Origin of the sequence: Paenibacillus sp. DRB1-1, from assembly GCF_052119485.1 — a bacterium.
Lineage (GTDB): Bacteria > Bacillota > Bacilli > Paenibacillales > Paenibacillaceae > Paenibacillus > Paenibacillus polymyxa_B.
Genome location: NZ_JBODQH010000001.1, coordinates 2,653,187 through 2,768,529 on the forward strand (window position 1 = coordinate 2,653,187; position 115,343 = coordinate 2,768,529).

Consider the following 115,343-nt stretch of genomic DNA (forward strand, 5'->3'; position numbering starts at 1 on the left):
TTCTCATTCCAATCTACTAGCTCACAAATTGGAATACCATATGCTGCTGTTTTGCCGCTACCTGTTTGCGATTTGGCGACAAGATCCTTCTTCCCAAGCGCAACAGGAATGACTTCCGTCTGTATCTCTGTTGGCGTCTCATAGCCCAAGCTATTGAGCGCTCTTACAATTTCTTCACTTAATGCGTAATCTGTAAAATGCTTCTGACTCATCTTCAACCTCTTCTGCGCTGTATTTGAATACCATTACATATATAATGTCATCGTGTATCGAACTTATACTCATCTAGTATACTCTATATCCAGGTTCACTCTAATAAATATCCATATTAACTGAATCCTTGGAACATTTACCGAATGGACGTAAGGAGGAAAGGAGTCTCCTCCTACGTACAAAGGGCACCCGATTGGGTGCCCTTTGTACTGCTGTATAGTGATTCCCATTCGTTAAAATTGAATTCACTCTGAATTACTTAAGAAGTGTAAGTGTCACCTCTATCGTGTTATTAATAAATGATCGTTCTGGACGAGACTTTATCATTACGGTCAGTCCAATTAACGATACGACTAGCGCCTGTGATACAGCCTTCGCATTGAGCCCGATCTCAAGCTCACCTGATTGTATACCTCGTTCAATGGTTTCTTGAAATATAATCGATAGGTACATTTGATGTTCCCTTGTAAGAATTTCAAATTTCTCATCATGAGGTGCAAGTTCAACCATTGTATTGATGCAAAAGCATCCTTTTCTAGGGTTTTCTGTATATTCCTCATCGACCACACCTTCAAAAAAAGCTCGAAATGCTTCTTTTACAGATGGTTTGCTTTGAAGCTTGGCTCGGATCAGAGAAGCACGGGACATCATGTATTTGCGCAGCGCAGCTTCGAACAATTCTTTTTTGCCTCCAAAAGTGGAGTATATACTAGGTCGTTGAATTTCCATTCTGGAAGTTAAATCACTCAGTGAGGTAGCTTCATATCCCTTCTCCCAAAATATTTGCATTGCTGCATCTAATACTTTATCTTCGTCAAATTCGCGGATTCGTCCCATAATCAATACCTCTCATTGCTCGTAATTTTATTCTTAACTCAATAACTCTGATTATAATTGTCTGGGGTCTTTATTTGCGTACCAATTAGTATGTTATTATCTTATAATTAGCTCGTTATATTGTCAAATGCAGATTGGTTTATCGCACCAAGGAGATATCAGTTGAGGATAAATCAAAGTATTTTTACTATATTCATTGACAGTATTCTTTTTAATGAGTTATATTTACTGGGAAAAATATATTACCGATCGGTATGATATTTTATCGGTACTTGATTGTCATACAAAGAAAGCTATTAGAATAGGAGAGATGGACCATGGAGATAGGTATTACTTCGTTTGTAGAAACAAAGCCTGACGTTCAGACAGGTGAAGTGATAAGTCATGCACAGAGATTGCGCGAAGTTGTCGAGGAAATTATCCTTGCTGATCAAGTGGGACTTGATGTGTTTGGGGTAGGTGAGCATCATCGGAAGGATTATTCGGCATCTTCACCAGCGATTGTGCTGTCAGCGGCTGCAGCGCAGACGAAACAGATTCGGCTGACCAGTGCAGTCACAGTGCTTTCTTCAGCTGATCCCGTTCGCGTTTTTCAGGATTTTGCTACGCTGGATGGTATTTCGAATGGACGTGCGGAGATTATGGCGGGCCGAGGTTCCTTTATTGAATCTTTTCCACTGTTTGGCTATGACTTGGAAGACTATGATGAGCTGTTTGAACAACATTTGGAATTGCTCCTTAAAATACGGGAGTCCGAAAAAGTAACCTGGAAAGGTGGACATCGGCCAGCAATTAACAATTTGGGTGTGTATCCACGGCCGGTTCAGAATCCTTTACCGATATGGGTTGGCAGCGGGGGCAGGCAGGATTCTGCTATCCGGGCAGGTCTGTTAGGACTGCCCTTGATGCTGGCGATCATTGGTGGAAATCCGGTGAATTTTGCACCGCTCGTGCAGCTTTATAAGAAGGCAGCAGCGCACGCCGGTCATGATGAATCGAAGCTTAGGGTTGGGTCGCACTCGATAGGATTTGTCGGAGAGAATAATGAGCAAGCTGCAGATACATATTTCCCTTCTACGATGGCAGGTATGAATAGATTGGGCAGGGAGCGGGGCTGGGCGCATTATGATCGTTCTAGCTACGATGCCGCGCGCAGCTTTGAAGGTGCGCTGTATGTCGGCGATCCAGAGACTGTTGCCCAGAAGATCATTCACCTTCGCAAACATGTAGGTGTTACTCGCTTTATGCTGTATGTTCCGTTAAGCACGATGCCGCATACCGAAGTGATGAGAGCCATTGAGCTGCTAGGAACAGAGGTAGCACCCCGAGTTCGGAAGGAAATAGCCAAGTGGGAAGCGGAGACGGAGAAAAGATTATAAAAACCAAACATAGGAGTGATTTACGTGGATTTTGAAAATCGTTTGTACCCAGAGTTTAGGTCGGTAATTGCACAATTTCCTGGATTTCAACTGGAAGAAAATTTAGAACTGAGTAGAAGCTATTTGTCGAGTCCTCCCATTGAGCAGTCGGAGCACGTACGTACGACAAGCCGGATGATTCCGAGCGTAGCAGGCGAGATATTAGTCAAAACCTACGAACCTGCCCAGCGAGCTGACGTTAGGCTTCCGGCCATGCTGTGGATTCACGGGGGAGGCTATGTGATGGGTCATCCTGATATGGACGATGCTTTGTGCGAACGCTTCGTGCAGGCGGCCAAATGCGTCGTCGTATCGGTCGATTACCGACTTGCTCCTGAGCATCCCTACCCAGCTGCCATCGATGACTGTTATGCCGCTTTGACGTGGATGACCGACGAAGCGGAACTGCTGGGCATTGACTTAGATCGGGTCGCAATTGCCGGAGCAAGTGGGGGCGGCGGTCTGACCGCAGCACTTGCTTTAATGGCTCGTGACAAAGGCGGGCCAGCCCTCATCTTCCAAATGCCACTGTATCCGATGATCGACGACCGCAATGTTACGGCCTCAAGTCATGAAATTACGGCCGATAACGCACCATGGAACCGGAAGAACAACTTGACGGCCTGGAACATGTACTTGGGGGGTCGTAATGAAGACACCGAGGTGTCCCCATATGCGGTGCCGTCGAGAGCGGAAAGCTTGGCTGGCCTGCCGCCGACCTATACGTGCGTAGGCCAGCTCGATTTGTTCCGAGATGAGACGATCGAATATGTGGCACGTCTTGCCCAAGCTGGCGTAGACGTCGAATTCCATCTGTATCCCGGCACTTTTCACAACTTTGAGGGAATGGTTCCACAAGCAGAAGTAAGCCAACGTGCTAGCCAAAGTTATGTAGACGCAATTGCAAGAGCCCTTAATCCTTAAACTATTAAATGGGTAGTCTCCAAAGTGATATGTTCCCAAAAAAGTAGACAGGTTAAAACTTGCTACTGTAAGGGGAGCATATCACTTTTTGCATCAACCTTTTTTTGTCATTTCGGAGTTGTTTGGGATAAAGGAGCACCAGGTTTCCAGTCGCCCCGCAATGATGTAAGATTTTTCGGGTAAAATCTTTACTTTTACATGTAGCAGAAAACAACTATTCATTCTTATAATTGGGAATGTAAGCGCTTAATTTAGGAGAGATGGATATTATCAAATTATACGTGTGAGGAGGAGATTTTATGTTAAGAACTAAAGTGGGCAAGCTGGTGAGCAGTTTGGCGTTGGCGGGTGTGTTGTTATCTTCTGTTCTGGTCAACCAGGCTGATGCTGGACTGGCAAATGGAAGCAAATTTTTGGGGAATGTCATTGCGGGCAGTGTCCCTCCTAGTTACGGGACATACTGGAATCAAGTGACGCCGGAGAACTCGACTAAGTGGGAATCGGTTGAAGGCAGTCGTAACAACATGAACTGGTCGCAGGCGGATACCGCCTACAATTATGCCCGTAGCAATGGTTTTCCGTTCAAGTTCCATACGTTGGTATGGGGTGCTCAGGAGCCAGGATGGGTTAAAGGACTGTCGGCTGCTGATCAGAAAGCGGAAGTGACTCAGTGGATTAAAGCAGCAGGTCAGCGCTATCCGAATGCGGCGTTTGTAGATGTGGTGAATGAGCCGCTGCATCAGAAGCCGTCCTACCGCAATGCCATTGGTGGTGACGGGTCAACTGGATGGGATTGGGTCATATGGTCGTTTCAACAGGCTAGACAAGCTTTTCCGAATGCCAAGCTGCATATAAATGATTATGGTATTATCAACGACCCTTCTTTAGCCGACCAATATGTCAATATTATTAATCAGCTCAAGAGTAGAGGCCTGATTGACGGTATTGGCATTCAATGCCACCATTTCAGTATGGACAACGTCTCAGTCAACACGATGAATACTGTACTAAATAAGCTGTCGGCGACCGGATTGCCGATCTATGTGTCAGAACTGGATATAACTGGAAACGATAATACTCAACTTGCCAGATACAAAGAGAAGTTTCCAGTCCTTTGGCAAAACCCCTCAGTGAAGGGAGTTACGCTCTGGGGGTATATCCAAGGACAAACTTGGAAGGACGGTACACATCTGCTGAATTCTAACGGCACGGAACGTCCCGCGCTCCAATGGCTGAGACAATATCTGCAAAGATAAGCTATGGGTGGCACTTAAACCCCAACAGATGCGAACTTTTGCCAAATGTCTGGGCTGGATAGATGTTTATTTGAAGAAGTCTTGGCTGAAATGCTATACGCCCAAGGCTTCTTTTTATTTAGCTTAAACGTAACGTATCAAAACCTAATCCAACTCAATTAGGTTTACATACCCGATTCATAATTTCAAACCCACTTTAAATAAAACCGTCTGGACGGTATAATGAAGTGGGTGGTGATCAAAATGAATACAACTAAAAAAACATTAAAAAGAGAATTAATTCTTAAAGCGGCCTCCATAATTGTGCACGAAGAAGGAGTAGAGAAGTTAACGTTAGAAGCGGTGGCTAAGAAAGCGGGAATAAGTAAAGGAGGATTGCTTTACCATTTTCCGAATAAGGATGAATTGATTTTGGGAATGGTTGAGCAACTATCGACCAGCTTTGTCTCCGAATTTAATGAGAGAGCAGAAAACGATATGCATTCCAAAGGAAGATGGACTCGCGCGTATATGAATACATCATTTTCTGGCGATCGGAATGCAAGTGACCTGTATACCGCTCTCTCAGCAGCACAGTTTACAAACCCTCAAATGCTAAAGTTACTTCAGGACGAGTATGAGAATATCCAAAATAAAATTGAAAACGACGAATTAGATCCCGTTCGTTCCACGATAGTCCGATTAGCTATAGACGGCTTGTGGTTTACTGAAATGTTTGGGCTTGCTCCTCCTAATAAGGAAATGAGGCAAAAAATGATGGAAGAATTAAAAACATATATAAAGGAGAATGAATAATGGCTTATCTTTTCTTGGCAATCTCTATTGTTGGTGAGCTTATTGGAACTTCAATGCTTAAAGCTTCAGAAGGTTTTACCAGATTGTATCCGACTCTATTCACAATTGTTGCGTTTGTGATCTCTTTCTTCTTTATCTCCTTATCCCTTAAGACGCTCCCTTTAAATATGACTTATGCCATCTGGTCAGGTGTAGGGGCTGTTGCTACAACGCTTATTTCAGTATTGATTTGGAAAGAAAAAATCAATACAGGAAGTATCGCAGGTATTGCTTTAATTGTTATTGGCGTGGTGGTACTGAACCTATTTGGTGCAGGACATGGTGAGGCAAAAGCTACAACAGAAGCAACTAGTTCAATCGTTCAAAAATAAAATAAAAATTTTCGGGCCGAGGATACCAACACGCTTGAAGGCACAAGGGCATTCGTCGAGAAAGTCCTTGCGCTGTACGGCGTGAGGGTATGAATTGTAGTCATTTAAATTTTTTGATTGAATTACAGATATAATAAGTCTATAATATCTATTGTAGAATGCTTCATATCCACATACGTAAGGAGGGAGTTCTATAATTAAAGAGTTCTATGATTAAGGAGTTCAACAAGGACCGTCAGGTTAAATTTTTATGACATGATTTTTTATCATTGTAGATATTAGTAGACTTTAAAATCTGTTTAGTAGAAGGGAAGTCTAATTAATGACCCAGTCTTTATTTGATCCCGAAGTATGGAAGGCTGCTTGGATTAACGATCCGGAAGCCGGTGTAAATCGAATGCTTAGAGCGGGAACGGTACCGGCTCATTCATTTGATGATATGACGAGGGCAAGAAGCTTCCACGAGCAGGCATTTAATGAAGAGGGAATAAAGAGAACAACCAGAATTATGGGATGGCTAAGGACACAGGGAGTTACCTTTGAAAATTCCTCTATCTTGGACATTGGTGCTGCCTCCGGTGTCTTCAGTATTCCTTTTGCAGAGGAAGGGGCAAATGTTACCGCCGTTGAGCCTTCAGGACCGTTGACAGCCTTAATGGAAGAGAGTATTAAGCCATCGATAAAGGGAAACGTTAAAATCGTGCGGGAACAATTTGAGGAGTTATCTATTGAAACGAATGGATGGAAAAACAAATTCGATCTGGTGTTTGCATCTATGTGTCCAGCCATTTTCGGTTGGGAAATGGTAGAGAAGGCGCTCGCCTGTGCCAGCCAGTTTTGTTACATCAGTACGAGTGCTGGGCCTAAGGAGCATAGTCTGATTCAGGAACTGCGCCCTGTAGTCGGAATAAAAGAGGACCTAGTACAAACGTCAGATATGGCATATATCATCCAACTATTAAATATATATGGCTATTCTTTTCAAACCCTGATTACTCGTGAAACCCAAACGGTAATGATGTCGGTGGACGAGGCGGTAAAACATACATTAGGCTGGTTCTCATTCTTCGGGATGCCAACAGATGAACAGTCGCTACAGAAAGCAGAAGCCTACTTAAGAAAGACGTACGCAGGGAAGAGAATCCCTGTTCAGCAAGGAGGACGCTTTGGGAAAGTTCTGGTCCGAATAAAGGATCAGCATATGTATTAATCGTTTGGATAAGTAATATTATAAGTCCAGTTTCCGGAGAGGAAACATGGACTTTTTTATGTGCAAATGCACAATCAATTTCGTCTGTTCTTCAATATTTTTAACGTGCGGCAATCGATATAATGAAAGCGTAATCAAAAATTGCCCGGGGGGTTAGACAGATGGAAGGATTGACGATCAGTTGGATAGGAGCTCTGGCAGGGCTGGCTATTGCAATTATTTTGATATTAAGAAAGCTGAATCCGGTTTACGCTTTATTTTTGGGAGCTATTGTAGGCGCTTTATTGGGCGGAGCCAATCTGGAGCAGACGATCAGCGTGTTAATAAGCGGTACGCAAAGTGTGATGGGGACGGTCATTCGTGTGCTCGCTGCAGGTATACTGGCAGGTGTAATGATGGAATCCGGGGCAGCGGAGACAATTGCGCAGGCTATTGTAAAGAAATTTGGCGGCAGTAAAGCGATACTCGCACTAGCCTTGGCGACGATGATTATTACGGCGGTAGGTGTATTTATTCCCGTTGCCGTGTTGATTGTGGCACCTATTGCATTGTCGGTCGGTAACAAAATGGGGATTTCCAAGCTGGCGCTCCTGTTGGCTTTGTCTGGAGGCGGAAAAGCGGGGAACATCATCTCTCCCAATCCTAATACGATTGCAGCGGCGCGCGGATTTAATCTGGATTTAAGCCACGTGATGTTAGCGGGTGTGGTTCCTGCAATATGTGGTTTAATCATGACTGTTTTGGTGGCATCTATGTTGAAAACCAAAGGTGTGAAGGTGTCCGATCAGGATATCATGGACAGTGATGTCGATACATCGAAATACCCGGCGTTGGGACGGGCGATTGTAGCCCCGCTGGTAGCTGTTATTTTGCTGATGATTAACCCGATTGGTTCCATCTCCGGTATTGAAGCACTTTCGAGTTTCAAGGTGGACGCAATGTACATTTTGCCGATCGCCGGGATCGTGGGTATGCTGGCCATGGGACAAGGGCGCAATATCTTGAAGTATTCGGCCTCCGGTTTGAATAAAATGACGGCGACCGTGCTAATTTTGATCGGTGCAGGCGGGATTGCGGGTCTGATCTCTGCCTCCAACTTGTCTGCTCAGGTGGTTGGCCTGATTGAAGCTTCGGGAGTTTCCGGTACATTTTTGGCACCGCTTGCAGGTATTCTGATGGCAGCTGCCACGGCGTCCACCTCGACGGGAGTTATTCTGGCGACAGGCTCGTTTGGGGAAGCCATTCTGAACATGGGAACGGCCCCGCTCGCTGCAGCTGTGATGGTGCATACAGGAGCTACAGTCATTGATTCCTTGCCGCAGGGCAACTATTTTCACGTCACGGCAGACAGCATGAAGATGAGCATTAAACAACGGATGGGCTTGATCCCTTACGAAGCTATTGTGGGTGGAACGATGGCAATTGTAGCGACACTCATGTATGGATTTTTACTTTAATATTCACGATGGGGTGAGAAGATGAGAGAGAAAACATTTGTGCTGGCACCAGATTCTTTTAAAGAAAGCATGACGGCTAAAGAAGTGTGTATTGCGATGGAGAAGGGACTGCGCAAGGTCTATCCGTCAGCGAATTATGTCCACGTACCGATGGCGGACGGCGGTGAAGGAACGGTGCAGTCACTGGTGGATGCGACAGGGGGACAGATTCGTTATATCGAGGTGACAGGACCGCTTGGAGAACCTGTAACTGCTGCATACGGCCTGCTGGGAGACGGCACTACGGCGGCAATCGAGATGGCGTCCGCTAGTGGAATCCATCTGGTCAACAAGGATAACAAAAACCCGCTAAAGACAACAACCTACGGCACAGGGGAGTTAATCCGTGAATGTCTGAACCAGGGAATTCGAAAAATTATTATCGGCATTGGTGGAAGCGCGACGAATGATGGTGGTACAGGAATGGCGGAAGCGCTGGGCGCCAGATTTCTGGATGCAACAGGCAATACTCTTCCGCGCGGCGGCGGTAGTCTGGGCGAGCTGACCAGTGTTGATATTTCATCACTGGATGATCGCTTGCAGCAGGTACAACTGATTGTAGCCTGTGATGTGACAAATCCGCTGTGCGGAGAGCATGGGGCATCTCAAGTATTCGGGCCACAAAAAGGGGCAACTCCGGAGATGGTGCAGCAATTGGATGCCAATCTTGCTCATTACGCCGATGTGGTGAAGCAGCAGCTGGGCAAGGATGTGCGCGCTCTCCCAGGCGCAGGTGCAGCAGGTGGATTGGGTGCGGGCTTATTGATTTTCACTCAGGCGGCGCTGCAAAAAGGCATTGAAATTGTGATTGAATACACCGGTTTAAAACAAAAGCTCGCCACTGCCGATATCGTTTTGACGGGGGAAGGCGGTATTGATTTTCAGACCAAATTCGGTAAAACCCCGTATGGAGTAGCTCAGGCGGCAAAACAGTCTGGCAAAAAGGTCATTGCGGTCGCAGGTTATATCGGGGAAGGGATCGACACGTTGTACAAGGAAGGAATAGATGCGGTGTTCGGCATCGTACCGGGAGCCTCGGAGCTCGGTAAGCTGCTGGTCGAAGGGCCGCAAAACGTAGAGCGTACGTGCGAGAATATCGCAAGAGTACTTCAATTCAGCGAGAAATGAACAGATTGAGAAGCGGGCTATAAATATAAAACGTCATAATACAAATACGATATAATACGAGCGCTCGCCTGTAATCCCGAACTTAGCCAAAGCCGGATTGACTGAGAAACTTGGGAGTGACGGCGAGCGGAAATATGGTATTACTGGCGCATGCTCTGGCGTGACACAGCAGTTCATTGATACAGTGCCAATAAGCCGTGCGTAAGCTCAAAAAGCTGAAGGAGATTCCGGGGATCTTTACCGGTTAAGGTATGGATGCGCTTCAGGCGGTATTGCAGCGTATTTCGGTGAATATTTAATTCATCTGCGGTAAAGGAGACACTACCGTTATGGTTAATAAAGCTTCGCAGCGTATCCAGCAAATCCACGGTATCTTCCAGCTTGCTAACCAGATAGATTGTGTTCGTCAGGTTCGTTTGACTCAATCTGACCAGAAATTCGACTTCCGCAAAAGAAATTTTTTGCACAGGCGGGCGCAAAGCCAGTAAAACATTCATAGCTGACTTGGCTTGCATATAAACATCCGCAATGTTGTGCTCTTGTCTGCTGACCGTAATCAGCACATCGGGATGGCTACGCACAAGTGGCTCTAGCAGTTTGTCTGTCGGCTCCTGATTTTGTATTAGAATGAGATAGCAGTCTTCCTCCATACGAAAGGATGGATGCTGCATGAATATATTGGACAACTCGGCTAAATGAGCTGGATCAGCAGGCAGGTACTTTACATATACAGCCGAAGTTTTTAGAAGCAAATCAATGTGATATTGAGCTGCTTCTTTTTTTATTTTTTGCGTGTAGGCTCCCTGATGATTTAACAACATTTCCAGCACAGATTTTTTGCGGTTGGCTTCGTGGGCCAGATGCTCCAATGAGATGCGCTGTTCAATCAGGAGAGACACCGTCGTTTTAACAATATTGCAAAAAGGACGCACTTCATCAGGATTGCCTGAAATACCAATGACACCAACTAACTCATGATGAATGACAATCGGTTCATTGGTTCCCTTTTTCTCATAGTGGCCGTCCTGCCACACTTCAACCATTTTCCCAGTTTCGAGCGCCTGAACAGCGCCTTGGTGAATGGTTCCGATTCGTTCACTCTCGCCACTGCCAATGATGATGCCTCGTTCATTCATAATATTGATATTGTATGGAATATCCTTCATCATTTTGTCTACGATGTCTTGGGCTTGTTTTACGGAGAGCTGAAACAAATCAGGATTCCTCCTTTATCTATAGTAATGTACCACCTTTATGAAAGGGTTTCCAATTTATTGTGCATCTGAACAATATGATAAGGCAGGACGCTGAACATGTCAGTCAATTTTATCATAGATGTGAAATTGCAGCGTATTATGATAATCCATTAGATGATGTTATATATTTTAGTATTGAGTTGTAATTTAAGGAGGAGAGTATAGTTATACGTAAAAAACAGGGCTCTAAGGAGCACCTGCTTTTTGTGTCTTATCCTTTTTATTGCCAGCCACGCTGTCTAATGACGAACCTCGCGGAAGCTATAGGTAATGTCGTGCAGTTCTTTCTTTAAACGGCCGTCTTTAGACGCTGGTGCATATCCAAGCACCTGGTAGTACTTCTTTTCGGTCTCAATAATCGCTACATGGGTAACATATTTGTCCACATCTTTTTTACCTTTAATCACGAACTCAAGGGCAGGATATCCTTGAATGGTTGTGTTAGAGACAGGTCCTACACTGGATAGGTTCCACTCTTTGATTAAGTTATTTTCAGCTTTCTTACCATACTGTTGAAGAGTTATATTGCCCAATTGCTTTTTCGAGTGGGATAGTACCACGACGGACTTTTGGATGTACGGATTGAATATCGCTATCTCTGCTTTTCCTTCACGATCCGGGTCTGTTGACCAGTCCAATGGGGCCGTGATTTGAAATCGTCCATCTTTACTTATATAGCTTTGCTCTTTCTTGTTCACCGGAGCTTCAGGAGGCACGTAATTGTTTGCCAGTATAAAAATAGCATTTACAAACGAGGCCCCCAAGATCACCATTGCAGTAAAAAATATAAACAGCGAACGTTGCATTGTCTTTTTGCTAATCGGCTCTAAATCCCGTACCTTTACAACATATGTACCTGCAGCTAAATCACCAATTCGTTGTCTTGATGCAGTTACTAACACACTGATACCAGCAGGTATCCCACCCATTAGCAACGGATTGGTGTCTATTAGCCTGAGCAGCGTACGAATGAGTGATTTAAGAAAACCAGGAGGCTTTCCTTCCCCGTTAACTACCTTAATACGAAAAACGAACTTACCCAGCGTATAGCCTGTATAACCTTCCAAAAGCAAATAATAGCTGAAGAAAGCAATAAGCAGAATACAACGGGCTGCAATCGCTAAAGGCAAAAACCATCTATCCGTTATTTGAATGACAGAAATAAAAAAACAAATATATCCGATTACAAAAAATATGCAATCAAAAACCGTTGCTCCCCACCGTCTAAACAGAGTAGAATTCCCGTACGTTTTTGATATTTCGGCCATTCTATTGGTGTCTGCCCCATAATTTTGACCATGCCGAATGTACATCTGTCTTGCAGTTTCCTGCGGATTGTGTGATATGTGCTGTTCGTCCAAAAAATACACCTCTTCTTAATAATTAAAAACATACTCCTTATATTAACGGTCATTTTATAATCCATGTTTAGGAAAACATTCTATAAACAAAGAAATTATTATAAATATCCCTTCCTCTCACTTAGTCTATAATTGGAAGAAGAAAGTAACGATAGACTCGGGAGGCATAGGTATGCAAGAAAATCTGGCAAAAGTGAATAAGACGGCAAGAGGTGAGAATGTGAAAGGTGAGTTTCCGGTTATAACGACCGAACGTCTCGTATTACGAAAAATGGTAGCGACGGACAGCAAGGACATGTTGGAATACTTTTCAGATGAGCAGGTTATGAAGTTTTATGGACTGAGCCCGTTTGAGTCTGAACAGGATGCACTGGATGAGATCAGTTGGTATGATCAAATTTTTGAGACAGATCAGGGAACCCGCTGGGCTCTTCAAACCAATGAAGGTAAAATCATCGGTTCTTGCGGATTTCATAACTGGGATCAACGTCATCACCGGGCAGAAATGGGCTATGAATTATCCAGAGCCTATTGGGGCCAAGGGTTAATGTCGGAGGTACTTGCAGCTGTAATCGATTATGGGTTTAATGCCCTCTCATTGAACCGCATTCAGGCGCTAGTAGAGCCAGAGAATGCACAATCCTTGCGTTTGCTTGAAAAAGCGGGCTTTCGGCAAGAAGGGCTCCTCTCCCAATATGAATTTACGTCCGGGAAATATGATGATCTTTACATGTGCGCCTTAGTCAAATCAGAGTATATCAATCGTTCTCAGAAATGATAGATGTAGGTGGATCAAGCGGGGGAGCATGGATAGGAAGAAGGTTGATCATTGTACAACATGATCAACCTTCAGCGGCATACACATTTCATATTGCTCAATGGGGTCTTTCGAGAGACCTATTTTTTGGATAAAGGATTCAAGAGAGTCATTGTCGGACAGACAAATGTACACCTTCTCAATCTTTTGGATCTCTGCTGCTCTATGAAGGAGGGCGCGTCCTAATCCTTGGTTGCGATGCTTAGGATCGACCCAAAGAAAGTTGATTTTACCCTGAGCACTCATGCTCACCATGCCGAGACACGTTTGATTCACTTCGTAGATGCCGAGAAAAGCTTCCTGTGTACTGGTGGCGTAATAAGGTGTGTCACTTTGCCAATGGATGTGGCAGTTGGTGAGGGTCTTACGAAAAGCTGCGACGTCATCAAATGTAACTTCCTTAAGAATATACGAAGATGAGAGGGTAGCGGGTGGTGCGGAGGGCAGAGTGCCGTTGTAGTATTTCAGCGTATAGCGTGGCTGATAGCCTTGCTTTTCATATAATTTGACGGCCCGATGATTATCCTTGATGACTTCGAGCCATAGCTGCTGGCAGCCCGCGGAGATGGCTGTTTGTTTGTGTAATTCCAGCAACTTGCTGCTAATCCCCTGACCACGGTAAGCCGGAGCGACGCATAGCGTACCGCAACGCATGGTCTTGTACCCGTCGAACTGCCGGACACCGCCGAGAATTAAGCCGATCGGTTGATTCTCATCCATGGCAAGGAAAGAGTGATTCCGTGTATTACCCTCAGGACCAAAAAAACGTGCTGCGAAATCGTCCTGAACCGCGGTCAGCCGAATGGAATAATCCGAGAACCCAAGCGAAAATGCTTGAAATATGTGTTCCATGCTGACATCATTGCATCTCATATAGGTGATCACTGTTATTCCTCCTGAAAATCCAGTATATTTGGATTGTCTTATTATACACTCCTTATGTTGTTGTAAGGTTACAATTAGTATCGCCTAGCTATACTTAAAGTCAACACAAAACCAGCAAAAATATAGCTTGAAATGCCCTGGACATTCTTTATTTTGGAAGATGGGAGAATGGAATGAATAAAAGGCAAATGGAAATTTTACGCATGTTGTTAACTGAACCGGACCGGTTGTGGTTAGCGCAGGATCTGGCGGATCTGACCGACTGCTCCGAAAAGACGATCCGCAACGATCTGAAAGTAATTGAAGATTATATCGTTAAACATTCTAATGCCAATCTGGTGAGAAGGCCGGGACGCGGCATTTATCTGGAGATGGGTAAAGCGGATCAGAATGAATTGTTCCATCGACTGTATGCGGATGAGAGTACAGCCCAACACGAGTCCGATGAGGAAAGGGTGCTGCATCTCGCCTATCGGCTCTTGATGAATGCCAAGCCTGTGACCATCCAGGATCTAGCTTCACAGTATTATGTGAACAAGACGGTGATCCGTAGAGATATGGAAAAGATTGATGGCTGGCTGCACAGTTTTGACCTGGCCTTGATTACCAAGCAGCGCGTAGGCTTGACCATTCAAGGCTCTGAGAAAAATAAGCGAATCGCATTGGCGCGGATGAACCAGCTGATTGACAGTCCTGAGTTAACGGGACAGATGATGCGCAAACAGTTTGAATCGCACGAGATTACAACCATAAATTATGAATTAAAAGCATTTCAAAAACGCCATGAGCTCAGCTTTACTGACGAAGCTTTCGAAGCTCTAATGCTGCATATCCTTTTAATGGTCAAACGAACCAAGATGGGACAACCCATTTCTCTCTCCAAGCAGGACATTGCCTTTTTGCAGGAGAGACGCGAATTTACATGGGCTACATCTTTTTTGCAGCAGTTGCAAAAGTTGTTTGCCGTGCCTTTTTCCAAGGAAGAGACGGCATATTTAACTCTGCATCTGCTTAGTGGGAAGTTCCGTTACCAGCAGGAGGAAAGAAGGGGAAAACAAGGTGAGCTGGCAGATAGCCACCCGCTTTTGCCTGAGTTGATTGAGCGATTAGTCCGGCGGATGTCCGAGCTGAATATGATTGCCTTTTCCAAGGACAAGATGTTGCTGAAAGGGTTGAATGTCCATTTATATACGACCCTGAACCGTCTTCAATATGGGTTGACCGTGTCCAATCCTATGCTGGCCGAGATCAAGAAGATGTACCCCTACATGTTCGACCGGGTTATTATTACGCTGGAAGAGGTGGGGAAATGGATCCGGCTATCCTTCCCCGAGGAGGAAGCGGCGTATTTAACGCTGCATTTTCAGGCTTCTGTGGAGCGATTGCACCAGAGAGAGAGTCATCCCCAAAGAGCCATCATCGTGTGTCACATGGGCATCGGTATGTCCCAACTGCTGCGCACCAAGGTGGAACGTAAATTTCCGGCTGTACATGTGGAGACAACCCTTTCCAAAGCAGAAGTCGAGGATTATCTGGCAGCCCAGGAGGTGGATCTCGTCATTACCACTGTAGATCTCCCAGAGATGAACGTTCCGCACATTCTCGTCTCTCCCTTACTGGATGCCAAGGACGAGCGTCGGCTGGAGCAAGTGATTCGACGACTGGATGAGCCGGAACATAGGGCGGCAGAAGAATCTGTATTTTTTAAATATACAACACCTTTTTTGGTCTTTCCCCAGCAGGAAGTGCAGCATCCGGAACAATTGATCTCCAAGCTGGCGCAAATACTGGAGGACAAAGGATATGTGGAGCCCGGTTATGTGGATAGCGTACTGGCGCGAGAAAAAATGTCGGCTACGACGATTGGGGGAGGCATAGCCATCCCGCATGGCGGTTCTGAATGGATAAGGCAGTCCTCCATTGTAATCGCTACCTTGAAGCAGCCGCTTACCTGGGGAACCGAGAAAGTAGAGCTTGTGTTCCTGCTTGCGGTTAAACAGGATGGGCGGGAAGAGATGCGTCAGTTATTCAAGGAATTGTCCCTGATCAGTGAGCAACCTGCTTTGGTTCATGCCTTATCTAAGGAGACCGATGCAATGAGACTATTAGGGAAAATGAAGGGATAAACTAAAATCAAAAGCTGTGCTCTGGAGCAGGACTTATAGATAAGTCCTGTTTTTTGTCGGTATAATTCCGTTTTTCCGAAAGTTCCGGTAAAAAGTTCGTCCGATAACAGCAAGATAGGCGTTTATACTATCAATGTAAGCGGAAACAACAGAGAGAAGGGGAATGACTATGAAGATATTGGCGATTACCTCATGTCCTAACGGAATTGCACATACGTATATGGCAGCTGAGAATCTGCAAAAGGCAGCAGCAAAGCTGGGCATCGAGATGAAGGTCGAGACACAAGGCTCCATTGGAGTCGAAAATCAACTGACCGAGCAGGAGATCCGTGAGGCAGATGGCATTATTATTGCAGCGGATAAGACAGTAGTTAAAGACCGCTTCGTCGGTAAGAAACTGCTGGTCGTTGGCGTACAGGATGGTATTCGCCGTCCGGAAGAATTGATCCAGCGGGTGATGAAAGGCAATGTACCTGTGTACCAGGCAGAGTCACGTTCTGCCGAAGCTAGCTCACAAGAGAACAAACCGAAACAAAATCCCATCTACCGCCACCTGATGAACGGTGTATCCTATATGGTACCCTTCATCGTCATTGGGGGATTGCTCATTGCCATTGCGTTGACGATTGGCGGTGAGAAGACACCAGGCGGTCTTGTTATACCGGACGGTTCATTTTGGAAGACGGTTCAGGATATCGGCTCGGCTTCGTTTACCTTTATGATACCGATCCTCGCCGGATTTATCGCGATGAGCATTGCGGATAGACCGGGGCTTGCGCCGGGTATGATTGGCGGATTCATTGCTGCGAACGGCAGCTTTTATGGAAGTGAGGCGGGGGCTGGATTTATCGGCGGAATTATCGCTGGTTTCCTGGCGGGTTATGTTGCACTTGGGATTCGAAAAATTAAAGTTGGCCGAGCATTACAGCCGATCATGCCTATTATAATTATCCCTGTATTGGCATCGTTAATTGTAGGATTAATCTTTGTCTTTGTGATTGGTGCTCCAGTCGCACAATTGTTTGAAGCTTTAACAGGTTGGCTTGCAGGTATGCAAGGTACAAGTTCAATTCTACTAGCATTGATTCTAGGTGCGATGATCTCCTTTGATATGGGCGGCCCTGTGAACAAAGTCGCTTTCTTATTCGGTTCGGCTATGATCGGCGAAGGGAATTATGAAATTATGGGCCCAATCGCCGTTGCGATTTGTATCCCGCCAATTGGGATGGGACTTGCAGCGATGATCAACAAACGTAAATTTGCACCTGAAGAACGCGAGGCTGGAAAGGCAACATTCACGATGGGGTTGTTCGGTATTACCGAAGGTGCGATTCCATTCGCGGCGCAAGATCCACTACGTGTTATTCCCAGTATCATGGTAGGGTCCATGGTCGGCTCTGTCATCGCCATGTTGGGAAATGTAGGTGATAAGGTAGCTCACGGTGGACCGATTGTAGCTGTACTTGGTGCAGTGGACCATGTGCTTATGTTCTTCATCGCCGTTATTGTCGGCGTAGCCGTATCGGTTATCCTGGTGAGCTTGCTGAAAAAAGATATTGCAGCAACTGTAACTCTGGATGTTGCTGGGGAAGCGATGCCTGGACATTCTACCACAGGAGCTGGACAATCTGCGATTACTACAACGGCTGCTGCGGAGTCATCTGCATCAACAACTGTCACAAATAACGGGCCAGTCGTGTCTTCGCAAGCCATTCACATTGAGAAACTGACGGATATTGTAACGATGGATCTGATTAATTTGGATCTGGAAGGAACGACACGAGATGCTGTGGTTGATGAAATGATCGGAGCACTTGAGAGAACTGGAGCCGTAAGCTCTGCCAGTGATTTCAAACAGGCGATATTAGCCAGAGAGGAAGAAGGCTCCACAGGCATTGGAATGAATATTGCCATTCCTCATGGCAAATCGGAAGCTGTCCTGAAGCCAAGCGTGGTCTTCGGCATCAAGCAGGGTGGTGTTGACTGGAATAGCGCAGACGGAAGTGAAGCAAAACTGATCTTCATGATTGCCGTACCGCGCAACAGCAAGGAAAATGCGCATCTGAAAGTGCTGCAAATGTTATCACGTAAGCTGATGGACGATCATTTCCGAGAGGCGCTTCTAGTAGCTGCAACGAAGGAAGAAGCATACCAATTGCTGGATCAGGTGCATTAATTCAATGTGCTAAGAACTTGAATCAAAGAAGAGAGGCTCCCGAAGTTACAGCCGGGAGCCTCTTTTTTGAGAAGGTCTTTGCGTGCGTCAGCGGCGTTCACCGCGTGACATGAGCATGATGCCCAGAAACACAAAGCCTGCACCAGCTAGATGAGCAAATGAGAAGGATTCACGGAGGATGATATAGGACAGCAGTAGTGTGCTGACGGGAATACAACCCGTGTATACAGCTGCTATACTAGCCGGTACTCTTGATACACCCCGAAACCATAATACGTAGCCTAATGCGGTGACAAAGATACCATAATATAAGACTAGCCCAATCTCCCCTACACCAACGTGGTTAAAGTTGAACTGTTGGGCCTCCACAAAGGAACAAGCCAGGAACATGAAGAATGAAAAGAGTGTTATATACATGGTTCCGAGCAGGGAAGAGACTTGGCTGGATAGCTTCTTGCGTAACACTGTCAGTGCCGCTTCTCCGAACACAGCAGACAGAACAAGCAGCAGGCCAATGAACGAGGTTGCGCTAGGAGCATTGAACCAGAGCGCCGATATGTGAGGTACTTGCAGTGCCAAAACACCGAGCAGCGAACAGGCAATCCCTAGTCCGGAACGGAGCGCAATCTTTTCTCTCAGCAGCACATACGAAAGAAGTGCAACGATAGCTGGGGTTAAGCTAGTTAAAATTCCGCTTTCGGAAGCAGAGGCGTAGGTCAGCCCGTACAGCATTAGGACACGGAAGAGAAACATGCCGACCAGTGCTTGAATGAACAGGATTAAGGCATCCCGTTTGCTGATCCTTAGTGAATACTTCTTGATGAATACAATGGGTACCAAGAACAGAAGGGCAACAGCCAGACTGGCAGATTGCGATAAAAAAACAGGTAGCTGCATCACGACCAGTTTACCGACTACCACAGAACTGCCGACAATGGAGGTTGCGATCACTAATTCCATGTAAGTCGAAAAGGTTGGTTTGTTCATTTCATCTCACCTCTTGTACAGATATTGATATATACTGTAGCAATAGAAACTGGGCACTTGTAGATCCAGATGAAGAGGTTTTTGACAGTACCGCTTGGGGGGCAGCTATGTGGTTATCTATCGATAAGAATGTGACAGTTCCGATGCTGCGTCAGGTATATCAAGCAATACGGGACCGTATTTTAGCTGGAGAACTGAATGCAGGGTATAAACTTCCTTCGACTCGGGTGCTGGCCTTACAGTTGAACGTTTCTCGGAATGTTATCCTCGAAGCTTATGAAATGCTACTAGCCGAAGGCTTAGCCATTGCGCGCTCGGGTTCAGGTACCTATGTAGCCGAAGGGGCCGTCCTTCCAGGTTATGTATCCGCACCGTCTATCGAGGCCTCTGCGTCTGCAGTGGAATCTGCATATTCAAATGAGATGTCGGTAATTTCTTTCCGAACAGGCCTTCCTGCATTGGAATTATTTCCGCGCAAATCATGGGCTGACTTGCTTCAGAGCGTATGCAAAGAGGCTCCTGATCTGGCACTAGGTTATGGCGATCCTGCTGGAGAGCCTGAGTTACGCAGGGAGCTGGCCGACTATTTGGTTCACACCAGAGGAGTGAAAGCCAGCCCGGAACATATTGTAATCACTAGCGGAGCAGTACAAGCGATTCAGCTTGTCACCCGTCTGTTACTGTCAGCTGGAGACGAAGCCCTGGTAGAGGAACCGACAAATGAAGATTTAAAAAGCATTCTGGCGGCCACAGGAGCCACATTGCGGAGCATGCCTGTTGATGATTCGGGAGTTATAACAGCCGATCTGCCGCAAAAGAGACACCCCAAACTGGCATATCTGACACCCTCGCACCAGTTCCCGCTGGGAGGTATCTTGCCGATCCAAAGGCGGATCGAGCTTATTCAGTATGCAGCCCGGACAGGATGCCTTCTGCTCGAAGATGATTATGACAGTGAGTTCCGGTATGACGGGGCGCCTGTCCACTCCTTGCAGAGTCTGGACCCAGAACGGGTGCTATATGTCGGGACGTTTAGCAAAATATTGTTCCCCGCGCTGCGGATCGGCTATATTGTTCTTCCCCCGTCACGAGTCGCTGATTTTATCCGTTTAAAGCAACTGGCGGATTACCAGACAGCGAGCCTGGAACAAATTGTGTTGAGTCGGTATATCAGGAAGCGACTCCTTCATAAGCATGTACATAAGATGAAAAAAGTGTACGCCAAGCGTCGTCAGGTCCTGCTTGATAGCCTGGAACAGCATTTTACAGGGCAATACCGGGTATGTGGCCGATCGGCTGGTTTACATTTGGTAGCAGAGTTTCAGTTCCCACTCCGAGAGAATCTGCTAGAACATCTCCGTAGCAAAAATGTATTTGCGGCACAGCTCGAAGGAAACCGACTGCTAATGGGCTACGGGCATCTAAAGGAAAATGAAATTCGTGAAGGGGTTAGCAGGATTAGGAATGCCCTGCAACGGTAGTACACGCAAAAGCAGCCTATCCTTGGGTGAGGATAGGCTGCTTCTTTCACAACAAGATATCGTGTTCCATGATCACTATTCATACGAGGTTTAAGCCATGTAATCGCTACATAAAGTCAAAAAAATAACGGATTACATGAAAAAAGACGGGCGAGGTGTAGGTCAAGCTATCCACCCGACTTAAGTAGCTTTTTTTCAAAGCATCGAACTTATCATCATCGCCGATTAATAAATCCCGCTTCAGCACGGAAACCGTTAAGCTGCCGAAGAAACCGCTCAAGCTGATCAGCATGCCGAAAATAAGTCCAAATTTCAGGTCAAACGGCGTCAGATAGGGATAGATAAGATAGGAAGCCGCTATGGTTACGGGAAAAGCGAATGCGAAGCCTTCCCAAGTTATATTGGGATTGGATGTCGGGACGATTTTCCGCTTTCCGAAATAGAGTGATGCTAGATAGTGTACGACATCATTGAGCTGTGTCAGTACCACTAGAAAAAGTACAAGTTTCGCTCCGTATTGCGGCGTAGCAAACTGAAAATAGGCCAGATGACTCAACCCGAAAACCATCAGCATGAGTCCCCATTGGGTCGAGCTGACACTGCGCAAAAAACCAACCGTTCCTTTGTTGATCAATCGCGGGAGCGGTAGCAGCAAGAATACATAGATAGGGATAAAGACAATAAACATTCCGTACCACCCGATATAAATCCAATAAAATTGTACGGGAATCGCTAAGTACGCCCATAGAAACAATCTGCGATCCGCTTTTCTGGATCTAATCATGGAAAAGTATTCTTTTAGCGCAAAAAAGGTGAGTGCCATCAAGGAAAGCAGTGAAACGATCGGATTGAAAAGAGTTGCCAAGCAAAAGATAAAGAACATACCCCACCATGTCTTGATACGAAGCCCAATCGCTGCATAGTCTTTATCTGGCTGTGTTTTGACTACTACTATGTAAATCAGATGGATGACCAATAAGGCTGTAAAAATAAGGATTAACGTTAATAGCGAACTGTCCATTACCACTCACCAACTTATCGCGAAATAGGATTCCATTAAGGTTCCTATGTTATTATGAAGGAATAATTCAAACTTGATAAGGGGAAATTTCGTAAATGGTAGCAGATCAATCCGTCTTTATCTTGCTTACGAATACGGGAACGTTTCTTACGAGAGTCATTAAAAGCTATACGAGAGCGCCATACAATCACGCTTCCATTTCCTTCAACCGGGAACTTTCGGAGTTATACAGCTTCGGGAGAAAGACCCCTAATAACCCTCTGGATGGTGGTTTCGTTAAAGAGGATATTAAGACAGGTACATACAGCAGATTTCCGAATACAACATGTGTTATCTACGAGCTTCAAGTAACCGACCGTGAAGTTGAAAAAATGAAGCGAGTTTTACATGTATTTATCCGAAGTCGTCAAAAATATATGTATAACTTACTGGGTTTGATTGGTATTGCACTCAAAGAGCCAGTCGAGTTCAGCAATTCTTATTTTTGTTCGCAATTCGTCGCAGAAATTTTACAGCGATCTGGCATAAAAATATGGAACAAGCTGCCCGCTCTTGTTACGCCAGACGATTTTCGTCAAAGTGATCGATTCCATTTGGTCTACGAGGGGAAATTGAGCGAGTATGATCCTCAAGCTTGAGGACCAGCACCCATTACTTAAACCTCTTCCGGCACAATTACCTCAATATGACGTGGTAAAATACCAAGCTCGATAGGCAAAGACGGCCCTTCCTCACCATCTACATTCGTACTGACCGTTTCTGCAGAGCTGACACTTACATGCTTTGCGATAAAGTAAACGATATCACTATGATCCTTCAGGTTGCCTAAAAATAAGGATATGCTGGCCGTCACGGTGTTCAATATATTGAGGTTTTTGAAAATAAAGCAGTGAAGCAGACCATCGTCAACAGCCGCATCGGGCGCCAGTTTCTCGAATCCGCCAACTGAGTTGGTTAAAGTAGCCAAAAAGAGCGGGGATTTCCCTTCCCAGGTTTTGTCATCGTAGTTGACGATAAGTGAGTGGGCAGGATGGCTGATAAGCTCTTTCATGCCTTCTTTGACGTAGGCAAACGTGCCAAACATGGATTTATCGTCTGATGATACAGCTGATAGCGATTCAGCAAGCGAACCTGTGGCAACCACATTGGCAAACATCCGGCCGTTTAAGAGACCCATATCTACGTTTTTCACGCGGGTAGAAGTCAGTGTACGGATTGCCAGCTCGGGACTTAGCGGAATTTGCAAGGCACGGGCAAAATCATTGACTGTCCCAAGGGGGATGACGCCCAGTCTTGGACGGTGGTCTTGATCAATGAAACCGTTGATTGTTTCGTGAAGTGTGCCATCCCCGCCGATGGAAACGACTAGGTCACAAGCTTCCTCGCACGCATTGACGCAAAAACGAGTGGCGTCCAGTTCCTTTGCCGTCTCTTTAACCGTAACAGCGTATCCTTGATCACGTAGAATCTCATCTATGCTTCTGACATGTTGGAGGGATTCCTCTTTGCCGGAAGAGGGATTTACAATAAGCATAGCTTTCTTCATATACATGTTCCTTTCTCTAGGGAAGGTTTGGGTTACCAACTCTTACCCGAAAAGCAGACCTTTAGACTCTAGATTAGACATGTGTTATATTTTTAGTTACTATATAAAAGTAAATACAATTTGAGTGGAGGATTTCATATGAAAATTGCATTAACAGGAGCAACGGGGCAACTGGGTTCCATCGTGGTAGATACGTTACTTACGTCTGTCTCCGCAAACGATCTTATTGTTAGCGTAAGAAATCCAGAAAAAGCAGAGAACTTACGGTCCCGTGGTGTTGACGTTCGTCATGGCGATTTTGATAAACCGGAGACGCTGGATCAAGCGTTTGCTGGAGTAGATCGACTGCTGATTATATCCGCAGATGGGGATAATGATACTAGAATCCGTCAGCATAAAACGGCTGTTGATGCTGCCGTGCGTGCTGGAGTAGGCTTCATCGTTTATACTAGCGCTGCTAATGCCGCTGACAGCACTCTATTCCTTGCGCCCGTACATCGTATCACGGAAGAGTTCATTCGAGAGTCAGGTATTCCTTACTCCTTCTTGCGTAATAATTGGTATCTGGAGAATGAGGCAGGCACGATCCAATCCGTACTCGCGGGGGCTCCTTGGCTAACCTCGGCAGGGTCCGGTAAAGTAGGTTGGGCTACCCGCGCAGATTATGCGCAAGCAGCTGCAAATGTTTTGTCTGGCGAAGGGCATGAGAATACAATATACGAACTCTCCGGTAAGCCGATTACCCAAGAAGAGTTTGCAGCGGTACTGGCTGAGGTTCTGGGCAAAGACGTTCCTGTACAGCAGGTGGATGATGCTACGTATGCCGAGGTTATGCTCGGTGCGGGAGTCCCGGAAGGTGCAATCCCTATTGTGGTCGGTATTCAACAAGCGATTCGTGAAGGAGCCTTGGATGTCGTAAGCAACGATTTCGAGAAGCTGTTGAAACGCCCCCTTACGCCGCTTAGTCAAGGAATTAGTGAACTGATCAAGCAAACTCAAGCATAATAAACGTGCCATAAAAAAGGATGCTGCCTAGGAAGGCAGCATTCGTTTTAGTTGCATGTTCACCTTTGGGCATTTTCAGTAGACAGAACGCTTACATATAAGATACAACAATACTCAGATTAGTTTCATCAATGAGTGGAATCGTGACGGATTATCCAATATACTTGTAGGGAACTCCAAGGAAGACTTGGAGCAGGCTTGGTCTATCAAGGAAGCTTAGCATAGCAGTAGAATTTGAAAATGAATGGAGTACATAATACCATGTCTAATTTACCAAATTGTCCTGAATGTAATTCAGAGTACACTTATGAGGATCGCAGTCTTTTCATTTGCCCGGAATGCGCTCATGAGTGGTCTACCGAGTCAGAAGCAAGCAGTGAAGACGTAAAGGTTGTTAAAGATGCGAATGGTAACATCCTGCAGGATGGTGACTCTGTAACGGTCATTAAAGACCTTAAAGTGAAGGGAAGCTCATCCGTCTTGAAAATCGGCACCAAAGTAAAAAACATCCGTCTGGTGGATGGCGATCACGATATTGACTGCAAAATTGATGGTTTTGGAGCAATGAAGCTAAAATCGGAGTTTGTAAAAAAGAATTAAAGTGTAAGAAAGGAGAAGCCGAGGGCTTCTCCTTTTTTATTTATAATGGTGCTAACCATACGGTTCCTGTTCCCCTGTACACATTTACCAGCCCTTCGCCGGAAGCAGCCGAGCCCATTTTGGTTTTCCCGGATTTTTCGACGGTGAACTGTAAGGTATTGGACCACATGAGGGCAAAGTTACCATCCACCTTCAGCACATCATTTTGCAATTCTATAACCACCGCTTCCTCGGAAGGGATTGGCGCCTGAAGTGCCAGAACTCCTTTTCCGCGGGCGCTTAAATTAAATAAACCTTCTCCACCCAGTGCGGCAGAGGAAAGATTACTACGTGCAACGACGGAAATGTCCAGCGTCGTGTCACAAGCTAAAAACAAGCCGTCTTCGATGGCAATATCATCATTATCGACATCAATAAGCCAAATATATTGGTAGGTAGGCTCCAGCATAATGGTACCCGTGCCTCTATAGTGTGGTTTAATGGCGCCTGTTCCCGTTACAGCACCGGACACCAAGTTTCGCATCAAGCCTCCAACGCCTTTTACACCGGTAGTCATTTCCATGCTACCCACAGTATATTGCATGGCCCCCGCCTTCATCATAATCTCACTATTGTTGATTTCGATCATGAGCTGTTTGCGGCGCATGTTACTTTTACTCATATAGTAATTGTCTTTCGCAGCCATAACCGAGGTAGAACTCAAATCTGTTATGTATTCTAGTACCGTAAATCCACCTAATTGGTCAGTGATGGCAACATTGCTGTTATCCTTTAAATTATTAATGACAAAAACCATAAATGTATGTGCCTCCTTGTTGTATTCATGTTGTGGGGATGGGAATCTTCTTTATTCCATAAAATATTCGACAAAGAGACTTCTTTTCCTGCGAAAAATCCGGCACCACCCTGGGCTGTTTTTTTAGATTAGAAAAGGAGGGGTTGAAAAAGCTGCAAAAAAGGTTCAATATAAAGATATCGGTTTTTAAAATGATTGGCTTCGAAAGCAGCCGTATAAAAATAAGGAATAAAACAGGAGGTATAACAAGTGGAGATAGGGATAAGCACATTTGTAGAAACAACGCCGGATCCCCAAACGGGTGAGGTTATCAGTCACGCACAACGAATACGTGAAGTGGTCGAGGAGATTGTGCTTGCAGATCAGGTAGGGCTGGATGTGTACGGCGTGGGTGAGCATCATCGTAAAGATTATGCGGCATCTGCTCCGGCCGTGATCCTCGCTGCTGCTGCTGCACAGACCCAACGAATTCGTTTAACCAGTGCAGTTACGGTGCTTTCATCAGATGATCCCGTGCGTGTATTTCAGGATTTTGCTACACTGGACGGTATTTCAAATGGGCGAGCTGAGATTATGGCAGGCCGGGGTTCTTTTATCGAATCGTTCCCGCTATTCGGGTATGATTTGGATAACTACGATGAGTTATTCGATGAAAAACTGGAGCTGTTATTGAAAATCCGAGAATCCGAGAAAGTCACCTGGAAGGGCGGACATCGGCCTGCAATTCACAATTTGGGCGTTTATCCGCGTCCGGTTCAAAATCCGTTGCCCGTATGGATTGGGAGTGGGGGGAATCAGGAATCTGTGGTTCGTGCAGGCTTGCTCGGATTGCCGCTGGTTCTGGCGATTATTGGGGGTAGCCCTGTACAGTTTGCCCCGTTGGTGGAACTGTATAAAAAAGCCGCTAGGCATGCCGGTCATGATGCATCGCTGCTACCGGTTGCATCACACTCACATGGTTTTATCGCAGAGACTACTGAGCTGGCAGCGGATAAGTTCTTCCCTTCCACTCAGCAGAGCATGAATGTGCTTGGGCGTGAACGTGGTTGGGGCCCTTACACTCGTTCCAGCTTCGATGCCGCACGCAGCTTTGAAGGAGCGTTGTATGTAGGCGATCCCGATACGGTTGCCAAGAAAATCATTCATCTGCGTAAACAGGTAGGCATTACACGTTTTCTGTTGCACGTACCCGTCGGTACGATGCCACATGATGATGTCATGAGAGCTATTGAGCTATTGGGAACAGAGGTAGCACCACGGGTTCGTGAAGAGATATCCAAGTGGGAATCCGAGAGTAAATAAGCGGGTTACCTCATAGATAAAAGAGAAAGGAGCAGGCCATGGGGGTGAGGTCGCTCCTTTTTTGGGTTCTAAAAAAACTATGCGAGCTGATCAGATCATTTTTTATTTGGTCCGTTTTTTATGCGTGATGCGTTTCTGTAATTGAGGCTTCCCTTGTTTTAGTCTCTTAGGTTTTGCAGGAACTCTGCGCAAAATAGGTTTCTCTTGGGTTGCTTTGGAAGGCAATGTCATGCGGAGTGTGGATGATGCAGGTTTTCTTTGACTGCTGCTCGTTACAAAGTTGATGGTGTAGTCCAAGACGAACGGACTAACTGCGATTCTCCGCAGTCCCACGCTTCTACAAGTGGTACAGCCTGTATCCCAGCACCAATTGAAGGCATTCTCAGGAACTTGAGTGAAGTATGTCCCCCTCCATTCGCGTCCAAAATCATCTTCGGCGTAATAAAAGAATGTATTACCTCCTGCGAAGCCGCTCCAAACCTGAATAGTCTGTCCAGGGTTAACACGGTACCAGCCTGCTTTAGAATAGTTAACAGGACTACAGCTGAAGTCCGGGTAGGCAAAGACTACAAAGATAGCCGCATTAGTACTGTTGCGAAAATTGAGACCCATTGTCGTCACTTCTTTCCTCATATAGTAATTTACAGTGTATCCTATGAGAGTTTTGAAAGAAGGGAACGGACATGAGTCTCTTAATCGCTGAAATTGAACCATTTGCTGATGTCTATTTTGTGATGTTCATTCATAGATCGCCATTCGTTTGATTCTGGTTGATAGGTATAATCTTTTTGCCAGGTCATGATGTTTTCCACGATTGCCCGTATGGAAGAGGCGATATAGGAGACTTCCTGATTCGTCATCATGGGATGGAGCGACAGACGCACCCAGCCCGGTTTTCGAGATAAGTCTCCCGCATGGATCAGGTCTGTCATTTGTTTAGATGTTTGCTGGTCGATGCCCAGCAAATAATGTCCGTAGGGGCCTGCACAAGAGCAGCCGCCCCGGACCTGAATGCCAAACCGATCATTCAATAGTTTTACAATCAGGTTATAGTGAATATGGCCGACAACGAAAGAAACGATTCCCATTCGTTCTTGGCTACTCCCTCCTAAAATGTGTAGGTCTGGTATGGTACTCAAGCTCTTTAGTAATAATGATGTCAGTTCCTTTTTGCGCTCCAACAGGCGCTTCTGTCCCATTTGTTCCTTCAGCCGAATGCAGAGCGCCGTTCGAACGGCCTGTAGAAAGGCAGGCGTCCCTCCATCCTCACGGGCTTCAGTATTATCTTTATACTCGTATCCACCCCAAGGATTGGTCCAGCTAACTGTGCCCCCTCCTGGCTGATCCGGAGCACAATTGAGGCACAGCCTCGAATCCATAATTAAAACGCCGCTTGTACCGGGACCCCCAAGAAATTTGTGGGGGGAAAATACAATCCCGTCCAGTTTCTCAAGGGGATCTGTGCGGTGCATGTTGATCTCGGCATAAGGTGCGCTTGCCGAGAAATCAACAAAACAAACGCCACCATGTTCGTGCATTTTGCGGGCTAGCTGGTAAATCGGCACTTCGAACCCTGTAACATTGGAGCAGGCGGTAAAGGCGCCGATTTTGATAGGGCGATGCCGGAATTGAAGCAGCAGTCGTTCGAGATGAGTTGGATCGACAATCCCGCCGGGACCCGGAGGAAGACAGACAACGTCACCAATGGTTTCTGCCCAGGAAATATGATTGGAATGATGCTCCATGTGTGTAACGAAAATAACGGGACGTTCTTTTTCGGCGATGGGGTAGAGGGGCTTTAATTTTTCATGTATTTTCAATCCTAACAATCGCTGAAGCTTATTCACTGCACCTGTCATACCTGACCCGGCGAACAGGATGATATCGTGCTCATTGGCATGAACGTGGCTCTTAATGATTTGTTTCGCTTCTTCATAGGCTTGGGTCATCAGAGTTCCTGTCAAATTAGACTCCGTATGCGTGTTCGCCACAAAAGGGCCTAATTCATTAGCTATTTTCGACTCGATGGGTCCATACAGACGGCCGCTGGCTGCCCAATCCGCATAAATCAGCTTTTTTTGCCCATATGGAGATTCAAAGGTCTGGTGATATCCGATTGTACTTTCACGATACCTTTGGAAATAAGCCTCGTTAGAAGGCTGATACCTACAATTACTGCTTCCAATTCGAGCCATGAGCATACGGCGCCTCCCAAGTCGTTCTGTCTTCTTAGGGTACGTAGGTAGGCCCGAATAGGTTAAAAAAAATAGGCGAGTGTCATCATTTAGTCACAATAAAAGCCTCATCCAACAGCCGGATAAGGCGCAAGTCTATCTTATATAAACAACTGCATATCGGATTCGAGCGCATCTTTTAGATACGTTTTGGCCTCGATAATTTCCAGTTCAGGTATAAATTCTTCTGGTTTAAAACCCATAATGTCGACCGATAGCTTACAGGCATAAAATTTTACATTTTTCTTCCGCGCTCCTTTCAGGAAATGAATGAGCTTCGGGGCTTCATTATCTTCGATCATTTCCGTCAGCATCAGCTTGCCAAGACCGCTAAAATTCATTTTGGATAATGGCAGCTCTTCGGGTCCTTTTGGAGTCATCCAGCCCATGATTTTTTCATAAATCGTCTTGTCCTCAAACGTCATCTTGTCAGGATCACGAACCAGAAATAGTCCCCAGAACGCAAAAAACATCGTCACGTCCACGTCCAATTCCCGCGCTGTATTTGCCAGAATCAGTCCAGCCATTGCCTTATCATAATCGCCGCTGAACATAAGCAGATTCATCCTTTTATCCACAATTCCCGCCTCCATTACCAACAGATATATTCAGTATGGATTTGGGAATGAGAAGTATGCCCAGTTCACATATCGCTCACAATTTATGAAGTGGATGTTGGCAAGAAAATTTTTAGCGTTGCTTTTCATGTGGAGATAAAGGGGCGGATGCTTTCTTTTAGTGAAGTGAGCGGACCACCGATCAACTGTTCCAAATCATCCGACGTGGAGCGCGTATCTATTTTGCCCAAAAACCCAAATATCCAATTTTTGATTTGGGGTTCATGACGGAGGGAGATGGATTTGCCTGTAAGCTCGGTCAAAGCTGCTGTCAAATCTGAAAAGGTCCAGGGACTGGAGGAGACGAATTCATATTTCTTATTCTTATGGCGGTCTGGACCGGATAGCACTGCTGCGATCCCTCTGGCAAGATCCCAACGCGTGACGGTGTTAAATTCCCACTCCCCAGGGTAAATATCGAGTGCGCCCTTCGCTATGGCGGTGTTCAGGTCAAGAGTTTTGACAAAATCGGTATATAATGCATTCCGTAGAAAAGTGTAAGGAATTCCGGTGGTACAAATGGCGTGTTCTGTAGCCAAATGCAGATGCGAGAGGGGGATAGAGCTAGCTTCAGAAAAGGCAAAGCTGGTGTATAAAATGTGTTTTACTTCACATTTTTTAGCTGCTTCTATGATATGGGTATGTTGACGAATACGTATCGTATCGTCGGGATGTGAACTTGAAATCAATAACAGTTGGGAAGCACCCGCGAATGCTTGCTCAAGCCAATTGGGTTGATCGTAGTCACCCAATCGTACTGTAATTCCCTGTGCCTCATAGTGTTTTCCGGTTTCAAGGTGGCGAACACAAGCGGTAATGTCATGAGGTGAGACTTTTTGAAGGAGCTGTTGTATGATTAGGCTCCCCAATTGACCATTGGCTCCAGTGATAACGATCGACATGGAATATCATCCTTTTTATACAAATGGGATTTTAGTTTAGGACTTAACCAATTGAGTAGAAAAACCGTTACGCCCTCTTTAATTTGTTGAGCAGGGAAAGGAGCTGCTTCAATTCCTGATCATTCAACACCTGCATTTTTTCCGCAATCCTCTGCCGGTTTTCGGGTAAATTACGCAACAGGAGGCTTTGCCCTTCGCTTGTTATTGAAATTACCGATTTTCTGCCGTCCATGGGATGGCCTTCCCGGCGAATGAACCCTTCGTTTTCGAGCGGGGTGAGCAGCAGGCTAATATTTGATTTGGTGACACCGATCCTTTGGGCGAGCACAGATGGCAGAATTGTGCCTCCTTCCTTCATGATTTCAACCAGAATTCGAATTCTGGCTCCATTGGTTCCCTTCGAATGCCAGTATTTTTCTGAGACATCAACTAATCCGGCTGTCGTTTCCACCAGTGAAAAGAAAACCAGTGAATGCAGCGGCAAATCAAGTACGTAATTCTGTAGGTTTTTCAAACGATCACCACCATGAATGTAGTTAAGGGCTTAACTAATATGAATTTACTAAAGTTCGGCATTACTTGTCAAATTAATTTTTCAGCGCTGATAGGAGGATTCCAAGGCCGTTACCGCTATGGTATCTGTTTGGCCCCACCGTTACCAATGTCATATCTACAAACCACTCCTATTCTGTATAATCTCAAGGGAATTCAAGACATAAGCCTGAGATCGGGAGGATCATGAGAAAGTGAGTATAGACAACAAATATAAAGCACTTGAACTGGAAAAGCCGGGCATCTACGAGCTGGAGGGACTGGAAGTCGGGGTCACCTCTAATTGCAACTTCAAGTGTGATTACTGCTGCGCGTATCAGCGGAACGATGGGCAATGTATTAGCAGCAAAGAGGTCATTGATATTATTGATGATATTCCAACGTTAAAACGTGTTCGACTGTCCGGGGGAGAAGTGACCTTGAAGTATGAGGATTGTCTGGACATTGTGGCTCACTGTTCAAGCAAGGGCATCGCTACCCAGCTCAATACCAATGCCAGCTTGCTCAGCCCTGAACGAATTGAGAAACTACGTGATGCAGGACTTTCCAACATTCATATCTCTTTCAACTTCACGGATGCCGATAAATATGCAACCTATTATCATGTTCATCCTCGCATGTATGAGAAAATCGTTCAAAATATCCGGTTATGTACCGAAGCCAAGTTGGAAACGGTGCTGGAGACGTTGCTGTTTGCGGAGACACAGAACAACATGCCAGCTATTAGCGAAAAGGTATATGAACTCGGTGTGCGCATTCATGAAATCCAAAACAGCATTGTGATGGATCATACGAACTGGAATGCTATTTCCACCAAGGAAGCGCTCGTCCGTTCCGTTCATGACCTGATTGCACATAAAAAAGATGATACTGTGTTGTATTTCACCTGTATGGACCGTTTTGCAGAAGCGCTGGGCTTCAAGGAACAGCCGGGTGTTTATTTTTCCAACTGTGTTGATGGTAAAAAACAGCTCCATCTTCACGGGAACGGGGACATCCTGATCTGTGAGCTATGCCATCCTGTGGTCATCGGCAATATTTATAATGGAACATCCTTAAAGGATATTTACAAAAATAAACCGAAGCAGCTTCAGGAGTTTCTCGACAAACTGCCTTGTCCTGCATATGATGCGCTCTTTCCTGTAGGAAGCAAGTAAATATGATTTGAGATTGTGAGGCTATAAGCATCTACCACCCTAACAGTCAGGGTGGTAGATATCCTTCATATAACTCCATGAGTCCTTTATCAATGATTTTAATGAAAGGGTTTACATGTTAAAATATAAAAATATGATCTTCTTATGAAAGAAGGAGTAGATATGAAATATAGAAATGTAGGCAACAGTGGTCTTAAAATTAGTGAAATCGGTCTGGGGAGCTGGTTAACGTACGGTACAGCTGCCGAGCAGGAAGCAGCTCATACCTGTATTGCCAAAGCCTTTGAACTCGGGATTAATTTCTTTGATACCGCGAACGCGTATAACCGGGGAGAAGGCGAGAAGGCTATGGGAGCTGCCTTGAAGCCTTATCGAAGAGAGAGCTATGTGTTATCTACCAAGGTGTACTTCCCTATGGATTCTGGACCCAATGACAGGGGACTGTCACGCAAGCACATTATGGAGCAATGTGAAGCGAGTCTGAAGCGTCTTGGCACGGATTATATCGACATGTACTTCTGTCATCGTTATGATTCGGACACTCCTTTGGAGGAGACGCTGCGAGCGCTCGATGACCTTCAGGCTCAGGGTAAGATTCTATACGCTGCTGTCAGTGAATGGAGTGCCGCCCAGCTCACGGATGCCTATGGGATTGGAAAAAGGCTGAATTTGCGGCCGTTGATTGCGAATCAGCCGATTTATAATATGTTCGAGCGTTATATCGAACATGAGGTACTTCCCGTATCCGGGCAGGTAGGTATCGGTCAGATTGTATTTTCGCCTCTGGCTCAAGGTATTCTCACGGGTAAATACAAGCCTGGCCAACCTTTACCGACGGGCAGCCGCGGAGCTGATGCCTCTGTCAATAATGTCATCAGCAGTTACATGAACGATACCGTTCTAAACTGTGTTCAGGATCTGGATAAGCTGGCGAAGGATTTGGGTATCACCCTGTCACAGCTCGCGCTTGCCTGGATTCTGAGAGAACCGGGTATCAGCGCTGCGCTCATTGGGGCCACTAAACCGGCACAAATCGAAGAAAATGTAAAAGCAGTCGACGTGACGCTGCAACTGGAGACATGCGCGGAAATTGAGCGGATTCTCAAGCAAGCAGAAGGTTTTGAACCTTTGCGTTAAGCGTTCACATGAGCCTCTGGAGAGAGGAACCATTAATAAAAAAGTCTCGCTCTTCCTGTGCGTAACAGAGAAGGGCGAGACTTTTAACTTGCTTCAAGCATGGCATAAATACCTGAAACCACACTAAATACAATCCCGCTTACTAAAACAAGGATTTGCTTCTTACTGAGATCCAGCGGATCAAAAAAGATAGGCAACAGCCATTTTAGGCTGATGACAGCCCATAAGCCCTCCAGTAACCCTAGCAGCAACACCTTTTGTCCCCAGTGAAACTTCATTTGCGGTGTTAGCGGACCTTCAAGAAACAGGTCACCTGAAGTGTGGAGATTCCAAGAAACAATAACTACGAATATAAAGAGAGTTAATAGAGTTGACATAATATAGGTGATATCTTTTTTAGCCTTTTTCGTGAGTTTCGGCGATCTTTTAAACTCAGGCAAGCCAATCAGGAAAAAGACGATTCCTACGATAATAGCCACGCCTACAGAGGAACCGAGTATGATATTGGCTACGATGCCGATGCCATTGATGATTAACAATAAAATAAGCTCTCCCCCTTTGGGGTAACGATGATAGTTATTTTATTGTACACATAGGAACGAAAATGCTCAAATATTTGGAAAAGCCCCAGCGCTTTCGCCTGGGGCTTTTTTTGCTTTTTGCCGATTACAATGCGGATTTAATGACCTTTTTATAATACAGGATGGATAGTATCCCGAAAATGGAATATAAGGCGGTGTACAGCACCATAACGATGATCATAGGCATCCAAATTTCGGTTCCAAATAGGAACCAGCCGGATTGGACGGCGAAATAGCTATGCGAAAGGCCAATCACTAATGGGATGCCGAAGTTAAAGAGTTGTTTTATTTTAATGCCTTTAAGCAGGTCGCTCTGTGTGAACCCTAACTTTCTTAACACGGTGTAATTGGCCTTTTCGTCTTCGCTCTCATCCATTTGCTTAAAGTAAAGGATGCAGCCTGATGTAATGAGAAAGGTCAATCCTAAAAAGCCAACTACAAACATGATCACTCCCATGTTCCGCTTCTGATTGCTGCTCATTTCAAGGCGTGATGTTTGTTGATCATTAAAATTCGCAGCTGTAAAGAGACGATTGGCTTCTTCCATTTGTTCTGCATTTATCATATCAATTCCGATATATAAGGATGACTTTTTTTGAATCCGAGGATTTGCATCCTTCTTTAACCGTTCAAAGATAGTTTCGTCTACAATGACAGTGGGTAGTCCCCCGGCTGTAAAATAGTAGGGAATCACGTACTCCTTTTTTAGACCCACATATTGTTGGTGTATGACTTCCTTATTTCCCTTCAAATCCAATGGACCTGAGTTTTTCAAGGACATGAATTTCTGTAACATATCATTATAGCCCGTTAAAACCGTTTGGCCTGGAGATACATCCGTACCCTCCACAGATAGGTCGCTTACGACAGGCAGCGTCATGGAATCCGTACCATCATTTAATTGCTCCATAGGAGTCTCCATAAATTGCGCTGTCTTCACACTGACTTGAATCACTTCAATTTTCTTTTCACGATACTTTATGTCATGCTCCTGAAGTAACGTTGTGAATTTCTCAGCATCCGGTACATTCGTCATGGCAAAATGGGAAGGTACATTGTCCTCAGCTGCTTGATCCGCAGAATAATAGGCGATATAGCTTAAGGAAAGTAAACCCATGGCAAGTGCTGATACAGTTGTAATAATGGTCAGCAATAAAGCATTGGATTTCATGCGGAACATAATGGACGAGAGAGACAGCACCTCATTAATGTTCAAATAGCCGCCTTTACTTTTTCTAATAATATTTGAAATAAAGCGGATAGATCCTTTATAAAAAAGGAGTGTTCCGATGATGACAGAGCCCAGGATAAACACCATAGCCATAAATAACTCATTCATGGATGTAAAGTCTCCACCAAACAATTTGGAAGAAACATAGTATCCTAAAGCGATGAATGAAACTCCAATGATCCCGATGATCATCTCATAGATAGATATTTTCTTGATTTTCCCTTCAGTGGTTGAGATTACTCTGAACAAAGACAAAATACTCTGTCTTTTGATAAAGGAATAATTCATGAGCATGATCAATAGGTAGATGATACCAAAAACGATGAGTGTTTGAGTCAATGCCTGGTTAGAAAAATATAAAGTGGCAATGGCTTCGACGCCCGTCGTCTTAAATAAAATCATGATTACTAATTTGGAAAAGGAAAATCCAACCCCAATTCCGATGAATAGTGAACTGAAGTATAGAATTAAGTTTTCAGCACTCAGGATGCGAAAAATTTTATTTTTAGTCATTCCGATCAATTGAAATAGGCCAATTTCTTTGCTGCGTCTTTTTACAAAGATATTATTAGCATACAAAAGGAAGATGCAGACAATAGCGACCAGTAAAACGGAAGCTGCCCGTATGGAAGCTGCACCTTTAACAGAACCCTTCACTTCGTCCATGGAGGGATCGTATTGTAATGTGACGAAAGCGAAATAGAGCGCAACACTGAAAATGAGAGCAAAAACATACAGGTAATAATTTTTCAGGTTTTTTTTCAAATTCTTTAGAATGAGCAGATTAATGTTCATATTGGACCCCGCCTAAGACCCCTTGGGTTTTCATGATATCCTGAAAGAAGCTTTGTCTTTCCTGCTCGCCTTTGTGAAGCTGCGTATACATCTGCCCATCCTTAATAAAAATGACTCGACTGCAATGACTGGCTGCGACAGGATCATGCGTGACCATAATAATGGTTGCCTTGCGTTTTTGGTTTAATTGGCCCAGCTTATTTAATAAATCGGAAGCCGATTTGGAATCCAGCGCACCCGTAGGTTCATCGGCAAAAATAATACTGGGCTCATGAATAAACGCTCTGGCCGCAGATGTACGCTGCTTCTGTCCACCCGAGATTTCATTGGGGTATTTGTCCTTGAGCTCATAAATTCCCAGTTCTGTAGCTACTTCCTGAAATTTTTGGTTGGCTTCTTTTTTAGGCGTTTTGGTGATGGATAAGGGTAAGAGAATGTTCTCCTTCACAGTTAGCGTATCCAGCAGATTATATTCTTGAAAAATAAAACCTAAATGCTGTTTGCGAAATTCAGCCAGTTGCTTTTCTTTCATTTTCGTCATTTCGATATCATTGATTTTAATGGAGCCTTGGCTCACCTTATCAATAGAGGAAAGAACATTCAGCAGTGTGGTTTTACCTGAACCGGAGGCTCCCATAATACTGACAAATTCCCCTTCTTCAATAAGGATATCTATTCCCTGCAAAACCTCCTGCATATTTAACTTATTACCGTAGCTTTTATGGATTTTATGGGCTTCTAAAATATTCACTTCGATGCACTCCTTATTGTTCTTGTAGCCTTATTATAAAAATAGAGCCGGTGTTTTTCCTTTGATTGGGCGAACAATACATAAAAGCATGTGACATCTCTGTCACATGCTCACCATGCTCACGAAATCATTTCGTTTGGGAAAAATTAAAGTGAAGGTTGTACCCACATTCGGTTTGGAGTGCACATCTATATGTATGAGCAAGGACTGTGCTGCCTTTTTCGTTAAATATAACCCCATACCCGTTGAAGTGTGATCAGAATGTTGGGTTGTGGAGGTAAAACCTTTCTCGAAAATACGGGGTATATCCTTCGGATCAATACCGCGCCCAAAGTCTTGGACCTCAAGCTGTATTCGATCCCTTTGTACATAGCTATGAATGATAATATCACTGGCATCGCTATATTTGATGGCATTGGTTAAGAGCTGTCTGATGATAAAAGCCAGCCATTTGGCATCACTTAGCACTTCCATGTGCTCCAATTGGATGTCAAAACCGATCCCTTTTTGGATGCACCATGACTGTAGTGCTTTGATTTCATTAAAAACCAGAGATTTTAAATTCACTTGCTCGACATATAGATCATTTTCAATAAAGGAAATGCGTTTGTGATGGAGCTGCTGATCCAGCAGTAAGTGGATTCGTAGCCATTCATAGGTTAACTGAGCTTTTAGGGGCTTATCGTCCAACCGCTCAATCATCAAATGCATGGTGGTCAAAGGTGTTTTTACCTCATGAATCCAGGATAACAATTCATCTTTTTCATGTTCAAGTGTCAATTGATTTTGCGAGATGCTCTGTTGTAACCGTTCGGTCTGGTCAGTGATTTTTTGTTCAATGATTTGCTCAAACGGACTCCCCGGTTCGCCTATACCCGTTAGTTCGAGAGGGCTCTCCCATTCTTCTAGTGTGGTAAAAAATCTGGTTTCCTTGGGATAGCGAATGATTAAAAAAACCAAGAAAATCATCATAGATAAGAAGACGATATAAAGAATCGGCGTTAACGGAATTGCTGCATCCACATAAGCAATGAACAGGATCAGGAATTGCTGACACACAAACAGTAGAATCCAGCTCCGCCTCTCTATAAGGTATTTTTTAATCATAGGCAGGTGCCTCTTCTGTAGCCATGTAGCCTTGCCCGACTTTCGTTTCAATGAAACGGCCCAAATCCAGCTCGTCCAATTTTTTGCGCAGGCGGTTCAAGTTGACGGTCAGGGTATTGTCGCTGACAAAACGTTCATCATCCCAGAGGCTTTTAATTAATTCCTCTCGTGCGACAATTTTATTTTTTTGTTCGATCAGCAGCTTCAAAATAAAAATCTCGTTCTTGGTTAATTCGATGGAGCCAGTCTCATTGGCTACTACATTTTTTTCATAATCGACCGTCGCTCCACGCCATGTTTTCAGGGTGACAGGTTCTGTATTGTAATTATATACGCGGCGAAGTGTCGCCTGTAATTTTGCAATGAGTACATCAAAATGAAACGGTTTTTGGATAAAATCATCCGCTCCAAGCTGCATCGACATCACCATATCCGTAGGATGATCTCGTGATGATAAGAAAAGGATGGGGACGTTAGAGTGGGATCGAATCATTCGACACCAATGAAACCCATCAAATTTCGGCAATTGAATATCTATCACGACCAGATCAGGCTTTATCGTTGTGAATTCCTGAATGACTTTATTAAAGTCCTGGATGCCATACACATCATAGTTCCACTGAGTTAACCGATCCTTCATTTCATGGAACAAAGTTTCATCATCTTCAATTAGTAAGATTTTGAACAACGATTTCACCACTTTTTACTTTTATTGGATTTTTGCAAACCCTTCTTATATAAAGTGTATAGCAAAAATTGTATATGTGCTACATGTGTGGATTCAACTTGATATTGCGATAATCTGCTGTTAATAGTTGAGGTTTATAGTTGGGTTTATATTGACTATCTCATATATGTTAAAGGATGGATGCAATGATGGGAATTCACACGTATTTTCGGTCGCTAAATGAGCTGGAAAGAATCATCCGTTGTCCCGGTAAGTTTAAATTCGAGGAACACAGCGTATCGGCACATTCTTGGAAAGTAGTACAATACGCTAAAACGCTGGCTGATATTGAAGAGAGAAATGGTGTCAGTATTGACTGGAAAAAGCTATACGAGATTACGAGCAGTCACGATTACGGGGAGATTTTTATTGGAGACATCAAAACGCCTGTTAAGCATTCCTCTAAGGAACTACGATTATTAATCCAGCAGGTCGAAGAAGGTATGATTGAGTATTTTATTGAAGAGAATATTCCCGAGGATTTTAAAGCTATTTTTCGCAAACAGCTAAGAGAGGGCAAAGATGATTCTGTAGAAGGTTTAATCCTTGAAGTTGCGGACAAGATGGATCAGGTGTACGAAGCATTTGCCGAACTACAGCGGGGAAATACTGAAAAAGAATTTATAGTCATGTATCGTAATGCGCTTGTGAAAATCAAGAATATTCAGTTACACTGCGTTGATTATTTTTTGGAAAATATCCTGCCCGATATGGTCAAGGAAGAAACGCCTTCATCCATTGATATCAAAAAGATTACGGAAGAGGCCTTAGCTCTGTAAATGAATTTCCCTACCGTCCAGAAGCTACTGAAGTGCTTCTGTTCATACATAATCATAGTTTTATTTAAAATAATGCAGGTTTTATGTGAAAATAAAAAAGCAATCAGGGCAGTTGATTGAACCTGCCCGATTGTTTTTTTAGGATTGGAGAAAACGGAGCTTATTTGGAAAATGGATTCGGGAAATTCGATTTCGTGGCAGAATATTGTTCCTTGGTGCTACCGATTCCAAGCTCACCATTTCTATTAAATCCCCAGGACCAGACCTTCCCATCGGCTGTCAAAGCATGGGAGTGGGTTCCTGCTGCACTGAATGCTACTACATCGGTTAGTGGCGTGTTTGTGTCATCTACAACTTGGGATGGGACTTTAACAGAAAATACATCGGTCCCGTCACCTACCTGCCCCTCATTATTGGTTCCCCAGCCCCAAAGAGTTCCATCATTTTTAAGTGCAAAAGTTTGAGTTTTGCCTGCTTTCAGTCTACTTACATTGGAAACATTGATCAATACGGGTGATCTTCTAAAAGTAGAGGTTCCATCCCCAAGCTTTCCTGAAGTATTGCTACCGGAAGCGTATACTTCTCCGCTGTTCGTTAGTACATAAATGCGGTCAGCTCCGGCAGTGAAATTTTTGATGTCATCAATTCGATATTGAACAGGGGTGAGCTGGTCTTCTTTATCATCCTGCCCCATTGCCCCATCATAACCACGCCCCCATACCCATAGCTGATTATCTTTGTCTAAGGCTGCCCCAAAGCTATCGCCAGCGTCAATGGCTACAATATTCTCCAAACCCTGTACCTGCACAGGCTTAACGGAAAAGGCGGAAGCTCCTTTTGTGCCAATGCCCAGTTGGCCAAAGTTGTTTTCTCCGTAGGCCCACACGGTTCCGTCATTTTTGAGGGCAAGTGTGAATTGACCACCCGCCCTCACTTCCTTCACATCATTAATATATTTGTTTTTAACAGGCTCATTTACAAAACCCTTTTTAATCCCTGTTCCTAGCTCCCCGTAACCTGCAAAGCCCCAAGACCAGATGGTTCCGTCTTTTTTGAGCAAGGTGGAATGCAGAGCACCGGCATCAATCATAGCGATATCAGATACATGAGCCTGCATCGGACTTGTTTTATTATTCCCTCCGCCAGCGCCCACGCCGAGCTTGCCATTACCGTTACTTCCCGTTGCATAAAATGAAGATCCATCTTCCATGGCCAGGAAAGCGTTAGTGGTCCCTGCCGAGAGCAAATGATCGTAATTTACAGTAGAATCAGCGCTTGCCGTAATAGAGCTTCCTACTAAAAGTGTTGATGCAGCGAGGACTGCTAAACCGAGTTTTTTTAACATATAATTGCACACCTTTCAGAATGTAATAGATAAATACAGATTAAAGCAACCAAATTGTTCCTGTTTGCGTCTTAATAATGAACATATTCTTTAAACCAGATTCGGGAGGATCACTTATGAAAAATAGAGCTTCTGCTCTTGTTTTTGCCTTGCTTGCGGCAGCTTTACTGCCTGCATGTTCTACAAAAGAATCGGCTACGCCGGTTAACAAATCTAATGGGGCGGTGGTTCAATCTATTTTTGACTTGGATCGTCTGGAAAGTACAACAGTATATACAGGGCGTGCCAAGATCGAAAGTATTGAAAGGATTGAAAAAGAAGTAGAACAACCCTTAGCAGCCCCTACCATGGACTATTTGATCCGATTTGAACGGCCTGTTCAATTTGCTAAAGAACTACCCCAAAGTGATGATCCAACGGAAAAACCTATCCAATCAGTCTATATATCTATCCCAGATACACATATTTATAAGCAGATGGATGGTCAGCGGAGGCAATTAATCAATCCAGCACAATTACAAGCGGGGCAACCGATTGAAGTTTCTTATCTGTACCCTGTAACACCTGTTTTCCTGGCATTGGAAATCGTTGTGCTGGATGATTTATAGAGGAGGCCGATAAGGCCTCCTTACTCCTATACAAGCACGTTATATCATAGGGCTTAGGTGATATTAATGAGTTTTACCATGTTGTAGATATAACGTGTTTGCTCATACTTAACCATAGTGCCTGCAGAGTTTTTAACTTGAATACCGGAGGAGCCTCCACCATCAAGAAGAATGGCTTCAAAGCAATCCTGTTTAATAAAATAATTGCGAAGTTGTTTTAGCGTTGCACTTTCATGAACGACCAGGTAGACCTGCCAAACATTATTTACGACTTTGAAGCCCAGGCCAGTTCGACCGGTGGAATCGGTGTATCGCAACGTTCCGTTCAAATCAAATTTTTCAATATCTTTTAAATCCTTAAGCCATGCTTCTTCCTCTTTCTTCAGCGACAAGCTGCCGCCGCTAATAATAGACTTATACGCAACTGAAGTCCCCATTTGTTTTTTGAGATCCGTTACGCTTGAAGCACGGACAATTCCCATTTTTGTTTTGTTGCTATCTGTGTAGATAAATGCCGTACCACGGCTATTCCCTTTGGCATTCGCCTTAGTATCATGGGTATTATTAGGTGTGACCGCGATAGACAAACACTCGGTCGGCGCCTTTGTTGTGCTGATTGGGTTAAAGAAGCCCCCATTAATCCCGTAATCGGTTTGCTGTGTGATCCGGCTTCGAATATTTTTATTTTGAATATTCGAAGCTGGCGTGATGATAACATGGAAACCATCGGACGTTTTGGTGTAAGAGTAGTTTGCTGGCATGTTAAACCTCCAATTGGATTATTTTGAAACCGAATCTCGCGCGATAATTCGTTTCTCATATATATAGGAAATTTACAGCTGCCTCTTACAACCCGGAAATCAATTTTTTAAAAAAAATTTTGAAATAGCATATACAAGACAATGCTTGACTTCAAGTTAACTTTAAGTAGTAACATACGGGATGTGACGTAGTGATTAGGAAATGCGATGACTATTCTGATAATTTAGGAGTGATAGAAATTGAAAAAGAAACAACTGGGTAACAGCGACCTTCAAGTATCTGCACTGGGTCTGGGCTGCATGGGAATGTCCGAATATTACGGTGAGTTGAATGATCAGGAGTCGATCAAAACGCTTCATCGTGCGCTGGAGCTAGGGATAAACTTCTGGGATACTGCCGATGTCTACGGTGTGGGGAAAAATGAAAAACTGATTAGCCAAGTCCTGCGGAGCCACCGTGACGAAGTCGTATTGGCTACTAAATTTTCCATTATGCGTGGGGAAGATGGCGCATTTATGGGTGTAAGTGGTCGTCCTGAATATGTAAAAGAGGCATGTGACCGCAGCCTGCAAAGACTGGGTGTAGATGTGATTGATTTGTACTACCAGCACCGTGTCGATCCGAATGTACCTATCGAGGAAACGGTGGGTGCGATGAGTGACTTGGTTCAGGCGGGAAAAGTCCGCTATTTGGGGCTGTCCGAAGCTTCTCCTGGGCTCATTCGACGCGCTCACAAGGTACATCCGATTACAGCGCTGCAAACGGAATACTCCTTATGGAGCCGGGAAGCGGAAGATGAAGTTATACCGACGTGTAAGGAGCTGGGCATCGAATTTGTGGCCTACAGTCCACTGGGCCGCGGATTTTTGAGCGGGCAAATTCAGAAATTTGATGATTTTGCAGAAGATGATTTCCGTCGCTCGGTGCCACGTTTCCAACCTGAGAATTTCCAGAAAAATCTGGACCTCGTGCAGCATGTTAAGGACCTTGCTGCCCAAAAAGGGGTCAAACCTTCTCAACTGGCGTTGGCATGGCTGCTTGCGCAAGAGGGCATTGTACCGATTCCAGGAACCAAACGGGTTACGTATTTAGAGGAAAATGCAGGTTCCATCGATGTTGTTTTATCCACACAGGAAATGGAAGCTATTAACGCAATCATTCCAAAAGGGATGGCAGCAGGCCTTCGTTATCCTGCAGAGCGGATGCCGAATTGGCAAGCTGAATAATTAAGATAGCATATTAATCCCAAAACAAAAGCCGTCCTTTACGCGGATCGGCGCGAAAGGCGGCTTTGTGGGTTTACATATACAGTTAAGGACGTGGCTTGAAAATGCCGAAAGGACGTCCAACGGGCAGGAATGTACGGCCAAAATGAGCATTCAGAACGGCAGCTCCTGTACCGTACAGTGAGAGTAGACCAATGCCCATTTCAGCATAAGCGGCGATGGTATGGAATATCTCTGGTGCAACGCCGAATGCATCGAAGCTAAGACCGAGGAACAGAAAATCAATCAACACAAAAATAAAGAATAGAACCTTATGCGTCTCCATCGCTCCAATGGTCATGAAGAGCGTAAAGATGAGATAGCCCGCAAAGGCAAAGCCAAGCTGCTTGCCGTCTACAGCAGACGCCAGCTCTGAGCCGAATACCCCCATTTTGATCATCCAGCTACTAGCTACGGCTAACCAGAAGAAGGCGTAAGCACCAAAAGCCGTCATACCAAAGGTGTTGTTATGTTTTGCATCCTGAATGGAGGCAAACAACTGTGCAAAGGCACCAAGGAAGATAGCCCAAGGGATGATGAAGCTTAGGCCTTCGGTGAGACCAAGCTTTTGGGATGAAGCCACAAGCGTTACAATAGCCAAGCCAAACAGGCCGATCGCACTCGGATCGGCCGTTATGATTTTTACGTTAGAATGAGATTCATTTTGCATGAAAAAATAGAAGCCTCCAATAATGTTCAAGTACGCGTCAATCTGCCGATGCCAGAATCACACTGACATATTGTAACGGAAACCGACGTACTCGCATAGTAGGTAATTCATAAAATTTCTACCGATTGCGGTTGCCTGTATTTTAGTTGATTTAATTACATAATTACCCTTTGTACTTTGGGTTGAAATGGGTTTTATTTCAATCCTCGAGTATCTTTGTTTAGGGGATGGGCAAGGATTATTAAATGGTGTTACATCGGGATTTGTGATAATATTTACACCTATATAGAATGAGGAAGTGACATAGTGATTAATATAACAATTCCAACTCCGGATATCACAATTACCAAACAGGTTAACCCTGAGCTCAGCCATATTTACGGATTTACCGACTTTCACCTGATCCCTAGAGATAAGGCTGGTATCTTTATGTTCTACAACACACAGGAGGAATTGCTGTTCGTTGGTAAAGCAAGAAAGCTGAGACAAAGAATCAAAAAGCATTTTGAAGATACCGTATCGCCGATCAAGGACAAGCGGAACGAAGTAGCGATTATTGAGGTTTGTATTGTGGAAGATGCGGTAGAGCGAGAAATCTATGAAACCTACATCATCAATTCACAAAAGGCTAAATATAACGTCGAAAAAGTGTTTTTTAAGTAATGAAGTAACTTCCGTATGAAAAAAAAGAGCAATAAGTCGCAGTGACTGTACTGCCCTTATTGCTTTTTTGTATTTCTGCATTTTAGATCCTTCCAGAGAGGGGCTGTGGTATGAACAAAACAGATCGTTTGCTAGCGGTCTTGCTAGAGTTGCAGCGTAAGGATATTTTACGAGCCGAGGATTTGGCAGCCATATTCGAAACGAGTGTGAGGACCATCTATCGGGATATTCAGGCTCTAAGTGAATCGGGCGTACCGATTGTAGGAGCACCGGGCATTGGATATTCCTTGATGGAGGGGTACTTCCTGCCCCCCTTGAGCTTTACCGCAGAAGAGGCTGTGGCGTTGCTAATCGGAACGGATTTTGTCGAACAAAAATTTGATACAGACTACGGTATCAAGGCGCAAACCTCCCGCAGGAAGATTGAAGCCATATTACCGGAGAGCGTTCGCAGGGAAGTCTCCCGGGTGCGTACGACCATCAGATTGCTCGCGGTGGGTGAAGGGGCAAACCATAGCGAGAAAACCTGTTTGGAAACGCTGCGTTTCGCTGTATTGGAAAAACGGAAAGTACAGTTTGGCTACTCCAAAAGAATGCCAGAAGCTGACGGGAATCGTCAAAGTGTGCGTGTGGTCGCACCTTATGGTCTTGTACTGCTCCGTGGTTCTTGGGTGTTAATTGGGCAATGCGAATTGCGGCAGCAGCTTCGCCATTTCCGTCTGTCACGTATGGACAAGCTTATCGTGCTGGAGGACAGGTTTCAGTTACCTGTCGATTTTCATTTGCAGGATTACAAGCAAACCGATGACCGTCATGTAACTGTTCGCATATTAGCACGTTCAGATATTGCAGATAAGGTGAAGGAAGCGAACAACTTTTATATGGAGGCCATAGAGGAGCGTACAGATGGACTGCATATACTCTTCCGCGTCAGACAGCCGGAGGAATTACTGCAATGGGTACTTGGGTGGGGTGCGGATATGGTTGTGCTGGAGCCTGAGTCGCTTCGGGAGCGGATACGTACGGAAGTGGAAAAAATGTTGAAATGCTACTGACATAATGCTGTCAGTAGCATTTTTATATAGTAAAGCTACTTTGATAGAGAGGAGCAATTACAATATATGAATACAAGTGAAACATTGCAGCGTTTTGAAGAAACGGCACAACACTATCTTCTTGAATTGGACAGCTTCAGCTTGGAGCAATTGCAGTACACACCGCAGGAGGACGAATGGTCACTTGGACAAATGTACCTTCATTTGGTGAACTCTGCTTTGTATATGCATCTTAAGAACATTGATGTTTGTCTACAGCCAAATGGGGAGACAGGAGTTAAAACGGAGGCAGGTACGGCCATTTTTAATCTGGGGAGCTTTCCGCCAATGCGTATCCAAGTTCCACCATCCCCACAGTACACTCCCCAACAACCCACTAGCAAAGAAGAAATTGTGGAGGGATTAAACGTCGTGATCCGCAAGATGAGAGAGATTGAGCCGACCGTTGGGAAATCAACAGGGTCGTCTACCGTCTCTCATCCCAGATTCGGCGCGCTGAATGCTGGAGAGTGGTTTTCGCTCATCGAGATGCATTATCGTCATCATCTTTTGCAGAAGGAGCGCTTGAAGCACGCAATAGCCGATTAATCGTCTCCCGACGCAGCCCAATAAACTGGCCGATTTCCTCCTGCGTCAGCACGTCCGTTAACGTGGCGGGTGCGATGTAGGAGTGGAACCAGCGTTGGAGCTTCCGAAGCTTCTCGGCAGGTGACACCTCGGTGAGTTGGTCAATTCGTTGCTGCATCATGCGCAACTTGTCCTGTAGCTGCAAAGCGATAGCCCGACATTGAGCCGGATCTTGCTCCAGCGCCTGATACCATTCTTTTTGCGACAGAACCTCGACCTCAGAGGTTACTAACGCCACCGCTGTACCATAATAAGGATTGGGGCTGATCAGGGAGTGGTGCGGGATGATTTCATCGGGCACAATCACATTAACTAAAATTTGCGAGCCGTCTTCATGGACTCGGACAATTTTTAACAAGCCGCTCTTTAAGTGATATAAAGGGCCGGATTCTCCTTGTCGAAATAAGGTCTCGCCTTTGTGTAATATCATGAACGTAAACAGCCTCCATTCCATGTATTCCAGCTTTTAGATGAACCCGCCATTGACGCGGATCGTTTGCCCGGTAACCCACTGTGATTTGGCGCTGACCAGGAACTCAATCACATCAGCGATATCTTCCGGTTCGCCGAGCCGACCCATAGCATTCATTTTTTTCATGCCTTCGATTTGCTGCTCAGTTTTTCCTGCTTGGAAAAGCTCGGTGTTCACAGGACCGGGAGCCACAGCGTTGATCGTAATTTGCTTGCTTCCGAACTCTTTGGCTAGCTGACGGGTAAATTGCTCCACTGCACCCTTGGTACCTGCATATACGCTATAGGCCGGGAACATTTGTCCGATCACGGATGTGGACAGGTTCACGATTCTTCCGTAGTTCTCCATATATTTCATGGCTTGCTGACAGGCAAAGAAGGTGCCTTTTACATTCAGTGCGAATTGTTGGTCAAAATCTGCTTCGGTTACCTCAGCCAGAGGTTGGGTGATCATCAGCCCAGCGTTGTTAACCAGAATATCCACTTTACCGAACTCAGCAATCGTATTTGTAAATAATGCTTCAATATCACTCATTTTGCCCAGATCAGCGTGAAGTGCTATGGCTTTGCCGCCTTTTTGAATAATGCTCTCCATGACTTCTTGGGCTTTGTCCGGACTGCTGGCATAATTGATGACTACATTAGCGCCCAGATCAGCCAGTTGCTCGGCAATGGCACGTCCAATCCCTCTGGAGGACCCGGTAATAATTGCTGTTTTTCCGTCCAAATGCTTCATATGTGCTTTGTCCTTCTTTCCATATCTATTTTAAGTGATTCCTTTTTCTAAAAGCATCCATACATCCGAAAATTCCTGATTAATCACGGGACTTTTCCATTCGTAAGCATGAGCGGGATGATGAAAACGGGCTGTGGCATAGAAAAGGGTACGCGCCAGTTGGGCTGGCTGATCCGATGTGATGTCCCCGCGTGCAATGATATCAGCGAGCTGATCCACAATGTGGGCGATATGCTGGTCGATTAAATCAGCGGCTTGCTCGGTGACCCTCGTATACATCTCAAACATTTCCTTGTCGTCGCGGGCATAATACTGCTTAAGTTCGACCAAGGTCTGTATATATCGTTTTAAATGTGGCGCTCCCAGTATAGATGAATTCTGACAGACCTCCGTTAACGGGCCAATAATCTTTTCATTCAGCCATTTTTCGGTCACACCTTCTAGAAGCTCGGCTTTACTTTTAAAGTGTCGGTAAATGCTGCCATGACTTACTCCCAGTACTTTGGCAACATCGGTCACGGAGGTTTTGGCCACACCAAAACGTCTAAGGGTGTCTTCTGTAGCGATGAGAATCTGTTCCTTGGTTAACACATCTGAGGATTTTTCCATAGGGACACGGTCAAGTGCCGTGTGAGTCACCTCCTTGAAGTCAGGATAACACAAAGAGTATCAAATGACAAATATTCATTTTTGTCATTTGATACTCTTTTTTTTAAGAATCCAAAGAAGTGAACGGAAAAATTACAATAGCGATTCGATGACAGGATCAATGGCACAGGGCTCGGTTGTTACTTCAAACCTTCCTTTTACATGGCCATCGCGATCGACCAAGAATTTAGAAAAGTTCCACTTGATACCGTCGCCAGCGTATATTTCTGGATACTTATCCCGCAGGAAATCCTCCATCCATTGACCGTCTTTGGTCTGGGTATCGAAGCCTTGAAACGGTGCCTGTTGGGTCAGATATTGAAATAAAGGATGAGGAGATGAGCCTCTTACATCCGTCTTCTCAAATAGCGGGAAGGTTACTCCATGGTTAATTTGACAGAATCCCTGAACCTCCGAATTGCTACCCGGCTCTTTTTCATTGAATTGGTTACAAGGAAACGCAAGGATTTCAAAACCTTGTTCCCTCCGTCTTTCGTAGAGCTTCTGCAGATCAGCGAATTGACTGGAGAAGCTACACTTGCTGGCTGTGTTTACAATGAGGAGAACCTTTCCTCTGTAGTCTGAGAATTCAATCGGTTTCCCGTTAATTGAGGTTGCCTGAAAATCATAAATAGACATATTAACGTTCCTCCTCACGTTATTTTTTAATACATCATATATCCAGAATTGTTATTGGTCTAATATATTATTGGAATCAACTTTATAGGTATTTACAATAACTTCGTCATGCATAGAACACATTGTCCATTTCTCTCTTGAAATCAAAGAAGACTCGCCTTAAAGAAAGTAGGAGATTTGCCTCTTTCATAGCAAACTGTGGCATTCGCCGTTACCAAGATAGAATATAGATGCATATTCATGTAATGTGTGCAAAAACCCAACAGAATCGAGGGATATTCGTGCCCATTGGAAAGATGATTCAATACAAGGAAATGCGACAACATCCCATTTTACGTTCTCACTTGCCCGAAACCCGCTGGATCAGTAATGCAAGGACTTTACGGATGCTGGATACCTATCGCACAGTCTTTATCAAGCCTAATTATGGGAGTGGAGGAACTGGCATCATACGTGCGAAAAAGCTGGGGAGGAAATATGAGGTTCGTTGTGGCTCCAGTCGCAGAGTCGTTAGATCCCACGCCGTAAGAAGAGCAGTTAGAACCTATCGGAGACCTCATCGCCGTTATTTGGTACAGCAAGGACTTAAGTTAGCCAAGTACAAAGGTTCCATTTTTGATGCCAGAGTGTATATGCAGAAGCCGGAATCGGAATGGGTCATTTCAGGAATAACCGGCCGTGTCGCTGCACCTCGAAAAGTCGTTACCAACTATCGGAAGGGAGGACATGCGGCGCCGTTGTCCAAAGTGCTTTTAAGGGTCTTTGAAAATGACAGAACAAAAATGAAAGAGATTCTGGACCAGATCACCGAGCTTTCTAGAATCATTGCCGACACGATAGATAAAAATCATCCGGTTCGCGAGCTGGGCATCGATCTTGCTATTGAAAAGAGCGGTCAAATCTGGATTATCGAGGCCAATCCGCATCCCGGACATATGTTGTTCAGGCAGCTCCCCAATCACAAGATGATTCGCAACATTTTGAGAAACAAACGTCGTATTCATCACTAGGATAAAGTTTGCGAAAACATTCATTGATAAGAAAAGAGGAGAACGCCCAAGCAAAGATGCGGGAGTGTTCTCCGTTTTTTTTGTTAAATGACTGACGGATTTAGGACGAAGCTTTTATGTTAAAATGTGTCCGCCATCCACATGAAGGACTGTTCCGGTCACAAACTGATTTTGAATCAAATAAATTACACCTCGTGCAACATCCTCCGCAAGTCCAACTCGCTTCACGGGAAGCTTATGCGCGACCGTATCATAGAATTGATTGCGCGTATTTTCAGGCATTTTGCTGCGTGAAGGTGTATCAATAATGCCGGGTGAGACGACATTCACGCGGATGGGAGAAAGCTCTAACGCCAAGGTTTGACCAAGATTCGAAACCGCTGCATTCACAGCACCGAGCGCAGAGGAGCCAATCATCGGCTTGTATGCCACCACTCCTGAAAATAAGGTAATGGAACCCTCGGTTGAAAGTTGGGAAGCTCCGTATTTAGCTGCATAATACTGGCCCCAAAATTTATTTTCGAATAGCTTGCGGGCTTGATCCGTCTCCAACTGAAGGAATGACCCACCTGAGGTTTCTGCCGCGCTAACGATAAGATGGTCATAGGGGCCGACTTTTCCGAAGAAAGATTTTACCTGCTGCTCATCTGACGTGTCCAGCACATATATTGCAGCACGAGGGCCCAGCATTTCTTTGGCTTTGTGCAATTTATCCTCCGAGCGGCTGGCGATTACCACTTCCGCTCCAAGCGAAATGACTTGCTTAGCTGTTTCTAAACCAATACCTGAGCTTCCACCAATAATGACAATCTTTTGGTTTTGCAAATGGATTCCCTCCTAGTGTTCATCTGGTTTTGTTAATCATGTAATACGGCTTGTAGCTGTACATTGTTTTCCTCCTCGTATTAGAGAAAACATGATTTGCTACAGCGATATTGTATACGTAGTAAGTTTATTTAGGGAAGTAGTGATATTTAATTCATATAGTTTCCTTAAGGGAACTATTGTGATACTATTGGATTTAACAGATGTTTTTTGGAGGAGTTCCTATGCACGCTCAAGAACCTATTGAATTGACCAAAGGAATACCAGGCAAGCCGTGTCCTATTGCCCAAACACTTGATTTGATCGGAACGAAATGGACTTTTTTAATCATCCGTGACCTTCTTATCGAAGGAACACTGAGATTCAGCCAACTTCAGAAATCCATGAAGGGGATTAGTCCCAAAACGCTTTCCCTACGCCTGAAGGAACTTGAAGATAACGGCCTGTTAGAAAGAAAGGTATATGCCGAGGTTCCCCCGCGTGTTGAATATTCGTTAACGGAAAAAGGGAAGCGACTGGAAGGTGTTTTTATTGAGCTGAAGAGATTTGGCTTAGATTTAAAAGCAGATCATTGAGGGATATGACTGCAACATTCCAAGGTATCGTTGAGATGAACGATGCCTATTTCTTATATATAAGGAAGCGTTTACTATAAAGTTCACAGAAAGTTCACTTATGTGGAGGTTTTGACTATTTATATAATTACCAAGGTACACAGAAGGGATGATGGAATTGCCAACAACGAAGAAAGAAGATTTTTATTTTGGTTTAATGATGTGCTTGGGGATGGTCGTATTCATGACATTTTATAATCTATATACAAATGACTTGATTGGCACAATATCTCTAAAAGTAATGTTTCTTCAATTTATTTTATGTTTTATCATTGCTTTCGTATTGGAATTATTTATTGTCGGCCCACTAGCAAAGAAAATAGCCTTCTCATTACCATACGACAAATCTAAAAAGGTATTTGTGATTCTGTCCCTCTCATGCTGTATGGTCATTGGAATGGTTATCTGTATGTCACTTTATGGATTGGGGACGGCTTACTTTTTTAATGGTCTTTCGGGAGAGTCATTATTTAAAAATTACTTGTCTTTAGTTTTTAAGAATTTTATTTTTGCTTTCCCTCTGCAGCTCTTAATTGTAGGGCCGCTTGTTCGGTACTTATTTGTTAAATTCGTGAAAGGTACACGAATTGCGGTATCTCTAAGCTAAAACGTAGTCAACGACGGTATACGATAATACGATAGCTCAAAAGCCGCCTTCTGTTTGAGAAGGCGGCTTGTTTTTACGCAGAAGTCCCAGTATCTTTACAGTGTTTGTCCGCTGTCCACCGTAATGATCTGGCCTGTCATGGCTTCCTGTTCCAAAGCAGAGCAGATCATGCTGGCAATATCCTCGGGTGTAGAAATGCGCTGTAGGAGCAAATGAGGAAACAGTTGCTTCATTTGTTCTTCCCTGCCTGCCCACCATCTTGTCGCTACGGCTCCCGGCACGATGCAATTAACGCGAATATCCGGTGCCAATGCTCGTGCTAAAGATTTGGTCAGCCCGTGGACGGCCGCTTTGGATACCGCATAGGGAAGCGAGGAACCCAGCCCTGTTTGCCCTGCTATACTTCCCAGATTGACGATAGCTCCTTGTTTACTACGCTTCATAAAAGGAGCTACGGCTCTGGCACAGTAAAACATGCCTTTTACATTTACATCAAATAGATCATCCCATACCTCTTCCGTGGCTGCCTCCAGATCATCCATAGGAATGTGATGTGTAATGCTAGCGTTATTCACGAGTATATCAATCGTACCGAATTGCTGGACAATCTGGTTTACCATAATTCGAACTTCCTGATCTCGGGAAACATCTGCCTGTAATGCGATAGCACGTCCGCCCTTTTCAAGGATCATACGTACAGTTTCCTCAGCATCGTTTTTAGAGCGGGAATAGTTTACGACTACCGTAGCTTTTCGATCTGCCAAGGCCATACATACGGCTCTCCCAATTCCTGTACCTCCACCTGTAACCAGTGCTACTTTTTGATGTAAATCCATATATATTCGCTCCTTCCCATCCAGTTCATCTTGCGTCTGAAAAATAATATGATCTGATATGTATCATTGTAGAGGATGCACTGTATTCTGTATAATTGAATTAACTGAATTTACAATTCAATAAAATTGAATTAATTGTGCATATAGGAGTTTGAGAATGGACATTAAAACACTCAAAACATTTCAAATGATTGTGAATTACGGGAGTTTTATTCGTGCAGCAGAAGAGTTGAATTATGCACAATCTACCGTGACGATGCAAATACAGAAGCTGGAGTCCGATATGGGAATTCAACTGATCGAACGGGGCAAGAAAATAAAGTTAACTGAAGCGGGCAGGATGTTTTACGAGCAAAGTCTACATATTGTAAAGGATATGGAGCAATTGCAGGAAAATATGGACAATCTGCAAAGAGGAACCGCAGGCGACCTTCGTATAGGAGTGACCGAACCGACTGCCAGTTACCGACTACCAGGAATTTTAAAACGATTCTTAACCCATTATCCGAACATTCGGGTTTCTGTTGAGTTTGGGAATACTCCTACTCTAAGCGAGCGTGTTCTCAAGGGGGATATTAATTTAGCGCTGTGCTCCGCACCGGATTTGGGCACAGAGCTATATTTTGAACCGTTATTTAGGGAGAGATTTGTAGTATTAATGCCTGAAAATCACCCGCTTGCGCAAAAAGAAAAGATTGGGCCGGAGGATTTACAGGGGGAGCGGTTGCTTATTACGTCGGCCACCTGCCCATATCGTCGCAAACTTGAAATGGTCATGAAGGAATATGGAATAACCACGTTAAACACGATGGAAATTGGCAGCATGACGGCTCTGAAATTTTATGTGGAGAGCGATTTAGGTATTGCACTTGTGCCACAAATTCTGGTCAGTTCTGTCCCGACAGGAACAGCGGTGAGGGAGTTAAGCGACAGCCTGATCGATATGACCTTCGGCCTTCTTTGCAAAGCAACAGACTATCCGCTAAAGCCGGCAGGTTCAAGGCTATATTCTGTGTTGAAGCAGGAGCTTGGGGAGTTGCATGGGAGCATTAAGCTAGAGTAGCGAGTATGCAGGGAATTGTGTTTTCTGTCACCTTATGATGTAAATGCAATACGGTATAAAACCGACTGCAATAGGCAGTCGGTTCGTTTGTTTACTTTTTCTTAATCGGAATCCAAACTTCACTTCGGTAGTCTTCAGCATGTGAATCGCCCATAGTATACACTTCCAGTTCCGGGCCGCCTGAATGCTCATAATTACTGGCAGGGAACCATTCCTGAAAGATTCTTTGCCATACTTTTTGGATCGAGTGAGGCATAGGGCCGATGGATGTAAACACTGCCCAGGTTGAAGCCGGAATGATTCTGGATTCCAGCCCATTCGCGGTCGCTACGTCTTCGCTGCCTTCTGCGGCAATCAGGTACGTGAATTTCTCCTCTCCATGTTTGAAATCCAAACAAATACCGAGGATATCGTCGCCTGTCCCCAAGGCATGAATCCGATCCGATGTACCATCCGCATTCAGTTCGTTCCAGAATTTTGGGATTTCTCGAAGATTATCGCCGTTCTTAGTGGTGACTTGAATGGACTTGCCAATGACCGTAAAGGCCGCTTTCTCTACAATTTTGTAATCCATTTCCTGATCTCCCTTCAACGATAGATGGAAGGTGATGCGTGGAAAGGCTTTCAGGTTTACCCCAGGGCTTCTGGCCTCAGAGGGAGAAATACCGTGTACCTTTCGGAACGCTTTAGAAAAAGATTCGGGGGAATCATATCCGTATTTGAACGCTACATCCAGCACCTTGGCGGAAGAAAGACTCAATTCCTGAGCAGCCAAGGTCAATCGACGTTTGCGCACATATTCTGCAACCGTGACGCCGGTTAGCATATGAAACATACGCTGAAAATGGAAAGGAGACGAGTAGGCTGCCTTTGCAATTTCATCGATATCAAGGGGCTGCTGCATTCTCTCTTCCATCAGATCCAGTGCGTTCTTGATCCGAAGCAACCATTCCAACCGCATCACCTTCCTTAGTTGTAATCATATCATTAGGAGTATCTGTAATCCTGTCTTTGCGTGCTCTTGTTGAACAGGTTCTGTCGCCTAGTTTAATGTGGCTTGTACTTTGTTTCAAGATATAATTTCACGCTAAAATTTTGGAGAAACAATGTCCTGCCCCCTTGTGTTCATAATTAAAATTTGGGACAATGAAAGAGGCGTTTAAATAGCGCAGATTGCTTAAACATGCTATGATGCAATGATGGTTGAGACGAATGGTGCGTGCTTAGTTTCATATAGAGGAAGACGAATTTGAATGTTTTGAAAAGAGGATCGAACATGAAAAAAGAATCCATTTATGGATTAACGCTAGATCAATTGACAGCATGGCTCATCGAGCATGGACATAAGAAATCTCGGGCATTGCAGGTATGGGACGCATTGTACCGGAAGCGGGTTACTGATTTTGCAGCGATGGCAGAGGTTCATGAGGATTGTACTCGCCTGTTGACCGAGCACTTTTCCATAGAAACACTTGAAGAACACGTGAAGCAACAGTCAGCAGACGGGACGGTCAAGTTCTTGTTCCGGCTTCAGGATGGTAATTTGATTGAGACGGTATTGATGCGGCATAAGTTTGGCTTATCCGTATGTGTGACTACGCAGGTAGGATGTAACATTGGGTGCAGCTTCTGTGCGAGCGGATTGTTGAAGAAGAGCCGTGACCTGTCCAGCGGTGAAATTGTAGAGCAAATTATGAAGGTCCAGCTGTATCTAGATCAGGAACGTCCGGGGGACCAGGTCAGTCATGTTGTTGTGATGGGAATTGGCGAACCGTTTGATAACTTCGTGAACCTGTCCGATTTCATTCGGGTCATTAAGGATCACAAAGGGCTAGCGATTGGGCCGCGGCATATTACCGTTTCCACAAGTGGATTGGCTGATAAAATCATTGAGTTTGCAGATTCCGACCTACATGTCAATCTGGCAATCTCCCTCCACGCTCCGAATAATGAGATTCGTACTCGCATTATGAAGATCAACCGGGCGATTCCGATTGAGAAACTAATGCAGGCGATTGATTATTATTTGGACAAAACAAATCGTCGGATTACGCTGGAGTACATCTTGCTGAAGGATGTTAATGACGGTAAGGAGCATGCGCTCGAACTGGCTGAGCTGGTGGGCCATCGCCGTAATCTGGCCAATGTAAACCTGATTCCGTACAATCCGGTGGATGAGCATAGTCAATACCAGCGGAGTGAGTCGGAGTCGATTACTGGCTTCTATGATGTTCTGAAAAAACAAGGCATTAGCTGTAGTGTTCGGCTGGAGCATGGAGTCGATATTGACGCAGCCTGCGGACAGCTACGCAGCAAGCAAATCCGCAAGGATGCCAAGGGTAGCCGCAATGCGGAGCGCGAAGCCATTAGTTAAATTCACAAGCGTACTCTCTAACAGGAGTACGCTTTTTTATATCACGAGCCGCAGGGCGAAACGTTACCCGAAAATGTGAAAATAGTCACGTAATAGTTGCTGCTTTTACGTTATAGTGAGTGGTTAGTGGAGGGGTTATATGGCTAACGTAATTTCGAATGTGGCGCTCGTACCGGGCATCTATGTGATGAAAATAGAGGGAAAGTTTAAAGGGAACATGGGGCAGTTTTACATGCTGCGCAGCGGGACAGGTTACCCACTGCTGCCCAGACCCATCAGCATTTATGATATCGGGGAAGAGAGTATTTCCTTTTTGTACCGGGTTGTTGGAGAGGGGACAAATTTGTTTTCCCAATTACAGCCTGGTCAGGAGATTCATTTAGAAGGACCTTTCGGAAACAGTTTTCCGCAGGTAGAGGGTAGTTTGGCTTTGATCGGCGGTGGCATGGGTACAGCTCCGTTGTTGTTGGCTGCAAAGTATTACACGCATGCGCACGTTTATTTGGGGTTTGCACAGCAAGCCTTCGGGGTTGAAGCGTTCGAAGCTGTGGCGGCATCTGTGCAGGTCAAGGTAGGGGGAAGCATCGTCGAACAGGTCGATCCGACGCTCTATGCAAATATGTTCTCCTGCGGACCAACTCCGATGTTGCAAGCACTCGCCATGAAAACGGTGGATACGTCATCCCGTTTATATATTTCAACTGAAAGACACATGGCCTGTGGTATTGGCGCATGTTTGGGCTGTACGATGCGTACCCGTGGAGGCAATCGTAGGGTATGTAAAGAAGGGCCTGTATTCCCGGTGGAGGAGGTGGAGTTCGATGATCTCCATGGCGTGTAATATTGCGGGTGTACCGTTCAAGAACCCGATCATCATGGCTTCCGGTACGTTTGGATTCGGACGTGAGTATGCGGAATTTTATTCTCCTGAATTATTGGGTGGTATCGTCGGCAAGGGACTGACCCTGCATCCGAAGGCTGGTAATACAGGATCACGAATACATGAGACAGCATCGGGTATGCTCAATAGTGTGGGGCTGGAGAATCCGGGTATTGCCGCCTTTTTGAAGGATGAGCTGGATGACATGACTCACTGGAACACGGCTGTTATTGCCAACGTGGGCGGTTCCAATCTGGAGGAATATGTTCAGGCCGTAGCGATGATTACGGAAAACGCGCAAAAACGACGCACGATGAACCGCAGAGGCGTTGATATGCTGGAATTGAACATTTCGTGTCCCAATGTGAAGCAGGGTGGAATGCAATTTGGTATCCAGACGGAGGTAGCGCGGGAGGTTGTGCGTCAGGTGCGCAATGTGACGGCTCTTCCGTTGGTCGTCAAACTGTCTCCAAACGCAGAGAACATCACACAGATGGCGGTTATGTGCGAGGAAGAAGGCGCAGACGGAGTTTCGCTGATCAATACATTTTCTGCAATGAAAATAGATATACGCCGGCGTCGCAGTGTCTTCGCCAACACGTATGCTGGTCTTTCCGGCCCGGCAATTAAGCCGATTGCCTTGCGCATGGTTCACCAGGTGGCACAGGCGGTGTCGATTCCGGTGATCGGGATGGGCGGGATTAGCTCGGTGGAGGATATTATTGAATTCACCATGGCAGGGGCCGCTGCCATTCAGGTGGGAACGTACAATTTTGTCCATTTACATGCAGGGGCTGAGCTGGTACATGGCCTTGAACAATGGATGCAGCGGGAAAAGGTGCAGTCATTGGATGAGATACGGGGAATTTTGTGAATTTGGAACCTTTTAGCATACACTAGTTCATATAGAACCGGCTTGTCTTTAAAAGACAAGTCGGTTTTATTTATTTTACTGAAATAGCCAAGCTTCAACTAGTGGTTAATATCGCACTTGTTCAAGATGAACGAAATTTGATTTTCCAGCCGATGAATGGCTTCCTCGGACGCCTGGTCGTTTGCACCTTGTTCCTGAAGCACAGCGAGTTCCTGCTTGAGCTGATGAAGGTCTTGTCCTGCATTAGCGCAGTTGTAATTGCTTTCGAGATTGTCAATCATCCGATATCCTCCATTTCATTAGGTATACGTCCTTATTATGGAGAATTGATCTTTCCTTATTCAGCATATCGTTTTATTTCAGATAAAGGATACGTTTGGTTGTCGGTGGAGCGCGCAGAGCTTGCAGAATAAGAAGGAAATTGTCAAATGATGTCGAATATCAAGGGAATATAGGTCAGAGATAAGCTCTTCTTCCTAATGGAGAGCTTAACAAAGAAGCTAGGTGATGGGGTTGCGATTAAAAAGTAAGTCGAAACCGAGACGACAATTCAAGGTTTCGCTACAATTCATGATTATTATTTTGGTTGTTTTAGTTATCATTATTTCTTTAATTATATCCTTGCTTCTCATTCGTAATTTCGTGATTAACAAGCATTTTGATAATACGAAGGAAAAACTTTCGGGTATTGCCAAGATGGTTGCCAGTGACAACGATGTTATTCGTAATGTCGAGCAGGGAGTTCCTGTGCAGCAGATCCAAGACTACTCGCTTGGAGTCATGAACAACGTTAATGTGGATTTCGTTGTCATTTTGAACCACGATTTAATTCGGCTATCTCATCCGAATGCAACGATGGTTGGCAAACCGTTCTCTGATTTGAATGATGCCAGAAGAGCGCTATCCGGTCAGGGACATTTTTCTGAGAATATAGGAATTTTGGGCAAAGGTTACCGATATTTTACGCCGATATTTAATCAACAGCATGAGGTCATTGGCATTGTATGTGTAGGGCTGACCATGAGAACCCTAAATCATGATTTGATGCAGGCGCAGTATACCATTTTTGGGGGGCTGATGCTGGGGCTCTTTAGTGGAGTTCTGGGCGCGATCATTCTGGCTCAGAAAATCAAAACGATTTTATTTGGGCTTGAGCCGCAAGAGATAGCAACACGATTGCGCGAAAAAGAAATTATTGAAAATGAGGTCGCTGAAGGAATTATAGCCATTTCGGCTGACAAGAAAATTATGCTCATGAATAAAGAAGCTCAGGCCAAGTATCAACTGGCAAACCAAGAGATGAAAGCCCCGATTGGCGAGCAGCTAGATACCAACTTTTATAACGTGCTCTTCAAGAGAGTGTTTGATGATAAAAAGAAAATCAAGGATCGCTCATTTTATGTGAATGGTATAGAAGTCATTGCGACAGTAACCCCTATATATATTGAAAATGAGTTTTTTGGGGCAGTTGCAACGCTGCGCGACCAATCCGAGATGATCCATCTCAGCAACCAGTTAAGTGGTACAAAATATTATATTAACTCCCTTCGCGGACAGACCCATGAATTTATGAACAAAATGCACGTAATATCCGGGCTGATTGAAATGAGGAAATATGCGGAGGTCAGTCAATATATTCAGCAGCTAAATCACCGGTATCAAGATGAGGTAGGCTTTTTGACTGAGAGAATTAAAGTTCCGGCATTAGCAGGTTTTATTATGGGTAAAATCAACGAAGCACGCGAACAGAATATTTCGGTTCTTCTTGCAGAAAGCTCGGATGTCTCTAATGTGGAGATGCAGGATATCGTTCATGATGTCATACACATCCTGGGCAATTTTTTTGACAACGCCATAGATTCCATCTTACAAAAAAAAGAACCCGGCAAAATTGAACTGAAATTGAACTATGAGCGTGAGGGAAATGTATTCATTTTGAAAGTGAAAGATAATGGTATGGGGATTGATTTTGAGATGCAAAAAAGAATATTCGAGCATGGCTTTTCAACCAAAGGAGAAGACAGAGGCTACGGCTTGAATCTGGTTAAAACCATGGTGGAAAATCATCAAGGAATCATTGAGCTTGATAGCCAACCGGGTCTCGGAACAAGTATATATGTAGAGTTGCCCTGTACATTGGAGGTTACAAATGAATGAAAGTTCTAATTGTTGAGGATGATCCGATGGTTGCTGAGCTCAATCAACAGTTTATCGAGCGCATGGACAATTTGGACGTTGTATGTAAGGCAGATACCGTCAAGAAAGCACAGGATTGCCTTCAAAAATGGTCACCGGATCTGGTATTACTGGACGTTTATTTACCTGGAAAAAGCGGATTAACTTTATTATCACATATGCAGGAGCATCAGTATCATGCTTCAGTTATTTTAATTACGGCTGCAAAAGATATTCAGACGGTGAAGGAAGCCGTTTTTTATGGTGTTGCAGACTATTTAATTAAACCCTTTACATTCGAACGCTTTAGACTGGCTGTTGAGAAAATCCAGCGTCTGGCGACGGTGATGGAGGAAGGGAACGGAATTAATCAGGCTGTTATTGACCATTATTTTAATAAAGAAGAGCATGCGGGTGTGGAGAAGAAAAAACCTGTTGAACATCCATCGCATAATCTACCGAAAAACCTGTCTAAAAATTTGTCCAAACTGACCATGACCACGATACTGAAGAGTATTCAAGAGCTGGATGGACCATTCTCGGTTGAAACGTTAGCCAGAGAAGTGGACTTGTCCCGTATCACGGTAAAAAAATATATTCAGTTCCTGGTGGACGATGGCTTTCTGGTTGAATCGATAGAATACCACAAGGTTGGCAGGCCGCTAATGCTCTATCAGTTGAATCCTGATATAAAAGAACCGCTATTTCCGATGTAGTCTGGAAATAGCGGTTCTTTTTTTGTTCAACAAGAGTACCGAGCTTCCTAATTATTTCATAGAGAGAACAGGAAGTGGGACTAGGTTATCCGAAGAATGAGCTGTAACGATATCATGGAAGTTGTCATAGCTAGTTTCAATCATGTTGGATAACGCCGTAACGGTATTCGAGCCAGCATGAGGCGTTACCAAAACTCTTGGATACAGCTCGACAAGCTTCTGGATCGTTGGGTCCGGGAGCATTTGCCATGGTTCAAATGCTCTAAAGAATAATTCATCTTCTTTAGGGAAGACATCCGTAGCGAAGCCTTCCAGATGGTTACTGAGCAAAGCGTCCAAAATGGCTTGGTTATCTTGCAATTCTCCACGTGAGGTATTGATGAGAATAGATCCCTTTTTCATTTTTGCTAAAAAGCTGGCGTTAATCATTTTGTCGTTCTGTCCCGGCAGATAAGGAACGTGCACACTAACGACATCACTCTCTGCCAGTAATTCATCCAAGGTCGTGAATGGAATGACTTCCTTGGCCGCATCTGATTGGTACACATCATAACCAATAACAGAGGCTCCCAATCCTTTAAACAATTTGGCCTCCGTCAGACCAATGCGACCAACCCCGATAATCCCAACTTTACAGTTATGGATCTCTTTGCTGAATGTATGCTCATCCACAATAAAATTTTTGAACGAACTTTTGGTAGTCATATAAGCGGTGTGTCGGAACAGCATCATTGCTAAAGTTAGGGAGAGCTCGGCGATGGCATTCGGAGAGTAGGATGGCACGCGTGCCACCTTCATTCCGAATTCGCTGCAGGCATCCAAATCAATGTGGTTGATTCCGACTGTTCTGGTGAAAACATATTGAATGCCGTATTCATTGAATTTTGTGATATTTTCCCGATTGGCAGCACAGTTTCCTCTTAGCAAAACGGCATCGTGATGCTGTGCCAATTCTGCATTGCTGGTGGTTAACAACTCTTCTACCAGCGTTAGTTGGAAGTTATATTTATTGAGATCCTGGAAATAGGGTTTCTCATAAGAACGGACACCATAGCAAATGATTTTTAACATGTTGTTTTCCCCCTGATTTAGAAAATTCCAATTTTATCAATGACATTGAGCGTAATGATCCACACTGGAATCATGACGACAGAAGTGATAGTAGATAGAAGCGATGCATTAGAAGTTAATATGGCTTCCTTATCAAAACTGATGGCATAGGCTGCGGCTACGGTAGCTGTAGGAGTAGCCATCATGATGACAATAGTAGCTAAAGCGACAGAATCGACTGACAGAATATGAGATACAGTCAACAAAGCCAGCAAGACGATGTTAACAATAGGAACAAGCCAAACCTTAACTATGCTGTAATACCAAGAGGTCTTATCAGTAGCTGCCGACTTGAAGCTGATCTCCCCCAATGTCGAGCCAATCGATAACCAGGCTAATGGAGAAGCTAGTCCAGCTAGGTAGGTCATGGGCTTGAACAGCCAGACAGCGGTTTGATCAATTCTTAGAAAGGCGAACTGCTGAATGGCCCCATCCTCTGTAGCTACACTCATCTGTGGCAAATAACCTTGAAACAACCAAACAAACAAGCCTAGAAACGTGGCGATAACGATGGGATTCAAAAACATGGTTTTGAGATTTTTAAGCTCCATTTTCAAGCCGCTCATTTTGATATAGCCATAGGAGTATAAGAAAATGCGGTACCCTATGTTAAAAATGGAACTGTACATCACTCCGGTAGGACCGTAAATGGCTCCGACAATTGGAATTCCGAAGAAAGTAGTAGAACCGAAAATGGTTAATACCCGCAAAACATCCTGTTTATCCTTGTTGTAGCTCAGGAAGAACGGTTTAGAAATAAAGATGAGAATAATATAAATTAAAATTCCCCATATTAAAACATTCATTCCTTGTTTTAACATTGTGGGATTAATATCCTGCATAAAAGAATTAAAGGCTAGTGCTGGTAGAGCCACGGTTAGAACAACCTTGGATAACATCTTTCCTACTGCTGCGTTAAAAATCCCCTTCTTCCGGCAAAAGAAACCAAGAAGGATAATAAAAACGGTGGAAGCGATAGAACTGAGAATTTTGTTATCTGTTAAGGTCGCTGTAATCATTTCTAGTAAAGACATAGATAAAACCCTCTCTTGTACCTTTTTTCACATAAATGACGATGCAGAATGTGACGATGCAATTCCCTGATCTTTTGGCCAAAGTGTTGGTTTGCACTTTTATAGTAAAATGACTTTGTGAAAAAAAGAACAATATCTAATTAATTTAACTTATGAAACTAATTTAAAAAATTTATACGTTACATCAGATGGCAAATGAAACGCGAGGGGACGTCTTCACGAAATGATTATTTCTTGGCTTTGTGAGTGCTCATCGACTTCCGTGCTATAATGTAAATCATTAAACCCTACTTGATTAGTGGGTTAAATAGAAAAGACGAGCAGGAGGGGCCGTATGAATCCGATACAACATATACTGGACGAATTTCAGCTGATCGTGCTGGACGGCGCCATGGCGACCGAGCTGGAGCGTCATGGACATGATCTGAACGATAGCTTATGGTCAGCTAAAATCCTCCATGAGCATCCGGAGTCGATCAAGCGTGTACATAGGGATTATTTTGAAGCTGGGGCAGACTGTGCGATTACTGCGAGCTATCAGGCTACCGTTGAAGGCTATGTTAAACGGGGCCTAAGCGAAAGTGAGGCGCTGGAGCTGATTCAATCATCGGTGCGGATTGCTGTGCAGGCACGCGATGAGTTTTGGGCTGACGTGACGGCTACTGCTAGTCAGCGACATCGTCCCAAGCCGCTAGTCGCGGCCTCTGTTGGCCCTTACGGGGCGTTTTTGGCAGATGGGTCAGAGTATCGCGGCGATTACAAGCTGAGCGAGGAACAGCTAGTGGAGTTTCACAGGCCACGTATGAAAGCTCTGATCGAGGCGGGTGCAGATATTTTAGCCTGTGAAACGATACCCTGTCTGGTTGAAGCCAAGGCCATTGCCCGATTGCTGAAGGAATTCCCTGGCACGTATGCCTGGATCAGCTTTAGCGCAAAGGATGGACAGCATATCAGTAATGGTGAGTCTGCCGCTGCATGTGCTGAGTGGCTGAATGGGCATGAGCAAGTGGCTGCTGTAGGAATCAATTGCACTTTGCCGAAATTCGTTCCATCGCTTATTCACGAAATACGCAGCCACACGGATAAGCCTGTGGTGGTATATCCCAATCTGGGGGAGGAATATGACCCGGTCAGCAAGACATGGCACGGCAGCACTTGTGCAGAGACGTTTGGACAAAGTGCCCGCCAATGGTACGAAGCGGGAGCTCGTCTGATTGGTGGTTGTTGCCGGACTCAGCCGCTGGATATTGAGGAAATAGCATCATGGACGAGAGATGTATAAACGAGGATAAGCGTAGCGCAGGGATAAAGGTTATCTATAAGAGGTAACTCGATGGCCCGAAAAAGAACAAGCAGGCTGAACCAAGTTGTGCTCCAGCAATGGAGCAGCTTGGTTCAGCCTGCTTTGTTTGCTACCTGCGCCGATCTGGTCAGCTTTCCGCTAAACGTTCCAGTAGTGCGTCTCCATTACGGCTCACCCGGATATGGGCAAAATGTGCGTTCTGTTCTACAGTACGTCCGGTTCCCTCAGGGATGAAATAATTCTCAATACCGTACAGAATACGAGAACCATACCATTGTCCATTTAGAACGACCTCATGACTGGTAAGTTTTTCACCATCTTGATATAGGCGATCCGCGACGTATACTCCTTGGCTATCTGGTGTGAGAACGACTTTGACCTTGCCTCGGCTCCATTCCTCCTCCTGAAGAGGGGTCTTGGAAGGCGGGGTAGATATGTCGTAATTCAGTGCCACATAATCGCCTTGCAGCAGGGAGCGCGGGTCTATAGGAGCCAGTTTGAGCTTAATGGAAGCCCCTGTGGCGAGCAGGGTTTCACTTCTCGCCGTCTGATAGCCGATGATCCCCAGCTGTAGCACGATGACAATAGCGATGAGTAACGGGCTTAAGCGCATGAAGCTAAAGCTGCGGTGGTCGGCATCAAATGCTGCTTTGCCGCTATGGGCCATTCGCCGATCCGCCCACCAGGTCAAGCCGAGTGCAATGACCCCCAGAAGCGCCAACGTAAAAGACTTATACAGTAGCGTCCACAATAAATCATAGTATTTGAAGCCGATAAAAATAAACCAGAAGACAACGCTCATGATGGTCTCCGATTTTTGTTTCAGACGGGCAAAGGCAAAGACCATCCCGGTAACGATAACAAAATAAAAAATGTTAATGAACATATAAGAGTGTGGAATGACATCCTCGAAAAACGTCGCCCAAAACAGGAACAGCAAGCTGAAAAATAATGAGCTATTCCGCAGATGTTCTTTTAACTCCGTTTTGAATATAAAGTAACTTACCCCATATAACACCGCATTGACGATGAAAAGAGAGAAGATGATGAACTTATAGGTCCAGTTCCAACCATCCCACTCCTGATACTGCTGAAATAAAATGGTCGCCAGATTCAGGTTTACAAAGGTGTAGGCAAAGAACAACTGCCTTTTCCCCTTGGAGCGGAACCATCCAGCGATGGAAACGATCAGAAATAATACCGAAAGCAACGTCTGATCTGACCAAAGAATGGCCGCCAAGCCTGTAATATAGCTGATGGTCAGCAGTGTATAACGTATTACCGAATCCAGCTTGGATTCCGGTATGGCAATCATCGAAATCATAAGCAGCAACGACACAACCAACAGTACATATTCGGTGTGGTTTACATTCGTGCTAATCATAATCAATCCGATGAGAGAAATACTACCGATCAGCACTCCAACCACTTTGATTACACGGGATACGGTTTTGCTGATCCATTCACTGCCACGTTCCTCGGGAACGGTCGTCTCAGTCTTTGATGTACTGATGTCCGTTGTCCCTGTATCAGATTTCGCGATACTTCCCTTTTCCTCATTGGATATCTCATCTGCTTCCGGCGGTGTTTTCCCCAAACGATTCAAATAACGGAAAAACCACACGTTACCCGTCAGCAGTAGCGCCACAAAAATCAAACCAAAAACAAAAAACAGAGATGAGGAGTACGCCTCAGCCAGCTCTATAAATTTAAAGACGGCAAAAGCCGAGAGTGCCAATGCATTCAAGGTCAGCAGCGTTTTATTCAGCTGCACCTTGGTAAATATATAAAATCCTAAAGCAATCACAGCGATATGCGGTATATTCATAACCAGGCCATACCCATCAAATGCAAAAGAGTTGGTCATCGCCAACATGGCTATATGGAAAACCGTAAAGCTCATATATTGTAGTGGAGCAGAGTGTATACGATGAAGGAATGTCAATAAAAATAGCAGCAGATTGACTATTGCGAATATTCCGGCAATGGACAACGATTCCAGCTCGCTATAAGGCGCGCTTTGCATCGTAGGGTAAAAATAAAGCCACAAACCAAGATGAATTAGTACATAAGACAGCATATAAAAAGGATTGTAGCGAGTAATCCAGCTAAGCAGTAGAGCCGGCACCGACCAAATGAAAAACAATCCGTAGCTGTCCGCATGGGAATTGTAAATTTGACCGAGCAATGCCACGGAAACGCCAAAGGCTATACAGCCAGCCACCAAAAACATATTAGACAGAAAAGCTTGTTGGCCGGGAACAGCACGTATCCGTGCAAATACAAAAGACAAGCCATAGAACAGAACAATAAGCGCAGCAGCAAGTACAATCTTGGATGTCCGATCCAGTCCGCCCCAATTGGAGGCGAAAAAATAAATAATTGCGGCCAGTATCAGTGAGATGCCCAGCAGATAGCCCGTACGTATCGCATTGAATCGCAGCATGGATTTCACGTACCTTTCCTGTTGGTTTGATGCCTATTATAGCGTTGAAAGGGCTCAGAACCAAGTGGAAATTAGGATCAGGTCATAAAAAGAGAGCCACCGTATACTGTGGCTCTCTTTAACGTTACTGGATTCCGACTAAGCGTTGACGGTACGAATCTCTTGCCGGGACTGATGTCGGAAGCGATACTCACGCGGTGGAATCCCTGCTGTTTTCTTAAATGCCTTGGAAAAGGTGGACATATCGGTATAGCCGATGGACTGGGCTATGATCGACAAATTGTAGGTTGTCTGCTCCAGTAATCTTTTGGCTTCGTTAATCTTGAGGTTTTGCAAATACTTGGCGGGAGAGATGAGGAAGGTGGAATGGAACTTACGTGAAAAATGCGCACGATCCACACCTACATGCTCGGCAATTTGCTCAATCGTAACACGGTCACAATAATGCATTTCAATGTAATCTTTCCCCTGCTGGAGCCAATAATCAGAGCATACAAAGTTGCGCAGCACGTCAGATGTGTTGCGGGACAACTCCTCGAAGATCTGATGCAGTGTAATCAAGCGGGCCAGATCGCTACCCTGTCTGTTGTTGTCGTTTACGATGGAAAACAGGTTGGAGATAAGTTCGAGGATTTCCTCGCTCACTGCGTTAGCCATAAATGGCGTAGAGGGATTAATTCCGATCCGCTCCAGCAGTGCAAGGGACTTGGGTCCCTCAAAGGCAATCCATACCTTTTGCAACGGGTGCTCGTGATCGGTGTAATATTCATGGGCAAGATGCGGAAAAAAGCAGAATAAATCAGACTTTTGGACACGGTACTTCTGTTGCTTATAAATAAACTCAGCCTGACCTTCAAGTACAAAAATCAAATAAAAATAAGGAACAGCCTTGGGACCGACATGGCAGCTTGTTTTCGAAATATCCATACCCAGTCTGACTGGCCAAATGGCGCTGGATTTTTCCAGTTCGGTAGCTGTGAAATAATGGTCTTCCACGATGTCGAAGTGATCTTCATTTTTTACTCTTTTCATAACTTGTCACCTCTCCTTTGGTGGAGATAAGGGAATTTTGATTTTATTGTATATAAAGGAAAGCACAATTACAAGTTAATTCATTGGAATTTAGGGTTATAAAATTAAAACTAGGTATGCCAAAGGCTCCATGGCCGGTTGGAGACGAGCCATGAAGCCTTTTAAGTTCTGTATTATGAGATGAAGATTAGCCTACATTTATACGTTCAGGATTCCTTCTTTTGGAGTAACGTTGAAGGCTTTGGCCAGATCGGCCAATTCCTGATCTGTAATCCGTTGCTGAATATCATGGTGAGCAATGAGCATATAAATTTGCGCCGCTTTTTCAATCGTTTCAATTAGGCCAAACGCTTCATCAATGGAGCTGCCCGTTCCAAAAATGCCATGATGAGGCCATAATACAGCATGATGATCCTTCATTTTTTTAGCCGTTTCGCGGCCGATTTCGCTGGAACCCGGTACCATCCAAGGGATTACACCGATACCGTCTGGAAAGACGACAATACATTCGGTACACATTTCCCACAGTGTTTTGGTGAATTGGTTTTCGTCCAGACTATGAATGAAGGTCATGGCAATAACATGGGTGGCATGATTATGAATCACAACACGATGGTTAGGATCGACCTTCAAGCGCTCAATGTGGCCCATAAAATGGGAAGGCAACTCACTGGTAGGCACCGCCCCGTGTTTGAGACCCCACAAGACTTCCAATAGCTCACCATCCTGGGAGACACGAAGGACTCCTAAGTTAGCTTCTGGATCTGCAATTACATTTTTGAAATATTTTCCTGATCCGGTGACGATAAAATATTTACCAGCCAGTTCATTCACCGGGAAAGCAGGTTTAATCGTCCGAATGACCTGATGAATATCTATATATTTTGCAACCTCAGCTTCATCCAGAATATAGCTTACATTACCTCCATTGCGTTCATCCCAGCCGAATTTCCACATGTTTTGTGTAATTTCCGCCATCTCGCGAACAAATGGGATATCCAGTCCCGATTTTCGTTCTTTTTGATTCTCCAGCACAGTAGTCATGGATAATCTCTCCCTTTGTATGATATGAATATAAGCATTATCAGTGCAGTAGTTACCGTTTCAGCAGTACCTGTTGTTCATAGTTTTTTACTTCGGCCAGCCATTCCTCACGAACGGGAACGCCGTTTTGAGCGCAATAGTAATCCCATATGGCACCAAACGGATACGATTTAAACTCTTCGACCAGAGCAAGACGAGTGGTAAAGTCCCGTTCCTCTTCCGCCTGCCTTAATGCTTCAATCGGTTCGAGCATAGCGCGAAGCAGCGCTTTGATCGTGTTGCGTGTTCCGATGACCCATGCTGCTACATGATTGATACTGCCATCAAAGAAATCAAGACCGATATGGGTTCGGGAGAGCAATTCACCGCGAACCAGCTCACGGGCAATGTCCAGCAATTCGTCGTCCATTGTCACGACATGATCACTGTCCCAACGAACCGGTCTGCTGACATGGAGCAATAATTGGTCGGTAAACATCAGCACAGAGGACAGTTTGTTCGAAATGACTTCCGTCGGATGGAAGTGACCGGAATCAAGACAGATAGATTTACCCCGCGTTAGGGCGTAGCCCATATAGAACTCATGGGAGCCGACGACATAGCTTTCCGAACCGATGCCGAACAGCTTGCTTTCAACCGCATCGATATTGTATTCCTCACTGATTTCCTCGCTGAAAATTTCGTCCAGCGCATCACGCAGACGTTCTCTTGGAGCCAACCGATCAACCGGAGTATCTTTATAGCCATCCGGCATCCAGTGGTTTGTGACACAGGGCTGACCGAGTTCTTTGCCAAAATGCTCTGCAATCCTGCGTGATTTTTTGCAGTGTGTGATCCAGAAATCACGGATTTCCGAATCCTTGTGACTCAGTGTGAAGCCGTCTTCCGCTTTGGGATGGGAGAACAGAGTTGGATTAAAATCAAGCCCGAGCCCTTGCTGTTTGGCCCAGTCTACCCAGTTCTGAAAATGGCGTGGCTCCAGTTGATCCAGACCCACTTGTTCAGTGGTGTCCGCATAGATTGCGTGCAGATTGACCTTGTGTTTACCCGGAATAAGTGATAGAGCTTTTTCTAAATCCTGACGCAACTCATGCGGCGTACCTGCTCTGCCCGGGTAGCTGCCCGTTACGGCAATCCCCCCGCTAAGCTGTTTATCTTTGAACAGAAATCCTTGAACATCATCTCCCTGCCAGCAGTGCAGTGATATTTTGATTTGTGAAAGCTTCTGTAAAATGTCGTCAACTTGAATACCGTGGCGGGCATACAGCTTTTTCGCTTCGTTATAACTGGCTTCAATGGCTTCGTTCATGGCTTTACTCCTTTATTGAGATATGTGGATAGTGGACATCGCTTGTCTCTTAAGGTGCTCCCAGCGATCTAGAAGTTCTTGCATGTCTTCCACTGCTTGCGGCTCATATAGCCGAGTCGGAAAGGAGCGGGCGATGATTCGGCCAGCAGCTTTGAGATTCTCAAGAGCACCAGAGCTGATTAATTGCACGACAATATTGCCGATGGCCGTAGATTCGGAAGGACCTGCCTGAACCTCAATTCCCAAAAGATCGGCTGTTAGCTGACATAGTAATTCGTTGTTAGCGCCTCCGCCGACAATGTGCAATCTGGTAATTGTTTCGTCTGTTAAACATTGCAGTTCGTGTAAGGCATCGCGGTAGCTTAAGGCCAGACTGTCAAAAATACAGCGGGCGAGTGAGCCCGGCGTCCTGGGGATGGGCTGGCCTGTTTCTTCACAGAATCGCTGGATTTCAACAGTCATACTATCCGGGTTTAAGAAGGATGATTGGTTACAGAGGACGAGACTGACAAACGGTGCCTCTGCTGAAGCCAGTTCGGCCAATTCGGCAAAGCTATGTGCGAAGCCGCCCTCTCTCCGAACCTCCTGAATCATCCACAATCCCATAATATTTTTCAGAAAACGGTACGTACCGTAAGCGCCCCATTCATTGGTGTAGTTCGCCTGCATGGCTGCCTTGGTATTCAAGGCTTCGGATCGTTCCATTCCCAGTAGTGACCACGTTCCGCTGCTAATATAAGCCCAAGATTCTTCCCGCTGGGACGGAACACCTGCAACAGCCGATGCAGTATCGTGAGTAGGCGCAAGAATGATCTGACAGTCCGGAAGATCATATTTATGAACCAGCTCCGGCAAAAGAGAACCCAGAACCCGTCCAGGCTCGGCAAGCTCTGAAAACTGATTGCGCCGCAGTTGGAGCAGCGACAACAGGTCTTCATCAAACTCTCGGGTGTTCACGTTGAGAAGCTGCATCGTGGACGCATTCGTCATTTCATTGATCATGATGCCTGTCAGGCGATAGTACAGATAATCAGGGACCATCAATATTTTATCCGCCTGGGCAAGCTGTTCCCGATCATGGACAAACAGTTGATACAGGGTATTAAAGTTTAGTTCCTGAATGCCTGTTTTCTCATACACAGCCTCTCGACTGGTGATCTGGTGCAGCCTGTCGGGCGCATGGAGGGTACGTGCATCCCGGTAAGCGTATACCTCATGAATGCGGTTTCCTTTCTGATCAAGCAGCACGTAATCTACAGCCCATGTATCAATGCCGAGTGTACAGGAGTGAATCCCTGTCTGTTTAGCTTTTTGCAAGCCCTGAATAATCTCATTCAATAGTTCGTCGATATTCCAGTAATCGTGTCCGTTTTTTTCGGTAAAGGAGTTATTGAAACGGTGAAGCTCTTGCAAGTGTAGCTGGTCACCTTGCAGAGTTGCGCTTACGAGCCTTCCGCTTGAAGCTCCAATATCAACAGCAAGATAATTATTCATACCCAATCTCCTTGCATGGATAAAATACTGGCAGCCTGAAAGTCTGCCTTTTGTTTTCTTAACTAACTCCATACTACTTCCGTTTTTCTTTGCAGTCAACATAAACGGAAGTATAATTTGTGGTTTTATTTTTGTTTTCTAAAATTATAATTAAAATTAAATGTTGTTTTGTATGTATTTTTGTTTTTTAATCTGTTTTCTACAATCAGGATTATGCAAAGTCCTTGCAATATATATATCTTGAACAAAGGTCGATTTGATTTTACGATATTCCAATTGTGGAAGGTTCTCCAAATGCCGCTGTCTGTATGAAAAATAGTCTTGAAACCGCCCGCCAGAGGGTGTAGTATACAAGATATCAATTTCATATGACTCGTATAATATTGGGGATATGGCCCAAAAGTTTCTACCGGATGACCACTGTAATCGTCCGACTATGAGTGATAGCGCATCGGCTTTGGATGAATGCGGGCATTTATTTGTGCGCCAATCCGTCAGGGATTATAACCCCAAGGACAGGCTTCACTTGAGAAACAACTCAAGGGAGCCTGTCCTTTTTTTGGTTTTGGCAGGTTTTATACTATTTTAAAGTACAGAAGGAGCGATACTCGCATAATGAAAGCTTTGGAGGAACGTATTCGTCAAGAGGGACAGATTTTATCTGACACCGTATTAAAGGTAGATTCATTTTTGAATCATCAGGTAGATACAGCATTAGCATTGGAGATTGGTAAGGAGTTTGCACGCCTTTTCGGCAGTGCTCCGATCACCAAGGTGCTTACAATTGAAGCTAGTGGTATTCAATTTGCTATGGCTACTGCTATTGCCTTGGGAGTCCCGTTCATTTATGCGAAGAAAAAGAAGGCAATCACGCTGAATGAGCAGGTCTACTTCGCTGAGGTTCATTCATTCACTCGGCAGGAAACTTATCAGGTGAGTATTTCCCAAAAATATCTCGATGCCAGCGACCATGTACTGATCGTAGATGATTTTTTGGCTACTGGTGCAGCATTGGTCGGACTTACGGATATTGTAAAGGAAGCAGGAGCGGAGCTGGCTGGGGTTGGCTGTGTGATTGAGAAGAGCTTCCAGGAAGGCCGTGGACTGTTGGAGCAAAGAGGCATTGCTGTGCGCTCTCTTGCGCGTATCGCTTCCATGGCACCAGGCGAGGTTCATTTTATAGAGGAAGCTGGCGCGGTGATTCCTCCCGTTAAGGAGAATGTGGGATGTTAAGTAAACAAAAGTTATTCGCGCTGGGCTTCCAGCATGTCATGGCGATGTACGCTGGAGCAATTGCTGTACCTCTAATTGTAGGGGGAGCATTGCACCTGACGCCAGCCCAGATGGCTTATTTGGTGGCTGCCGATCTGTTCACTTGCGGGATTGCTACATTATTACAGATTATGGGCACACGCTTTTTCGGTAGTAGACTGCCTGTCATTTTAGGTTGTACGTTTACGGCAGTAGGGCCCATCATCGCGATTGCTTCGACCTCAAATTTAGCGACAGCGTATGGTGCCATTATTTTGTCTGGTATATTCGTGGTGTTAGCGGCACCGTTGTATGGCAAGCTGCTACGCTTTTTCCCGACGGTGGTTACGGGTTCGGTGGTTACGATTATCGGTCTATCCCTTATTCCGGTGGCGATGAACAATGTAGCAGGGGGTCAGGGCAGCGCGGATTTTGGACAGCCACGTAATTTGCTGTTGGCCTTAGTCACACTACTGGTTATTCTGCTTGTGAATCGGTTGGCAAAAGGCTTTTTGCGCTCGATTTCCGTGCTTATTGGGTTGTTCGCGGGCACAGTGGTTGCTTATGGAATGGGAATGGTGCATTTTGCTCCCGTGGCGGAGGCTTCATGGTTGAGTGTTGCGCAGCCGTTTTATTTTGGTAAGCCAGAGTTTAGCATTATGGCAGTTTGTACGATGATTATCGTCAATATTGTCAGTATGGTTGAGTCTACAGGCGTTTATTTGGCAGTAGGCAAAGCAATTGATCAGAAGGTGGAGCAGAAGCAGATCGTCAATGGTCTGCGTTCCGAAGGACTTGCGATTATGCTTGGGGGTATTTTTAACGCGTTTCCTTATACAGCTTTCTCGCAAAATGTTGGTCTGATTTCACTCACACGCGTCAAATCGCGGAACGTTATTTTTGCTGCCGGCGGTATCATGGTTGTTCTTGGTTTGCTTCCTAAGCTGGCTGCCTTAACGACAGTGATTCCTAACGCTGTGCTGGGCGGGGCGATGATCGTCATGTTCGGCTCGGTCGCTGCATCAGGCATGTCTATTCTGTCAGAAGTGGATCTGCGGAAGGAAAGCAATCTGCTGATCGCAGCATGCAGCATTGCCGTGGGCCTAGGCTCTGCCGTTCTTCCACAAATGTTCGACCAGCTGCCGAGCTTTGCCAAAATGCTGTTGCAAAATGGTATCGTTTCGGGCTCGATTACAGCGATTGTCTTGAACATCGTTTTGACGAGAAAACAGGGCGAATCGGTCAAAAGCGTGACGGTTCAGGAGGTTCCACAGAAGGTTTGATGATTAGGAAAAAATAAGATAGCCGGAAAGAGGACGTATGCCTCTTTTCCGGCTTTTTGGCATGGAGTTATCCAGAACTGGTTATTTATTAAGCAGCATGAAGTTATTGATGAAACCCTCTTCCTGTATAAAGATCGGGGTTTGGATTTTCGAAGTAAAGTACACGCCGCGTCCTTCCTCCTGATTCTTCTGAGAGGCGCTGCCTAAATAGTAGATACCCTTGCCGTCTGGGGACATATAGAGACTGTGCAGTGGCGCTAAAGTTAACTCTTAAGTTGATTTATTTACTAGAGGAATTTGCTAGAGTAGTGGGCAAGGTCGTGGTATAATTTACCTTATGGATTTTGAATAGTGGTGGATGTTTTCGGACCACGGTGCAGCTTCCCGAAAGGGGGTGAAGCCGATGGTCACACTTGTGTCGTGCTACGATGTGTTGCGTTGGATGGTTACGTTACTAAGCCTGGTGTTTAGTATTCGTAAACTTTATCGCTGGCTACGTCGAAAATTTCGGAACAAGCGAAAACCCACCGCGTAATTAGGTTGGCCCCTAACGGTGGGTTTCGTTTGCATTGACATTTAGTTATGCAGCGCGCCGTGGTGGTGATCCACAGCCTTTCAAGTCCTAAGAGTCTTTGCCGTTGGCGCGGCGAAGACTCTTTTTAGTATACGGACACGATGATTATCTCTATACCTAATTTTAACACTTCAATTGCGTGCACGCAATTGGAGGTTACGTCTTGTTTCTACCTTATCGTTCAAATTTAAATTATTGTGCAGCATTTATTGACAAGCCTGTGACAACAAAATAAGATCGTAATGGAAAGAAATAAAGGAAGAAAACAGGTGTGAACCGGACGACTCTGTGTACGGGGTTTTGTTGAGACCATGTAGATGGATTTTGAGCGTGTTCACTTAAAAGGGAAGTTCGGTTGATTCCGACACGGGCCCGCCACTGTATACAGGCATCAGCAGGATACTGCTGGAGCTTTCAGAACAGCCACTGGAACTGTGAAGAACCGGGAAGGCCTGAAAGATGCGCCTGGAGTCAGGAGACCTGCCTGTTTTGACATCACTGTCAGACCCACGGGATGCTGGGGAGGTGGTTAGGCGTGCTGCATACGGAATGTCTGAAACCGATCTGATCCCTTCTATGTTTTTGGAGTTGGCTTCGAGGTGAGTTTTGACATTTTATAATGAAAGCATTTCTGACTGCTGATCAAGTAGTCCGGAATGCTTTTTTCGCGTTTTGCGTTAGGTTTATATGCTTTTACAAGATAGAGGGGGATTCATCGAATGATTAGCAATCGTAGCAGGCGTTCATGGTTGATATGTACAGGGGTGATGCTGTTGCTGGCAGTTATGGCTCTTTCGGGATGTGCCAGCAATAAGACATCGGATAGCTCCGGTAAGGGTGAAAACGCGTCAGTACAACAAACAGCGACAGATAAAAAGCTGGTAATGGCGTATACATGGAAACCGTCGGGCGTTGACCCGCACGGAGATAATAGCTGGGATGTGATGCGATCCGGTGCAGGTGAGACACTAGTACGTTTGAATGAAGAGCTGGAGCCTGTGGCTTGGCTGGCAAAAGAGTGGAAGCAGGATAGTCCTACAGTTTGGACGTTCAGCTTGCAGGATAAAGTCACTTTTCATGATGGAAAGAGTATGGATGCAGCAAGTGTAAAAGCATCTTTACTGCGCTCTATCGAGAAAAGCCATCTGGCGAAGGATTTACTGAATGTGAAGTCCATTGATGTAAGCGGCCCGCTGGCTTTGAAAATCACGACAAACCAGCCGAATGCGGCGTTGGTGTCCAATCTAGCTGATCCATCGACGATTGTACTGGATGTGGCATCGATGAAAGATGAGCAGAGCTACCCAGCGATGACAGGCGCCTTTAAAATCAAAGCGTTCAACAAGGACCAATCGTTGGTCGTAGAGCGTTATGACGGATATTGGGGCGAGAAGGCACGACTGGCTGAAGCGACGATGAAGTTCATTACGGACGGGAATTCGCGCCTGATGGCGCTGCAATCCGGCGAGGTGGACGTAGCGACCGATATTCCGGTTGATAACGCAGAGGTGCTGAAAAAGAACGACAAGCTACAAGTACTGTCGGCTCCCTCCTTGCGCACCCATATGATCGTGTACAATATGGAATCGCCAGTATTCAAGGATGCGGCGAACCGTAAGGTGGTGGACAGCCTGATTCCGCGCACATCGATTGTGAGCGCCGTCATGAGAGGCTTCGGTACGGAAGCAAGCAGTCCGTTCCCGAGCATTCTTCCCTTTGGTAAAGTTGAGCGTAAAGCGCTGGGGGGAACGGCAGAGCAGCTGTTGACGAAGGATGGCTGGCAGAAGGACGCCCAAGGGACATGGACTAAGCAAGGCAAGCCGTTCGAGGTTACGCTGCTGACTTTCCCTCAGCGTCCGGAGCTCTCTGTTATGGCTGAGGTCATCCAAAGCCAATTGCTGAAAGAGGGAATCCAGGTCAAGATTCGCAAGGTGGAAAATATCGACGAGGCGTTGACCAAAAACGATTGGGATTTTGCTATGTACAGTATGCTTACTGCTCATACAGGAGAGCCGCAATATTTTATGGACATGTTTTATTCTTCGAAAAGCGAAGCCAATGTAAGCCGATATAGTTCCAAACCGCTAGAGAGTATTCTTAACAGCTTGAAGCTGGCGAAGGATACAGCGCAGCGTAATGCTGTGACACTACAAGCGCTGGATATCATCAATGCGGATTTGCCACAGTCGTTCATTGTGCATCCTGATAATGTGTTTGGTGTGAAAAAAGGGGTGGAGGGTTTTACACCCCATCCAATCGAGTATTACTACATTACAGCGCAATCTGATATTGCGGAATAACGAGCTGCGTATCCTATGATTCGTTTTATACTGGAACGTGTGGCGCAGCTGCTCATCATTGTATTCGTTGTATCCACGCTGACTTTTGTACTGATGCGGCTGGCTCCTGGTGACCCTGCTACCATTTTGCTCACCGCGCATAATGTCCCTGCCTCTGAGGAGGCGTTGAAGACGCTACGGCAGGAACTGGGCTTAAACGAGCCGCTTCATATTCAATATGTGAACTGGCTGCGAGATGTGTTCACAGGGCATTGGGGCACCTCGTATGTATCCAAGGAATCCGTGCTAGCCGAACTATGGAACAGACTGCCTGCTACTGTGGAGCTAGCTGCTGCGGGCTTTGCCGTCATGACGGTGCTTACGCTGGGGCTGGGACTGGCTGCCTCGCTAAAAATCAGCGGCCCACTGGATCGTCTGGGCAGGCTGTTTGCCCTGCTGGGATCGTCGATTCCCTCTTTTTGGCTTGGGTTTCTGTTGATCTATCTATTCTCCGTTCGCCTGGGCTGGCTCCCATCCATGGGAAGGGAGGACTGGGCGCATCTAGTGCTCCCAGCGCTGACTCTTGGCGCAGGTTTGGGAGCGGTGCAAGCCCGTGTACTGCGCGCTCAAATGCTGGAGCTGGGTGACCGGAATTTTGTGAAAGCAGCGAAGGCTCGAGGCTTTTCACGTATGCATATCCTGTTTTTTGAGATATTTAAGCATGCGGTTCTGCCTATGATTACACTGCTAGGTACCAATCTATCATTTATGTTGGCAGGTAATGTCATCGTCGAGACCATTTTTTCATGGCCGGGGTTGGGCAAGTATTTTATAGATGCGATTACCCAGCGAGATTATCCGGTGATTCAGGGGTATGTTATTTTCGCCGTATTTTTAATTGTAGGAGTTCAGTGTTTGGTGGATGTGGTCCAGACGGCGATAGATCCGAGGCTACGTTTGCGTTAAGGGGGAAGCTGAAAATGAAAAAGATACGGCTTTCCTTTCAAGGGAGCTTGCTGGCAGGAGGCATACTGTTTGGTCTGATCGTGCTGCTTGGGTTATTGGCTCCATGGGTCGCTCCTCATGATCCTCTTCAAGTGGATCTTTTGAACCGTCTGGCACCACCCAGTCGGAAATATCCTTTTGGTACGGATCATCTGGGTCGGGATGTGCTGTCACGGCTAATTTACGGGATTCGGACGAGCGTGCTAATCGCATGTGCAATTACTGCAGCTACGCTGTGCTTCAGTCTACCTATAGGGTTGCTCATTGGTTATGTGCGCGGACGCGTGGATCAGCTGATTATGCGGGGAATCGACGGCGTACTGGCTTTTCCTGATATTATTTTAACGGTGGCAATTGTGGGCATTTTGGGCCCGGGTTTTGTTAACATGACCCTTGCGATTATTGCGGTACGGTGGGCGGGCTATGTCCGGTATATCCGTAGTCTGGTTCAAAAAGCCTGTCAGGAGGACTACGTTCGGTATGCCCGTTTATCCGGCAATTCACACGCGCGTATACTGAGACGTTATGTATTGCCACAAGCGTTGCCGCAGTTGTTGGTTTATGCGGTATGGGATATCGGACGCGTGGTGCTGATGATCGCTGGGCTGTCCTTTCTTGGACTGGGTGTACAGCCGCCCAAGCCAGAGTGGGGCGTGATGCTGCATGATGCAACCTCATATTTTCAGGTGGCTCCGCATGTCATGATTTTCCCAGGCTTGGCGATTATGTTATTCGTACTTGCCTGCCAGCTTTTGGGCGACCGTTTTTCGGAAAAGGGGGCGACCAAATAGTGGAGGATCAAATAGCCCTTGGGTGCAAGGATACGATAGAACAAGTGGCAGGGCGAGAACTTTTGTTACACGTGGAACATTTAGAGATCTGCCGCACTGGCGTAGGAACAAGCGAAAGCGGAAGCAAACCGCTGCTGAGTGATGTGAGCTTTTCCATATATTCAGGGGAAATTGTGGCCCTGACCGGACCGAGCGGATGCGGCAAGAGTCTGACCGCACACGCAATCGCAGGCATGCTGGAGCCAGGTATCGGTGTTACGCAAGGGCATATCTACTATAACGGGGAAGACATTCTCCCGTTCCAGGAACAGCGCTGGCAAAGGCTTCGCCGAGACGATATTGCCCTGCTCATTCAACAATCGCTGAGCGGGTTGAACCCGATCCGGACTGTCCGCGCCCAGCTGATGGATACGCTTAGACTGCACGGGCGGCGTCGAATGCCGCACAACCAGGCAGTGCCGGAGCACGCTGATGCTGTCCCATCCCACACTGCACCGCAGCAAGTCCACCCGCTGGGCGTGCTGCCACGGATGCGGCAGATGCTGAGCCGTGCCACGGAGATAGCCAGAGGAGGCGTTACTCCAGTGCGGGAGGCCTATTTGTACTCTCTGCTCCGCAAGGTTGGGTTTGCAGATCCTGAGCATATTTTGTCGTCATATCCTTTTGAACTAAGCGGAGGCATGTGTCAAAGGGTGCTGCTGGCTGCAATGTTAAGCTCCGGTCCGCGCCTCTTTATTGCCGACGAGCCTACTACGGCGTTGGATGTTATCAACCGCGACAAGGTTCTGGCATTGCTGCAACAGTTGAGAGAAGACTTTGATCTCACCATATTGTTGATTTCACATGATCGCCAGGGGATGAGCCGCATAGCAGATCGAGTGTTGGAGATGAGCCCGGAAGGAAGGATGCACCAGTGATGCTGGAATTGAAGAATGTGACCAAAGCATACCCTGTCCGCAAACGGAGAAAAGGCTGGTTCAGCAAGCAAGATAGCGAGCAGGCCGTGAAGAAGGTGAGTCTGGAGTTACGACAGGGGGAATGTCTTGGACTGGTGGGGGAAAGTGGAAGTGGCAAAAGCACGCTGGCACAATGTATTCTAGGGCTGGAATCGTTGACCTCAGGGGAGATTTGGCTGGATCATCAGCCTATACATTTCGAAAAGATGAAGGACGTTCAGCTGTACAAGCGAATCCAATTGGTTGCACAGGATTCGTCCTCCTCATTGCATCCTCGTATGACCATTCGAGATATTTTAATGGAGCCGATCCACAACTATTTTCCTGAGCGAAAAGAGCAGGCGCTGGATATTTGTCTGTCCCTATTGGAATCAGTAGGATTGGAGGCTGACAGTCTGGAAAAATACCCAGCACAGCTGAGTGGCGGGCAAAAACAGCGGGTATGTATTGCCCGAGCGTTGGCGGTGGAGCCGGATATTATCTTGTTCGATGAATCGATCGCCAATCTGGATACGACAACGCAGTCTTCTGTACTGGACATGCTCAAAAGAATGCAGATGGAACGTCAGTTGTCCTACCTATTCATCACTCACGATCTCCAATCTACTCGTCAGTTTTGTGATCGAGTTGCCGTCATGGTTCAGGGGGAGATCGTGGAAATCTTTAAGGAATGGGATGAAGACTTGTTACAGCATGAGTACACGCGTACTCTGTTTCAAACGTTGGATAATTAAGCCATAAATTTAATATTCCACAAATTTAAAATAAATATGAGGATTGTTTGTCGAATGTTGTTGACAAAATAGAACGTGGTACCTATTCTAAATATGATTATGATAATCATTATCACATATATAGAAAAGGGGAAATACATTGATGTCCGTTCGACACCGCAAGACTGCCACCCTTATGTTGGTGGCGCTCCTCTTATTATCCGTTGTTTTGGGTTGTGCGAAGCAGGAGAACACGCCTGCATCCACCTCAACTGACGGAGTTGCCAATGAAAAGTCTATCACACTATCGTGGCCGCGTGACATTGGTACGATGAATCCTCACGTATACAATCCTTCCCAACTTTTTGCACAATCTATGATTTATGAGCCGTTAGTCAGCTACAAGCAAGGAGGTAAGCTGGAGCCTGCTTTGGCTGAATCCTGGACTATATCCAAGGACGGCAAAATATATACGTTTAAGCTACGCAAAGGTGTGAAATTTTCGGATGGAACGCTATTTAATGCGGCCATTGTCAAAAAGAACTTTGACGCTATTATGAAAAATGAGAAAACGCACAGCTGGCTTGGTATAGTAGGCGTTCTCGACAAAACTGAAGCTGTAGATGACAGCACCTTCCGAATGACGCTCAAAGAGCCATACTACCCAGTGCTTCAGGATTTGTCTGTCGTTCGCCCGTTCCGTTTTCTGGGTGAAGCTGGGTTCCCGGATGATGGAGATACGTCCAAAGGAATCAAGAAACCTGTAGGTACAGGACCTTGGATGCTGGATGAATACAAGCAAGATGAATATGCAACCTTTAAGCGTAATCCGAACTATTGGGGTACTGCACCGAAGGTGGATAAAATTACGGTAAAAATCATTCCCGATGGCGAAACCCGTGTAATGGCCTTTGAAAAAGGCGACCTGGATCTGATTTATGGAGAGGGTGTCATTAGTCTGGATGCTTTCAAACAGCTTCGCGACACGAATCAGTATGTTACCACGCTGTCCGAGCCTGTCGGTACAAGAAGCCTGTTACTCAACTCATCCAATCCCAAGCTGGCAGACCTTCGGGTACGTCTGGCACTCCAGCATGGCTTTAACAAGCAGGCAATGGTGGAAGGTGTGACCTCGGGGCTGGAGGAAAAAGCGGATACGGTTTTATCTAAAAACTATCCGTATACGAATGTAAACTTACAGCCTGTTGGCTATGATGTGGAAAAATCCAAAGCGTTGCTGGATGAGGCTGGCTGGAAGCTGCCCGCAGGCGGTACAGTACGGGAAAAAGACGGACAACAGCTGGATTTTGAGCTGATTTTTGATAAGACTGATCCGATCCAAAAGGCGATGGCTGAAACCATTCAGGCCGAATGGGGAGAACTGGGTGTCAAAGTGAACCTGACTGGACTGGAGCTGACGGTTCAAATTAAGCGCCTTAGATCCAACCAGTTTGATCTGTACTTCTGGTACAACTATGGTGCGCCTTATGATCCGCACTCCTTTATTAATGTCATTGCCAAGAAGAGCTTCGGAATTTCCGAGGTGCTGAGTGCCCTTCCGATGAAGAAAGATCTGGATCAGCAAGTACACGAAGCGCTCTCATCGACAGATGAAACCAAGCGTCAAGAGCTGTATGCTTCGATTCTGAAGACGCTTCAGGAGCAATCTGCCATTGTGCCTATTTCATATATTAAGAAAACGGCAGTGTACCAGAAAAAGATTACAAACTTTGTATTCCCGGCTAATCGGGATGAAAATCCGTTTGAGGGAATTGAAATCGGAAAGTAGCTGAAGCCGATAGGTAACGGTAGTTTACAGGATAGGAGGACAACTCATGATCAGCTATATCGGGAAGCGAATGGTAGCGGTCATTCCTATTGTTCTCTTTGCCACCCTCGTTACCTTTGCACTGATTCATATTTCACCAGTTGATCCGGCCGAGGCCTATTTGACGGCTGCTCATATTTATCCTACTCCAGAGATTCTGGAGCAGAAAAGACATGAGTTCGGGCTGGATCAGCCTTTGCTGACGCAGTATATGCATACACTTCAAAGAATCAGTCAATTGGACTTTGGTACTTCGTATCTGACCAACAAGCCGGTGTGGGATGAGGTCAAGGTTCGGCTGCCCGCCACTTTTGAATTGGCTGTGAGCAGTATGGTGCTATCTATTGTGGTGAGTATTCCACTGGGCGTGCTGGCGGCGATGCGTAAAAATGGATGGATCGACATGCTTAGTCGAGGAATTTCATATTTTGGCGCGTCTATACCCCAGTTCTGGCTGGGATATTTGTTAATCTTCTTTTTCTCTGTCCGATTGGATTGGCTCCCTGTAGAGGGGCGAGGAACGTGGCAACATCTGGTGTTGCCCACTTTGACCCTGTCGCTGGTTCTGATTGCTTTATATACGCGCCTGCTGCGTTCCAGTGTGTTGGAGCAGCTTCAGGAAACGTATGTGCAGTATGCCAGAACTAGAGGGATTCGTGAGCGGGTGATCATGCTCAAGCATGTACTGAAAATTGCCATTGCTCCACTGATTACAAGTATGGGTATGAATCTGGGCAAGCTTCTGACCGGAACAATTATTGTGGAGCAGGTGTTTTCATGGCCCGGGTTTGGCCGTTATTTTGTGGAAGCGATTTTTAACCGGGATATTCCCGTCATACAATGCTATGTGTTTTTGGCGGCATGCCTGTTCATCGTATGCAATTTGCTCGTTGATCTGGTGCATTTGTATATGGACCCCCGAATTTCATCGAAGGGACGAGCAGAGCAGTGATGATAAGGTTGCGTACAATGTTCAAAGGTCAAAAGGTAATCGTGGTCTGCTCTGTCGTACTGGCTGCTCTTTTTATCATTATGGCGCTAGCTCCTTGGCTGGCTCCCCATGATCCGGTTAAAGTCAATTTACTGCACAAGCTGGAGGGACCTTCGAAAGAATACTGGCTGGGGACCGATCATTTGGGTCGGTGCAATTTATCCCGGTTGCTGTATGGAGCGCGGATTTCCCTCGGTTTTGCGACATTAATTTTCCTGTCCTCGCTTAGCATCGGCGTTGTGGTCGGGTCGCTAGCAGGTTATGTGGGCGGCTGGGTCGATAGTGTGTTGATGCGGTTTTGCGAAGGTATTATGGCGTTTCCGAATTTGGTGCTTGTGCTGGGCATTGTCGGTATTTTTGGGCCGGGCCTCATGCAGGTGCTGCTTGCCTTAATGATGGTGCAGTGGGTGTATTATGCCAGAATGTGCCGCAATATGGTCGTCAGTCTGAAAGAACGGAATTTTATAGCTGCTGCAAGGATTAGCGGGTCCTCCTCAGGGGCCATTATCCGGCGGCATATTATTCCGAATGTGCTGCGGCCGATTGTGGTCATTGGTACGCTGGAAATGGGCTGGGCGATCATGGATATTTCCGCGTTGTCGTTCCTTGGTCTAGGCATTCAGCCGCCGACTCCCGAATGGGGAGCGATGATTCATGAGGGAACGGGATACATACGCAGTCATCCGGAATTAATGATCTATCCGGGGGTTATGATTCTGGTGGTGGTGATGGCCTTCAATATATTGGGGGAGGCGCTGTCCGACCGATACGGAATTGCCAAACGTCAGTAAAACGGGAGTGAGTTACAACGATGGACGACAGGGAGAAGGTGCTGGAGGTCAGCGGCTTACAGGTGAAGCTCAAAACCGATGCCGGGGCGGTATCTCTGCTGGAGCCAACTCATTTTGAGCTGAAAAAGGGACAGGTACTGGGTCTTGTCGGCGAGAGTGGAAGCGGCAAAACAGTGACTTGTAAAGCGTTGCTCCAACTGCTGGATCGCCAGACGATGGACGTGGAAGGTAGTGTCCGTCTGAACGGGCGTGAGCTGAACGGAATGGTGGCCGAGGAGATGCGCCGTATTCGGGGCAAGGAAATCGCGTTTATTATGCAAAATCCGATGAGCGCTTTTACGCCAGTGTATACGATCGGAGCTCAGTTTATGGAAACGGTCCGCACGCACACCGGATTAACCAAACGACAGGCCCATGAACTTGCCATAACGGCTCTGGAAAATATGAATCTGCCCGATCCAGCCAAGCTGATGAAGCGGTATTCGTTTCAGTTGAGCGGCGGGATGCTGCAACGAGTCATGATCGCCATTTCCATGTGCCTGCGGCCAGCAGTGGTTATTGCCGATGAACCAACGACGGCGCTCGATGTGGTCAATCAGCTACAGGTGCTAAGAGAGCTGGATCGCTTGCGTACGGAATACAATACGTCCATTTTGCTGATCTCGCATGATCTGGGCGTCATTTCCCAATTGGCGGATGAAGTGGCTGTCATGCAGCAGGGTCGTATTGTTGAGCAGGCTGAGGTCCATCAGTTATTCGATCACCCGCAGGATGAATATACGAAAATGCTGCTGCATGTCAGACCCAAGTTGTCCATTCGGGGCATAAATCAGGTAGGTGGTTAGTCGCCTGTTCGACGGTTACACTTTCAAAAGGGGAGCGAATGCGCATGCTACAAGTGAAGAAAGTAACTCATAGCTATGGAAGGCGCAAATGGCTGGGCCGCTCTGAACCACGTCCTCCTGTGTTGGCTAACGTTTCGCTTACTATAGAAAGTGGGTTTTGCCTGGGCTTACTTGGTACCAGCGGAGCTGGTAAAAGCACGCTGGGCAAGGTTATTCTGGGGCTGGAGAGGCCGCAGGAGGGTCAGGTGCTGTTCCAGGGACAGGACATTTATAATGCGAGCCCCCAAGTCCGCAGGGGACTGCGACGGGATATGCAGGTCGTATTTCAGGACTGCTACTCTGCTGTAAATCCCCGAATGACCGCCGGGCAGATTATTGGGGAGCCATTGGACAATTACGAACGGTTATCGGCGCAGGAACAAAAAAGAACGGTCGAAAGCCTGCTGGAACGGGTCGGCCTCAAGCCAGAGGACCGGATTAAATATCCGCATCAGTTCAGTGGCGGACAATTGCAGCGGATCAATATTGCACGAGCGATTGCGCTCAAGCCAAAGCTGATCGTGCTGGATGAGTCCGTCAGCAGCCTCGATATGGTTCACCAGATGCACATTTTATCCCTGCTGGGAGAACTGAAATCTTCGTTTGGATTGTCATATCTGTTCATCACGCATGATATTCGGGCGGCATATGCCGTCTGTGATGGCATTGCTGTGATGGAGCAGGGGAGATTGATTGAGCGCTGTGATGAGAAGGATCAGATTTTTGAATCTGCTCATCCGGCTGTACGACGGTTGATCTCGTCCATTTTGCCGGAACATCCAGCAGAGCGTTTTCCGCTTCATGGATAACAGTGGACCCGCAAGGGTCCTTTTTTTGTGCAACATATGGATAAATAATCGAAATGAAATTTACTTGTTGTATTATTTGAATAACCCGTTATAATATAAAATCATAGTAAATTACTTGGATATTAAAAAGGGGATGTCATATATGAAGAAATCTGCTTTGGTAGCAGCGATTGGCCTATCTCTTGTGTTATTAACGGGTGCCTTGAGTGGATGTTCCTCGAAGGATGCGGCATCGGGGGATAAGGTAATCTATGTCGGCACACAAAATGACTACCCTCCGTTTGCTTTTACGAATGAAAAAAACGAGCTGACCGGATACGATGTGGAAGTAGTCAAGGAGATCGACAAGAAGCTGGACGGCTACAAGTTTGAGTTTGTACCTTCTGGCTGGGACGGAATTTTCATGGCGCTGGAATCGAACAAGATTCAGGTCGTAGCAGATGAAATCGCCAAAAATCCTGAGCGCGAGCAAAAATATTTGTTCTCGGATGAATCCTACTTTCAGGCACAATCCGTCATTGTTGTGAAAAAAGGCAGAACGGATATACACTCTCTCAAGGATTTGGAAGGCAAGAAGGTAGCCGCATCAGTAGGCGATTCCTACACACAATTGCTGGAACAATATAATGCGAAGAATGGGAATAAAATTATTTTGAAATACAATGATACAGGCACTTCGTCCGATAACCTTCAAGACGTGCAAAATGGCCGGGTGGACGCTTATGTGAATGATCCAGTCATGACGGCTGCTACGATCAAGAAGGAAGGTTTGCAGGTCGAAGCGATAGGTGATCCTGTGCAAACGGATGATATCAATCTGGTGTTCAAAAAGGATAAGCAGGGCGAAGAGCTGAAAGCTAAAATCGACCCGATTATTAAAGAGTTGAAAACGGACGGAACACTGAAAAAATTGTCTGAACAATGGACAGGCGGAGAATATATCCCGCAGTAACAACAATGTAAAGGGTAAAGTGAGGTTCCTATGGAAAAGCTGTTTGACCTTGATTATATGCTGAAAAGCCTTCCCCGGATCGTTGAGTATCTACCCGTTACGCTATGGATTGCATTTTTGTCCATGCTGCTGGGTACGATTATCGGGTTGGCAACGGCGTTAATTCGGATATACAAGGTGCCTGTCTTGGCGCAACTGTCTACGCTGTATGTCTCCTACATCCGGGGAACACCGCTCATTGTGCAGCTGTTTCTCGTATATTATGGAATACCCAAGTTTTTATATTATTTTCAGAGCGAATACGGTTTCTTACAGCAATTAAATATCTACGTGATTCCACCCGAGGTTTTCGCATTGTTGTCATTTTCACTAAATCTCGGGGGGTATCTGTCTGAGACGTTCCGGGCGGCGATTCATTCAGTCGACCGGGGACAATTTGAGGCTGCCAATTCCATCGGGATGAGTCAAACACAGATTATGCTCAAAATTGTGCTACCACAGGCGTTGACGGTGGCTTTGCCCAATTTGGGAAACACGCTGATCAGTACGGTGAAGGATACGTCTTTTATTTTTATGATCGGTGTCGTCGATATGATGGGACAGGCTAAAATTATGGGCGCGCGGGCGTTGGCTTTTTTTGAGGTATATGTCGCGGTGTCTCTGATTTACTGGTTGGTGTGCATTATTATTGAGCGCGGGCTTGTCGTGCTGGAGAAGCGTATTCGAATTTACGAAAGAAGTGAGTAAGGTATGATTCAACTTCATCAAATTCATAAGCATTTTGGGCAGCATCATGTGTTGAAGGGCATAGACCTGACGGTAGGCAAGGGAGAAGTTGTAGTCATCCTGGGCCCAAGCGGATCGGGGAAGTCCACGCTGCTGCGCAGTATTAATTTTTTGGAACAGCCGAACAGCGGAGTCATTGAAATTAACGGTGTAAAGGTCGATGCCGCCAAGGCGGGAAAAAAAGACATTCTCGGACTACGGATGGCAACGGCAATGGTATTTCAGCAATATCAGTTGTTTAAAAATTTGAATGCACTCCATAATGTGATGATTGGTCTGACCAGTGTGAAAAAGCTGGATCGTAAGCAGGCAAGGGAGATCAGTGAAGGCATTTTGGAAAAGGTCGGGTTAAAGGATCGTATGACCTATTATCCTGCCCAGCTTTCGGGTGGACAGCAGCAGCGAGTTGCGATTGCCCGTGCTTTGGCACTAAATCCGCAGGTGTTGTTGTTCGATGAACCGACATCCTCACTTGATCCTGAACTGGTGGATGAAGTGCTGTCCGTGATCCAAAAGGTGGCGAGTGAAGGCAATACGATGATTATTGTCACGCATGAGCTTGGTTTTGCGAGAGATGTAGCGGATCGGGTTGTGCTGATGGAGCATGGTGTGATCGTGGAGCAGGGACCCGTGGAGCAGTTTTTCACCAATCCGAAGGAAGAACGGACACGGCAGTTTCTGGGCAAAGCGTTGGTACAGAGAGCGCCACAGGAGCAGCCTGTATCCCCATAAAAAGTACGTGGATGGGTTATAGGTATGTACAACGCTGTAGACTTATTGCACCTATAGTAAAAAGCACGTTAGACAAGTCGCAGGAGGAAGGAAAGCCCGCGCTTGTTTGTCGTGCTTTTTTGGCGCCTCATATCCCAAGTTCTTTTCCATTGCAAAGTAGCTTATCACACTTATTCATGATAAATTCTAAGAACAATACAGTGAAGATGTAATCGGGAAGGAACATTGGCATATGAAAAAGGTTTTATTCATTAATACCGGAGGGACCATTTCTTCCTCCTATCAGGAAAACGGCCTGACACCGACCCAATCGGCTGAAAATATTTTGGCGGAAATTCCGGAGCTGAAGGAGATTTGCGAGATTGATGCCCATAATCTGATGAGCATTGATAGCACAAATACACAACCAGAGGATTGGGCTTCCATCGCCCGGATGGTACATCGTTCGCTCGATCAGTACGACGGCATTGTCATTGCACACGGTACGGATACGATGGCTTATACGGCTTCAGCCTTGAGTTTCATGCTGGGAACCGTAGACAAACCCGTCGTTGTGACAGGTTCACAAGTTTCCATTTTGGCGGAGCACAGCGATTCCAAAAAAAATGTAATTGACTCATTCCTGACCGCATGTGGCGAGGTGGCTGGGGTTTTTGTCGTGTTTAACGGCAAAATTATCAATGGTAGCCGTAGCTCGAAAATCAGAACACGCAGCTATAACGCCTTTGAGAGTATTAACTATCCGTACATTGGCCTCGTGGAGAACGGTAAGGTGGTCTATACGGAGGGCGTATTTGCAAATCGCAGTACCGTTCGTCATCCATACAACGACGGGTATGCTTCCGAAGTATTTCTGCTCAGGCTGATTCCGGGTACGAATCCGGCGATTTTCGATGCCATTCAGGGCTTGGGCTATAAAGGTATCGTCATTGAGGGCTTTGGTATGGGTGGCGTCCCTTTTAAAGAAAGAAGCCTGATCAGTAAAATCGAGGAACTGATGAAGGACGGTATGAGTATTGTCGTGACTACTCAATGTCCTTATGAGGGCGGGGATTTGACGATTTACGAAGTGGGGCAAAAGGTACTGGAGAAGGGGGTTATTCCGGGGTATGACATGACAACGGAAGCGCTGGTGACGAAAATGATGTGGGCGTTGGGGCAGACGACCGATCCGGCCGGGGTAGCCAAGATTATGGCAACGAACTACGCAGACGAAGTTTCCCTGCCTGCGGATACAGCTTCCTTATAGGAAGCTGATTTCCGTAGATACCGGGTTAACGCTGGCCTTGCCCCAGTCTGCTTTTAATCTCAATAGCCACTTTCAGCGCTTGTACAGCCGATTCCAGTGGAATCAGGCTTTCCGAATGTCCACCAAAGCATTCAAGTGCATGATCCAAACTTTTTTCGTATGGATTGGCAGATTCGAGGTTGATTTTTTGCTGTCCTGATGCGGTATACTCATATAATGCGGTAGGTATAAGATCGTTTTCGTCGCTTTCATGAAATACCAGCTTGGCCTTTTCGAAATAAGCTTCATAGGCCACTGTGAAGGGGTAGCTTCCCGGCATGTGGGATGAGGCGATGACTTCTGTGAATGTATCCCGATGCTGAAAGTAAGCACGAACCTGTGCTTGTTCAGGATGGGTAACTTCTGTACCCCAGACTGTAAATGGATCACAGGGGCCTAATAGCCAGGTCAGTAAATCCAGTTCATGAATCATGAACTGAGTAGGGATGGAGCTTAGTCCAAGATCCCCCCACAGAGGAGGCGTTTCTCTTTTCAAAGATAAGGAGATAAGCTTTCCGTACTTCTGTTGGCGGTATGCCTCATACAGATAGGTATAGGCGGGATCAAACTTAATGAACTGGTTGACCAGAATCTTTTTGCCATATTGCTCCGCAGCTTGTTGCATAAGAAGAGCGTCTTCGAGATTAAAGCAAACGGGTGTTTCACAAAATACATGCTTACCGTGCTTTAGCGCATCCACAGCATATGACCTATGCAGGTGGGAGGGCAGGCATAGATCGACGATATCCACGTCTGGATCCAGCAGAATATCCTCTATATTTTGTGTGACTTCTACGTTTAGCTCCTCTTTCAGCTTTTGCAGCTTGGTTTCGTTCCTTCCAAATACCATGATTCTGTTTACCTTGGGATGGTTGTTTAACAATGAGGCATGATATGCGCCGAATCCCGTCCCCAATATTCCAATATTCATCATCCATTACACCCCTTTACTTCTATGATACACACCTATTGCTGCCAACAGGGTGTCAACAATCTTTGCATCATCTTTTCAATTCGGGTTAACCATCTATTGTGGAGGTATGATTGTGAGACTGCATCGTTTAATCGCGATTTTATTATGTATCGAATCTAGAGGGAGAATGAAGGCCAAGGAATTGGCGTTGGCACTGGAAACCTCTGTACGCTCCATTTACAGGGATATCGACCTCCTGGCTGAAGCCGGCGTTCCGATTGTTACCGCATCCGGACCGAAGGGCGGAATTTATTTAATGGAGGGTTATACGGCGAACCTGAAACAGTTGAATGGCGGGGATGTCATTCAGTTGTATTTAACAGGGATGGGCATTTATACAGGTGGGCCCACCGAATCGGGTTTGAAGTTAAAGAATGCTCTGCTCAAACTGGAACAGACGATGCCAGACCCGTATCAGTCCGATATTAAGAAAGCCAAAGCACGGTTTTATTTTGATGATACGCCGTGGTGGACGGAACGTATAGCCATTCCTTGTCTTGAGGCCGTGAGAGCTGCAGTGTGGGGGTCCCATAAAATAACCATTCAATATGAGAAGGCTGACGGAATCTGTTCTTCCCGTCATGTGCATCCCTATGGACTTGTGGTGAAAAAAGGAGATTGGTATCTCATTGCCTTCTGTGAAGTTGGGCAGGAGATTCGGACCTTTAAATGTGAGCGAATCAAGGAGGTTCAGCCGTCTGCGGAAGTGTTTGAGGTTCCGGTCGATTTTTCGCTGGAACATCATTGGATGAGGCAAGAAACCGCGTTTAAGCAGCTTTGTACAGAGAAAGAATACTATCCCGTTCTGATCCGAACGAATAAGAAGCAAGCGGGAATTATAGCGAAAAGAATGGAAATCATCCAGTCTGTACAGGAAGGCAGTCATTTCATTCTAACGGTCAACATGTATAGTTATGAAGCAGCCTGTCGCGATGCTATGGATTGGATCGGTAGGGTTGAAGTTGTGGAGCCTGTAGCACTCCGACAGTTTGTGAAGGAAGAAATTAACCGACTCCAGAGGATATATGGATAAATTATTAAAAAAACACCTGCCTAGGGCAGATGCTTTTGCTTGTTAAGTCCAGGCCCAGAGAAATCCGTCACGATCCCAGGCAATTCTGCCACCATGAAGCTTGCGGAATGCTTTTTTGATTTCTTTTTCCAGAGATACATGACCATGCTCGCTTATAAACACATACTGCTCTCCATACTCAGAGCGTACATATGCAATTGCATCTTCTTGTTTCAGGGTGCCCACTTCACGGATCTGCGCGACCATCCATTGTGCAATTTCTTGTTCTGTTGTAGGGGTGTTGTCCATTTGTCGTATCCTTTCCTGCGTACCGATTGGGTGTAGCTATTCGGCTCACCTCCCCGTAGTATACGGCAATTCGGAGAATTATTGAATTTTTTGATATAAATTTACTTGAGCGGTTGGCTAAGCGGACTTTCTTTTGTATAATTAAGGGAATATTCGCGGGAATTTTCTTTTTTTGTATTGTAATCATGCAAGTAATCCCTGGGGGTGCCTGATTTGAAGGAAACAACCACAATTCGCGCAGAGCTGGAGCAGTACATCAGACGAGAAGGAATTACGATTAGTAAGTTTGGGGAGAACACAGGTATTAATGCAGGAACGATCAGTGCCATTATTAACGGTAATCGTCCGATTGCGATGTTGCTGTTGGATCGGATTGCTGCAGGCATGGGGCTTGAAGAAGGAAGCCTCTATGAGTTATACATTGATGAATTTATACGGAATACGGCACCGAATTGGCGACGGGTTCGTCCCTTTTTGCATCGCTGTGCAGAGCTGAACAAACTGGATTGTATTAAGCAAGTCGTGGAGTTTATGATGGACTATCTCATATACGCCCCAGCTTTGTTTGAGACAGCAGAAGAATTATTCAGTGAAGGCAAGTTCGAGGCTGCGGCAATTATTTATAAAAATGTTTCGGAAAGTGAGAAGTACCAACATTCAGAGCGTCTGGCGCTCTGCCAATACCGTTTATTTACGATTGCCGTTGGCGATGACCAGGACGAAAATTTATGGGCAGCCACACACTTTGAAAGCTTTGTGGAACGATTGGGTGAAGCAGATCAGCTGGATGCCTTAAAAGACCTGGCGAATACCTATGCTTCCTTGCGACGTTGGGATAAAGTAGAGTGGTTAGCTGAAAAAATGGGTCACAGGGCCAAGGTACAATATGAACAAAAATACGGAAATACGAGAAAATCCGAGCGTGGCAAGGAACCCAAAGGTCCCTTGTTTATGTATATTGTATACTCTTACGTGCTGCGTGCCGGGGTGTGTGATGAGCGCGGGGATTACCAAAAAGCACTGGAATATGTATCCTTGTATTCTGATTTGAGCTGGGTACAGGAGGATACAGAAGAAGCGCGTCGTTTGAAGGATCAGTGCAGTAACTGGGCTGAGGCCAACGGGTATCTATATCAGCTGATGTCCGGCAGTCTGGATGTGATTCCACAGTACGTGGACTATTTGGAAAGAAATGAAGGCGAAATTCTGGTAGGTTTGCTCAAAATTATGGTGGCAGCCAATCGTTATGATTTTAATGTGGATCATGTACTGCAACGTTTTGAAAAACAAATTGCGGCATTTGCAGATCAGCATGTCAAGGTAGGCACCTATACGGAGCAAATGTCAGCAGATCTCTATGCACGATTTTTGGCAGAGATGGCTTGTTATGATCTCAACAAACACCGTTATACCAAAGGTATGAAATTCTTGCTTGAGAGCCTTTCCTATTCCGTCGTGCTGAACGGTAATCCTGTAACGATTAAATGTGTAGGATTATTCGAAAAATATCGGCATACTGCCTCTTCTGAGGACAAAGCAGAATATAAAAATCTACTTGGAGAGGTAGAATACTTCCATGATAAAAAAGCTCGTTTTTTCTCTGCTGGTATTTAACGTTTTTATCATCCTGACTTCTTCACCTATTGCTCCCCCTGTAGAAGATCCGAGTGATGTTCACAGTCATGGGGTAGGTGGCTGGGCACTTTCAACTCCTGAACCATCGGCTTAGAGGTTCTAGATAACGGCACTCCAAAAGGTATCCTCTTCTGAAGAAGAGGATACCTTTTTTTGATGTGAAGTGCATTTGAAGGGGCACTTTTGCCGTCAAGAGTGGGGAGTTGGAAGTTGAGCAGGCGGAAACCAGACATGACGCAGATCTACCCAGCCCTGACTGTTAAAAGATACACCGCGCACAGAAGGAAGATAGGCCGTCTGAACGGGCTTTTCATATAAAATATGCAGCTGGTGCTCATCCATGAGCCGAGTTTCGATATGTTCAAATTGCTGCGCCCTAACAGTATGATCGGCCTCCCGTGCAATTTCACGCAGCAGTCTTTCGATATCCACACGGCTATGAGGCTCCACATGCCCAGATACATTGAGATACAAGTCAAACAGGCGTAATTGCTCATCACGGTCACGAAAGAGAGAAAAGATGATTAAGTCTGACTCCATACGGATAGATGAGCTTTTGAATTCATTCATAGATGCGGCCACGATGTTACAGGTATACCCACAGGATTCGAGCTGAGCCGCAACCCGGTCTGCGTCGGCTTTATACTCGGGAATGGTAGCAATTTGTAGTGCCGCCAGTGGTTCATAAGAATCGTTAGATGAATCCACTGCTGGAGGAAGGGAGCGATGATCCAGACATGCTACAATGCGGGCACGTATTTCTGGGTTGCGCAACGGTCCATCCTTGTGTGTATTACATGTGATAAATTTGCGTACCGAAGCCGCCGAGTGAATCTGGCTCCATGCGGTATCCGTATCTCCCGCTGATACGGGATTATGGATAATGTGAAAAGAAGAAGCGGTGTCTTCCGTATCCGACGATTCCAGCTTAGTCGCCCACGGGAGTTGGACAATTTCCACTCGGTCCAGATGAGCTCGGCCTTGAAAATAAGGTGCGAAAGCCTCCAGTGTACACAGGCTTTCGTTCATTTCCGTGACTTTGAATGCCCCTGTACCGACAGGGCGGATGCCAAAGGCGGCTTCACCCACCTGATTAAGCTCACGCGGCACAATCGCAGCCCGGCTGGTACACAGGAAGGATAGAAACAGCTCGTTCGGCTCCTTTAGTACGAAGCGTACTATCGTTGGACTTAGCGCCTGGACGTGCTGAATTTGCCGGACGATAAAATGGTAAAGTCTCCTTCCCGGCGCCCGACTCAGTCGCTCAAAGGTATAGACGACGTCTTCAGCGGTCAGTATTTTTCCGTTATGAAACAACACTTCTTTACGCAGGAAAAAGGTCCACTGTGTACGAGTGGTATCCACCTCCCAAGCGTGCGCCAATCCCGGCAAAATCTCGCCGCTTTCGTTCGCCCGGCGGGCCAGGCCATCAAAGACGTGGCTGGATACGAAGGACTCGGCGAGCCAGTTCAAGTACAACGGGTCCAGCGTATAGAGTTGCTGGCGAATAGGCAGACGCAGCGTGTCGATCTGCTGCTGATCACTGCGCACCTCTGCGTGATGCCCAAAATAATTCAGCAGCCAGCCTTGCAAATGCTCCTGCATGGTGGAGGAGCGTGAATGAACTCGGATCTCATCCAGCGCGCGTTTGATATCATGGCGGTCTATGGCTTGCATCATGGATTGCACGGCAATGTCTTCCGGCTGAATGAGGAAGCGCAGACTGGAGCGGCGACCTCTGCCTCGGCGAGGAGTCCATTGTATCCAGTCGTGCTGCTCCATTTTCTGAATGATCATCAAGGCGTTGCGGTGAGTACAGTCAAAAATAGCCGCCAGCTCATCCAGCGTCGTCTCTATGGTATGGTTTTCGTCCTTGTCGTCAGCTGCGTGTGAGTGAAGCCGTAAAAATTGGGCATGGAGTTTCATTCAAGGTTGCTCCGTTTCCCCTATATTTGATTAAAAGCGTAGCCACTTTTATAAAATAGGAAATTTTGTTTGAATTAATTTCTCTTTATCTTCTTATTTTATCATCTACAATAAGGGTTATAAAGCATATTTGTGGAGGTATTTACCATGCATGACAAGATGAATGGAACGTCTTTGCCGAAAACGTCGTTTCTGTCCGCCTTTGCTGGCGCAATTGTGTTGGCGCTGGTTCATCAATATCTGTTTTACGGACATGGGCTGGGCGTGTCTATGCCAATTTTTGTTATTGTGTTTTACGCCTATATGTATGCCTTTAATCGAGATCGTTTCCAGTTAGGATCATGGATAGGGCGTTTGCTGTTTGTGATCATTTTCATGCTGGCATTGACATATGCGCTGTTCAATAATCCGGTCCTGTATGTGTTAAATGCGCTGGCGATACCTGCTCTGATTAGCGTACATATGGTGCTGCTGTTTGGGGAGAAAAGGCATGGCTGGTCAGAACCCGGTATTATTGGTCAGGCGTTAAGCCATTGGTTTTATCAAAACTTTCGTCATATCGTGACCCCCTTTCGGATGGTCAAGACAGTAGCCCTTCGGAATGTAAAGGATGAGCGTAAGCGTGTATTGGGCAAAGTGATGATTGGTTTACTTATTGCCTTGCCGCTACTGTTCATTATCATATCTTTGCTGGCTTCGGCGGATGGGATGTTCGAAAAGTTGTTAGCTGGAGTACCCGAATGGATCGGAACGCTGTCCTTTGGGAATGGCATGCTGCGGCTGATCTGGACCTGCTTTTTCACCTTCTGTTTCTTCTGTTATTTGTGGGGATTTGTACAGCCTGCTCCGCGTAATACGCAGAGAGAGACCCAATCATGGCACGGATTAGACGAGCGCACGAATGGCCAAACCACTGAGTATGATGGTCACTCTTCAGTGATGATTGACCGACCAACGGTGCCTTACCACGAGCCGATTGCGATCAAGTTTGATCCTGTAATCACCGCTACGGTGCTGATTGTCATGAATTTGGTGTATGTTGTATTCGTTGTGTTGCAGTTCGGATATCTGTTTGGTGCATGGGAAGGTGCTCTGCCCGAAGGAACCTCGTATGCTGAATATGCGAGAAGAGGATTCGGGGAGCTGGTTATGGTAACAGGTATCAACTTTGTGCTGATGATCAGTGTATTGAAGTGGACTGAATTTGGCTCAGGTATAGTGCAAAAAATGAACAGCGGCCTGCTGTACATACTCGTTGGTTGTTCGGGTGTGATGCTGTACTCGGGATATACCCGGCTGGTTATGTACGAAGAAGCATACGGCTATACGTACACCCGCTATTTGGTACACGCGTTTATGATTTTTCTGGGCTTGCTACTGCTTATTGCAGCAGTACGCATTCATTTCCGTCAACTGCCGTTGGCGAAATATTATATTGTACTCGCTCTGGTTGCCTATGTCGTCGTGAACTATGTGGGCATTGATATACGGATTGCTGAAAATAATCTCGAACGGTATCGTACGACATCGGTGATAGATAAGGAATATTTGAGTGAGCTATCGGCAGACGCGATTCCGCTGCTGATTGACTTTAGCCGTAAGGAACATGGAGCGCTGGATGAGTTTTTACAAGCCCGTTTGACGAGCATGACGAGAGAAGAATCGGCTTGGCCTGAATTCAATTGGGCAAAGTATCGAGCGCAACGGGAATTGCACGACTATATTTTGGAATGAGAGGTGTTTGGGAATGATCGGAACAGATGCATTACAGGGTATGGTATTGGAGCTACAGGATGAGATGTCACAGTATCAGCATCAGTTTGGGGTAAGACGAAACCATTTTCTCGCGGAGGCTATGTCCTACGGAATGAGTGAGGAGGAATGTCAGTCTTATGCTATCCAGAGTATTGGTCCGGTCGTTCCCGTCGCCTGTATGCCTACGTTGGCCCCCGGTAAAACCCGACCACTCAGTCCAATGCTGGCAGCGCGGTACCGATATGCGGGGGATTGGAAGGACATCGATGAGCATCTGCTCCTGCCAGATGAAGTGCTGCGGATCGCAGGTACAGAGCAGTTCCGCAGCTGGATCAGCGATATGCGAAATTACTGGGTGGAATCGGCTCCATACCGATTCGGGGATGATCGTCTTTCGCTGCTGTCGGTTGCGAGCGAGGAAGAGGGTCACTTTTCCATGCTCGTCTGGAAGGAGCCCGGTGAAGAGCCAGAAGTATGGACGTATGCTTTGCAGCATGAATACCGATTCAGTCATCTGCTCCATTGGTTCAAGTGGCTGAACGGGCGGAGTGAAGAATGAGAGGTACAGATGATGAAAAAGAATCGTAATTGGATCGTGCTATTTATCGGCATCGCTCTGATGGTGGGGGCAGCAGACTATTTAACACAAGTTAAGCCTACGACTCCTCCTGAGCTTATCGTTCCCACCGTAATCAGTGAAGAAAGCCTTCAGTTATGAGAATGAAGGTAATTTTTTATGGTATTACGTTGTTAAAGTAAGCCGGAATTCACCCTAATAGTTGAGAGGGAATTGAGGCCAACATCAATTGAATGTGGAGCCATTCAGATGTTCAAGCGACTCCGTCATTTCCTCTACAACTTATATTCAGGGGGAATTTCAATGGCTAGAAGTGCAAGTACTTACGCATCTGTAATTGACGGTTTTAAGGTAGAAACGAACAAAAAGTATTCACCAGTAGGTGGAACGAAATGTAATATTTTCGCGCAAGATGTGATGTCTGCGATGTCGGCACCCTTGCCAAGTGGTTTAGCCAATCAAATGGCTGATGCTTTACTGAATAAAAAGGCGCCGGGCTGGGACTCTGTAACCTTTCAGGATGCTCAAAAAAGAGCAAATCTAGGGTATCCTACCATCGGAATCAAAAAAGCGGATGGTCATGGTCATGTAGTCGTTGTCAGACCGAAGGGTTCATCGATTACGATTTTGAAAGAGGTACAGGTTGCTCAGGCGGGAACCAAAAATTATAACAGTAATACCATTAATTATTCGTGGGTGGCAGCAGATCTGCCTGGAGTGAAATTCTACACACACGACTAATTATATTCAATATATTGGAAAATTAATGACCCCGGAAGCAGATTCACTCGATCTGTCTCCGGGGTCGTCTTTTTTATTTTGAAAGCGAACGTTTAGATACAATGAACGCTTTGCCTGGCTTGATAAAAGCAACAGCATAGCCATTGGAGAAGGAGGAGGATTCCGCTCTGTACTCAAGTTTAGTCAGCAGTTGCCCCTGACGATTGATGTAACCGAATTTGCCGTCTGAGACGGATGATTGTGTTTGTTTACCGACTAAAGCAAGGCCTTCTTTGAACGGAGAGGTAACATCATATTTTTGTTGATATTTAATGACCAGCGTTCCGTTTTTATCAATAAATCCGACTTCGTTTTTTGCATTTTTCACACTCGCCAGGCCTTCACTAAAATCTTGGGCATCCGTAAATTTAAAGGGAATCGCGACTTTTCCCTGTTTATTGATGAATCCCCATTTCCCCTTGGTATTTTGCACCGGCGCCAATCCTTCCGAGAAGTCTCCACCGGATTTATATTGAGGAGGAATGACTTCTTTCCCTGCTGTATTGATATACCCGTATAGCCCTTTGCTATTCTGAACAATAGCTAAGCCATCCGAGAAACCACGACTGTATTTATATTTATAAGGAATTGCTAGTTGACCAGAGGCATTCACAAAACCGATCTTGCCAGTGTTGGGGGCATAGGCGAGGGCCAGACCGTCTGTAAATACATATTCTGACTCCACATTTTCTTTAAAATGAGAAAGGATTTTTCCCGTTCGATCTATAATTGCATTTTCTTTGGTGTCTGCTATGGTTACCTTGGCTTTTCCTTCAGAAAAGAAATTGGCTTCGGTATATTGGCAAGGGATGATCAGTGCCCCTTTGGTGTTAATGTATCCATAGAGATTGGTTTTTGTATTTTTCACGACGGCTCGCTGCTCATGAAAATCACCAATGGGTTTAAGCTCGGCGGGAAGTGAGAAAGCTTTCTCTCCTTTGGAATTGTAATACACGAGGTTTCCAGCGGATGTTTCAGCGGCTAATAAGCCATCATGAAAAGCACCATCGCTCAGCGGGCGAGCAACGTTGTAATCCAGAGCAGTTTTAGAAACTTCAATGGTTGTTGTACTGGATGCGGCCCAGCCTGTTCCAATAACGGAGAGGCTAGTAACCAGAATCAATGCAGCTAATCCTAACTTTTTTAACATGCATAAGCTCCTTTGTGAGTTGATTTTTTAACTTTGGGCTTCGAAAAGCCTTACCCTCATACGTAAGGTCTTCCATAATATAGACGATAAAAATGTAGGAATGTTTCTTGATATTCTAAAATTTTCTAATTATCATCTCAATAACCAGAAAGGGAGCAAGCTAATCGCTTGCTCCCTCTACACCTAAAATTGCCCTATATCTTTCGGATGCTCAACAGAGAGTTACCGTTACGCATAAACTCATACGGAACCTTGGTCTCTGTCACCCGTAAGCCTTCTGCCTCCAGCTCAAGAATCAAACGATCTAGCAGGTCGTAACGAGTTCCCGTTAAATCGGTCAGAGGAAAAATGCGGACTTCCTCTGAAGCCACTCGCAGCAGTTCGTGTACGGTATTCTTATGAAACTCATAGTCGAGTCGATCACTATACATAAACAGAAAATGGGCAGACAGCACGATATTAAACTGTTCATCTTCAAAGGGAAGCTCCGGCAGTACCGCAGCAACGTAGCGTTCCGGGTGCTTCCTCATATCCTGCGTGCAATCCTGGAGTGCTTGATGGCGCTGCTCGCTAAGCCCTTGCACATCTCCATAACAGCTCCAAGCATAATTATCTTTAGCACGCTCTAGCGTTTCCATTGCATGCTCAATATCCAATAGGCCTTTGCGTTTCAGATCATCAATCTTGTGATCGTAGGCGATATCACTTGCGGTGATATCCAGCGAGGCTTTGGTGCCCAGAGCGGTGAATGAACATGCTCCCGCAGGACAGTCCAAAATCTTTTTGCCTACAAGTTCAGGAATGTGCAATTGAACATTTGTACGTACTCCTCAAACGTACGGCCGATGAACACGACCCGGTCTAACTCTTGCTTGCTTTTACTTTGACTCTTCTCATCTCTACTCATCTCTTCTCACCTCAGCTATTCTTTGGCTACGGAGGGGCTATCAAGTTTACTCCGTAAGCCCATGTTAACATTTTATAGAATCGAATAACATATCATTAGGCAGGATCTCTTATAGTGAAAATCGATTATTATTGAGAGATTAAAGTTAAGAGATCATGTTCATTTTCAAGAAAAAAAGTGAAGAAGTAGTGTCATTTTAAAAAAAGTCTATACATATAAATTAAATGTATAGACAAATCAAAAGACTGGATTTATAATTACGCTGTAAACGTTTTCTAGTACTTAACATCCAATAAGACCTTGAAGGGAAGGAATAACCATGAAGAAAATTTTACTGGCGTGCAGCTCAGGTATGTCTACAAGTTTGCTGGTTACTAAGATGCAGGAATATGCTAAGTCCATTGGGGACGAGGCTGAAATTTGGGCAGTAGGTCAAGATCAGGCGGCAGAAGACATGGCTAAGGCTGACGCGGTATTGATTGGCCCGCAAATGAGTTTTCTGAAAGGACAACTGGAAAAGGAAGCAGCTCCATATGGTATTCATGTAGAAGTAATCGACATGATGGCCTACGGAATGGTTGATGGTAAGAAAGCCTATGAACAGGCCGTGAAGCTGGTGGAACGCAAAAATGGATAAAGTCAATATAGCTGAACTGACGGAAGAGCAAATTAGTTTCCAACTTATTCTTCATAGTGGAAGCGCTCGCAGTAAAGTAATTCAGGCGCTGACCGAATACCGAAATGAGAATGTAGAAGGTGCGGACGAACTGCTCAAACAAGCCAAGCAGGATTTACGTGCTGCGCATGATATCCATTTTCAAATGGTTAAGAAGGAAGCGGGAGGTACCCAAACTCCTTTCTCGCTCCTTCTGATGCATGCCGAGGATCATCTGATGTCCACGGTTACCATGAAGGATCTGGTTCTAGAATTGCTGGAGCTGTTCAAATCCAGAAATTTATAACGAAACATGTAAGTTTGTGAAATTTGGGACATGAAAAGCTTGCAACCCTATTGATGCAAGTCACTTCGCGGGGAGGAATAGGCTTTGTTTGAAAAATTAAGCCGGATACTGATACCTATTGCCGGTAAACTGAACAATAACCGCTATCTTACTGTACTGCGTGATGCATTTATGCTGTCATTTCCATTAACAGTTTTTGGATCCATTATCGTCGTTATTATCAATCTGCCGTTTCTAAAAGGGTGGATGGGCGATAGCAATTATGCGACTTTTAGCAGTCTGCTGAACATTGCGCCTAATGCCACACTGAATATCATGACCTTATTTGTAATCGTCGGGATTGGTTATTACCTATCTCGAAGTTATAAGGTCGAGCCCATATTTGGCGGCATGATTGCGTTGGCCTGTTTCTTGATGCTCACCCCGTTTGTGCTGACACAAGAAAGCGGTGCCACGATTGCTGGTGTCATTCCGGTTGATCGGATCGGCGCCAAAGGCATGTTCCTTGGTATGATCGTCGCTTTTATCGCGGCAGAGATATACCGAAAGGTGACGCAGCGGAATTTTGTCATTAAAATGCCTCCAGGCGTTCCGCCGGCAGTTGCCAAATCATTTGCCGCTTTGCTTCCGGCATGTATTACATTGGGCATATTTTTGATCATTAATGTTGTAGTTACACTGACCCTTCATAATAACCTGCATGATCTGATTTATCATGCTGTACAGGCACCTCTGGTGCATTTGGGCAGTGGCATTATACCTACATTGATTGCTATTTTCTTTGTTCAGCTTTTATGGTTCTTTGGGCTTCATGGTCAAATTATTATTAACTCGGTTATGGACCCAATCTGGAATACGCTGGCACTTGAAAACTATGAGGCGTACTCCAAAGGAGCAGAACTGCCGCATATCATTACCAAGCAGTTTGTGGATATTTACACCGTAGGTATCGGTGGTACAGGTATGACACTGGCTGTCGTGCTTTCGATTCTGATCTTCCTGAAGAGTAAGCAATTGAAGCAGGTCAGTAAGCTGGCCCTTGGACCGGGTCTGTTTAATGTCAACGAACCCGTCATATTCGGTCTGCCGATTGTGATGAATCCGCTTATTTTTGTTCCATGGGTTATTTCTCCAATGATCGTTACGCTGATTACTTACTTTGCCATGACCACCGGGATTGTGCCGCCGCCAAACGGAATTCAGGTTCCTTGGACGATGCCGTTGTTCTTTAGTGGAATGATGGCTACGGGCTCCCTGATGGGTGGCGTGCTGCAGTTGTTTAATATGGCTGTCGTCTTTGTCATCTGGTTCCCGTTCCTGAAAATTATTGATCGGATGAACGTTCGTAAAGAGCAGGAAGAGGAGCTTAGCCAAGCAGCCATTGCTGGTAAGGATCAAACTGTTGGAATGTAATGTGAATAAGCTGCTAGATTAGCAGCTTATTCATTGCAAAAGAGAGAGGAGTAGAGCTGTGAATCATACCGAAATGAAAGATATAGAGCAGCAAACCATTCAATACCGTTTTCCATCCGACTTCTGGTGGGGTTCCTCAGCTTCGGCTACCCAAACAGAAGGAACCGTGGAGGGAGACGGCAAAGGACCGAACATTTGGGATTATTGGTTTGAGCAGGAGCCGAACCGTTTCTATGATGGGGTTGGCCCTGCCGATACGTCCCGTTTCTATACCCGTTACAAAGAGGATATTGCACTCATGAAAGAGCTTGGCCACAACTCTTTCCGGTTCTCTATTTCCTGGTCACGCCTGTTTCCGGCAGGGAAAGGTGCAATAAACCAGCAGGCGGTTCAATTCTATACTTCCGTCATTGAGGAGTTGCATCAGGCGGGTATTGAGCCGTTTGTGAACTTGTATCATTTTGATTTGCCGATGGCTTTACAGGAAAATGGAGGCTGGGTGAACCGGGAGACGGTCGAAGCTTACGTGGCTTACGCTAACACTTGCTTTGAGCTATTCGGGGATCGTGTAGCCAAATGGTTTACGCATAACGAGCCGATTGTCCCGGTGGAAGGCGGCTATCTATACGATTTCCACTATCCGAATGAAGTGGATTTCGGCAAAGCTGTACAGGTGGGATATCATACCCTGTTATCGAGCGCCAGTGTCATTAAGGCTTATAGAGAAGGCGGTTATAAGGGCAAAATCGGAATTATTTTGAACCTGACGCCGACTTATCCGCGTAGTCAGCATCCGGCAGACGTGCAGGCTGCTGAAATATGCGACGCGTTCTTTAACCGTTCCTTTTTAGACCCATCTGTGACGGGAGAATTCAATCCTTTGCTCGTGGAGCTGTTACGCCAAGAGGGATATGTACCAAGCATGGAAGACGGAGATCGGGAGATTATACGCCAGGGCACTGTGGACCTGCTGGGGATTAACTATTATCAGCCGCGCAGAGTCAAGGCTCGCGAAAGTCTGCCGAACCCGGATGCGCCTTTTGTGCCGGAACATTTCTTCGATTATTACGTCATGCCTGGTCGCAAGATGAATGAGATGCGGGGCTGGGAGATTTATGAAAAAGGCATTTACGACATTCTGACTAACGTTAGAGAAAATTATGGCAACATTGAATGCTTCATTTCAGAAAACGGAATGGGTGTTCAAGGTGAAGAAAAGTTCAGAGATGAACAGGGCATGATCCGCGATGACTATCGCATTGATTTTATCCGTGAGCATCTCAAATGGGTCCAACGAGCGATCTCAGAAGGCTCCAATGTGAAGGGCTATCACTTATGGACGTTTATGGACAACTGGTCCTGGACGAATGCTTATAAGAATCGCTATGGTTTTGTGTCTGTCGATCTTCAGAACGGTGGCAAGAGATCCGTTAAACAGAGTGGGCACTGGTTCAAACAGGTGATCGAGAATAACGGATTCTAAGGTGGTCCTCCGGACCGCCTTTTTTTCTTCATCATCGTCAAAGAACTGTGCTGTACGCCGCTGGTGAGAAAGTATAATGTTCGGTATACTTACTTATACCGTAATACCTTAACGTCCCGCCTGCAGAACAAAAAGAACCAGCGCTACCGATGTTTTGGTAAAATGCTGACATAAAACAATTTTTAGTACAGGTGGTAGACAGATGAACAAATACGAGCGGATTGCACAAGAGGTCAAAGAGCGGATTATGAATAAGACCTATAGCAGTGATGATCCGATTCCCGATGAGATCTCACTGGCAAAAGAGTTTCGTGTAAGTCGGATGACGATTAAGCGGGCATTGGACACTTTGGTGATGGACGGGTTGCTGAATCGTAAAAGAGGACACGGAACCTTTATCGTCAAATCAGTTCACAATGGCCCTGTTAACGTTGTCGTAAATGAAATGCTGGGGTTAACCAACGTACTGCGCGGGAAAGAGATCAAAAATAAAATCGTCGCCTTTGACGTTCAATTTCCATCCGAAGAGGTAGCGACCCATCTATTTATTGATGCCAATTCTCCTGTATATCATGTGATCCGTCTGCGTGTCGTGGAGGGTGAGCCCTACGTTATCGAGCGCACATACATGCCCACGAAGCTGATCAGCGGTATTACAGAGGAGGTGCTGTACGGCTCGGTGTACAAACATATTAAGGAGGAGCTGGGACTTAATATTGTCGGTTCACACCGTACCATCCGGGCATCCAAGTCGACGGAACTGGATCGGGAGCATTTGGACTGCGCAGCGGATGATCCAATCTTGGAAATTGAGCAGGTGGGTTATCTGGATACGGGTATACCATTTGAATACTCGTTCTCGCGGCATCGGTACGATAAATTTGTGTTTACCACAGTGAATCGGATGCGTTGATTAGTAAAAAAAAGCATAAGGGTTCGAGCTACCTATTCTCGAATCCTTATGCTTTTTTGTGTTTACGTGTTTTTACAATAAGCAATAAAACTTTCTATCCATTGTATGGTTATAGTTTCGCGTAAAATAGCACCATCTAATACAAGATAATCGCCAAAATTATCACTATCAAGAGGAGGAATAGTTTCATAGCGTTCTTTATTTTTGCGTAAATGTTCCAGCCTATCTTGATGTTGAAGCAGCTGATGTTCCAACAAATATAATCGGGTTGTTATATCCAGATGATTAGAAAAATACATTCTCAGCCTAAACACATCTTTGGGAGTGGGTTCAATAGGCTCTGCTTTTTTTAGCCATTGTAAAAAATCTTCTTTGCCTTTCTCCGTAATCGAATACAACTTTTTTTCTAAAATTTCTCCGCTAATTTGGATCTCGTAGACGATAAGTCCCTCATTAAGCAGTTTTTTTAATTCTGGATAGATCTGACTATGCTTTGCAGTCCAAAATTCGCCTAAATCTTTACTGAATTCTTTACCTATATCATAACCAGTCATAGGTTCTTTATTTAACAAGCCCAGAATGGCATATTTTAAAGTTCTCATAAGGCACTCTTCCTAACATTTTCGTCGTTTATTGGTTAAGTATAACATATTTAGCGAGTCCACAATAAGATTGATATATTATTGAAAACATATTTAATAAAACATATAACTACATACATGTTCCTGTTGATATATTACAAAGCGCGTGTTAATATTAATTCGAAATATGTGAATGATTTCACAATACAACGACGAGGGAGAAGAAGATCTCAGTGGAACTTACAAAAAAGAGATGGATTATTCTGATTGCAAGCTGTTTTATTAATCTGTGTATTGGATCAATTTACGCGTGGAGTGTATTTTCTGCCCCAATGGCAGAATATTTGAGCAGCATCACAGGACTTAGTTTAACACCGGGGAATTTGGCTATTGCATTTACGATTACAAATTCGGTAGGTCCTATCACGATGATTTCAGGTGGCTGGATTAATGATCGATTCGGGCCCAAGAAAGTGATCTTTGTAGGGGGCTTGCTATTTGGAGGCGGTATGATTTTATCAGGATTTGCAACATCTGTAGGTTACCTGGTATTGGCTTACGGTATCGTACTCGGCCTAGGAACGGGAATGGTTTACGGATGCACAATTAGCAACTCTATTAAGTTTTTCCCTGACAAAAGAGGATTAGTTGGCGGTATAACAACGGCTGCTTATGGAATAAGCTCAGTTATTATACCTCCTATTGCCAATAGTTTAATCAGTAGGTCTGGTGTGACATCAGCATTCATTATCATCGGTATAGCATTTCTTATTATTGTATGTGCTGCTTCTTTCTTCATTGAGAAATGTCCATCTGATTTTGTTCCTGCAGGATGGACACCCAAGACTGTAAATGTTGGCCGTTCTATTCAGAACGACAAAGACTGGAAAGGCATGCTCTCAAGCCCTCTGTTTTATATCATGATCTTGTTATTAATGTGTGGTGCTTTTGCCGGACTCATGTGTACATCACAAGCTTCTCCTATAGCTCAGAAAATGATTGGTATGTCTGCGGCAGCCGCTACGACAGTTGTTTCCGTATTGGCATTGTTTAACACGGGCGGACGAATCGTTGCAGGCTATATTTCGGACAAAATCGGTCGAATCAATACCCTGGCTTTTTCTTCTGTCTTTTCGGTCATAGGACTCACATTGCTTTATTTTTCAGGCGAAGGTAGTGTGTTGACATTCTATATTGGTATTTCAGTTATTGGTTTATGCTTTGGTGCACTGATGGGGGTATTTCCTGGATTTACTGCCGATCAGTTTGGTGTGAGAAATAATAGTGTGAATTATGGAATTATGTTTATTGGATTTGCAACAGCAGGATACTTTGGCCCATCCATTATGAGTCATGTTTACAGCACAGACAGTAGCTATCAGAGAGCTTTTGTCATTGCGGCCGTACTTGGCATAACTGGACTTGTTCTAACATTTGTATATAAGTTCACTACCCGAAAAAATCAGAAGATGGCTGTGGATATGAATCAGAAAGCTATCAATTAACCCATAGCAATAAATACAGATAAGGAGCATGAGATCATGCAAAGAAAATATCCCAATCTATGTAAACCAATCACAATTGGAAATGTGACTTTCAGAAATAGAATGTTTGGCTCTCCTATGGGAGGTACGGATATTACAGCAGACTGCACTATTGGACCGAAATCTACAGCTTTTTATGAATTAAGAGCCAAAGGCGGTGCTGCGTCAGTCACGGTCAGTGAAGTTGTAGTTCATCCCGAAACGGAAGCTTCCCATATGTACCATCTGGATCTGGGGACAGTAGATTCTCTTGCTAGTTTCACCTATACTGCAGACGCTATTCGCCGTCACGGGGCAATTGCCAGTGTGGAATTGTCTCATTCTGGACAGTATGCAGGAACTTATCTGACTGACAAAAATAAGAAACAAGGACTTGCTCAGTGGGGACCCAGCCCCGGAGTACGCCCGGATGGCAGAGAAGTAAAGGAACTCTCGCAAGAACTAATTGATGATATCGTAGCAGCTTATGGTAGATGTGCTGGACTTGCCAAGAGAGCAGGTTATGAAATGATTATGGTTCATGGCGGACATGGATGGTTGATTAATCAGTTTTTTTCTCCTTATTTCAACCGCAGAACAGACAAGTATGGCGGAACTTTGGAAAACAGGGTGCGTTTTGCACAGGAGGTTCTGGACAGTGTCCGTGAAGCGGTGGGTTCTGGCTTCCCAATCGAGTTTAGAATGAGTGGTTCGGAGTTATTTGAAGGTGGCTATGACCTGACAGAAGGTATAGAAATTGCTAAATTAATCGAATCAAGAGTCGATTTACTCCATGTATCTGCAGGAACTTATCAGACAGGCTTTGGTATCACACATCCTTCGATGTTCTTGCCTCATGGAAGTAACGTTTATCTTGCAGCAGAGATTAAGAAGCATGTAAGTGTTCCGGTTGCAACGGTCGGCGGATTAAATGACCCGGCTCAAATGGAAGAAATCATTGCCAGCGGTCAGGCGGATGTTGTTGAAATGGCTCGCGCACTGCTTGCTGATCCAGAGCTTCCAAGAAAGGTGATGAGCAACCGCGACGAGGACATTATTAAATGTCTGAGATGCTTCACCTGTATGGCAGAACGTGCAGAAACATCCACAAGACGCTGTACGGTTAACCCATTAATTGGTCGTGAGATGGATGGAACAGAAATTTACCCTTCCCCTAATCCACGCAAGGTTTTAGTAGCCGGTGGAGGCCCAGGCGGGCTTTATGCAGCTCTTACTGCAGCCAAACGCGGACATAAAGTTATTCTATGTGAGAAGGCTGACGAGGTAGGCGGTATTTTGAGGGGAGAGCAGGCGATTCCTTTTAAATATGAGATGTATGAATTAGGTGTTACTCTCGGAAAGCTGGCTAAAGACGCTGGCGTTGAGATCCGTTTGAATACACCTGTTACTAAAGAGTATGCAGAGAAAGAAAATGTTGATGCGTTAATTATAGCAGCTGGTTCCGCAGCAATTGTTCCTCCAATTCCTGGATTGAATGGTGATAACGTAGTCATTGTTAATAACTACTACCTGGAGCAGGACAGGGTCAGCGATAGCGTAGTCGTATTGGGAGGAGGTCTGGCAGGCTGTGAAGCAGCCATTCACCTTGCTCAGGAAGGTAAGACTGTTCATCTGGTAGAGATGAGAGCAGAGCTGGCTCCGGATGCTAATATTAGACATCGTCCCATTATGTTAAAAGAAATCGAAAAGAATAACATTCAAGTTCATTTAGGATTTAAAGGGCTATGTGTTACACAAGAAGGTGTTGTTTGCGCTGATCAAAATGGTGAAGAACATCTTGTTCCAGGTACTTCAGTCATTTGTGCGCTTGGACAACGGCCAAGAAGAAACGTAGTAGATGAGTTAATTGATTGTGCACCTTATGTCGCACAAATCGGAGATTGCGTTAAGGCATCTACCATCACGACTGCAATATATCAAGGATATCATGCAGCGCTTGATATCTGATTATCTGCGACTCACTATCACTGCCCGGCATGTGATACTTCAGGAGTCTAAGAGAGGCACTCGAACATAGCGGTTCAACACAAATCGCACAGCTCCTGCAAATGGGTACAACATTGCGCAAGAGCTGTGCGATATTTTTTTAAGGATTAAGGCAATATTCCAAGTGTGAAAGTTAATTGCCAAGCAATCTTACTTCATGCACCGTCGGGGTATACCAGTTGTTCGGATTATTGAATAGCACTGCATTTACAAGGTTAATTCGCACGTAGCGAGCTTGAAAATTGACTTTGTCACTGGTAAAACCATACGTGGTATTACCTGTGCGATCAATCGTGGAGTAGTTAACTCCATCCGTGCTGTATTCAATTTTATATTTGTAATACGCTTCAGATCCTTTGTACATAAACCATGAAATATCCACTTCGCTGATGGTCTTGGTACTGCCTAAATCGACCTGCCACCAAGCGGGCCAGGATGCGGAAGCAGCCTTCCACGAGGTTTGGGCGTTGCCATCGTTCGCCAGTGAAGCTGAAGAACTGGATGCGGCTGAGCTAGCAGTCGCTGTTTTGCCCTGTGCGTGATTCACAAGGGACGGCAGGATTACTGTGCCTGTCGCAGCATCCAGATCCCAGCTACTGTACCAGTTCAGGGTTGCTGTTTTGTTGGAGTCATTCAGAGTTAGTGGCAACCAGATGAATTTGTGGTCGCTCAGATTGAGCGGATTCCAGCGATCGCCCATATAGATGTAGCTGGTTCCTGCGCTACCTGTAATCGTAGCGATGGAATGGATTTGCGAGCCGTAAGCCGCCGGATCACCGAAGGGTGACAGAGCAGACCAGCTTCCAGTCATGGAACTGGCGGTTGCGTAAGCCCCCTGATTCGGATACCAGCCAGATGCCTGCGAGGTGAACAGGTAGTAGGTATTGTTCTTTTTCACAACAGCAGGAGCTTCGCGATAGCCATTTTCAAAAATCCAGCCAACGAACGACTGCACGCCTGTATAATCGGCTGTCAGCTTGAAGATCGCCATCGTATCATTGGCGCCGCCATTTTTACGGGAAGCTGTAATAAGGTAGCCGCTACCGTCAGTATCCGTGAACACCGTCATATCACGAGACTCGTAATTCAGTGGGCGGAAGCTGCCTTGGTAGGCAAAATTTCCGTCGGGTGTATCGCTGGTAGCGACAGCTACACGACCTAGTGAGTAGTCCGTGCCATTTTCATAGTGCGCCCATAGTACATATTTTCCGGTGGTTTTGTTGTAGATGACTTTGGGACGCTCGATTTTGCTCGAATTCAGCTCAGGGGCGGAATCTTTGGTGAGAATACTGCTGCGGAAGGACCAATTTTTCAAATCGGTTGAGGTATATACGTTCACTTTTTCAAATTTCCAGTTTTCGGCATGCTCGCCGTACCAATAATAAGTAGAACCTACTTTTAGGATATTACCGCTGTTCGCTTGAATTGGGTTACCTGCCGTGTCTTTCCAATCCGTTCCGTTCGTAATGGCCGTGCTTGCTGTTGCGCTCAGGGATGGTTCAGCATTGGCGACGTCCAAACCATTCAGCGCTTGGTTCACCTCGGTCCCGTAGGTTGCTTGCGTAACGCCTGTTGTATTGGCATGTGCTGCATCGGGTTGAAGACCCGCACTGGCCACTGCGAACATAATACAAAGCCATGCGGCTAACCATTTGTTGCTGTTGATCCACTTCACGATATCATCTGCCTCCTTTAACTCGGATAGGATGAGCCGGAACAGCTTGTCCGGCACCTCATCTTCGATTTTATCCTAATTGAAAGCGTTTACAAGTGGAATAAATTGAAGTCTTTAGAACCTGGCTCAGACCGAAAGGCGGTCCCTTTTTACCTACTTGGGGAAAGCTCGTCAGTTATATCGGAATTGTTTTTAAATGTGCGTTTTGTCATTGACACGTTCACATTATTTCAAATTTAAAGTGACTGGAATCACATAAACGGTTACTTTATCTGGGTATACTTGCTTTAAATTGAGGGTTACAAATGGGTGCTAATGTTGAAACACCCTTTGTTGATCTTATTTTGGAGAGAAGAGGGATACAAAGATGCTAAGTGAGCAAACCATTGCAACGATCAAATCGACTGTACCTGTTTTGGAGGTACACGGAACTACAATCACCAAGCGTTTTTACCAGATGATGTTTGAGGCCCATCCCGAGCTTCTCAATATATTCAATCACGCGAATCAGAAGCAAGGACGTCAACAGGGAGCGCTGGCCAATGCTGTATACGCAGCCGCGCAGCACATTGACCGTCTGGAGGAAATTCTTCCGGTGGTACGTCAGATTGCACATAAGCACCGCAGTTTGGGAATTAAGCCGGAACATTACCCTATCGTCGGAAAATATCTGCTCGCTGCGATCAAGGACGTACTGGGAGATGCGGCTACAGACGAGATCATTGCCGCATGGGCCGAGGCCTATGGTGTGATCGCTAATGTATTTATAGACGTGGAAGCTGAAATGTACAAGGAGGCTGGACAGCAGCAGGGAGGCTGGTCAGACTTTAAGAGCTTTGTTGTGCAGAAAAAGGTTAAGGAAAGCGACCAAATTACGTCCTTTTATCTGGTGCCGCAGGATGGACAGGTGTTGCCTGAATTCGAACCTGGGCAATATATCAGCTTAAAAATGGAAATTCCGGGTGAACATAATACCCACATTCGTCAATACAGTCTTTCGGATGCCCCGGGCCAATCCCACTACCGGATATCTGTAAAGCGAGAGGATGCTGTAGAGTCCCGTCCGGCAGGTAAAGTGTCCGTGTATCTGCATGAGCAGGTGCAAGAGGGCGATGTGCTTCAGGTATCTGCACCGGCGGGTGATTTTACGCTGGATCGGGCAGATCGCAGACCTGTCGTGCTGATCAGCGGCGGGGTCGGGCTAACCCCGATGGTCAGTATGCTGGCTTCCTTGGTGAAATCTGCTCCGCATCGGCCTATCACCTTTGTCCATGCAGCAGTCAACGGGGATAACCATGCTCTGCGCAATGAGGTGGAAAAGCTGGTCGCCACACATGATGCACAGGCTGCAGTTCGTTGGTGTTACAGCAGACCAACGGAGCAAGATCGGCTGGCACAGGCTTTTCACAAGGAAGGTCGTTTGGATCTGGCCTGGTTGCAATCCGTGATACCGGAACGTAACGCACAATATTACTTTTGCGGCCCTGAGGGATTTATGCAATCGGTATACGGCCTGTTGAAAGAGTGGAATATCCCCGCTTCGGATATCCACTATGAATTCTTTGGCCCTGCCAGCGCATGGGAAGCAGAAGCACAATAAGACATCGAAAAAGACGAAGGATATTTGTCCTTCGCCTTTTTTGCAATGATTACAATGGGAAATCCTGCTCATTAGGTACTACTTTTCAAAGTGCTCTCCTGTTTTCATAACAAGGGAGTACGCAAAAATTCCATACCTCGCGGCATATATGGGCGCAAAGCCTCCGGAATACGGATCGAACCGTCCTCTTGCTGGTGATGCTCCAGCAACGGAATCAAAATCCGGGGCGAAGCGACCGCTGTATTGTTGAGCGTGTAACAATATTTCAGCTTGCCGTCCGCATTGCGGTACCGGATGTTGGAACGGCGCGCCTGAAAATCAAGTAGCTGGGACGACGAATGTGTCTCGCCGTAAGCTTGGCGGCTGGGCATCCATGTCTCAATGTCCACCTGCTTGTAGGTTTTTTGCGCCATGTCGCCTGTACAGACAGCCATCTTACGGTAGGGCAGCTCCAGCAGTTGAAGCAGGTCTTCCGCATTGCGCGTAATCTCCTGAAACATCTGTTCCGAAGCGTCCAGGCTGGCTTCGCAGATGACGACCTGCTCAACCTTGGCAAACTGGTGCACACGATACAGTCCATGCACATCCCTTCCGGCCGAGCCAACCTCATTGCGGAAGCATACGGACACGGCTGCCAGCCGAATCGGGTCTGTAACATCCACGATCTCACCGCTGTAATACGAGACCAGTGGTACTTCCGAAGTGCCTACAAGCCACTGATCCTCACCTGTGATGCGGTACGTCTGATCCAGTCCGAGCGGGAAGAAACCAGTGCTGCGCATGGCCTCTGCACGTACCATCAGCGGAACATCCAGCAACTGGAATCCGCGTTCAGTCAGCAGATCCACCGCAAGCTGCTGCACAGCCCGATGCAATGCAACCCCTGCTCCCGTCAGATAGTAGTTACGGGTACCGGCTGTTTTGACACCCCGAGGGACATCGAATAGCTTGTGAAGCTCACCGAGCGTCATATGATCCTTTGGTTCAAATCCGAAGTTCGGAACCGACCCGACCTGCTCCAGTTCTACATTATCCTCATCCGATCTCCCCCGTGGCGTATCTGGCGATACGATATTAGGCATCAGAAGCAAAAGCTGTTGAAACTGTTCCTCTACTTCCTGTTGCGGGGCTTCCAGAAGATCTAGCTGTCCGTTAATTTCTTTGACCTGCTGCTTTGCCCCTTCTGCCTGTTCACTCTTGCCGGAATGGATTAGCGCGCCAATATCCTGACTACACTGATTACGCTTCTGTCGAAGCTGTTCCGCTTCCTGAAGTAGCTGTTTTCTCCGATCATCCAGGGTCAACAGCTCTGCGATCGATACCTGTATTCCTTTGCCGTCTGCTGCCGTCTGAACTTGCTCTTGATGCTCTCTGATCCATTTGATATCCAACATGACACCGCACTCCTTTTCGGATAAAAATACAAAAAGCGCCCTCATCCACATGGGACGAGGAGCGCTTTGATCTCGCGGTGCCACCCAAATTGACCAGACAGCATGACAGATGTCATAACTCTCCAATCCACTTTGCTCCGCTGTAACGGGCGGCTCCGGTTTACTTAGGTACATATCGCCATATCCTACGCTAACGTATGGTCCTTGGCGTAAACGCCTCCGAGTTGGATGCTCTTCATAGGCATAATATCGTTTGCTTTTTTGTTAGTATACGGATTTTCGGCAGGGTAATCAAGCTACAACAACTTTTTGAGCTGCGATATACGGCTTTGTGACACACCAAGCCACTTTGCATATTCGCCCTGCTTGGCATGGGGATATTCATGCAGAAGTTCCCTTAGGCGTTGGATTAATTTTTTTGATGATTGGTTTACTCTCTTTCCTTTCTGCGCAGGTTTCTTAACCATTGGAGCAGAAGTGCGACTAACGAATTGTGCACGATAATGCTGTCCTTGAAACAGGAAGAAAACTTCAAAAAGTGTGGAAAGAAATCGATTTAAAAGATGGCTTTGCTCTTGGTAACTACTAGCTTTTTACTGGTATTGGTACTACCGGTTCAGGCTAAAGACTCAACTCTTGGCAAAGCCAAACTGCAAGAACACATTGGTACAGCTTGATTCAGGTTCTAATTTCATTACCACTGACCAGCCTAAACGCTGGTCTTTTTTATTATATTATGTTTGATTGCAAAAATAGCAATTCATATTTCCATATTCCAACCTAAAATGATATTAATTAGGAATAGGCGTGATATGAATACAGATGAAACGCTAAATCAACAGTTGGAAGATGCCCGGCAACGATTGCATGATCTGTACGAACAATATGGTTTCGGACATGCCTGTGTGCTTGAACAGTCTATGTTTTTGGATGAACTGATAAATCAGTACAACCGTATGTTTCAGACCAAGAAGCTGACCCAAATGATATAACTAGACATCTTCATGCTTTCAGAGCCACATCAGCTATATTGCTTTTCTTGT

General features: G+C 45.5%; 109 protein-coding genes, 1 pseudogene and 2 riboswitches (1 of these 112 cut by a window edge). Of the genes and pseudogenes, 65 read left to right on the top strand and 45 right to left on the bottom strand.

Annotated elements, in window-relative coordinates:
- Together ACQW03_RS11730 and ACQW03_RS11735 are read right to left on the bottom strand one after the other, a co-directional pair.
- On the bottom strand, positions 1 to 212 hold the beginning of the coding sequence (locus tag ACQW03_RS11730; protein ID WP_441949780.1) for a DEAD/DEAH box helicase. It extends 1,234 nt beyond the left edge of the window; 212 of the gene's 1,446 nt are visible here — the first part of the coding sequence; its start codon is at positions 210 to 212; its stop codon lies beyond the left edge, outside the window.
- Between the two features lie 256 nt (positions 213 to 468).
- Positions 469 to 1,050, bottom strand: a complete 582-nt coding sequence (locus ACQW03_RS11735; RefSeq protein WP_441949782.1) for a TetR/AcrR family transcriptional regulator — start codon at positions 1,048 to 1,050, stop codon at positions 469 to 471.
- Between the two features lie 317 nt (positions 1,051 to 1,367).
- On the opposite strand from ACQW03_RS11735, the gene ACQW03_RS11740 reads away from it, so the two are divergent.
- The 8 genes from ACQW03_RS11740 to ACQW03_RS11775 all read left to right on the top strand — a co-directional run bounded on the left by ACQW03_RS11740 (position 1,368) and on the right by ACQW03_RS11775 (position 9,648).
- A complete protein-coding gene (locus ACQW03_RS11740; protein WP_441949784.1) occupies positions 1,368 to 2,429 on the top strand; it encodes an LLM class flavin-dependent oxidoreductase in 1,062 nt (353 codons plus the stop codon).
- 24 nt (positions 2,430 to 2,453) lie between these two features.
- Entirely contained in the window at positions 2,454 to 3,392 is a 939-nt protein-coding gene (locus tag ACQW03_RS11745) for an alpha/beta hydrolase (RefSeq protein ID WP_441949786.1), read from the top strand.
- Positions 3,393 to 3,691: 299 nt separating this feature from the next.
- Positions 3,692 to 4,648, top strand: a complete 957-nt coding sequence (locus tag ACQW03_RS11750; protein WP_441949788.1) for an endo-1,4-beta-xylanase — start codon at positions 3,692 to 3,694, stop codon at positions 4,646 to 4,648.
- A gap of 243 nt (positions 4,649 to 4,891) precedes the next feature.
- Positions 4,892 to 5,443, top strand: a complete 552-nt coding sequence (locus tag ACQW03_RS11755) for a TetR/AcrR family transcriptional regulator (RefSeq protein ID WP_071644045.1) — start codon at positions 4,892 to 4,894, stop codon at positions 5,441 to 5,443.
- Positions 5,443 to 5,814: a DMT family transporter gene (locus ACQW03_RS11760; RefSeq protein WP_053326462.1), complete on the top strand. Its 372-nt coding sequence runs from the start codon at positions 5,443 to 5,445 to the stop codon at positions 5,812 to 5,814. The genes ACQW03_RS11755 and ACQW03_RS11760 overlap by 1 nt, the downstream gene beginning before the upstream one ends.
- Positions 5,815 to 6,136: 322 nt before the next feature.
- Positions 6,137 to 7,024 (top strand): class I SAM-dependent methyltransferase, encoded by an 888-nt coding sequence (locus ACQW03_RS11765; protein ID WP_071644041.1) that lies wholly within the window; start codon positions 6,137 to 6,139, stop codon positions 7,022 to 7,024.
- Between the two features lie 161 nt (positions 7,025 to 7,185).
- Positions 7,186 to 8,481 carry a GntP family permease gene (locus ACQW03_RS11770; protein WP_441949791.1) on the top strand — a complete coding sequence of 432 codons (1,296 nt, stop codon included), beginning with the start codon at positions 7,186 to 7,188 and terminating at the stop codon, positions 8,479 to 8,481.
- Positions 8,482 to 8,502: 21 nt separating this feature from the next.
- Positions 8,503 to 9,648: a glycerate kinase family protein gene (locus ACQW03_RS11775; RefSeq protein ID WP_441949793.1), complete on the top strand. Its 1,146-nt coding sequence runs from the start codon at positions 8,503 to 8,505 to the stop codon at positions 9,646 to 9,648.
- 173 nt (positions 9,649 to 9,821) lie between these two features.
- Here ACQW03_RS11775 and ACQW03_RS11780 read toward each other — a convergent pair whose 3' ends face one another.
- Together ACQW03_RS11780 and ACQW03_RS11785 are read right to left on the bottom strand one after the other, a co-directional pair.
- A complete protein-coding gene (locus ACQW03_RS11780) occupies positions 9,822 to 10,817 on the bottom strand; it encodes a CdaR family transcriptional regulator (RefSeq protein ID WP_441952378.1) in 996 nt (331 codons plus the stop codon).
- Positions 10,818 to 11,143: 326 nt separating this feature from the next.
- A complete protein-coding gene (locus ACQW03_RS11785; RefSeq protein ID WP_071644035.1) occupies positions 11,144 to 12,265 on the bottom strand; it encodes an RDD family protein in 1,122 nt (373 codons plus the stop codon).
- 220 nt (positions 12,266 to 12,485) lie between these two features.
- On the opposite strand from ACQW03_RS11785, the gene ACQW03_RS11790 reads away from it, so the two are divergent.
- Positions 12,486 to 13,043, top strand: a complete 558-nt coding sequence (locus tag ACQW03_RS11790; protein ID WP_441952380.1) for a GNAT family N-acetyltransferase — start codon at positions 12,486 to 12,488, stop codon at positions 13,041 to 13,043.
- A 48-nt stretch (positions 13,044 to 13,091) separates the two neighbouring features.
- Here the strand turns inward: ACQW03_RS11790 and ACQW03_RS11795 are convergent, their stop codons facing one another.
- Positions 13,092 to 13,967, bottom strand: a complete 876-nt coding sequence (locus ACQW03_RS11795; RefSeq protein ID WP_441949795.1) for a GNAT family N-acetyltransferase — start codon at positions 13,965 to 13,967, stop codon at positions 13,092 to 13,094.
- 173 nt (positions 13,968 to 14,140) lie between these two features.
- On the opposite strand from ACQW03_RS11795, the gene ACQW03_RS11800 reads away from it, so the two are divergent.
- Positions 14,141 to 16,093 (top strand): BglG family transcription antiterminator, encoded by a 1,953-nt coding sequence (locus tag ACQW03_RS11800; RefSeq protein ID WP_441949797.1) that lies wholly within the window; start codon positions 14,141 to 14,143, stop codon positions 16,091 to 16,093.
- A gap of 169 nt (positions 16,094 to 16,262) precedes the next feature.
- A complete protein-coding gene (locus tag ACQW03_RS11805; RefSeq protein WP_076292848.1) occupies positions 16,263 to 18,269 on the top strand; it encodes a PTS fructose transporter subunit IIABC in 2,007 nt (668 codons plus the stop codon).
- An 87-nt stretch (positions 18,270 to 18,356) separates the two neighbouring features.
- Here ACQW03_RS11805 and ACQW03_RS11810 read toward each other — a convergent pair whose 3' ends face one another.
- Positions 18,357 to 19,256, bottom strand: coding sequence for a DMT family transporter (locus ACQW03_RS11810; RefSeq protein ID WP_441949800.1), 900 nt, complete (start codon positions 19,254 to 19,256; stop codon positions 18,357 to 18,359).
- A gap of 107 nt (positions 19,257 to 19,363) precedes the next feature.
- On the opposite strand from ACQW03_RS11810, the gene pdxR reads away from it, so the two are divergent.
- Entirely contained in the window at positions 19,364 to 20,737 is a 1,374-nt protein-coding gene (gene pdxR, locus ACQW03_RS11815) for a MocR-like pyridoxine biosynthesis transcription factor PdxR (protein WP_076292846.1), read from the top strand.
- Between the two features lie 106 nt (positions 20,738 to 20,843).
- Here pdxR and ACQW03_RS11820 read toward each other — a convergent pair whose 3' ends face one another.
- Positions 20,844 to 21,758, bottom strand: coding sequence for a phosphatidate cytidylyltransferase (locus tag ACQW03_RS11820; protein WP_071644023.1), 915 nt, complete (start codon positions 21,756 to 21,758; stop codon positions 20,844 to 20,846).
- A gap of 95 nt (positions 21,759 to 21,853) precedes the next feature.
- On the opposite strand from ACQW03_RS11820, the gene ACQW03_RS11825 reads away from it, so the two are divergent.
- A complete protein-coding gene (locus ACQW03_RS11825; protein ID WP_076292845.1) occupies positions 21,854 to 22,396 on the top strand; it encodes a hypothetical protein in 543 nt (180 codons plus the stop codon).
- Positions 22,397 to 22,413: 17 nt separating this feature from the next.
- Here the strand turns inward: ACQW03_RS11825 and ACQW03_RS11830 are convergent, their stop codons facing one another.
- Positions 22,414 to 23,304, bottom strand: a complete 891-nt coding sequence (locus tag ACQW03_RS11830) for a diacylglycerol/lipid kinase family protein (protein WP_441949803.1) — start codon at positions 23,302 to 23,304, stop codon at positions 22,414 to 22,416.
- Between the two features lie 138 nt (positions 23,305 to 23,442).
- Here ACQW03_RS11830 and ACQW03_RS11835 point away from each other — a divergent pair, with 138 nt between their 5' ends.
- Positions 23,443 to 24,309, top strand: a complete 867-nt coding sequence (locus ACQW03_RS11835; RefSeq protein WP_441949805.1) for an SDR family oxidoreductase — start codon at positions 23,443 to 23,445, stop codon at positions 24,307 to 24,309.
- A gap of 261 nt (positions 24,310 to 24,570) precedes the next feature.
- Positions 24,571 to 24,909, top strand: coding sequence for a zinc ribbon domain-containing protein YjdM (locus ACQW03_RS11840; RefSeq protein WP_013312677.1), 339 nt, complete (start codon positions 24,571 to 24,573; stop codon positions 24,907 to 24,909).
- 40 nt (positions 24,910 to 24,949) lie between these two features.
- Here ACQW03_RS11840 and ACQW03_RS11845 read toward each other — a convergent pair whose 3' ends face one another.
- The gene (locus tag ACQW03_RS11845) at positions 24,950 to 25,705 is read right to left on the bottom strand and encodes an AIM24 family protein (protein WP_441949807.1); all 756 of its coding nucleotides are present in this window, start codon (positions 25,703 to 25,705) and stop codon (positions 24,950 to 24,952) included.
- A 249-nt stretch (positions 25,706 to 25,954) separates the two neighbouring features.
- On the opposite strand from ACQW03_RS11845, the gene ACQW03_RS11850 reads away from it, so the two are divergent.
- Positions 25,955 to 27,007, top strand: coding sequence for an LLM class flavin-dependent oxidoreductase (locus tag ACQW03_RS11850; RefSeq protein ID WP_076292844.1), 1,053 nt, complete (start codon positions 25,955 to 25,957; stop codon positions 27,005 to 27,007).
- Between the two features lie 102 nt (positions 27,008 to 27,109).
- On the opposite strand, the gene ACQW03_RS11855 is transcribed toward ACQW03_RS11850, so the two are convergent.
- The 5 genes from ACQW03_RS11855 to ACQW03_RS11875 all read right to left on the bottom strand — a co-directional run bounded on the left by ACQW03_RS11855 (position 27,110) and on the right by ACQW03_RS11875 (position 31,274).
- Complete coding sequence (locus ACQW03_RS11855) at positions 27,110 to 27,619, bottom strand: DUF1036 domain-containing protein (RefSeq protein WP_071644017.1); 510 nt, start codon at positions 27,617 to 27,619, stop codon at positions 27,110 to 27,112.
- Between the two features lie 80 nt (positions 27,620 to 27,699).
- On the bottom strand, positions 27,700 to 29,208 hold the full coding sequence (locus ACQW03_RS11860) for an aminotransferase class V-fold PLP-dependent enzyme (protein WP_441949810.1): 1,509 nt from the start codon (positions 29,206 to 29,208) through the stop codon (positions 27,700 to 27,702).
- A gap of 134 nt (positions 29,209 to 29,342) precedes the next feature.
- Positions 29,343 to 29,819 carry a DsrE/DsrF/DrsH-like family protein gene (locus tag ACQW03_RS11865; protein ID WP_023991039.1) on the bottom strand — a complete coding sequence of 159 codons (477 nt, stop codon included), beginning with the start codon at positions 29,817 to 29,819 and terminating at the stop codon, positions 29,343 to 29,345.
- Between the two features lie 125 nt (positions 29,820 to 29,944).
- Entirely contained in the window at positions 29,945 to 30,760 is an 816-nt protein-coding gene (locus tag ACQW03_RS11870; RefSeq protein WP_220030477.1) for an NAD(P)H-binding protein, read from the bottom strand.
- 67 nt (positions 30,761 to 30,827) lie between these two features.
- A complete protein-coding gene (locus tag ACQW03_RS11875) occupies positions 30,828 to 31,274 on the bottom strand; it encodes a MarR family winged helix-turn-helix transcriptional regulator (protein ID WP_071644011.1) in 447 nt (148 codons plus the stop codon).
- Between the two features lie 232 nt (positions 31,275 to 31,506).
- Here ACQW03_RS11875 and ACQW03_RS11880 point away from each other — a divergent pair, with 232 nt between their 5' ends.
- Both ACQW03_RS11880 and ACQW03_RS11885 read left to right on the top strand, forming a co-directional pair.
- Positions 31,507 to 32,469: a radical SAM protein gene (locus tag ACQW03_RS11880; RefSeq protein ID WP_028540917.1), complete on the top strand. Its 963-nt coding sequence runs from the start codon at positions 31,507 to 31,509 to the stop codon at positions 32,467 to 32,469.
- A gap of 162 nt (positions 32,470 to 32,631) precedes the next feature.
- Complete coding sequence (locus ACQW03_RS11885; protein ID WP_441949813.1) at positions 32,632 to 33,606, top strand: aldo/keto reductase family protein; 975 nt, start codon at positions 32,632 to 32,634, stop codon at positions 33,604 to 33,606.
- A gap of 83 nt (positions 33,607 to 33,689) precedes the next feature.
- Here the strand turns inward: ACQW03_RS11885 and ACQW03_RS11890 are convergent, their stop codons facing one another.
- From ACQW03_RS11890 to ACQW03_RS11910, 5 genes are all read right to left on the bottom strand, one after another.
- Entirely contained in the window at positions 33,690 to 34,145 is a 456-nt protein-coding gene (locus ACQW03_RS11890) for a hypothetical protein (RefSeq protein ID WP_441949815.1), read from the bottom strand.
- 127 nt (positions 34,146 to 34,272) lie between these two features.
- Positions 34,273 to 36,213, bottom strand: a complete 1,941-nt coding sequence (locus ACQW03_RS11895) for an FtsX-like permease family protein (protein WP_441949817.1) — start codon at positions 36,211 to 36,213, stop codon at positions 34,273 to 34,275.
- A complete protein-coding gene (locus tag ACQW03_RS11900; RefSeq protein WP_025719177.1) occupies positions 36,203 to 36,964 on the bottom strand; it encodes an ABC transporter ATP-binding protein in 762 nt (253 codons plus the stop codon). Before ACQW03_RS11900 ends, ACQW03_RS11895 begins: the two co-directional genes overlap by 11 nt.
- A gap of 102 nt (positions 36,965 to 37,066) precedes the next feature.
- Positions 37,067 to 38,071 carry a sensor histidine kinase gene (locus ACQW03_RS11905; RefSeq protein ID WP_071644001.1) on the bottom strand — a complete coding sequence of 335 codons (1,005 nt, stop codon included), beginning with the start codon at positions 38,069 to 38,071 and terminating at the stop codon, positions 37,067 to 37,069.
- Entirely contained in the window at positions 38,064 to 38,759 is a 696-nt protein-coding gene (locus tag ACQW03_RS11910; RefSeq protein ID WP_441949819.1) for a response regulator, read from the bottom strand. The genes ACQW03_RS11905 and ACQW03_RS11910 overlap by 8 nt, the downstream gene beginning before the upstream one ends.
- Before the next feature lie 188 nt (positions 38,760 to 38,947).
- Here ACQW03_RS11910 and ACQW03_RS11915 point away from each other — a divergent pair, with 188 nt between their 5' ends.
- A complete protein-coding gene (locus ACQW03_RS11915) occupies positions 38,948 to 39,577 on the top strand; it encodes a YfbR-like 5'-deoxynucleotidase (RefSeq protein ID WP_025719170.1) in 630 nt (209 codons plus the stop codon).
- Between the two features lie 160 nt (positions 39,578 to 39,737).
- On the opposite strand, the gene ACQW03_RS11920 is transcribed toward ACQW03_RS11915, so the two are convergent.
- Positions 39,738 to 40,922 carry an RCC1 domain-containing protein gene (locus ACQW03_RS11920; RefSeq protein ID WP_441949821.1) on the bottom strand — a complete coding sequence of 395 codons (1,185 nt, stop codon included), beginning with the start codon at positions 40,920 to 40,922 and terminating at the stop codon, positions 39,738 to 39,740.
- Positions 40,923 to 41,038: 116 nt separating this feature from the next.
- On the opposite strand from ACQW03_RS11920, the gene ACQW03_RS11925 reads away from it, so the two are divergent.
- A complete protein-coding gene (locus tag ACQW03_RS11925; protein WP_441949823.1) occupies positions 41,039 to 41,530 on the top strand; it encodes a hypothetical protein in 492 nt (163 codons plus the stop codon).
- Between the two features lie 53 nt (positions 41,531 to 41,583).
- On the opposite strand, the gene ACQW03_RS11930 is transcribed toward ACQW03_RS11925, so the two are convergent.
- On the bottom strand, positions 41,584 to 42,291 hold the full coding sequence (locus ACQW03_RS11930) for a phosphodiester glycosidase family protein (RefSeq protein WP_441949825.1): 708 nt from the start codon (positions 42,289 to 42,291) through the stop codon (positions 41,584 to 41,586).
- A 240-nt stretch (positions 42,292 to 42,531) separates the two neighbouring features.
- Here ACQW03_RS11930 and ACQW03_RS11935 point away from each other — a divergent pair, with 240 nt between their 5' ends.
- Complete coding sequence (locus ACQW03_RS11935; RefSeq protein WP_023991025.1) at positions 42,532 to 43,518, top strand: aldo/keto reductase; 987 nt, start codon at positions 42,532 to 42,534, stop codon at positions 43,516 to 43,518.
- 85 nt (positions 43,519 to 43,603) lie between these two features.
- Here the strand turns inward: ACQW03_RS11935 and ACQW03_RS11940 are convergent, their stop codons facing one another.
- Positions 43,604 to 44,227: an acetate uptake transporter gene (locus tag ACQW03_RS11940; protein ID WP_013312661.1), complete on the bottom strand. Its 624-nt coding sequence runs from the start codon at positions 44,225 to 44,227 to the stop codon at positions 43,604 to 43,606.
- Positions 44,228 to 44,533: 306 nt separating this feature from the next.
- On the opposite strand from ACQW03_RS11940, the gene ACQW03_RS11945 reads away from it, so the two are divergent.
- From ACQW03_RS11945 to ACQW03_RS11955, 3 genes are all read left to right on the top strand, one after another.
- Complete coding sequence (locus ACQW03_RS11945) at positions 44,534 to 44,890, top strand: nucleotide excision repair endonuclease (RefSeq protein ID WP_023991017.1); 357 nt, start codon at positions 44,534 to 44,536, stop codon at positions 44,888 to 44,890.
- A gap of 110 nt (positions 44,891 to 45,000) precedes the next feature.
- On the top strand, positions 45,001 to 45,945 hold the full coding sequence (locus tag ACQW03_RS11950) for a helix-turn-helix transcriptional regulator (protein ID WP_441949828.1): 945 nt from the start codon (positions 45,001 to 45,003) through the stop codon (positions 45,943 to 45,945).
- A gap of 66 nt (positions 45,946 to 46,011) precedes the next feature.
- Positions 46,012 to 46,533 carry a DinB family protein gene (locus ACQW03_RS11955; protein ID WP_071643973.1) on the top strand — a complete coding sequence of 174 codons (522 nt, stop codon included), beginning with the start codon at positions 46,012 to 46,014 and terminating at the stop codon, positions 46,531 to 46,533.
- On the opposite strand, the gene ACQW03_RS11960 is transcribed toward ACQW03_RS11955, so the two are convergent.
- The 4 genes from ACQW03_RS11960 to ACQW03_RS11975 form a co-directional block, all read right to left on the bottom strand.
- Positions 46,466 to 47,002 carry a Crp/Fnr family transcriptional regulator gene (locus tag ACQW03_RS11960; RefSeq protein WP_071643971.1) on the bottom strand — a complete coding sequence of 179 codons (537 nt, stop codon included), beginning with the start codon at positions 47,000 to 47,002 and terminating at the stop codon, positions 46,466 to 46,468. The genes ACQW03_RS11955 and ACQW03_RS11960 overlap by 68 nt on opposite strands.
- A gap of 36 nt (positions 47,003 to 47,038) precedes the next feature.
- Complete coding sequence (locus ACQW03_RS11965; RefSeq protein ID WP_441949831.1) at positions 47,039 to 47,779, bottom strand: SDR family oxidoreductase; 741 nt, start codon at positions 47,777 to 47,779, stop codon at positions 47,039 to 47,041.
- Between the two features lie 30 nt (positions 47,780 to 47,809).
- Entirely contained in the window at positions 47,810 to 48,388 is a 579-nt protein-coding gene (locus ACQW03_RS11970; protein ID WP_441949833.1) for a TetR/AcrR family transcriptional regulator, read from the bottom strand.
- A gap of 132 nt (positions 48,389 to 48,520) precedes the next feature.
- Positions 48,521 to 49,066 (bottom strand): glutathione peroxidase, encoded by a 546-nt coding sequence (locus tag ACQW03_RS11975; protein ID WP_441949835.1) that lies wholly within the window; start codon positions 49,064 to 49,066, stop codon positions 48,521 to 48,523.
- A 281-nt stretch (positions 49,067 to 49,347) separates the two neighbouring features.
- On the opposite strand from ACQW03_RS11975, the gene ACQW03_RS11980 reads away from it, so the two are divergent.
- Entirely contained in the window at positions 49,348 to 50,076 is a 729-nt protein-coding gene (locus ACQW03_RS11980) for a YheC/YheD family protein (protein WP_233901786.1), read from the top strand.
- 114 nt (positions 50,077 to 50,190) lie between these two features.
- Here ACQW03_RS11980 and ACQW03_RS11985 read toward each other — a convergent pair whose 3' ends face one another.
- Positions 50,191 to 50,901: an SDR family oxidoreductase gene (locus tag ACQW03_RS11985; protein ID WP_071643963.1), complete on the bottom strand. Its 711-nt coding sequence runs from the start codon at positions 50,899 to 50,901 to the stop codon at positions 50,191 to 50,193.
- A gap of 224 nt (positions 50,902 to 51,125) precedes the next feature.
- On the opposite strand from ACQW03_RS11985, the gene ACQW03_RS11990 reads away from it, so the two are divergent.
- Positions 51,126 to 51,476 (top strand): winged helix-turn-helix transcriptional regulator, encoded by a 351-nt coding sequence (locus ACQW03_RS11990; RefSeq protein ID WP_013312645.1) that lies wholly within the window; start codon positions 51,126 to 51,128, stop codon positions 51,474 to 51,476.
- Positions 51,477 to 51,633: 157 nt separating this feature from the next.
- Positions 51,634 to 52,122: a hypothetical protein gene (locus ACQW03_RS11995; RefSeq protein WP_441949838.1), complete on the top strand. Its 489-nt coding sequence runs from the start codon at positions 51,634 to 51,636 to the stop codon at positions 52,120 to 52,122.
- Positions 52,123 to 52,217: 95 nt separating this feature from the next.
- Here ACQW03_RS11995 and ACQW03_RS12000 read toward each other — a convergent pair whose 3' ends face one another.
- Complete coding sequence (locus tag ACQW03_RS12000; protein ID WP_071643961.1) at positions 52,218 to 52,958, bottom strand: SDR family NAD(P)-dependent oxidoreductase; 741 nt, start codon at positions 52,956 to 52,958, stop codon at positions 52,218 to 52,220.
- Positions 52,959 to 53,115: 157 nt separating this feature from the next.
- On the opposite strand from ACQW03_RS12000, the gene ACQW03_RS12005 reads away from it, so the two are divergent.
- Positions 53,116 to 54,021 carry a LysR family transcriptional regulator gene (locus ACQW03_RS12005; protein ID WP_441949840.1) on the top strand — a complete coding sequence of 302 codons (906 nt, stop codon included), beginning with the start codon at positions 53,116 to 53,118 and terminating at the stop codon, positions 54,019 to 54,021.
- Positions 54,022 to 54,112: 91 nt separating this feature from the next.
- Here ACQW03_RS12005 and ACQW03_RS12010 read toward each other — a convergent pair whose 3' ends face one another.
- Entirely contained in the window at positions 54,113 to 54,982 is an 870-nt protein-coding gene (locus tag ACQW03_RS12010) for an AraC family transcriptional regulator (RefSeq protein WP_441949842.1), read from the bottom strand.
- A gap of 315 nt (positions 54,983 to 55,297) precedes the next feature.
- Here ACQW03_RS12010 and rlmN point away from each other — a divergent pair, with 315 nt between their 5' ends.
- From rlmN to ACQW03_RS12025, 3 genes are all read left to right on the top strand, one after another.
- Entirely contained in the window at positions 55,298 to 56,395 is a 1,098-nt protein-coding gene (gene rlmN, locus ACQW03_RS12015) for a 23S rRNA (adenine(2503)-C(2))-methyltransferase RlmN (protein ID WP_071643953.1), read from the top strand.
- 139 nt (positions 56,396 to 56,534) lie between these two features.
- Positions 56,535 to 57,236: a dihydroorotate dehydrogenase electron transfer subunit gene (locus tag ACQW03_RS12020; protein ID WP_441949845.1), complete on the top strand. Its 702-nt coding sequence runs from the start codon at positions 56,535 to 56,537 to the stop codon at positions 57,234 to 57,236.
- Positions 57,217 to 58,149, top strand: a complete 933-nt coding sequence (locus ACQW03_RS12025) for a dihydroorotate dehydrogenase (RefSeq protein WP_076292829.1) — start codon at positions 57,217 to 57,219, stop codon at positions 58,147 to 58,149. The genes ACQW03_RS12020 and ACQW03_RS12025 overlap by 20 nt, the downstream gene beginning before the upstream one ends.
- 98 nt (positions 58,150 to 58,247) lie before the next feature.
- Here the strand turns inward: ACQW03_RS12025 and ACQW03_RS12030 are convergent, their stop codons facing one another.
- Positions 58,248 to 58,430, bottom strand: coding sequence for a DUF2524 domain-containing protein (locus ACQW03_RS12030; RefSeq protein WP_441949847.1), 183 nt, complete (start codon positions 58,428 to 58,430; stop codon positions 58,248 to 58,250).
- A gap of 289 nt (positions 58,431 to 58,719) precedes the next feature.
- On the opposite strand from ACQW03_RS12030, the gene ACQW03_RS12035 reads away from it, so the two are divergent.
- On the top strand, positions 58,720 to 60,306 hold the full coding sequence (locus tag ACQW03_RS12035) for an ATP-binding protein (protein ID WP_441949849.1): 1,587 nt from the start codon (positions 58,720 to 58,722) through the stop codon (positions 60,304 to 60,306).
- On the top strand, positions 60,303 to 61,040 hold the full coding sequence (locus tag ACQW03_RS12040) for a response regulator (RefSeq protein WP_071643949.1): 738 nt from the start codon (positions 60,303 to 60,305) through the stop codon (positions 61,038 to 61,040). The genes ACQW03_RS12035 and ACQW03_RS12040 overlap by 4 nt, the downstream gene beginning before the upstream one ends.
- Before the next feature lie 51 nt (positions 61,041 to 61,091).
- Here the strand turns inward: ACQW03_RS12040 and ACQW03_RS12045 are convergent, their stop codons facing one another.
- Together ACQW03_RS12045 and ACQW03_RS12050 are read right to left on the bottom strand one after the other, a co-directional pair.
- Entirely contained in the window at positions 61,092 to 62,111 is a 1,020-nt protein-coding gene (locus ACQW03_RS12045) for a 2-hydroxyacid dehydrogenase (protein ID WP_071643947.1), read from the bottom strand.
- 17 nt (positions 62,112 to 62,128) lie between these two features.
- Positions 62,129 to 63,184 (bottom strand): AEC family transporter, encoded by a 1,056-nt coding sequence (locus ACQW03_RS12050; protein ID WP_023990996.1) that lies wholly within the window; start codon positions 63,182 to 63,184, stop codon positions 62,129 to 62,131.
- A gap of 334 nt (positions 63,185 to 63,518) precedes the next feature.
- Here ACQW03_RS12050 and mmuM point away from each other — a divergent pair, with 334 nt between their 5' ends.
- On the top strand, positions 63,519 to 64,466 hold the full coding sequence (gene mmuM / locus ACQW03_RS12055) for a homocysteine S-methyltransferase (protein ID WP_441949852.1): 948 nt from the start codon (positions 63,519 to 63,521) through the stop codon (positions 64,464 to 64,466).
- A 148-nt stretch (positions 64,467 to 64,614) separates the two neighbouring features.
- On the opposite strand, the gene ACQW03_RS12060 is transcribed toward mmuM, so the two are convergent.
- From ACQW03_RS12060 to rhaB, 5 genes are all read right to left on the bottom strand, one after another.
- A complete protein-coding gene (locus ACQW03_RS12060) occupies positions 64,615 to 66,933 on the bottom strand; it encodes a GDYXXLXY domain-containing protein (RefSeq protein ID WP_441952383.1) in 2,319 nt (772 codons plus the stop codon).
- A gap of 138 nt (positions 66,934 to 67,071) precedes the next feature.
- Complete coding sequence (locus ACQW03_RS12065; protein WP_441949854.1) at positions 67,072 to 67,965, bottom strand: helix-turn-helix domain-containing protein; 894 nt, start codon at positions 67,963 to 67,965, stop codon at positions 67,072 to 67,074.
- 198 nt (positions 67,966 to 68,163) lie between these two features.
- A complete protein-coding gene (rhaD, locus tag ACQW03_RS12070) occupies positions 68,164 to 69,009 on the bottom strand; it encodes a rhamnulose-1-phosphate aldolase (protein WP_441949856.1) in 846 nt (281 codons plus the stop codon).
- A gap of 52 nt (positions 69,010 to 69,061) precedes the next feature.
- A complete protein-coding gene (gene rhaA, locus ACQW03_RS12075) occupies positions 69,062 to 70,318 on the bottom strand; it encodes an L-rhamnose isomerase (protein WP_441949858.1) in 1,257 nt (418 codons plus the stop codon).
- A 12-nt stretch (positions 70,319 to 70,330) separates the two neighbouring features.
- Positions 70,331 to 71,812 (bottom strand): rhamnulokinase, encoded by a 1,482-nt coding sequence (gene rhaB / locus ACQW03_RS12080; RefSeq protein WP_441949860.1) that lies wholly within the window; start codon positions 71,810 to 71,812, stop codon positions 70,331 to 70,333.
- 353 nt (positions 71,813 to 72,165) lie between these two features.
- Positions 72,166 to 72,269: riboswitch (purine riboswitch) on the top strand.
- A 158-nt stretch (positions 72,270 to 72,427) separates the two neighbouring features.
- Between rhaB and ACQW03_RS12085 the strand changes: the two genes are divergently transcribed.
- From ACQW03_RS12085 to ACQW03_RS12160, 16 genes are all read left to right on the top strand, one after another.
- Complete coding sequence (locus tag ACQW03_RS12085; protein ID WP_025720187.1) at positions 72,428 to 73,045, top strand: xanthine phosphoribosyltransferase; 618 nt, start codon at positions 72,428 to 72,430, stop codon at positions 73,043 to 73,045.
- Complete coding sequence (locus ACQW03_RS12090; RefSeq protein ID WP_441949863.1) at positions 73,039 to 74,346, top strand: nucleobase:cation symporter-2 family protein; 1,308 nt, start codon at positions 73,039 to 73,041, stop codon at positions 74,344 to 74,346. Before ACQW03_RS12085 ends, ACQW03_RS12090 begins: the two co-directional genes overlap by 7 nt.
- 872 nt (positions 74,347 to 75,218) lie before the next feature.
- A riboswitch (cobalamin riboswitch) is annotated at positions 75,219 to 75,422 on the top strand.
- A gap of 217 nt (positions 75,423 to 75,639) precedes the next feature.
- Complete coding sequence (locus tag ACQW03_RS12095) at positions 75,640 to 77,220, top strand: ABC transporter substrate-binding protein (RefSeq protein ID WP_441949865.1); 1,581 nt, start codon at positions 75,640 to 75,642, stop codon at positions 77,218 to 77,220.
- Positions 77,221 to 77,235: 15 nt separating this feature from the next.
- Positions 77,236 to 78,165: a nickel ABC transporter permease gene (gene nikB, locus ACQW03_RS12100; protein WP_441949867.1), complete on the top strand. Its 930-nt coding sequence runs from the start codon at positions 77,236 to 77,238 to the stop codon at positions 78,163 to 78,165.
- 14 nt (positions 78,166 to 78,179) lie between these two features.
- A complete protein-coding gene (nikC, locus tag ACQW03_RS12105) occupies positions 78,180 to 78,995 on the top strand; it encodes a nickel transporter permease (protein ID WP_071643926.1) in 816 nt (271 codons plus the stop codon).
- Positions 78,995 to 79,912 (top strand): ATP-binding cassette domain-containing protein, encoded by a 918-nt coding sequence (locus ACQW03_RS12110; RefSeq protein ID WP_441949869.1) that lies wholly within the window; start codon positions 78,995 to 78,997, stop codon positions 79,910 to 79,912. The genes nikC (ACQW03_RS12105) and ACQW03_RS12110 overlap by 1 nt, the downstream gene beginning before the upstream one ends.
- On the top strand, positions 79,909 to 80,685 hold the full coding sequence (locus tag ACQW03_RS12115; protein WP_076292818.1) for an ABC transporter ATP-binding protein: 777 nt from the start codon (positions 79,909 to 79,911) through the stop codon (positions 80,683 to 80,685). The genes ACQW03_RS12110 and ACQW03_RS12115 overlap by 4 nt, the downstream gene beginning before the upstream one ends.
- 142 nt (positions 80,686 to 80,827) lie before the next feature.
- Entirely contained in the window at positions 80,828 to 82,453 is a 1,626-nt protein-coding gene (nikA, locus tag ACQW03_RS12120; RefSeq protein WP_071643922.1) for a nickel ABC transporter substrate-binding protein, read from the top strand.
- 46 nt (positions 82,454 to 82,499) lie between these two features.
- Complete coding sequence (nikB, locus tag ACQW03_RS12125; protein ID WP_071558037.1) at positions 82,500 to 83,444, top strand: nickel ABC transporter permease subunit NikB; 945 nt, start codon at positions 82,500 to 82,502, stop codon at positions 83,442 to 83,444.
- Complete coding sequence (nikC, locus tag ACQW03_RS12130; protein WP_080682961.1) at positions 83,444 to 84,274, top strand: nickel ABC transporter permease subunit NikC; 831 nt, start codon at positions 83,444 to 83,446, stop codon at positions 84,272 to 84,274. The genes nikB (ACQW03_RS12125) and nikC (ACQW03_RS12130) overlap by 1 nt, the downstream gene beginning before the upstream one ends.
- Before the next feature lie 20 nt (positions 84,275 to 84,294).
- Positions 84,295 to 85,119 carry an ABC transporter ATP-binding protein gene (locus tag ACQW03_RS12135; RefSeq protein WP_053326416.1) on the top strand — a complete coding sequence of 275 codons (825 nt, stop codon included), beginning with the start codon at positions 84,295 to 84,297 and terminating at the stop codon, positions 85,117 to 85,119.
- 38 nt (positions 85,120 to 85,157) lie between these two features.
- Positions 85,158 to 85,967: a nickel import ATP-binding protein NikE gene (nikE, locus tag ACQW03_RS12140; RefSeq protein ID WP_220026407.1), complete on the top strand. Its 810-nt coding sequence runs from the start codon at positions 85,158 to 85,160 to the stop codon at positions 85,965 to 85,967.
- Between the two features lie 142 nt (positions 85,968 to 86,109).
- Entirely contained in the window at positions 86,110 to 86,919 is an 810-nt protein-coding gene (locus ACQW03_RS12145) for a transporter substrate-binding domain-containing protein (RefSeq protein WP_023990976.1), read from the top strand.
- A gap of 30 nt (positions 86,920 to 86,949) precedes the next feature.
- Positions 86,950 to 87,666 (top strand): amino acid ABC transporter permease, encoded by a 717-nt coding sequence (locus ACQW03_RS12150; protein WP_023990975.1) that lies wholly within the window; start codon positions 86,950 to 86,952, stop codon positions 87,664 to 87,666.
- A 3-nt stretch (positions 87,667 to 87,669) separates the two neighbouring features.
- Positions 87,670 to 88,437 carry an amino acid ABC transporter ATP-binding protein gene (locus ACQW03_RS12155; protein WP_103744489.1) on the top strand — a complete coding sequence of 256 codons (768 nt, stop codon included), beginning with the start codon at positions 87,670 to 87,672 and terminating at the stop codon, positions 88,435 to 88,437.
- Positions 88,438 to 88,669: 232 nt separating this feature from the next.
- A complete protein-coding gene (locus ACQW03_RS12160; RefSeq protein WP_013312613.1) occupies positions 88,670 to 89,686 on the top strand; it encodes an asparaginase in 1,017 nt (338 codons plus the stop codon).
- Positions 89,687 to 89,711: 25 nt separating this feature from the next.
- Here the strand turns inward: ACQW03_RS12160 and ACQW03_RS12165 are convergent, their stop codons facing one another.
- On the bottom strand, positions 89,712 to 90,659 hold the full coding sequence (locus ACQW03_RS12165) for a Gfo/Idh/MocA family protein (RefSeq protein WP_264454385.1): 948 nt from the start codon (positions 90,657 to 90,659) through the stop codon (positions 89,712 to 89,714).
- A 112-nt stretch (positions 90,660 to 90,771) separates the two neighbouring features.
- On the opposite strand from ACQW03_RS12165, the gene ACQW03_RS12170 reads away from it, so the two are divergent.
- Positions 90,772 to 91,731: a helix-turn-helix transcriptional regulator gene (locus tag ACQW03_RS12170; protein ID WP_264454386.1), complete on the top strand. Its 960-nt coding sequence runs from the start codon at positions 90,772 to 90,774 to the stop codon at positions 91,729 to 91,731.
- 42 nt (positions 91,732 to 91,773) lie between these two features.
- Here the strand turns inward: ACQW03_RS12170 and ACQW03_RS12175 are convergent, their stop codons facing one another.
- Positions 91,774 to 92,019: a DUF6953 family protein gene (locus tag ACQW03_RS12175; protein ID WP_013312611.1), complete on the bottom strand. Its 246-nt coding sequence runs from the start codon at positions 92,017 to 92,019 to the stop codon at positions 91,774 to 91,776.
- Between the two features lie 213 nt (positions 92,020 to 92,232).
- Between ACQW03_RS12175 and ACQW03_RS12180 the strand changes: the two genes are divergently transcribed.
- Complete coding sequence (locus ACQW03_RS12180) at positions 92,233 to 93,633, top strand: helix-turn-helix domain-containing protein (protein WP_025721983.1); 1,401 nt, start codon at positions 92,233 to 92,235, stop codon at positions 93,631 to 93,633.
- 210 nt (positions 93,634 to 93,843) lie between these two features.
- Here ACQW03_RS12180 and ACQW03_RS12185 read toward each other — a convergent pair whose 3' ends face one another.
- Positions 93,844 to 95,580 carry an ABC transporter substrate-binding protein gene (locus ACQW03_RS12185; RefSeq protein WP_441949876.1) on the bottom strand — a complete coding sequence of 579 codons (1,737 nt, stop codon included), beginning with the start codon at positions 95,578 to 95,580 and terminating at the stop codon, positions 93,844 to 93,846.
- A 147-nt stretch (positions 95,581 to 95,727) separates the two neighbouring features.
- Here ACQW03_RS12185 and ACQW03_RS12190 point away from each other — a divergent pair, with 147 nt between their 5' ends.
- The 4 genes from ACQW03_RS12190 (at position 95,728) to ACQW03_RS12205 (ending at position 98,653) form a co-directional block, all read left to right on the top strand.
- Positions 95,728 to 97,314 (top strand): DUF4153 domain-containing protein, encoded by a 1,587-nt coding sequence (locus ACQW03_RS12190; protein WP_441949878.1) that lies wholly within the window; start codon positions 95,728 to 95,730, stop codon positions 97,312 to 97,314.
- A 13-nt stretch (positions 97,315 to 97,327) separates the two neighbouring features.
- On the top strand, positions 97,328 to 97,894 hold the full coding sequence (locus tag ACQW03_RS12195) for a hypothetical protein (RefSeq protein ID WP_220030455.1): 567 nt from the start codon (positions 97,328 to 97,330) through the stop codon (positions 97,892 to 97,894).
- A 9-nt stretch (positions 97,895 to 97,903) separates the two neighbouring features.
- On the top strand, positions 97,904 to 98,053 hold the full coding sequence (locus tag ACQW03_RS12200; protein WP_199767862.1) for a hypothetical protein: 150 nt from the start codon (positions 97,904 to 97,906) through the stop codon (positions 98,051 to 98,053).
- A gap of 162 nt (positions 98,054 to 98,215) precedes the next feature.
- Positions 98,216 to 98,653 (top strand): hypothetical protein, encoded by a 438-nt coding sequence (locus tag ACQW03_RS12205; RefSeq protein WP_025718346.1) that lies wholly within the window; start codon positions 98,216 to 98,218, stop codon positions 98,651 to 98,653.
- Between the two features lie 73 nt (positions 98,654 to 98,726).
- Here the strand turns inward: ACQW03_RS12205 and ACQW03_RS12210 are convergent, their stop codons facing one another.
- Both ACQW03_RS12210 and ACQW03_RS12215 read right to left on the bottom strand, forming a co-directional pair.
- The gene (locus tag ACQW03_RS12210; protein WP_076292807.1) at positions 98,727 to 99,842 is read right to left on the bottom strand and encodes a WG repeat-containing protein; all 1,116 of its coding nucleotides are present in this window, start codon (positions 99,840 to 99,842) and stop codon (positions 98,727 to 98,729) included.
- 194 nt (positions 99,843 to 100,036) lie between these two features.
- Positions 100,037 to 100,749, bottom strand: a pseudogene (locus tag ACQW03_RS12215) (SAM-dependent methyltransferase).
- 319 nt (positions 100,750 to 101,068) lie between these two features.
- Between ACQW03_RS12215 and ACQW03_RS12220 the strand changes: the two are divergent.
- The 5 genes from ACQW03_RS12220 to ACQW03_RS12240 all read left to right on the top strand — a co-directional run bounded on the left by ACQW03_RS12220 (position 101,069) and on the right by ACQW03_RS12240 (position 105,520).
- Positions 101,069 to 101,386 (top strand): PTS sugar transporter subunit IIB, encoded by a 318-nt coding sequence (locus ACQW03_RS12220; RefSeq protein WP_029518773.1) that lies wholly within the window; start codon positions 101,069 to 101,071, stop codon positions 101,384 to 101,386.
- A complete protein-coding gene (locus ACQW03_RS12225; RefSeq protein ID WP_013312602.1) occupies positions 101,379 to 101,711 on the top strand; it encodes a PTS lactose/cellobiose transporter subunit IIA in 333 nt (110 codons plus the stop codon). Before ACQW03_RS12220 ends, ACQW03_RS12225 begins: the two co-directional genes overlap by 8 nt.
- Before the next feature lie 84 nt (positions 101,712 to 101,795).
- Positions 101,796 to 103,124, top strand: coding sequence for a PTS cellobiose transporter subunit IIC (gene celB / locus ACQW03_RS12230; RefSeq protein ID WP_071643900.1), 1,329 nt, complete (start codon positions 101,796 to 101,798; stop codon positions 103,122 to 103,124).
- Between the two features lie 73 nt (positions 103,125 to 103,197).
- A complete protein-coding gene (locus ACQW03_RS12235) occupies positions 103,198 to 104,607 on the top strand; it encodes a glycoside hydrolase family 1 protein (protein WP_071644429.1) in 1,410 nt (469 codons plus the stop codon).
- Between the two features lie 202 nt (positions 104,608 to 104,809).
- Positions 104,810 to 105,520 (top strand): GntR family transcriptional regulator, encoded by a 711-nt coding sequence (locus ACQW03_RS12240; protein WP_023990962.1) that lies wholly within the window; start codon positions 104,810 to 104,812, stop codon positions 105,518 to 105,520.
- A 62-nt stretch (positions 105,521 to 105,582) separates the two neighbouring features.
- Here the strand turns inward: ACQW03_RS12240 and ACQW03_RS12245 are convergent, their stop codons facing one another.
- Complete coding sequence (locus ACQW03_RS12245) at positions 105,583 to 106,122, bottom strand: PadR family transcriptional regulator (RefSeq protein WP_272639478.1); 540 nt, start codon at positions 106,120 to 106,122, stop codon at positions 105,583 to 105,585.
- A 212-nt stretch (positions 106,123 to 106,334) separates the two neighbouring features.
- On the opposite strand from ACQW03_RS12245, the gene ACQW03_RS12250 reads away from it, so the two are divergent.
- On the top strand, positions 106,335 to 107,606 hold the full coding sequence (locus ACQW03_RS12250; RefSeq protein ID WP_441949883.1) for an L-lactate MFS transporter: 1,272 nt from the start codon (positions 106,335 to 106,337) through the stop codon (positions 107,604 to 107,606).
- Positions 107,607 to 107,642: 36 nt separating this feature from the next.
- Positions 107,643 to 109,592, top strand: coding sequence for an oxidoreductase (locus ACQW03_RS12255; RefSeq protein ID WP_103047194.1), 1,950 nt, complete (start codon positions 107,643 to 107,645; stop codon positions 109,590 to 109,592).
- Positions 109,593 to 109,764: 172 nt separating this feature from the next.
- On the opposite strand, the gene ACQW03_RS12260 is transcribed toward ACQW03_RS12255, so the two are convergent.
- Positions 109,765 to 111,306, bottom strand: a complete 1,542-nt coding sequence (locus ACQW03_RS12260; RefSeq protein ID WP_441949885.1) for a family 43 glycosylhydrolase — start codon at positions 111,304 to 111,306, stop codon at positions 109,765 to 109,767.
- Between the two features lie 367 nt (positions 111,307 to 111,673).
- Here ACQW03_RS12260 and hmpA point away from each other — a divergent pair, with 367 nt between their 5' ends.
- Positions 111,674 to 112,906: an NO-inducible flavohemoprotein gene (gene hmpA / locus ACQW03_RS12265; protein WP_258296499.1), complete on the top strand. Its 1,233-nt coding sequence runs from the start codon at positions 111,674 to 111,676 to the stop codon at positions 112,904 to 112,906.
- Between the two features lie 104 nt (positions 112,907 to 113,010).
- On the opposite strand, the gene serS is transcribed toward hmpA, so the two are convergent.
- Positions 113,011 to 114,300 carry a serine--tRNA ligase gene (gene serS / locus ACQW03_RS12270; protein ID WP_441949888.1) on the bottom strand — a complete coding sequence of 430 codons (1,290 nt, stop codon included), beginning with the start codon at positions 114,298 to 114,300 and terminating at the stop codon, positions 113,011 to 113,013.
- A gap of 812 nt (positions 114,301 to 115,112) precedes the next feature.
- On the opposite strand from serS, the gene ACQW03_RS12275 reads away from it, so the two are divergent.
- Positions 115,113 to 115,292 (top strand): aspartyl-phosphate phosphatase Spo0E family protein, encoded by a 180-nt coding sequence (locus ACQW03_RS12275; RefSeq protein ID WP_071643892.1) that lies wholly within the window; start codon positions 115,113 to 115,115, stop codon positions 115,290 to 115,292.
- Positions 115,293 to 115,343 lie beyond the last annotated feature (51 nt).

Coding starts and splice junctions, on each gene's coding strand:
- ACQW03_RS11735 (WP_441949782.1), bottom strand. CDS start 1,050: ATGGGACGAATCCGCGAATTTGACGAAGATAAAGTATTAGATGCAGCA.
- ACQW03_RS11740 (WP_441949784.1), top strand. CDS start 1,368: ATGGAGATAGGTATTACTTCGTTTGTAGAAACAAAGCCTGACGTTCAG.
- ACQW03_RS11750 (WP_441949788.1), top strand. CDS start 3,692: ATGTTAAGAACTAAAGTGGGCAAGCTGGTGAGCAGTTTGGCGTTGGCG.
- ACQW03_RS11755 (WP_071644045.1), top strand. CDS start 4,892: ATGAATACAACTAAAAAAACATTAAAAAGAGAATTAATTCTTAAAGCG.
- ACQW03_RS11760 (WP_053326462.1), top strand. CDS start 5,443: ATGGCTTATCTTTTCTTGGCAATCTCTATTGTTGGTGAGCTTATTGGA.
- ACQW03_RS11765 (WP_071644041.1), top strand. CDS start 6,137: ATGACCCAGTCTTTATTTGATCCCGAAGTATGGAAGGCTGCTTGGATT.
- ACQW03_RS11770 (WP_441949791.1), top strand. CDS start 7,186: ATGGAAGGATTGACGATCAGTTGGATAGGAGCTCTGGCAGGGCTGGCT.
- ACQW03_RS11775 (WP_441949793.1), top strand. CDS start 8,503: ATGAGAGAGAAAACATTTGTGCTGGCACCAGATTCTTTTAAAGAAAGC.
- ACQW03_RS11780 (WP_441952378.1), bottom strand. CDS start 10,817: ATGATGAAGGATATTCCATACAATATCAATATTATGAATGAACGAGGC.
- ACQW03_RS11800 (WP_441949797.1), top strand. CDS start 14,141: ATGAATAAAAGGCAAATGGAAATTTTACGCATGTTGTTAACTGAACCG.
- ACQW03_RS11805 (WP_076292848.1), top strand. CDS start 16,263: ATGAAGATATTGGCGATTACCTCATGTCCTAACGGAATTGCACATACG.
- ACQW03_RS11810 (WP_441949800.1), bottom strand. CDS start 19,256: ATGAACAAACCAACCTTTTCGACTTACATGGAATTAGTGATCGCAACC.
- pdxR (WP_076292846.1), top strand. CDS start 19,364: ATGTGGTTATCTATCGATAAGAATGTGACAGTTCCGATGCTGCGTCAG.
- ACQW03_RS11820 (WP_071644023.1), bottom strand. CDS start 21,758: ATGGACAGTTCGCTATTAACGTTAATCCTTATTTTTACAGCCTTATTG.
- ACQW03_RS11825 (WP_076292845.1), top strand. CDS start 21,854: ATGGTAGCAGATCAATCCGTCTTTATCTTGCTTACGAATACGGGAACG.
- ACQW03_RS11830 (WP_441949803.1), bottom strand. CDS start 23,304: ATGAAGAAAGCTATGCTTATTGTAAATCCCTCTTCCGGCAAAGAGGAA.
- ACQW03_RS11835 (WP_441949805.1), top strand. CDS start 23,443: ATGAAAATTGCATTAACAGGAGCAACGGGGCAACTGGGTTCCATCGTG.
- ACQW03_RS11840 (WP_013312677.1), top strand. CDS start 24,571: ATGTCTAATTTACCAAATTGTCCTGAATGTAATTCAGAGTACACTTAT.
- ACQW03_RS11845 (WP_441949807.1), bottom strand. CDS start 25,705: ATGGTTTTTGTCATTAATAATTTAAAGGATAACAGCAATGTTGCCATC.
- ACQW03_RS11855 (WP_071644017.1), bottom strand. CDS start 27,619: ATGGGTCTCAATTTTCGCAACAGTACTAATGCGGCTATCTTTGTAGTC.
- ACQW03_RS11860 (WP_441949810.1), bottom strand. CDS start 29,208: ATGCTCATGGCTCGAATTGGAAGCAGTAATTGTAGGTATCAGCCTTCT.
- ACQW03_RS11870 (WP_220030477.1), bottom strand. CDS start 30,760: ATGTCGATCGTTATCACTGGAGCCAATGGTCAATTGGGGAGCCTAATC.
- ACQW03_RS11885 (WP_441949813.1), top strand. CDS start 32,632: ATGAAATATAGAAATGTAGGCAACAGTGGTCTTAAAATTAGTGAAATC.
- ACQW03_RS11895 (WP_441949817.1), bottom strand. CDS start 36,213: ATGAACATTAATCTGCTCATTCTAAAGAATTTGAAAAAAAACCTGAAA.
- ACQW03_RS11905 (WP_071644001.1), bottom strand. CDS start 38,071: ATGATTAAAAAATACCTTATAGAGAGGCGGAGCTGGATTCTACTGTTT.
- ACQW03_RS11915 (WP_025719170.1), top strand. CDS start 38,948: ATGGGAATTCACACGTATTTTCGGTCGCTAAATGAGCTGGAAAGAATC.
- ACQW03_RS11920 (WP_441949821.1), bottom strand. CDS start 40,922: ATGTTAAAAAAACTCGGTTTAGCAGTCCTCGCTGCATCAACACTTTTA.
- ACQW03_RS11925 (WP_441949823.1), top strand. CDS start 41,039: ATGAAAAATAGAGCTTCTGCTCTTGTTTTTGCCTTGCTTGCGGCAGCT.
- ACQW03_RS11930 (WP_441949825.1), bottom strand. CDS start 42,291: ATGCCAGCAAACTACTCTTACACCAAAACGTCCGATGGTTTCCATGTT.
- ACQW03_RS11940 (WP_013312661.1), bottom strand. CDS start 44,227: ATGCAAAATGAATCTCATTCTAACGTAAAAATCATAACGGCCGATCCG.
- ACQW03_RS11950 (WP_441949828.1), top strand. CDS start 45,001: ATGAACAAAACAGATCGTTTGCTAGCGGTCTTGCTAGAGTTGCAGCGT.
- ACQW03_RS11955 (WP_071643973.1), top strand. CDS start 46,012: ATGAATACAAGTGAAACATTGCAGCGTTTTGAAGAAACGGCACAACAC.
- ACQW03_RS11960 (WP_071643971.1), bottom strand. CDS start 47,002: ATGATATTACACAAAGGCGAGACCTTATTTCGACAAGGAGAATCCGGC.
- ACQW03_RS11965 (WP_441949831.1), bottom strand. CDS start 47,779: ATGAAGCATTTGGACGGAAAAACAGCAATTATTACCGGGTCCTCCAGA.
- ACQW03_RS11970 (WP_441949833.1), bottom strand. CDS start 48,388: ATGGAAAAATCCTCAGATGTGTTAACCAAGGAACAGATTCTCATCGCT.
- ACQW03_RS11975 (WP_441949835.1), bottom strand. CDS start 49,066: ATGTCTATTTATGATTTTCAGGCAACCTCAATTAACGGGAAACCGATT.
- ACQW03_RS11990 (WP_013312645.1), top strand. CDS start 51,126: ATGCACGCTCAAGAACCTATTGAATTGACCAAAGGAATACCAGGCAAG.
- ACQW03_RS12000 (WP_071643961.1), bottom strand. CDS start 52,958: ATGGATTTACATCAAAAAGTAGCACTGGTTACAGGTGGAGGTACAGGA.
- ACQW03_RS12005 (WP_441949840.1), top strand. CDS start 53,116: ATGGACATTAAAACACTCAAAACATTTCAAATGATTGTGAATTACGGG.
- ACQW03_RS12010 (WP_441949842.1), bottom strand. CDS start 54,982: ATGCGGTTGGAATGGTTGCTTCGGATCAAGAACGCACTGGATCTGATG.
- rlmN (WP_071643953.1), top strand. CDS start 55,298: ATGAAAAAAGAATCCATTTATGGATTAACGCTAGATCAATTGACAGCA.
- ACQW03_RS12020 (WP_441949845.1), top strand. CDS start 56,535: ATGGCTAACGTAATTTCGAATGTGGCGCTCGTACCGGGCATCTATGTG.
- ACQW03_RS12025 (WP_076292829.1), top strand. CDS start 57,217: ATGATCTCCATGGCGTGTAATATTGCGGGTGTACCGTTCAAGAACCCG.
- ACQW03_RS12030 (WP_441949847.1), bottom strand. CDS start 58,430: ATGATTGACAATCTCGAAAGCAATTACAACTGCGCTAATGCAGGACAA.
- ACQW03_RS12035 (WP_441949849.1), top strand. CDS start 58,720: ATGATTATTATTTTGGTTGTTTTAGTTATCATTATTTCTTTAATTATA.
- ACQW03_RS12040 (WP_071643949.1), top strand. CDS start 60,303: ATGAAAGTTCTAATTGTTGAGGATGATCCGATGGTTGCTGAGCTCAAT.
- ACQW03_RS12045 (WP_071643947.1), bottom strand. CDS start 62,111: ATGTTAAAAATCATTTGCTATGGTGTCCGTTCTTATGAGAAACCCTAT.
- ACQW03_RS12050 (WP_023990996.1), bottom strand. CDS start 63,184: ATGTCTTTACTAGAAATGATTACAGCGACCTTAACAGATAACAAAATT.
- mmuM (WP_441949852.1), top strand. CDS start 63,519: ATGAATCCGATACAACATATACTGGACGAATTTCAGCTGATCGTGCTG.
- ACQW03_RS12060 (WP_441952383.1), bottom strand. CDS start 66,933: ATGCTGCGATTCAATGCGATACGTACGGGCTATCTGCTGGGCATCTCA.
- ACQW03_RS12065 (WP_441949854.1), bottom strand. CDS start 67,965: ATGAAAAGAGTAAAAAATGAAGATCACTTCGACATCGTGGAAGACCAT.
- rhaD (WP_441949856.1), bottom strand. CDS start 69,009: ATGACTACTGTGCTGGAGAATCAAAAAGAACGAAAATCGGGACTGGAT.
- rhaA (WP_441949858.1), bottom strand. CDS start 70,318: ATGAACGAAGCCATTGAAGCCAGTTATAACGAAGCGAAAAAGCTGTAT.
- rhaB (WP_441949860.1), bottom strand. CDS start 71,812: ATGAATAATTATCTTGCTGTTGATATTGGAGCTTCAAGCGGAAGGCTC.
- ACQW03_RS12085 (WP_025720187.1), top strand. CDS start 72,428: ATGAAAGCTTTGGAGGAACGTATTCGTCAAGAGGGACAGATTTTATCT.
- ACQW03_RS12090 (WP_441949863.1), top strand. CDS start 73,039: ATGTTAAGTAAACAAAAGTTATTCGCGCTGGGCTTCCAGCATGTCATG.
- ACQW03_RS12095 (WP_441949865.1), top strand. CDS start 75,640: ATGATTAGCAATCGTAGCAGGCGTTCATGGTTGATATGTACAGGGGTG.
- nikB (WP_441949867.1), top strand. CDS start 77,236: ATGATTCGTTTTATACTGGAACGTGTGGCGCAGCTGCTCATCATTGTA.
- nikC (WP_071643926.1), top strand. CDS start 78,180: ATGAAAAAGATACGGCTTTCCTTTCAAGGGAGCTTGCTGGCAGGAGGC.
- nikA (WP_071643922.1), top strand. CDS start 80,828: ATGTCCGTTCGACACCGCAAGACTGCCACCCTTATGTTGGTGGCGCTC.
- nikB (WP_071558037.1), top strand. CDS start 82,500: ATGATCAGCTATATCGGGAAGCGAATGGTAGCGGTCATTCCTATTGTT.
- nikC (WP_080682961.1), top strand. CDS start 83,444: ATGATAAGGTTGCGTACAATGTTCAAAGGTCAAAAGGTAATCGTGGTC.
- ACQW03_RS12135 (WP_053326416.1), top strand. CDS start 84,295: ATGGACGACAGGGAGAAGGTGCTGGAGGTCAGCGGCTTACAGGTGAAG.
- nikE (WP_220026407.1), top strand. CDS start 85,158: ATGCGCATGCTACAAGTGAAGAAAGTAACTCATAGCTATGGAAGGCGC.
- ACQW03_RS12145 (WP_023990976.1), top strand. CDS start 86,110: ATGAAGAAATCTGCTTTGGTAGCAGCGATTGGCCTATCTCTTGTGTTA.
- ACQW03_RS12150 (WP_023990975.1), top strand. CDS start 86,950: ATGGAAAAGCTGTTTGACCTTGATTATATGCTGAAAAGCCTTCCCCGG.
- ACQW03_RS12155 (WP_103744489.1), top strand. CDS start 87,670: ATGATTCAACTTCATCAAATTCATAAGCATTTTGGGCAGCATCATGTG.
- ACQW03_RS12160 (WP_013312613.1), top strand. CDS start 88,670: ATGAAAAAGGTTTTATTCATTAATACCGGAGGGACCATTTCTTCCTCC.
- ACQW03_RS12165 (WP_264454385.1), bottom strand. CDS start 90,659: ATGATGAATATTGGAATATTGGGGACGGGATTCGGCGCATATCATGCC.
- ACQW03_RS12175 (WP_013312611.1), bottom strand. CDS start 92,019: ATGGACAACACCCCTACAACAGAACAAGAAATTGCACAATGGATGGTC.
- ACQW03_RS12185 (WP_441949876.1), bottom strand. CDS start 95,580: ATGAAACTCCATGCCCAATTTTTACGGCTTCACTCACACGCAGCTGAC.
- ACQW03_RS12190 (WP_441949878.1), top strand. CDS start 95,728: ATGCATGACAAGATGAATGGAACGTCTTTGCCGAAAACGTCGTTTCTG.
- ACQW03_RS12195 (WP_220030455.1), top strand. CDS start 97,328: ATGATCGGAACAGATGCATTACAGGGTATGGTATTGGAGCTACAGGAT.
- ACQW03_RS12200 (WP_199767862.1), top strand. CDS start 97,904: ATGATGAAAAAGAATCGTAATTGGATCGTGCTATTTATCGGCATCGCT.
- ACQW03_RS12205 (WP_025718346.1), top strand. CDS start 98,216: ATGGCTAGAAGTGCAAGTACTTACGCATCTGTAATTGACGGTTTTAAG.
- ACQW03_RS12210 (WP_076292807.1), bottom strand. CDS start 99,842: ATGTTAAAAAAGTTAGGATTAGCTGCATTGATTCTGGTTACTAGCCTC.
- ACQW03_RS12220 (WP_029518773.1), top strand. CDS start 101,069: ATGAAGAAAATTTTACTGGCGTGCAGCTCAGGTATGTCTACAAGTTTG.
- ACQW03_RS12225 (WP_013312602.1), top strand. CDS start 101,379: ATGGATAAAGTCAATATAGCTGAACTGACGGAAGAGCAAATTAGTTTC.
- ACQW03_RS12235 (WP_071644429.1), top strand. CDS start 103,198: ATGAAAGATATAGAGCAGCAAACCATTCAATACCGTTTTCCATCCGAC.
- ACQW03_RS12240 (WP_023990962.1), top strand. CDS start 104,810: ATGAACAAATACGAGCGGATTGCACAAGAGGTCAAAGAGCGGATTATG.
- ACQW03_RS12245 (WP_272639478.1), bottom strand. CDS start 106,122: ATGAGAACTTTAAAATATGCCATTCTGGGCTTGTTAAATAAAGAACCT.
- ACQW03_RS12255 (WP_103047194.1), top strand. CDS start 107,643: ATGCAAAGAAAATATCCCAATCTATGTAAACCAATCACAATTGGAAAT.
- hmpA (WP_258296499.1), top strand. CDS start 111,674: ATGCTAAGTGAGCAAACCATTGCAACGATCAAATCGACTGTACCTGTT.
- serS (WP_441949888.1), bottom strand. CDS start 114,300: ATGTTGGATATCAAATGGATCAGAGAGCATCAAGAGCAAGTTCAGACG.
- ACQW03_RS12275 (WP_071643892.1), top strand. CDS start 115,113: ATGAATACAGATGAAACGCTAAATCAACAGTTGGAAGATGCCCGGCAA.